Source organism: Pseudomonas sp. 67(2021), from assembly GCF_017491835.1.
Classification (GTDB): domain Bacteria; phylum Pseudomonadota; class Gammaproteobacteria; order Pseudomonadales; family Pseudomonadaceae; genus Aquipseudomonas; species Aquipseudomonas atacamensis.
On record NZ_JAFGYL010000004.1, the window covers coordinates 173,014 to 258,041 of the forward strand.

Annotated in this window: 74 protein-coding genes (1 of these 74 running past the window's edge); 40 read left to right on the top strand and 34 right to left on the bottom strand. The window is 61.6% G+C overall.

From position 1 onward, the window contains the following. From J5M66_RS07845 to J5M66_RS07930, 17 genes are all read left to right on the top strand, one after another. Positions 1-851: the 3' portion of an acyl-CoA synthetase family protein gene (locus tag J5M66_RS07845; protein ID WP_207807685.1), read on the top strand. The gene continues 829 nt to the left of window position 1, outside the view; only the last 851 of its 1,680 coding nucleotides appear in the window; the start codon falls outside the window, past its left edge; it ends in the stop codon at positions 849-851. Further along, positions 844-1,578: a glycosyltransferase family 2 protein gene (locus tag J5M66_RS07850; protein ID WP_123444002.1), complete on the top strand. Its 735-nt coding sequence runs from the start codon at positions 844-846 to the stop codon at positions 1,576-1,578. The genes J5M66_RS07845 and J5M66_RS07850 overlap by 8 nt, the downstream gene beginning before the upstream one ends. Beyond that, a complete protein-coding gene (locus tag J5M66_RS07855) occupies positions 1,575-2,522 on the top strand; it encodes a glycosyl transferase (protein WP_123444003.1) in 948 nt (315 codons plus the stop codon). Before J5M66_RS07850 ends, J5M66_RS07855 begins: the two co-directional genes overlap by 4 nt. Continuing rightward, the gene (locus tag J5M66_RS07860) at positions 2,503-4,047 is read left to right on the top strand and encodes an aromatic amino acid ammonia-lyase (RefSeq protein WP_095181015.1); all 1,545 of its coding nucleotides are present in this window, start codon (positions 2,503-2,505) and stop codon (positions 4,045-4,047) included. The genes J5M66_RS07855 and J5M66_RS07860 overlap by 20 nt, the downstream gene beginning before the upstream one ends. Then, a complete protein-coding gene (locus J5M66_RS07865; protein WP_056787385.1) occupies positions 4,040-4,465 on the top strand; it encodes an acyl-CoA thioesterase in 426 nt (141 codons plus the stop codon). Before J5M66_RS07860 ends, J5M66_RS07865 begins: the two co-directional genes overlap by 8 nt. Then, positions 4,462-5,064, top strand: coding sequence for an outer membrane lipoprotein carrier protein LolA (locus J5M66_RS07870; protein ID WP_207807684.1), 603 nt, complete (start codon positions 4,462-4,464; stop codon positions 5,062-5,064). Before J5M66_RS07865 ends, J5M66_RS07870 begins: the two co-directional genes overlap by 4 nt. Next, positions 5,048-7,378 (top strand): MMPL family transporter, encoded by a 2,331-nt coding sequence (locus J5M66_RS07875; protein WP_207807683.1) that lies wholly within the window; start codon positions 5,048-5,050, stop codon positions 7,376-7,378. The genes J5M66_RS07870 and J5M66_RS07875 overlap by 17 nt, the downstream gene beginning before the upstream one ends. Next, positions 7,375-8,538 (top strand): sodium:proton antiporter, encoded by a 1,164-nt coding sequence (locus J5M66_RS07880; RefSeq protein WP_207807682.1) that lies wholly within the window; start codon positions 7,375-7,377, stop codon positions 8,536-8,538. Before J5M66_RS07875 ends, J5M66_RS07880 begins: the two co-directional genes overlap by 4 nt. Then, the gene (locus tag J5M66_RS07885) at positions 8,525-9,772 is read left to right on the top strand and encodes an NAD(P)/FAD-dependent oxidoreductase (protein ID WP_123444007.1); all 1,248 of its coding nucleotides are present in this window, start codon (positions 8,525-8,527) and stop codon (positions 9,770-9,772) included. The genes J5M66_RS07880 and J5M66_RS07885 overlap by 14 nt, the downstream gene beginning before the upstream one ends. Then, complete coding sequence (locus J5M66_RS07890) at positions 9,769-10,494, top strand: class I SAM-dependent methyltransferase (RefSeq protein ID WP_207807681.1); 726 nt, start codon at positions 9,769-9,771, stop codon at positions 10,492-10,494. The genes J5M66_RS07885 and J5M66_RS07890 overlap by 4 nt, the downstream gene beginning before the upstream one ends. Next, positions 10,494-11,105 carry a hypothetical protein gene (locus J5M66_RS07895; protein WP_185015448.1) on the top strand — a complete coding sequence of 204 codons (612 nt, stop codon included), beginning with the start codon at positions 10,494-10,496 and terminating at the stop codon, positions 11,103-11,105. Before J5M66_RS07890 ends, J5M66_RS07895 begins: the two co-directional genes overlap by 1 nt. Next, the gene (locus J5M66_RS07900) at positions 11,102-12,298 is read left to right on the top strand and encodes a beta-ketoacyl-[acyl-carrier-protein] synthase family protein (protein WP_207807680.1); all 1,197 of its coding nucleotides are present in this window, start codon (positions 11,102-11,104) and stop codon (positions 12,296-12,298) included. The genes J5M66_RS07895 and J5M66_RS07900 overlap by 4 nt, the downstream gene beginning before the upstream one ends. Beyond that, a complete protein-coding gene (locus tag J5M66_RS07905) occupies positions 12,295-12,759 on the top strand; it encodes a hotdog family protein (RefSeq protein WP_073471610.1) in 465 nt (154 codons plus the stop codon). Before J5M66_RS07900 ends, J5M66_RS07905 begins: the two co-directional genes overlap by 4 nt. After that, positions 12,752-13,480: a 3-oxoacyl-ACP reductase FabG gene (gene fabG, locus J5M66_RS07910; RefSeq protein WP_207807679.1), complete on the top strand. Its 729-nt coding sequence runs from the start codon at positions 12,752-12,754 to the stop codon at positions 13,478-13,480. The genes J5M66_RS07905 and fabG overlap by 8 nt, the downstream gene beginning before the upstream one ends. Next, positions 13,480-14,706: a beta-ketoacyl-ACP synthase gene (locus tag J5M66_RS07915; RefSeq protein ID WP_073471608.1), complete on the top strand. Its 1,227-nt coding sequence runs from the start codon at positions 13,480-13,482 to the stop codon at positions 14,704-14,706. The genes fabG and J5M66_RS07915 overlap by 1 nt, the downstream gene beginning before the upstream one ends. A gap of 29 nt (positions 14,707-14,735) precedes the next feature. After that, the gene (locus J5M66_RS07920) at positions 14,736-15,179 is read left to right on the top strand and encodes an excinuclease (protein WP_207807678.1); all 444 of its coding nucleotides are present in this window, start codon (positions 14,736-14,738) and stop codon (positions 15,177-15,179) included. A 544-nt stretch (positions 15,180-15,723) separates the two neighbouring features. Next, a complete protein-coding gene (locus J5M66_RS07930; protein ID WP_207807677.1) occupies positions 15,724-16,161 on the top strand; it encodes an excinuclease in 438 nt (145 codons plus the stop codon). A 103-nt stretch (positions 16,162-16,264) separates the two neighbouring features. On the opposite strand, the gene J5M66_RS07935 is transcribed toward J5M66_RS07930, so the two are convergent. Continuing rightward, positions 16,265-17,167 carry a LysR family transcriptional regulator gene (locus J5M66_RS07935; RefSeq protein ID WP_024011277.1) on the bottom strand — a complete coding sequence of 301 codons (903 nt, stop codon included), beginning with the start codon at positions 17,165-17,167 and terminating at the stop codon, positions 16,265-16,267. A gap of 118 nt (positions 17,168-17,285) precedes the next feature. Between J5M66_RS07935 and J5M66_RS07940 the strand changes: the two genes are divergently transcribed. Continuing rightward, on the top strand, positions 17,286-18,560 hold the full coding sequence (locus tag J5M66_RS07940) for an MFS transporter (RefSeq protein WP_123444010.1): 1,275 nt from the start codon (positions 17,286-17,288) through the stop codon (positions 18,558-18,560). Between the two features lie 177 nt (positions 18,561-18,737). Here J5M66_RS07940 and hemE read toward each other — a convergent pair whose 3' ends face one another. The 11 genes from hemE to J5M66_RS07995 all read right to left on the bottom strand — a co-directional run bounded on the left by hemE (position 18,738) and on the right by J5M66_RS07995 (position 34,495). Next, complete coding sequence (gene hemE, locus J5M66_RS07945) at positions 18,738-19,805, bottom strand: uroporphyrinogen decarboxylase (RefSeq protein WP_016772044.1); 1,068 nt, start codon at positions 19,803-19,805, stop codon at positions 18,738-18,740. A gap of 131 nt (positions 19,806-19,936) precedes the next feature. Continuing rightward, entirely contained in the window at positions 19,937-21,355 is a 1,419-nt protein-coding gene (locus J5M66_RS07950; RefSeq protein WP_039757038.1) for an FAD-dependent oxidoreductase, read from the bottom strand. Between the two features lie 108 nt (positions 21,356-21,463). After that, complete coding sequence (gene gltB / locus J5M66_RS07955; RefSeq protein WP_207807676.1) at positions 21,464-25,909, bottom strand: glutamate synthase large subunit; 4,446 nt, start codon at positions 25,907-25,909, stop codon at positions 21,464-21,466. A gap of 349 nt (positions 25,910-26,258) precedes the next feature. Beyond that, a complete protein-coding gene (locus J5M66_RS07960) occupies positions 26,259-27,845 on the bottom strand; it encodes an AAA family ATPase (protein ID WP_125917442.1) in 1,587 nt (528 codons plus the stop codon). Positions 27,846-27,855: 10 nt separating this feature from the next. Further along, positions 27,856-28,956, bottom strand: coding sequence for a 3-dehydroquinate synthase (gene aroB, locus J5M66_RS07965; RefSeq protein WP_041477573.1), 1,101 nt, complete (start codon positions 28,954-28,956; stop codon positions 27,856-27,858). 152 nt (positions 28,957-29,108) lie between these two features. Next, a complete protein-coding gene (gene aroK / locus J5M66_RS07970; protein ID WP_024011270.1) occupies positions 29,109-29,627 on the bottom strand; it encodes a shikimate kinase AroK in 519 nt (172 codons plus the stop codon). 4 nt (positions 29,628-29,631) lie between these two features. Continuing rightward, positions 29,632-31,710: a type IV pilus secretin PilQ gene (gene pilQ / locus J5M66_RS07975; protein ID WP_207807675.1), complete on the bottom strand. Its 2,079-nt coding sequence runs from the start codon at positions 31,708-31,710 to the stop codon at positions 29,632-29,634. 13 nt (positions 31,711-31,723) lie between these two features. After that, positions 31,724-32,248: a pilus assembly protein PilP gene (locus J5M66_RS07980; RefSeq protein WP_071174144.1), complete on the bottom strand. Its 525-nt coding sequence runs from the start codon at positions 32,246-32,248 to the stop codon at positions 31,724-31,726. Further along, positions 32,245-32,868 carry a type 4a pilus biogenesis protein PilO gene (gene pilO, locus J5M66_RS07985; RefSeq protein WP_122611070.1) on the bottom strand — a complete coding sequence of 208 codons (624 nt, stop codon included), beginning with the start codon at positions 32,866-32,868 and terminating at the stop codon, positions 32,245-32,247. Before pilO ends, J5M66_RS07980 begins: the two co-directional genes overlap by 4 nt. Continuing rightward, positions 32,865-33,431 (bottom strand): PilN domain-containing protein, encoded by a 567-nt coding sequence (locus J5M66_RS07990; protein ID WP_016772051.1) that lies wholly within the window; start codon positions 33,429-33,431, stop codon positions 32,865-32,867. The genes pilO and J5M66_RS07990 overlap by 4 nt, the downstream gene beginning before the upstream one ends. Next, positions 33,431-34,495, bottom strand: coding sequence for a pilus assembly protein PilM (locus J5M66_RS07995; RefSeq protein ID WP_123444016.1), 1,065 nt, complete (start codon positions 34,493-34,495; stop codon positions 33,431-33,433). The genes J5M66_RS07990 and J5M66_RS07995 overlap by 1 nt, the downstream gene beginning before the upstream one ends. 216 nt (positions 34,496-34,711) lie before the next feature. Here J5M66_RS07995 and J5M66_RS08000 point away from each other — a divergent pair, with 216 nt between their 5' ends. Continuing rightward, positions 34,712-37,159 (top strand): penicillin-binding protein 1A, encoded by a 2,448-nt coding sequence (locus tag J5M66_RS08000; protein WP_123444017.1) that lies wholly within the window; start codon positions 34,712-34,714, stop codon positions 37,157-37,159. Between the two features lie 177 nt (positions 37,160-37,336). On the opposite strand, the gene J5M66_RS08005 is transcribed toward J5M66_RS08000, so the two are convergent. The 3 genes from J5M66_RS08005 to rpmE form a co-directional block, all read right to left on the bottom strand. Beyond that, entirely contained in the window at positions 37,337-38,605 is a 1,269-nt protein-coding gene (locus tag J5M66_RS08005) for a malic enzyme-like NAD(P)-binding protein (RefSeq protein WP_016772053.1), read from the bottom strand. 184 nt (positions 38,606-38,789) lie between these two features. After that, positions 38,790-39,572 carry a thermonuclease family protein gene (locus J5M66_RS08010; protein WP_186567557.1) on the bottom strand — a complete coding sequence of 261 codons (783 nt, stop codon included), beginning with the start codon at positions 39,570-39,572 and terminating at the stop codon, positions 38,790-38,792. 41 nt (positions 39,573-39,613) lie between these two features. Then, positions 39,614-39,835, bottom strand: a complete 222-nt coding sequence (gene rpmE, locus J5M66_RS08015) for a 50S ribosomal protein L31 (RefSeq protein ID WP_016772055.1) — start codon at positions 39,833-39,835, stop codon at positions 39,614-39,616. 288 nt (positions 39,836-40,123) lie between these two features. Between rpmE and J5M66_RS08020 the strand changes: the two genes are divergently transcribed. After that, positions 40,124-42,343, top strand: a complete 2,220-nt coding sequence (locus J5M66_RS08020) for a primosomal protein N' (protein ID WP_123444018.1) — start codon at positions 40,124-40,126, stop codon at positions 42,341-42,343. A gap of 118 nt (positions 42,344-42,461) precedes the next feature. Here J5M66_RS08020 and J5M66_RS27160 read toward each other — a convergent pair whose 3' ends face one another. Further along, positions 42,462-42,584: a hypothetical protein gene (locus J5M66_RS27160; RefSeq protein WP_016772057.1), complete on the bottom strand. Its 123-nt coding sequence runs from the start codon at positions 42,582-42,584 to the stop codon at positions 42,462-42,464. Between J5M66_RS27160 and argS the strand changes: the two genes are divergently transcribed. The 9 genes from argS (at position 42,583) to J5M66_RS08065 (ending at position 53,054) form a co-directional block, all read left to right on the top strand. Beyond that, positions 42,583-44,319 carry an arginine--tRNA ligase gene (gene argS, locus J5M66_RS08025; RefSeq protein WP_024011262.1) on the top strand — a complete coding sequence of 579 codons (1,737 nt, stop codon included), beginning with the start codon at positions 42,583-42,585 and terminating at the stop codon, positions 44,317-44,319. The genes J5M66_RS27160 and argS overlap by 2 nt on opposite strands. Before the next feature lies 1 nt (position 44,320). Next, positions 44,321-45,031, top strand: a complete 711-nt coding sequence (locus tag J5M66_RS08030; RefSeq protein WP_016772059.1) for an SPOR domain-containing protein — start codon at positions 44,321-44,323, stop codon at positions 45,029-45,031. A 290-nt stretch (positions 45,032-45,321) separates the two neighbouring features. After that, positions 45,322-45,852, top strand: a complete 531-nt coding sequence (gene hslV / locus J5M66_RS08035; protein WP_007968352.1) for an ATP-dependent protease subunit HslV — start codon at positions 45,322-45,324, stop codon at positions 45,850-45,852. Between the two features lie 55 nt (positions 45,853-45,907). Beyond that, positions 45,908-47,245, top strand: a complete 1,338-nt coding sequence (hslU, locus tag J5M66_RS08040; protein ID WP_016772060.1) for an ATP-dependent protease ATPase subunit HslU — start codon at positions 45,908-45,910, stop codon at positions 47,243-47,245. Between the two features lie 77 nt (positions 47,246-47,322). Then, entirely contained in the window at positions 47,323-47,694 is a 372-nt protein-coding gene (locus J5M66_RS08045; protein WP_016772061.1) for a DUF971 domain-containing protein, read from the top strand. Positions 47,695-47,951: 257 nt separating this feature from the next. Next, on the top strand, positions 47,952-49,631 hold the full coding sequence (phaC, locus tag J5M66_RS08050; RefSeq protein WP_207807674.1) for a class II poly(R)-hydroxyalkanoic acid synthase: 1,680 nt from the start codon (positions 47,952-47,954) through the stop codon (positions 49,629-49,631). A 94-nt stretch (positions 49,632-49,725) separates the two neighbouring features. Then, positions 49,726-50,580, top strand: a complete 855-nt coding sequence (gene phaZ, locus J5M66_RS08055) for a poly(3-hydroxyalkanoate) depolymerase (protein ID WP_016772063.1) — start codon at positions 49,726-49,728, stop codon at positions 50,578-50,580. 140 nt (positions 50,581-50,720) lie between these two features. Continuing rightward, entirely contained in the window at positions 50,721-52,403 is a 1,683-nt protein-coding gene (gene phaC / locus J5M66_RS08060; RefSeq protein WP_110602582.1) for a class II poly(R)-hydroxyalkanoic acid synthase, read from the top strand. A gap of 30 nt (positions 52,404-52,433) precedes the next feature. Further along, positions 52,434-53,054 (top strand): TetR/AcrR family transcriptional regulator, encoded by a 621-nt coding sequence (locus J5M66_RS08065; protein WP_110602580.1) that lies wholly within the window; start codon positions 52,434-52,436, stop codon positions 53,052-53,054. Between the two features lie 200 nt (positions 53,055-53,254). Here J5M66_RS08065 and J5M66_RS08070 read toward each other — a convergent pair whose 3' ends face one another. The 3 genes from J5M66_RS08070 to J5M66_RS08080 all read right to left on the bottom strand — a co-directional run bounded on the left by J5M66_RS08070 (position 53,255) and on the right by J5M66_RS08080 (position 55,099). Beyond that, on the bottom strand, positions 53,255-54,160 hold the full coding sequence (locus J5M66_RS08070; RefSeq protein WP_110602578.1) for a phasin family protein: 906 nt from the start codon (positions 54,158-54,160) through the stop codon (positions 53,255-53,257). A 10-nt stretch (positions 54,161-54,170) separates the two neighbouring features. Further along, positions 54,171-54,593: a phasin family protein gene (locus J5M66_RS08075; RefSeq protein WP_110602576.1), complete on the bottom strand. Its 423-nt coding sequence runs from the start codon at positions 54,591-54,593 to the stop codon at positions 54,171-54,173. Between the two features lie 230 nt (positions 54,594-54,823). After that, a complete protein-coding gene (locus tag J5M66_RS08080; protein ID WP_110602574.1) occupies positions 54,824-55,099 on the bottom strand; it encodes a polyhydroxyalkanoic acid system family protein in 276 nt (91 codons plus the stop codon). A gap of 154 nt (positions 55,100-55,253) precedes the next feature. Here J5M66_RS08080 and ubiE point away from each other — a divergent pair, with 154 nt between their 5' ends. The 10 genes from ubiE to J5M66_RS08130 all read left to right on the top strand — a co-directional run bounded on the left by ubiE (position 55,254) and on the right by J5M66_RS08130 (position 63,457). Further along, positions 55,254-56,024 carry a bifunctional demethylmenaquinone methyltransferase/2-methoxy-6-polyprenyl-1,4-benzoquinol methylase UbiE gene (ubiE, locus tag J5M66_RS08085; protein WP_016772069.1) on the top strand — a complete coding sequence of 257 codons (771 nt, stop codon included), beginning with the start codon at positions 55,254-55,256 and terminating at the stop codon, positions 56,022-56,024. Then, on the top strand, positions 56,024-56,647 hold the full coding sequence (locus J5M66_RS08090) for an SCP2 domain-containing protein (protein ID WP_110602572.1): 624 nt from the start codon (positions 56,024-56,026) through the stop codon (positions 56,645-56,647). Before ubiE ends, J5M66_RS08090 begins: the two co-directional genes overlap by 1 nt. Further along, positions 56,644-58,248 (top strand): ubiquinone biosynthesis regulatory protein kinase UbiB, encoded by a 1,605-nt coding sequence (gene ubiB / locus J5M66_RS08095; protein ID WP_110602570.1) that lies wholly within the window; start codon positions 56,644-56,646, stop codon positions 58,246-58,248. Before J5M66_RS08090 ends, ubiB begins: the two co-directional genes overlap by 4 nt. A 120-nt stretch (positions 58,249-58,368) precedes the next feature. Next, entirely contained in the window at positions 58,369-58,770 is a 402-nt protein-coding gene (gene hisI, locus J5M66_RS08100) for a phosphoribosyl-AMP cyclohydrolase (protein ID WP_007899278.1), read from the top strand. Then, positions 58,763-59,095: a phosphoribosyl-ATP diphosphatase gene (locus J5M66_RS08105; RefSeq protein WP_003220849.1), complete on the top strand. Its 333-nt coding sequence runs from the start codon at positions 58,763-58,765 to the stop codon at positions 59,093-59,095. The genes hisI and J5M66_RS08105 overlap by 8 nt, the downstream gene beginning before the upstream one ends. Before the next feature lie 25 nt (positions 59,096-59,120). Further along, positions 59,121-59,402, top strand: a complete 282-nt coding sequence (locus J5M66_RS08110) for a twin-arginine translocase TatA/TatE family subunit (protein WP_039756649.1) — start codon at positions 59,121-59,123, stop codon at positions 59,400-59,402. Positions 59,403-59,412: 10 nt separating this feature from the next. Next, on the top strand, positions 59,413-59,844 hold the full coding sequence (gene tatB, locus J5M66_RS08115) for a Sec-independent protein translocase protein TatB (protein WP_207807673.1): 432 nt from the start codon (positions 59,413-59,415) through the stop codon (positions 59,842-59,844). Next, on the top strand, positions 59,841-60,632 hold the full coding sequence (gene tatC / locus J5M66_RS08120) for a twin-arginine translocase subunit TatC (RefSeq protein ID WP_207807672.1): 792 nt from the start codon (positions 59,841-59,843) through the stop codon (positions 60,630-60,632). Before tatB ends, tatC begins: the two co-directional genes overlap by 4 nt. Further along, entirely contained in the window at positions 60,629-61,336 is a 708-nt protein-coding gene (locus J5M66_RS08125; protein ID WP_207807671.1) for a 16S rRNA (uracil(1498)-N(3))-methyltransferase, read from the top strand. The genes tatC and J5M66_RS08125 overlap by 4 nt, the downstream gene beginning before the upstream one ends. A gap of 204 nt (positions 61,337-61,540) precedes the next feature. Next, complete coding sequence (locus tag J5M66_RS08130) at positions 61,541-63,457, top strand: methyl-accepting chemotaxis protein (protein ID WP_024011252.1); 1,917 nt, start codon at positions 61,541-61,543, stop codon at positions 63,455-63,457. A gap of 250 nt (positions 63,458-63,707) precedes the next feature. On the opposite strand, the gene mdoH is transcribed toward J5M66_RS08130, so the two are convergent. From mdoH to hutC, 15 genes are all read right to left on the bottom strand, one after another. Then, positions 63,708-66,278 (bottom strand): glucans biosynthesis glucosyltransferase MdoH, encoded by a 2,571-nt coding sequence (gene mdoH / locus J5M66_RS08135; RefSeq protein ID WP_024011251.1) that lies wholly within the window; start codon positions 66,276-66,278, stop codon positions 63,708-63,710. Further along, a complete protein-coding gene (locus tag J5M66_RS08140) occupies positions 66,271-68,052 on the bottom strand; it encodes a glucan biosynthesis protein G (RefSeq protein WP_162098724.1) in 1,782 nt (593 codons plus the stop codon). Before J5M66_RS08140 ends, mdoH begins: the two co-directional genes overlap by 8 nt. Positions 68,053-68,514: 462 nt before the next feature. After that, complete coding sequence (dtd, locus tag J5M66_RS08145; protein ID WP_122601419.1) at positions 68,515-68,952, bottom strand: D-aminoacyl-tRNA deacylase; 438 nt, start codon at positions 68,950-68,952, stop codon at positions 68,515-68,517. After that, the gene (gene pip / locus J5M66_RS08150) at positions 68,949-69,920 is read right to left on the bottom strand and encodes a prolyl aminopeptidase (RefSeq protein WP_073471584.1); all 972 of its coding nucleotides are present in this window, start codon (positions 69,918-69,920) and stop codon (positions 68,949-68,951) included. The genes dtd and pip overlap by 4 nt, the downstream gene beginning before the upstream one ends. A 243-nt stretch (positions 69,921-70,163) precedes the next feature. Next, positions 70,164-70,967: an N-formylglutamate deformylase gene (gene hutG, locus J5M66_RS08155; RefSeq protein ID WP_207807670.1), complete on the bottom strand. Its 804-nt coding sequence runs from the start codon at positions 70,965-70,967 to the stop codon at positions 70,164-70,166. Between the two features lie 10 nt (positions 70,968-70,977). Further along, positions 70,978-72,183: an imidazolonepropionase gene (gene hutI, locus J5M66_RS08160; RefSeq protein WP_207807669.1), complete on the bottom strand. Its 1,206-nt coding sequence runs from the start codon at positions 72,181-72,183 to the stop codon at positions 70,978-70,980. A 131-nt stretch (positions 72,184-72,314) separates the two neighbouring features. After that, complete coding sequence (hutH, locus tag J5M66_RS08165; protein WP_207807668.1) at positions 72,315-73,847, bottom strand: histidine ammonia-lyase; 1,533 nt, start codon at positions 73,845-73,847, stop codon at positions 72,315-72,317. A 116-nt stretch (positions 73,848-73,963) separates the two neighbouring features. Beyond that, entirely contained in the window at positions 73,964-75,487 is a 1,524-nt protein-coding gene (gene hutH / locus J5M66_RS08170; RefSeq protein ID WP_123444028.1) for a histidine ammonia-lyase, read from the bottom strand. 184 nt (positions 75,488-75,671) lie between these two features. Beyond that, positions 75,672-76,502 (bottom strand): glycine betaine/L-proline ABC transporter ATP-binding protein, encoded by an 831-nt coding sequence (locus tag J5M66_RS08175; protein WP_016772086.1) that lies wholly within the window; start codon positions 76,500-76,502, stop codon positions 75,672-75,674. After that, positions 76,499-77,350 carry a proline/glycine betaine ABC transporter permease gene (locus tag J5M66_RS08180; protein WP_016772087.1) on the bottom strand — a complete coding sequence of 284 codons (852 nt, stop codon included), beginning with the start codon at positions 77,348-77,350 and terminating at the stop codon, positions 76,499-76,501. The genes J5M66_RS08175 and J5M66_RS08180 overlap by 4 nt, the downstream gene beginning before the upstream one ends. 68 nt (positions 77,351-77,418) lie before the next feature. Beyond that, positions 77,419-78,387: an ABC transporter substrate-binding protein gene (locus J5M66_RS08185; RefSeq protein WP_123444029.1), complete on the bottom strand. Its 969-nt coding sequence runs from the start codon at positions 78,385-78,387 to the stop codon at positions 77,419-77,421. A 71-nt stretch (positions 78,388-78,458) separates the two neighbouring features. Next, positions 78,459-79,931: a cytosine permease gene (locus J5M66_RS08190; protein ID WP_207807667.1), complete on the bottom strand. Its 1,473-nt coding sequence runs from the start codon at positions 79,929-79,931 to the stop codon at positions 78,459-78,461. A 148-nt stretch (positions 79,932-80,079) separates the two neighbouring features. After that, entirely contained in the window at positions 80,080-81,768 is a 1,689-nt protein-coding gene (gene hutU / locus J5M66_RS08195) for a urocanate hydratase (RefSeq protein ID WP_110602115.1), read from the bottom strand. A gap of 475 nt (positions 81,769-82,243) precedes the next feature. Then, a complete protein-coding gene (locus J5M66_RS08200; protein ID WP_207807666.1) occupies positions 82,244-82,816 on the bottom strand; it encodes a HutD family protein in 573 nt (190 codons plus the stop codon). Then, positions 82,813-83,523, bottom strand: a complete 711-nt coding sequence (gene hutC, locus J5M66_RS08205) for a histidine utilization repressor (protein ID WP_162803449.1) — start codon at positions 83,521-83,523, stop codon at positions 82,813-82,815. Before hutC ends, J5M66_RS08200 begins: the two co-directional genes overlap by 4 nt. A 146-nt stretch (positions 83,524-83,669) precedes the next feature. Between hutC and J5M66_RS08210 the strand changes: the two genes are divergently transcribed. Continuing rightward, positions 83,670-85,028: formimidoylglutamate deiminase (locus tag J5M66_RS08210; protein ID WP_207817485.1), on the top strand; the 1,359-nt coding region annotated here is incomplete at its 3' end.

Here is an 85,028-nt window from a genome sequence, read left to right on the forward strand (position 1 = left end):
GTCAGGGCGAGTCGTTGTGGCAACCGTTTGCTGGTGTCGAACTGAGCCAGGACAGCGACGGCGCCCTGCTTATTTCTTCGCCTTATCTGCCTGCCGGCCATGTCGAACACAGCGCTGACGCCGCGCGCATCGCCGCCGATGGTCGCTTCGAACTGCTGGGGCGACTGGACCGCATCGTCAAACTGGAAGAAAAACGCATCTCGCTGCCGATGCTTGAGCAGGCCTTGGCAGCCCATGACTGGGTCGCCGAGGCGCGCCTCGGTGTGGTTCAGGAAAACCGCGCCTCGCTCGGTGCGCTGCTGGTGCTCAGCGAATCGGGCCTGTTCGCCCTGCGCGAGCACGGCCGCCGTGAATTGACCGAAACCCTGCGCAAACATCTGAGCCAACATTGCGAAGCCCTCGCCCTGCCCCGGCGCTGGCGCCTGCTGCGGCAAATGCCGTTGAACAGCCAGGGCAAACTGGCGCAAGCCGACGTCGAAGCGCTGCTGCTGGCCGCACGGCCGAAAATCCCCGAAGTGCTGGAGCAAAGTGCAAGCGACGGCGAGTGGAGCCTGCAACTCAGCGTGCCGCCGGATCTGGCCTACTTCAGCGGACACTTTCCCAAGGCGCCGGTTTTGCCCGGCGTAGTGCAGGTGGAATGGGCGCTGAATCTGGGTCGGCAGTTGCTGAATCTGGACGGCGCGTTTGCCGGAATGGAAGTGCTGAAATTCCAGCAACTGGTGCGCCCGGGTGATGAAATCCAGCTGCATCTGCGTTTCGATGCCGAGCGCGGCAAGTTGTATTTTGCTTATCGCAACGACACGGCGACGTGTTCCAGCGGACGCATTCTTCTGGGGCCTGCCCATGCATAACCCCTGCGCCGTAATCCCGGTGTACAACCACGAAACCGCGATCACCACCGTGGTCGATGCCCTGCTTGCACAAGGTCTGCCGTGCATTCTGGTGGACGATGCCAGCGAGCCGTCCTGCGCGCGGGTGCTCGACACCCTGGCCGAGCGCGACGGGGTTTTCCTGGTGCGTCTCACAGCCAATCAGGGCAAGGGCGGCGCGGTGATGACCGGTCTGCGTGAAGCCTCGCGTCTGGGCTACAGCCATGCCTTGCAGGTCGATGCCGACGGTCAGCACGATTTGCACGACGTCGCGCGCTTCGTCGGCGAATCCCGCGCCCATCCCGAGGCGATGATCTGCGGCTATCCGCTGTTCGACGAGAGCGTGCCGAAAGGGCGTTTGTACGCGCGCTACCTGACCCACGTGATGGTGTGGATCAACACCCTGTCGTTGCAGATTCGCGATTCGATGTGCGGCTTCCGTGTCTATCCGCTGGCGCCGACTCTGGCGGTGATTGACTCGGCGAAAGTCGGCAAACGCATGGATTTCGACTCGGACATCCTCGTGCGTCTGGCCTGGCGCAATCAGCCGATGCGCTGGCTGCAGACCAGCGTGCATTACCCGTTGGACGGTGTATCGCACTTTCGCCTGTTCCACGACAACGCGCTGATTTCCAGCATGCACACGCGGCTGTTCTTCGGCATGTTGCTGCGTTGGCCGGTGATCCTCTGGCGGCGGTGGAAACCATGAGCGAAGAAGTCGACAAGAAGCACTGGGCCGACCGCGAAGAGCGCGGCAGTTTCCTGCTGATGAAATTCACCGCGTTCGCCGCCAAAGTCCTCGGCCGCCGCCTGCTCAGTCCGTTGCTTTATGGCATCGTGCTGTATTTCTTTTTGTTCGGCCGCGTCGCCCGGCGCAGTGCCTGGCAGTACCAGCAGCGGCTGGCCGCGTGGAGCCGGCGCGACGACCTGCGCCCGAGCCACTGGCGGGTGTTTGGCCAGTTCATGACCTTTGCCGATTCGCTGCTCGACAAGCTCGATGTGTGGAACGGCAAGCTGCGCATCGAGCAGATCGAAATCATCGACCCGGCGCTGCTGCGCAAGCAGTTGCGCGGCAGTCGCGGGCAACTGCTGGTCGGCGCGCATCTGGGCAATCTCGAAGTGTGCCGGGCGCTGGCGGAGATCGGCGAAAAGGTCACCATGAATGTGTTGGTGCACACCAAGCATGCCGAGCAATTCAACCGCTTGCTTGGCGAGGCCGGGGCGACCAATCTGCGCCTGATTCAGGTCAGCGAACTCGACCCGGTGATCATGCTGCAACTGCACGAACGGCTGGAACGCGGCGAGTGGTTGGCGATTGCCGGTGACCGCGTGCCGCTGCACGGCGGGCGCAGCGTGACAGTGGACTTTCTCGGCCATCCGGCGCCATTTCCGCAAGGCCCGTGGTTGCTGGCCGGCCTGCTCAAGTGCCCGGTCAACCTGCTGATGTGCCTCAAGCAACCCGACGGCCACTATCGCCTGACCCTCGAACCGTTCGCCGACGCGGTGGTGTGGACACGCCGCGAGCGCGAGCAGGTCATTCATCAGTGGGCCACTCGCTACGCGCAGCGCCTGAGTCACTATTGCCTCGAAGCCCCGCAGCAATGGTTCAACTTTTACCCTTTCTGGAAGACCGATGACGACGCCAACCCATGAGCCGGTAACCTTCGGCGAACGCCCTTTGCGCATCGAAGACGTGCTGGCCCTGGCCAACCGTCAGGCGCCCGTGCAGTTGCAGGCTGACGCCGACTATCGCGAGCGCATCGCCAAGGGCGCGCGGTTTCTCGATTCGCTGCTGGACAAAGAAGGTGTGATCTACGGCGTCACCACCGGTTACGGCGATTCCTGCGTGGTCGCGGTGCCGCTGCATCACGTCGAGGCGCTGCCGCGTCATCTCTACACTTTTCACGGCTGCGGCCTGGGCAAACTGCTCGACGCGCAGGCCACCCGCGCGGTGCTGGCGGCGCGTTTGCAGTCGTTGTGTCACGGCGTTTCCGGGGTGCGCGTCGAACTGCTCGAGCGTCTGCATGCGTTTCTCGAATACGACATCCTGCCACTGATTCCCGAAGAGGGTTCGGTGGGTGCCAGCGGCGATCTGACGCCGTTGTCCTATGTCGCCGCAACCCTGTCCGGCGAGCGCGAAGTGCTGTTCCGTGGCGAACGTCGTCAGGCTGCCGACGTGCATCGCGAGCTCGGCTGGACGCCGCTGGTGCTGCGTCCGAAAGAGGCGCTGGCGCTGATGAACGGCACGGCGGTGATGACCGGCCTCGCCTGCCTCGCCTTCGCTCGCGCCGATTACCTGTTGCAACTGGCCACGCGCATTACCGCGCTCAACGTCGTCGCGCTGCAAGGCAATCCGGAGCACTTCGACGAACGTCTGTTCGCCGCCAAACCGCACCCGGGGCAGATGCAGGTAGCAGCGTGGTTGCGCAAGGATCTGGCAATCGACGCGCCGACCGCGCCACTGCATCGTCTGCAGGATCGCTACTCGCTGCGTTGCGCGCCGCATGTGCTCGGCGTGTTGGCCGACAGCCTGAACTGGCTGCGCGGCTTCATCGAAACCGAGCTGAACAGCGCCAACGACAACCCGATCATCGACGCCGAAGCCGAGCGTGTTCTGCATGGCGGGCACTTCTACGGCGGGCACATTGCGTTCGCCATGGACAGCCTGAAAAACCTCGTGGCCAACGTCGCCGATCTGCTCGATCGGCAACTGGCGTTGCTGGTCGACGAGCGTTACAACCACGGCTTGCCGAGCAACCTCTCCGGCGCACCCGCCGATCGGGCGATGATCAATCACGGCTTCAAGGCTGTGCAGATCGGCACCAGCGCCTGGACCGCCGAAGCGCTGAAAAACACCATGCCGGCCAGCGTGTTCTCGCGCTCCACCGAATGCCACAACCAGGACAAGGTGAGCATGGGCACCATCGCCGCCCGTGATGCGATTCGCGTGCTGGAGCTGACCGAACAGGTCGCCGCCGCCACGCTGCTCGCCGCCAATCAGGGCGTGTGGCTGCGCGCTCAAGCCGCCGATGCGCGTCCGCTGCCGCCGGCACTGGCGGCGATGCACGAAGAACTCGGCAAAGACTTCCCGCCGGTCATCGAAGACCGTGCGCTGGAAGGCGAACTGCGCCTGTGCCTGCAACGCATCGCCGCGCAACACTGGAGGCTGCATGCGTAGTGCCGGAGTGCTTCATGCCGATACCGAGATTCTGGTGCCGTTTTTCGACGTCGACACCATGCACGTGGTCTGGCACGGCCATTACGTCAAATACCTCGAAGTGGCGCGCTGTGCGCTGCTGGACAAGATCGGCCATAACTACACGCACATGGTCGAGTCGGGTTACGCCTGGCCGATCATCGACCTGCAACTGCGCTACGTGCGCAGCGCGGTGTTCGGCCAGCGGCTGAACGTGCGCGCCAGCCTGATCGAGTGGGAAAACCGTCTGAAGATCAACTATCTGATCAGCGACCTGCAGACCGGCGAACGCCTGACCCGCGCCAGCTCCGTGCAAGTCGCTGTCGAAGTGAGCAGCCGCGAGATGCAACTGGCTTCACCCAAAGTCTTCACCGATGCCGTAGAAAGGATGCTGCGATGAATGTGTTTTTCAGAAGCCTCGGCGCGTTGACGCTGCTGGCCGTGTCGTCATGGGCCAATGCCTTCGACCTGCAACAACTGAGTGAACAACTGGCGAAACCGGATGTTATCCACGGCCAGTTCATTCAGGAAAAACACCTGCGCGCCCTGCCGCAGCCGCTGATCAGCAAGGGCAGCTTCGTCCTCGCGAAAAATCACGGCCTGCTGTGGTTGTTGAAAACCCCGCTGCAACAGGATTACCGCATCACCGCCAATGGCATCGCCCGCCGTGACACCAACGGCTGGCAACCGCTGCCGAACAAGAGCGCCGGCGCCGAGCAGAACCGTTTGTTCCTCGCCGTACTGCAAGGTGACAGCAGCGGTTTGCAGCGGGATTTCGAACTGGCCCTGAGCGGCACGGCGCAGCAGTGGCAACTGACTCTGACGCCGCGTTCGATGCTGCTCAAGCAAGTGTTCAAGCAGATCAATATCGATGGCGGCGCCCTTGTGCAAACCATCGAGCTGCTGGAAACCCAGGGCGACAGCACCCTGCTGCGCATGCAGGACAGCACGGCCGAGCAACCCTTGAGCGAAGCGGAGCAACATGACTTTGCCGAGTGAACGCAAGCTGCCCTGGCTGTTTCTGAGCCTGCTGCTGGCCGTCGTCGCGCTGGCTGCCTGGCAGTGGCGCGACGGTGCGCCGCTGTCGGCCAATCTCATGGAGCTGGTACCCGGGACCAGTCCCGATGCGCTGGAAGTGCGCGCCGAACAGCGCATGCAAGAACCGCTCAATCGCGAAATGCTGGTGCTGGTCGGTCACGCCGATCGCCAGCAAGCACTGAACATGGCTCAGCAACTGGGCGAACAATGGCAGGCCAGCGGTCTGTTCGAAACCGTGCAATGGAATCTGCAAGCCGACTTGCCGGCGCTGCGCAAGCAATTGCTGCAAGGGCGTTTGGCGATGCTCTCGGCGGATGATCGGCAGCTACTCAGCGAGCACCCCGACGCGTTCATCCAGCAGCGGGTGCAGGCGCTGTTCGACCCGTTCAACGGCTTTACCCTGGTGCCGAGCCAGGACGATTGGCTCGGCCTGACCGGACGCATCCAGAACAGCCAGCCGAAACACGGCGCGGTGCAACTGGACATTGGCAGCGGCGCACTGGTCACCGAGGCCGACGGCAAGAGCTGGGTGATGCTGCGTGCGCGCACCACCGGCAACGCCTTCGACATGAACCTGCCGTTGCAGGTGGCAGAGCGGCTCCAGCACAGCCGCGAGCAAGCGGCGCAAAGCGGCGTGCAGTTGCTCGCCGCCAGTGGCCTGCTCTACGCCGCCAACGGCCAGCAACAGGCTACTCGCGAGATGACTTGGGTCGGCGGTGGCGCGACGGTCGGCATTCTGCTGTTGCTGTTGTTGGCGTTTCGCCGCTGGGGCGTGCTGCTGGCGTTTGTGCCGGTGCTGGTCGGCATGCTGTTCGGCGCGGTGGCCTGCGTGGCGCTGTTCGGTCACATGCATGTGATGACGCTGGTGCTCGGCTCGAGTCTGATCGGCGTTGCCGTCGATTACCCACTGCACTATCTATCCAAGAGCTGGAGCCTCAAGCCCTGGCGCAGCTGGCCGGCCCTGCGCCTGACCTTGCCGGGGCTGACCCTGAGCCTGATCACCAGCGTTATCGGCTATCTGGCGCTGGCGTGGACGCCGTTCCCGGCATTGACGCAGATCGCCGTTTTCTCCGCTGCCGGCTTGCTCGGTGCCTATCTGTCGGCGGTCTGCCTGCTGCCGGCGCTGCTGAATAATGTCCAACTGCGCCCAGCGCAATGGCCGCTGCGCCTGGCCGAACGCCTGATTCATCTGCGTGAGGCGCTGCTCGGTTGCATGCGCACGCCCGCGCTGCTGGCCCTGCTGATCGCCTTCTGCGTCGGCGGCCTGATGCAGTTGCAGAGCAAAAACGACATCCGCCAATGGGTCGGCGCGCCGCAGCATCTGACCGACGAAGCGCAGACCATCGCGCGCATCACCGGGTATCAACCGACCAGCCAGTTCTTCCTGATCCGCGCGGCCAATCAGGAGCAATTGCTTGAGCGCCAGGCAGCGCTGAGCGAACGGCTGCAGCAACTGGTCAACCTCGACAAACTGCAAGGCTATCTGGCCCTCGATCAACTGGTCAGCGCGCCGAGCCAGCAACAGCGAGTGCGCGAATCACTGAACAAGCTGCCGTCATTCTGGCAACCGCTGCTCGATCTCGGCGTGCCAGTGACGGCGTTGCAAAACGAATTGCAGCAATTGCAGACCCTGCCCGCCGAAGACATCGACGCCGCGCTGGCCGGCCCGCTCGGCGAGCCGTATCGCACACTGTGGCTTGGACCGACTGAAGACGGCGTCGCAGCGATGACCAGTTTGCAGGGCTTGAACAATCCGTCGTTGTTGCGCGTGCAAGCACTCGATTTGCCGGGGGTGGTGCTGGTCGATCGCCTCGGTGACCTGAACAAGGTCTTTGCCGCCACGCAGATCAGCGCTGCCGAACTGAAACTGGCCTCCTGCGTGTTGATCGTGCTGGTGCTGATGCTCCCGTTCGGCCTGACTGGCGCACTGCGCATCGTCGCCCTGCCACTGCTGGCGGCGCTGTGCAGTCTGGCCAGCCTTGGCTGGCTCGGTCAGCCACTGACCCTGTTCAGCTTGTTCGGCCTGTTGCTGGTGACGGCGATCAGCGTCGATTACGCAATCCTCATGCGCGAACAGGTGGGCGGCGCGGCGGTAAGTCTGCTCGGCACCTTGCTCGCCGCCGTCACCACATGGCTATCGTTCGGCCTGCTGGCGGTCTCCAGTACGCCGGCGGTGAGCAATTTCGGCCTGTCGGTAAGCCTCGGCCTGGCGTTCAGCTTCATGCTCGCGCCGTGGGCCGGGGGCCATGAACCGGCTGCGGAGACAAGCGCATGATGGTCTTCGGCTTCTGGTTGCTGGCCTTGGCGCTGTTTGCCCTGGCGACCCGGGTCGGCCGTCACTTCGGCCTGATTCCGATCGTCAGTCAGTTGCTGCTGGCGAGCTTCGGTTTGCCGCTGCTGATGTACTTCTGGATCGAACCGGGCTGGCAGCTCAGCGGCGCACAACTGATCGCCCCGGACTGGTTGAAAAACCTCTACAGCCTGAGCTTCGCCTTGCTGCTCGGGCACATCCTCAGCGATGTCATCGATCTGCGTCTGGATCGCCAGAGCGTAAAAATCGCTGTGCCGAGTTTCGCTGTGCCGTTCGCTTGCGGGCTGGCGGTTGCGTACTGGTTGCTGCCAGCGCAGCCGTGGCTCAATGCACTGGCCATCGGACTGGTCTTCGCCATAACGGCGATCCCGGTGCTGTACCTGTATCTGCGTCACATCGATTACCCGCCCGCTGCCACACGGCGTCTGGTGCAAACCGCGATCCTTATCGATCTGACCTGCTGGACGCTGTTCGGCCTCGCCCAGGGCAGCCTGCACTTGAGCAGCCTGTTGCTGCCCGTGGCCATGGCCGGCGTGCCACTGCTTTTGCACCTGCTGCGCGTGCGTCGCCCGCTGACCTACAGCCTCGGCTTCTTCGCCCTGCTGGTCATGGCCGAGCATTACAAACTCAACGCGCTGATTTTCGGCATCGGCTATCTGCTGTGCATGGCGCTGCTGAAAGTGCCGTTGGTGCTGCCGTTGCCTGCACGCTGGATGAGCCGCTTGCAGACGTGGATCGCGATCCCGCTGATCCTCACCTTCGGCATCGTCCAGATCGACGTGCACAGCGCCCTCGCCAGCCTAGACGCCGGGCAGTGGGCGGCGCTGCTGCTGTTGCCGATTGCCAGTAAACTGCTGGGCAACTGGCTCGGCCTCGGTTGGGCTGGCGCCTCGTTCGCGGGTGCCAGCCGCTGGCGCGAAAGCGTACTGCTGAACATTCGCGGCCTGAGCGAAATCGTCTTTCTCAATCTGCTATTGCAACAACAGCTCATCACCCCGGCGCTGTATTTCGCGCTGATGCTGATGGGCCTGATCGCGACGCTGCTGCCGGCCCTGATCGGCCTGCATCGCGCGCCCCTGAATCTGAACAGTCCCTTGCCCCGGAGCTCACGTGCCAATCGTTGAAATGGAATCCCGTCAGGTCGTGATCATCGGTGCCGGCCCGTCCGGCGCTATCGCCGCTGCCCTGCTCAAGCGCAAGGGCCACGATGTGCTGGTGCTCGAGCGCCAGCACTTCCCGCGCTTCTCCATTGGCGAAAGCCTGCTCAGCCACTGCCTGGATTTCGTCGAAGAAGCCGGCATGCTCGACGCCGTCAACGCCGCCGGTTTCCAGCGCAAGACCGGCGCGGCGTTTGCCTGGGGCGAGCGCTACAGCGCTTTCGATTTTGGCGACACCTTCACCGCCGGCAAGCCGACCACGTTCCAGGTGCAGCGCGCCGATTTCGACAAGTTGCTGGCCGATCAAGCAGCATTGCAAGGTGCGGAAATCCGTTATGGCGATGCAATCGTCAGCGTCGATTTCGATCAGACGAAACCACTCCTTGACGTGCGCCGCGAAGATGGCAGCGAGTACCGCGTCGAAGCCGATTTCGTCCTGGACGCCAGCGGCTACGGCCGCGTGCTGTCGCGCTTGCTTGACCTCGAAGCGCCTTCGAATTTCCCGGTGCGCCAGGCGGTGTTCACCCATGTCGAAGATCACATCGACAACCCGGCGTTCGACCGTGAAAAGATCCTCGTCACCACCCATCCCGAGCATCGCGATGTGTGGTTCTGGACCATCCCGTTCAGCAACGGCCGCTGCTCGGTGGGCGTGGTCGCGGCTGAGGAACATTTCCGGGGGCGCGATAGCGACCTCGATGTCTGCCTGCGCAGCTTCATCGCCGAGACGCCAAGCCTCGCCGGGGTTCTGAACAACGCGGTCTGGGACACTCCGGCGCGCACCCTCGGCGGCTACGCGGCCAATGTGAAAACCCTGCATGGCCCGGGCTTCGCGCTGCTGGGCAACGCCGCAGAATTCCTCGATCCGGTGTTCTCCTCCGGCGTGACCATCGCCATGCGTTCGGCGAGCATGGCTGCCGGCGTGCTGCACCGTCAGTTGCAGGGTGAAACGGTGGACTGGCAAAGCGAATTTGCCGAGCCGTTGAAACGCGGCGTCGACACGTTCCGCTGCTACGTCGAAGGCTGGTACGCCGGCACCTTCCAGGACGTGATTTTCTACGAGGACAGCCAGGCGGAAATTCGCCGGATGATCTGTTCGATCCTCGCCGGTTACGCCTGGGACGAGCGCAACCCGTTTGTCAGCGAAGCGCGGCGCCGGCTGAAGATGATTTCCCAACTCTGCGCGCAGGACGCCTCATGAATTACCTGAGCGACAGCTACGTCGAGGAAACCCGCTTCGGTCTCTGGTTCCTGCGCAGCCACACCTGGCAGCACCACGTGCTGCGCGTGGCGATCAATGATCTGCGTGGATTATTCAGTGAGCCGCTGCCGGAACGTCCGGTGCTGCTGGACGCCGGTTGCGGTCAGGGCAAGTCGTTCGGCCACCTGCGCCAGACCTTCGCCCCGCAGCGCCTGATCGGCGTCGACGCCGACCCGCACAGCCTGCAACTCAGCGCCGAAGAGGCCACGCGCCTGGGCATGCCAGTCGAGTTGATCGGCAGCGATTGCGCCACGCTCAACGTCGCCGATGCCAGCGTCGACATGCTGTTCTGTCACCAGACCTTCCACCACTTGGTCGAGCAGGAAAAGGCCTTGGCCGAGTTCTATCGCGTGCTCAAGCCGGGCGGCTATCTGCTGTTCGCCGAGTCCACCGAGGCTTACATTGATACCTGGGTGATTCGCTGGCTGTTCCGCCATCCGATGCACGTACAGAAGAGCGCCGCCGGGTATCTGCAGATGATCCGCGAGCAGGGTTTCGAGTTTGCCGAGCGCAATGTGTCCTACCCGTATCTGTGGTGGAGCCGGTCGAAGGATTTTGGTTTGCTGGAGCGGTTGGGGTTGAGCAAACCCAAGCCATTCGGTGAGCGTGAAGAGACGCTGGTAAATGTCGTCGCGCGCAAGCCATTGCAGGAATCTGTCTGATGTACGGCTATCGATCTGAACACCTGAAACCCTGTGGGAGCGAGCCTGCTCGCGAAAGCGGTGTATCAGTCAGCAAAGGTGGCGAATGTCAGATTGCATTCGCGAGCAGGCTCGCTCCCACAGGGATTGCTGGGTGGCTGGCGATCGTTTTGTCAGCCTTGCTGTTAAGTGCCTGCGCCAGCCAGCCACCGCTACCAGCGGCCGACCCGACGTTGCCCCTGCCGCTGCAACTGCACATCGAGCGCGAGCAGGCCGGGCAGCGTCAGGACTGGCTGCTGGTGATCCAGCGCGAAGGCGCCGGCACGCGCTGGTCGATGATGGATCCGCTGGGCATTCCCCAGGCCCGCCAGCAACTGATCGACGGGCACTGGCAGGCCGACGGTCTGTTGCCGCCGAACCCGGAAGCTCGGGAGCTGTTCGCCGCATTGCTGTTCGCTTTGACGCCTTCCGCCGAACTGCTGGGCAATTATCCCGACGCCCGCCAACAGGCCGATCAGCGTTCACTGCCGGCGCGCTGGAACATCCGCTATTCACAACCGTTGAGCTTCCAATTGAATCTGCCCCAAGGCCCGCACTATCGCGTTTCCCAGTTAGGTGAATCGACGCCATGACCGCTTACCTGAATGCCCTCGGCGTGATCTGCGCTTTGGGCCGCGACAAGTCTGAAGTCGCGCGCAATCTGTTTGCCGGCGACTGTTCGGGGATGCGCCGCGAGTCCGGTTGGGTCGCCGAACGTGAGCTGCCTGTCGCCGGCGTGCACGGTGAATTGGCGCCGATCCCGGCCGAACTGATCGAGCACAGCAGTCGCAACAATCAGCTGCTGCTGGAAGCCGCGCTGCAGATTCGAGACGACATCGATCGTGCGATCCAGACCTTCGGCCGCGAGCGCATAGGCGTGGTGCTAGGTACCAGCACCTCGGGTATCGACGAGGCCAGCCGGGGTCTGGCGCATTACATCCGCGAACAGCAATTTCCTCGCGAGTACGACTATCGCCAGCAGGAACTCGGCGCCCCGGCGAATTTTCTCGCCGAATGGCTGCAACTGAGCGGCCCGGCCTACGTGATTTCCACTGCCTGTACCTCCAGCGCCCGCGCGCTGATGAGCGCCCAGCGCCTGCTCGATCTGGGCCTGTGCGACGCGGTACTGTGCGGCGGCGTCGACAGTCTGTGCAAGCTCACGCTGAACGGTTTCTCTTCGCTGGAAGCCGTTTCAGACGAACGCTGCAATCCGTTTTCCGCCAACCGCAACGGCATCAATATCGGCGAAGCAGCGGTGCTGTTCGTGATGAGCAAACAGCGCGGCGAAGGCCCGGGAATCGCCCTGCTGGGGACGGGCGCGAGCTCGGATGCGCACCATATTTCCGCGCCGGAGCCGAGCGGTCGCGGCGCCCTGCAAGCGATGCACAAAGCCCTTGGCCGCACGCATCTGCAAGCCACGCAAATCAACTACCTGAACCTGCACGGCACCGCGACCCAGCACAACGACGCGATGGAAAGCCTGGCGGTCGCGGCGCTGTTTCCCCAAGGCGTCGCCTGCTCGTCGACCAAGCCGCTGACCGGTCACACCCTCGGCGCCGCCGGCGCGCTGGAAGCGGCGTTCTGCTGGCTGAGCCTGAGTGCCGAAAACCCTGAACAGGCGTTGCCGCCGCACATCTGGGACGGCCAGGCCGATCCCGCGCTGCCGCCGCTCAAGTGGGTGACCGCGAGCGAGCGCCTGACGTCCATTGCACCGCGCTACCTGATGAGCAACTCGTTTGCCTTCGGCGGCAACAACGTCAGCCTGATTATCGGAGACGCACCATGAGCCACTGGCCGCTCGCCGAACTGCTGCCGCATGCCGGCGACATGATCCTGATCGACGCCATCGAGCGCTTTGACGATGAGCAGATTTTTACCCGCCTGACGGTCAAGCCCGATGGCCTGTTCAACCTGCCTGACGGCAGCCTGCCGGCGTGGGTCGGCGTCGAGCTGATGGCGCAGAGCGTCGCCGCTTTCGCCGGTTGCCACGCCCGGCAAAAAGGCAATCCGCCGGAGCTCGGCTTTCTCCTCGGCACGCGCAAATTCGAGTGCAACGTCGAAGCCTTTGCGCCCGGCAGCGAGCTGACCATCCACGGCCTGCGCTCACTGGAAGACGACAACGGCATGGGCGTATTCGAATGTCACATCCACGGTGACGGCATTCATGCCAGCGCCCGCCTGAACGTGTTCCGTCCGCCGCAAGCCAACCAATATCTGCAACAGACAAAGGAGTCGCACGATGACTGAATCCGTACTGGTCACCGGCTCCAGCCGGGGCATCGGCCGCGCCATTGCCTTGCGTCTGGCGCAAGCCGGGCACGACATCGTCCTGCATTGCCGCAGCGGCATGACCGAAGCCCAAGCGGTGCAGGCCGAAATCGAAGCACTGGGCCGCCGCGCGCGCATCCTGCAATTCGACGTCGCCGACCGTGAAACCTGTAAAAGCATTCTCGAAGCCGATGTCGAAAATCACGGTGCCTATTACGGCGTGGTGCTCAACGCCGGGCTGACCCGCGACGGCGCGTTTCCGGCGCTGAGCGATGACGATTGGGACGTGGTCCTGCGCACCAACCTCGACGGTTTCTACAACGTTCTGCACCCGGTGATGATGCCGATGATCCGTCGTCGCGCCGCCGGGCGCATCGTCTGCATCACCTCGGTATCGGGCCTGATCGGCAACCGTGGCCAGGTCAATTACAGCGCCTCGAAGGCCGGCGTAATCGGTGCCGCAAAGGCGTTGGCGATCGAGCTGGGCAAGCGCAAAATTACGGTTAACTGCGTCGCCCCTGGCCTGATCGACACGGCCATGCTCGACGAAAACGTGCCGGTGGAGGAACTGATGAAAATGATCCCCGCGCAACGCATGGGCACCACTGAGGAAGTGGCCGCTGCGGTGAATTTCCTGATGTCGGCGGAAGCCTCGTACATCACCCGCCAGGTGCTGGCGGTCAACGGAGGCCTGTGCTGATGAAGCGCGTCGTCGTCACCGGCATGGCCGGCATCACCTCGCTGGGCAGCGACTGGCCGACCATTGCCGGCAATTTCGCGGCCAATCGCAGCGGCATTCGTCGCATGGACGAGTGGGATCGCTTCACTGAGCTGAACACGCGTCTGGCCGGGCCTATCGATGACTTTCTCGTGCCGTCGCACTGGACCCGCAAGCAGTTGCGCAGCATGGGCCGGGTTTCGCGACTGGCGGTCGGCGCGGCGGAAAAAGCCTTGGCTGACGCTGGCCTGCTCGGTGACGAATCGATCAAGGACGGGCGCATGGGCGTTGCTTGTGGTTCGTCCACGGGCAGCACTGACGAGATCAAAGCGTTCGGCAACATGCTGCTCAACTCGGTGGCCGAGGGCCTGAACGCCAACTCCTATGTGCGGATGATGCCGCACACCACCGCCGCCAATATCAGCATTTTCTTCGGCCTCACCGGCCGCCTGATCCCGACGTCCAGCGCCTGCACCAGCGGCAGCCAGGGCATCGGCTACGCCTACGAGGCAATCAAGTTCGGCCGCCTGCCATTGATGCTCGCCGGCGGCGCGGAAGAACTGTGCCCGACCGAAGCCATGGTGTTCGACGCGCTCTACGCCACCAGCCTGAAAAACGATGCACCCCAGACCAGCCCTCGCCCGTACGATAAGGGCCGCGACGGTCTGGTGATTGGTGAAGGTGGCGGCATGCTGGTGCTTGAGGAGCTGGAACACGCCCTCGCCCGTGGCGCGCACATTCACGCGGAAATCGTCGGTTTCGGCAGCAACGCCGACGGCCAGCACACCACACGCCCGGAACAGCTCACGATGCGCCGCGCCATGGAGCTGGCCCTGGAAGATGCCGGCCTCACCCCGGACGCCATCGGTTATGTGAACGGCCACGGCACCGCGACTGAACAGGGCGACATCGCCGAAACGCTGGCGACCAGCAGCCTGTTCGGCGAACACATGCCGATCAGCTCGCAAAAGAGCTTTCTCGGCCATACCCTCGGTGCCTGCGGTGCGCTGGAGTCATGGTTCAGCATCGAGATGCTCAACAGCGACCGCTATGTACACACCTTCAACCTCGACGAGGTCGACCCGCACTGCGGCAAGCTCGATTACCTGCGCGGCGAATTCCGTCAGATGCATCACGACTACGTGATGAACAACAATTTCGCTTTCGGCGGCGTCAACACCTCGTTGATCTTCCGCCGCTGGGCATAACCGAATCAATCCAGGTCAAGGAGACCTACATGCACTTCAACAAACTCGCCGCCGTCACCCTGCTGCTCTGCGCCCTGCCAGCGATCAGCCAGGCACGCGACACGGCGGTCTACCTGCCATTCGACAAAGCCGTCGCCGAAGCCACCCGCTCCGGCAAGATCGATGGCAGTGTGAAATTCTATCTGGCCGGCAACACCCCGGCGGGCAAAATCACCGTGGTCAGCCCCGACGCCGTGACCAACAAGAAAACCAACGCCTTCAACAAGTCCGACGAAGTCGCCTGCGAATGGGTCGCCCAATCGGCAATCATCAGCCTGCACCAGGCCGCGAAGAACGCCGGCGCCAACGCCGTGACCAACATCGTCAGCTTCTACAAGCGCAACGAGCGCAAGGACGCGCAAACCTACGAATGCCACGCCGGCGCGATCATGGCGGGCGTTGCGCTGAAGGGTGATCTGGCGAAGGTTCAGTAAACGCCAGAAATGACAAAGGGCGCCGTTTGGCGCCCTTTCACAGACAGGTTGGCTTGTCATCGCCGATTACCTGCCTGGCTCTGCGATGGCTGGTTGCCCAGGATCCTCAGAGTCTCACAAGCCCCTTTCGGGAACGCAGGCAGTATTGCTTGAAATGCATCGGCAGACAACGGCTGGCGTTTCGCCTCTCGGCGCGATATCCAGCGCCATCACAGCCCCACCGACAGACTATTGCTGGGGTGTTTACGCAGAACGACAACGGGCCTGACTTTCACCATCTCAGGCACTTCATAGCCTCTGAAATCGCAAATCAGCACGCTGCCCTCCTTGGGCTGGTATCGAAGAGGCATCCGTGGCACTCACTGAAAAAGAGGCGATTTTGCGCAAAAATCGAGCGTTCCCCTATGGCAGATCCATAACGGGAAATGTAGCTCTCTGCAATCCCCTTGCTCCCTTGCACCCTTGCACCATCTACACTCGCTTAAGCAGGTCCCGGCTCAGTACCTGCCCTCGCAGTTCTCTTTCACCGTCAAAGGAGATGACCATGCAAGTGAAAGCCCTGATGGCCGCTGCGCTTTTCGCGCTACTGCCCAGTGCCAGCCATGCCACCAACCTCATGTACATGCCTTTCGAAACCGTGCTGTCGGACGCGATTCGCGCCGGTCGGCTGGATGGCAGTGTGAAGTTCTACCTGATCGGCAACGGGCCGCAGGGCACTCAGCAGTTGCTGCGCCGAGGGGTGGTCAGCGATTTGAAAACCAACGGCTTCAACAAGAGCGATCAGGCTTCGTGTGAATGGGTGCTGCAGTCGAATCTGATCAAATTGCAGGCTGATGCCAAGCGCGTCGGGGCGAATGCGGTTGTGAATATCGTCAGTTACTACGACCAGCATGTGCGCAAGGATTTGAATACGTACGAGTGCCGGGCGGGGATATTTGTCACGCGGGTGGCGTTGAAGGGGGATTTGGTGCGGTTGCCCTGAAATCTGTGATGTTTGGGCCGATGCCTTCGCGAGCAGGCTCGCTCCCACCTTGGAATGCGTTTCCCTGTGGGAGCGAGCCTGCTCGCGAAAGCGCCAGCCGCCTTCACACCGTCAGGGGCTCAACCTTGCGCGTCAGCAGTTCGACAAACGCTTTGGCCATCGGTGATTTCTGATCTTTGCGCTGCACCAGCCAAACCGCCGAAATCGCTTCGGGATCGAGCAGCGGACGGTAGACCACGCCGTCGATGCGCATGCGTTGGTAGGACGCTGGCAGCACCGATACACCGAGGCCCGCTGCGACCAGGCCGATGATGGTCATCGCCTCACCAGCCTCTTGAGCGAAGTGCGGGCTGAAGCCGGCGTCACGGGCCAGACTGAGCAGTTGCGCATAGAGCCCGCTGCCATAGCTGCGCGGGAAAAACACGAACGGTTCCAGCGCCAGCGCCGAGAGAAACAGGCCTTCGTCGCTGCCTTGGGCCAACGGATGCTTGGAACTGAGCACCGCCACCAATGGCTCGCGCATCAACTCCACAACACTCAGTGAATCCGGCAATCCGAGCGGGCGCATGATGCCCACCTCGATCGACTCGTCCACCAAGGCATCGGCGACCATGGTGCTGCTCATTTCCCGCAGGTTCAGATGCACCGCCGGAAAGCGCTGACGAAAGGAAAAAATCGCCTGCGGAATGGTCGAGTTGAACGGTGCCGACGAGGTGAAGCCAATCTTCAACTCACCCAGCTCGCCAAGTTGCGCACGCCGAGCAACATCCGCCGCCTTGTCGACTTGTGCCAGCACAAGCCGCGCTTCCTGCAGAAACAGGCGACCGGCCTCGCTCAACTCGACCCGACGATTGGTGCGCTCGAACAGACGTGCGCCGAGCTGCTGTTCCAGCGCCTGGATTTGTTGGCTCAGTGGCGGCTGGGAGATGCCCAGCACCTGTGCGGCCCGGCCGAAATGCAGTTCTTCGGCGACGGCGATGAAGTAACGCAGATGACGCAGTTCCATAGGATTACCATTAGGTCGCTGAAGCTATCAAACAGGTCGAACAATATATTGGATAGAAACATTAGCCAGCTATATGATTTTTTCATTGCCTGCCCGGCTGTGCTTTCCGAGGTCTGAAGTGAAAACTGCTGTCGCGCCCCTTGCCCACGAAATCCCGCCCCCTGCCGACGACGATGCCCTCGTCGAGCTGCAGGAGATCTACATCGAAAAAGGCACGCCGGCGTTCATGCGCACGGTGCTGGCGCTGTTCTGTGGCGGCTTTGCGACGTTCGCGCTGCTCTATTGCGTGCAACCGATGATGCCGCTGCTGTCCCACGAATACGGGATCAACGCGGCGCAGAGCAGTCTGATCCTTTCGGTGGCGACCGGCATGTTGGCCTTCGGTCTGCTGATCACCGGGCCGATTTCCGACCGCATCGGCCGTAAACCAGTGATGGTCGCGGCGCTGTTCGCTGCCGCGTTGTGCACCATCGCCAGTTCGATGATGCCGAGCTGGCACGGCGTATTGATCATGCGCGCGCTGATCGGCCTGTCATTGAGCGGCCTGGCAGCGGTGGCGATGACCTATCTGAGCGAAGAAATCCATCCACAGCACATCGGCCTGGCAATGGGTTTGTACATCGGCGGCAACGCGATCGGCGGGATGAGCGGACGCTTGATCACCGGCGTGCTGATCGACTTCGTCAGCTGGCACACGGCGATGCTGGTGATCGGCGGTCTGGCGCTGATCGCAGCGGCGGTGTTCTGGAAGATACTCCCGGAGTCGCGCAACTTCCGCGCTCGCTCGCTGCACCCGCGCAGCCTGCTCGACGGCTTCACCATGCACTTTCGCGACGCCGGCCTGCCGCTACTGTTTCTTGAAGCGTTTGTGCTGATGGGCGCGTTTGTCACGCTGTTCAACTACATCGGCTACCGCTTGCTGGCGGCGCCGTACAACCTCGATCAGGTATTTGTCGGATTGCTCTCGGTGGTCTACCTGTCCGGTATCTACAGCTCAGCCAAGATCGGCTCGCTGGCGGACAAACTGGGGCGACGCAAAGTGCTCTGGGCGACCATTGCGCTGATGTTCGCCGGGCTCGCGCTGACGATGTTCACGCCGTTGTTGCTGGTGATCGTCGGCATGCTGGTGTTCACCTTCGGCTTCTTCGCCGCGCACTCGGTGGCGAGCAGCTGGATCGGCCGGCGCGCGTTGACCGCCAAGGGTCAGGCGTCGTCGCTGTATCTGTTCAGTTATTACGCCGGATCGAGCATTGCCGGGACGGCGGGCGGGGTGTTCTGGCATCTGGGCGGGTGGAACGGGATCGGCCTGTTTATTGGTGCGTTGTTGCTGATTGCCCTGCTGGTGGCGTTGAAGTTGGCGAAGTTGCCGCCGTTGCAGGGTGTCAAAGCCTGAGATAAATCCCTGTGGGAGCGAGCCTGCTCGCGAATGCACTGTGTGAGGCAACATCAGTGTTGAATGACACACCGCTTTCGCGAGCAGGCTCGCTCCCACAGTTGATTTGGGTACGACATTAGACCGTGCAAAAGAAAACGCCCGGCATTTGGCCGGGCGTTTTTTATTGGGCGCTGATCACTCGTGATACTGCGCCGACAGCTCATGCACCGCACGCAGGAACGCGCCGGCATGTTCTGGATCGACTTCCGGCGTAATGCCGTGGCCAAGATTGAACACGTGGCCGCTGCCCTTGCCGTAGCTGGCGAGGATGCGCCCGACTTCAGTGCGGATCGCTTCCGGTTTGGCGTAGAGCACGGTCGGGTCCATGTTGCCTTGCAGCGCGACCTTGTCGCCGACGCGGGCACGGGCGTTGCCGATGTCGCAGGTCCAGTCAAGGCCGAGGGCGTCGGCGCCGGCTTCGGCGATGCTTTCCAGCCACAGGCCGCCGTTCTTGGTGAAGAGGATCACCGGCACTTTGCGTCCGTCGTTCTCGCGGATCAGGCCGCTGACGATTTTCTTCATGTAGGCCAGGGAGAATTCCTGATACGCCGCCGCCGACAGGTTGCCGCCCCAGGTATCGAAGATCTGCACCGCTTGTGCACCGGCCATGATCTGGCCGTTGAGGTACGAAGTCACCGACTGCGCCAGTTTATCCAGCAGCAGGTGCATGGCTTGCGGATTGTCGTAGAGCATCGCCTTGGTCTTGCGGAAGTCTTTCGACGAGCCGCCTTCGACCATGTAAGTCGCGAGGGTCCACGGGCTGCCGGAGAAACCGATCAGCGGCACACGTCCGTTCAGCTCGCGACGGATGGTGCTGACCGCATCCATCACGTAGCCGAGGTCTTTGTGCGGATCCGGGATCGGCAAGGCTTCGATGTCGGCCAGGGTGCTGACAACTTTTTTGAAGCGCGGGCCTTCACCGGTCTCGAAGTACAGGCCCTGGCCCATGGCATCGGGAATGGTGAGGATGTCGGAAAACAGGATCGCCGCGTCCAGTTGCGGGTAGCGGTCGAGCGGTTGCAGGGTGACTTCGCAGGCGAACTCCGGATTCATGCACAGGCTCATGAAGTCGCCGGCATGGGCGCGGCTGGCGCGGTACTCCGGCAGGTAGCGACCGGCCTGGCGCATCATCCACACAGGGGTGACGTCAACGGGTTGCTTGAGCAGGGCGCGGAGGAAACGGTCGTTCTTCAGGGCAGTCATGTCGGCATCCGGAAAAAAAGTGCGGGCATGGTCTCAAAAGACAGCGGCAAGCAGCAAGCTACAAGCGGCAAGTTAAAAGCAGGATTGCTTTGTAGCTTGCGCTTGTAGCTTGTAGCTTGCCGCTGGCGTCGTCAGACGCCCAGATAATCGAGGATGCCTTCAGCCGCATTGCGCCCTTCAAAGATCGCCGTCACCACCAGGTCGGAACCGCGCACCATGTCGCCACCGGCGAAGATTTTCGGGTTGCTGGTCTGGTGCTTGTACTGACCTTGCTCAGGCGCAACAACGCGGCCCTGGCTGTCGGTCTGGATCTCGAACTGTTCGAACCACGGTGCCGGGCTCGGGCGGAAGCCGAAAGCGATGACCACGGCATCGGCCGGGATGATCTCTTCGGAACCCGGGATCGGCTCGGGGCTGCGACGGCCACGGGCGTCCGGTTCGCCGAGACGGGTCTCGACCACTTTCACGCCTTCGACCTTGTCTTCACCGACGATGGCGATCGGCTGGCGGTTGTAGAGGAATTTCACGCCTTCTTCCTTGGCGTTCTTCACCTCTTTGCGCGAGCCGGGCATGTTCGCTTCGTCACGACGATAAGCGCAGGTCACCGACTTGGCGCCCTGACGGATCGAGGTGCGGTTGCAGTCCATCGCCGTGTCGCCGCCGCCGAGTACCACGACCTTCTTGCCTTTCATGTCGACGAAATCTTCTGGCGACTTTTCAAAGCCCAGGTTGCGATTGACGTTGGCGATCAGGAAATCCAGCGCGTCATAAACGCCCGGCAGGTCCTCACCGGCAAAACCGCCCTTCATGTAGGTGTAGGTGCCCATGCCCATGAACACCGCGTCGTATTCGGCGAGCAGTTGTTCCATGGTCACGTCTTTACCGACTTCGGTGTTGAGGCGGAACTCGATGCCCATGCCGGTGAAGACTTCGCGACGATTGCTCAGCACGGTCTTCTCAAGCTTGAACTCGGGGATGCCGAAGGTCAGCAAGCCGCCGATTTCCGGGTTCTTGTCGAACACCACCGGAGTTACGCCGCCACGCACCAGCACGTCGGCACAACCAAGACCCGCCGGGCCTGCGCCGATGATCGCCACGCGTTTGCCGGTCGGCTTGACCTTGGACATGTCCGGGCGCCAGCCCATGGCGAACGCAGTGTCGGTGATGTACTTCTCAACCGAACCGATGGTCACCGCGCCGAAGCCGTCGTTGAGGGTGCAGGCACCTTCGCACAGACGATCCTGCGGGCACACCCGGCCGCAGACTTCCGGCAGGGTGTTGGTCTGGTGCGACAGCTCGGCGGCCTGGAGGATGTTGCCCTCGGCCACCAGTTTCAGCCAGTTGGGAATGAAGTTGTGCACCGGGCACTTCCATTCGCAATACGGGTTGCCGCAACCCAGGCAGCGGTGGGCCTGGTCGGCCGACTGCTGGGGTTTGAACGGTTCGTAGATTTCGACGAACTCTTTCTTGCGTTGACGCAACAGTTTCTTCTTCGGATCCTTGCGCCCGACATCGATGAATTGAAAGTCGTTACTGAGACGTTCGGCCATCTTCAAAACCTCGTACACGACAGCTTCAAGCTACAAGCTTCAAGCTGCAAGAAAATCAAATTAATCCGCCTCACCGCGCAAGCTTCTAGCTTGTCGCTTGAAGCTGCTTCACTGTGGGCTTGCCCGCGTACTGGAGAGCAGAGATTTCAGACTCGCTGCCTTCGGTTTGACCAGCCAGAAACGACGCACGTAATCGTCGAGGTTCTCGGCGAGTTCACGACCCCACTCGCTGTCGGTTTCGGCGACGTACTCGTTCAGCACGTTCTGCAGATGGCTGCGATAGGCTTCCATCGCCTCGCCGCTGATCCGCTGGATCTCCACCAGTTCGTGATTGACCCGGTCAACGAAGGTGTTGTCCTGATCGAGCACGTAGGCGAAACCACCGGTCATGCCAGAACCGAAGTTGTAACCGGTCTTGCCCAGCACGCAGACGAAACCACCGGTCATGTACTCGCAGCAGTGATCACCAGTGCCTTCCACGACGGTGTGAGCACCGGAGTTACGCACGGCGAAACGCTCGCCTGCGGTACCGGCGGCGAACAGCTTGCCGCCAGTGGCACCGTACAGGCAGGTGTTGCCGATGATGGCGCTTTCCTGAGTTTTATAAACGCTACCCTTCGGCGGCACGATGACCAGCTTGCCGCCGGTCATGCCTTTGCCGACATAGTCGTTGGCGTCGCCTTCCAGGTACATGTTCAGACCGCCGGCGTTCCACACACCGAAGCTCTGCCCCGCCGTGCCTTTGAAACGGAAGGTGATCGGCGCTTTGGCCATGCCTTGGTTGCCGTGCTTGCGCGCGATTTCGCCAGAAATCCGCGCGCCGATCGAACGGTCGCAGTTGCAGATGTCCAGATCGAACTCGGCGCCGCTGAGGTCGTTGATTGCCGATGAGGCCAGCTCAACCATCTTCTCCGCGAGCAGACCTTGGTCGAACGGCGGGTTGCGCTCAACGCCACAGAACTGCGGTTTGTCCGCCGGGATGTGATCGCTGCCCAATAGCGGCGTCAGGTCCAGGTGATGTTGTTTGGCGGTCTGGCCTTCGAGGATTTCCAGCAGATCGGTGCGACCGATCAGCTCTTCGAGGGAGCGCACGCCAAGCTTGGCCAACCACTCACGGGTTTCTTCGGCGACGTAGGTGAAGAAATTCACCACCATGTCGACGGTGCCGATGTAGTGATCCTTGCGCAGCTTCTCGTTCTGCGTCGCGACACCAGTGGCGCAGTTGTTCAGATGGCAGATGCGCAGGTATTTGCAGCCCAGTGCGATCATTGGCGCGGTACCGAAGCCGAAGCTTTCGGCGCCGAGGATCGCCGCTTTAATCACGTCGAGGCCGGTTTTCAGGCCGCCGTCGGTCTGGACCCGGACTTTGCCGCGCAGGTCGTTGCCGCGCAGGGTCTGGTGGGTTTCAGCCAGGCCGAGCTCCCACGGCGCGCCAGCGTACTTGATCGAGGTCAGCGGCGAAGCACCGGTGCCACCGTCGTAGCCGGAAATGGTGATCAAGTCCGCATAGGCCTTGGCCACACCGGCGGCGATGGTGCCGACGCCCGCTTCTGCTACCAGCTTCACCGAAACCAGCGCCTGCGGGTTGACCTGCTTGAGGTCAAAGATCAGTTGCGACAAGTCTTCGATCGAGTAGATATCGTGGTGCGGCGGTGGCGAAATCAGGGTCACGCCCGGCACTGCGTAACGCAGCTTGGCGATCAGCCCGTTGACCTTGCCGCCCGGCAGTTGCCCGCCCTCGCCCGGCTTGGCGCCCTGGGCGACCTTGATCTGCAGCACTTCGGCGTTGACCAGGTATTCCGGAGTCACACCGAAACGGCCGGTGGCAACCTGCTTGATTTTCGAACTCTTGATGGTGCCGTAACGTGCCGGATCTTCACCACCTTCGCCGGAGTTGGAACGCGCACCGAGACGGTTCATGGCTTCGGCCAGGGCTTCGTGAGCTTCCGGCGACAGTGCGCCCAGCGAGATGCCAGCGGAGTCGAAGCGCTTGAGCACCGACTCCAGCGGCTCGACTTCACTGATGTCCAGCGGCGTGTCGAGGGTCTTGACCTTGAACAGGTCGCGAATCATCGACACCGGACGGTTGTCCACCAGCGACGTGTATTCCTTGAACTTGGCGTAGTCGCCCTGCTGCACAGCGGCTTGCAGAGTGTTGACCACGTCCGGGTTGTACGCGTGATATTCGCCACCGTGGACGAACTTCAGCAGACCGCCCTGCTGGATCGGCTTGCGCGGGCTCCAGGCTTCGACGGCGAGGGCCTTCTGCTCGGCTTCGATGTCGACGAAACGCGCGCCCTTGATGCGGCTTGGCACACCACGGAAGCTCAGCTCGCAGACTTCTTCAGACAGACCGATGGCCTCGAACAGCTGCGCACCGCGATACGAAGCGATGGTCGAGATACCCATCTTCGACAGGATCTTCAGCAGACCTTTGGTGATGCCCTTGCGGTAGTTCTTGAACACCTCGTAGAGGTCGCCCAGGACTTCACCGGTTCGGATCAGATCGCCCAATACTTCGTAGGCCAGGAACGGATACACCGCCGAGGCGCCGAAACCGATCAGCACGGCGAAGTGATGCGGGTCACGGGCGGTCGCGGTTTCAACGAGGATGTTGGAATCGCAACGCAGGCCTTTTTCGGTCAGACGGTGGTGCACGGCACCGGTCGCCAGGGAGGCGTGGATCGGCAGCTTGCCCGGGGCGATATGGCGGTCGCTCAGAACGATCTGGGTACGCCCGGCGCGCACGGCTTCTTCAGCCTGATCGGCAACGTTGCGGATCGCCGCTTCGAGGCCGAGGCTTTCGTCGTAGTTGAGGTCGATGATCGCCCGTTCGAAACCCGGACGGTCGAGGTTCATCAGCGAGCGCCACTTGGCCGGAGAGATCACTGGCGAGCTGAGGATCACGCGCGAGGCGTGTTCCGGCGACTCCTGGAAAATGTTGCGCTCGGCACCGAGGCAGATTTCCAGCGACATCACGATCGCTTCACGCAGCGGGTCGATCGGCGGATTGGTGACCTGCGCGAACTGCTGGCGGAAATAGTCGTACGGCGTGCGTACACGCTGGGACAGCACGGCCATCGGCGTGTCGTCGCCCATCGAGCCCACGGCTTCGTAACCTTGCTCGCCGAGCGGACGCAGCACCTGATCACGCTCCTCGAACGTGACCTGATACATCTTCATGTACTGCTTGAGCTGATCGACGTCGTAGAAAGCCGAACCGTGGTCGTTGTCTTCCATGGTCGCCTGAATGCGCAGGGCATTCTTGCGCAGCCATTGCTTGTACGGATGACGGGATTTCAGACGGTTGTCGATCGCATCGGTATCGAGGATCTGCCCGGTTTCGGTGTCCACGGCGAAGATCTGGCCAGGGCCGACGCGACCCTTGGCGAGCACGTCTTCGGGCTGGTAGTTCCACACGCCGATTTCCGAGGCGAGGGTGATGAAACCATTCTTGGTGGTGACCCAGCGCGCCGGACGCAGACCGTTACGGTCGAGCAGGCACACCGCGTAACGACCGTCGGTCATTACCACGCCGGCCGGGCCGTCCCACGGCTCCATGTGCATCGAGTTGTACTCGTAGAACGCACGCAGATCCGGGTCCATGGTTTCGACGTTCTGCCACGCTGGCGGAATGATCATCCGCACGCCACGGAACAGGTCGATGCCACCGGTGACCATCAGTTCGAGCATGTTGTCCATGCTCGATGAGTCGGAACCAACACGGTTGACCAGCGGGCCGAGCTCTTCCAGATCCATCAGATCATTGGTGAACTTGGTCCGCCGGGCCTGCGCCCAGTTGCGGTTACCGGTGATGGTGTTGATCTCGCCGTTGTGGGCGAGGAAGCGGAACGGCTGCGCCAGCGGCCATTTCGGCAGGGTGTTGGTAGAGAAGCGCTGGTGGAACACGCAGATTGCGGTTTGCAGGCGCTCGTCACTCAGGTCTGGATAGAACGCGGCCAGGTCGGCCGGCATCATCAGGCCTTTATAGATGATGGTCTTGTGCGAAAAGCTGCAGATGTAGTGGTCGGTGTCAGCGGCGTTGGCCACCGACGAACGGCGACGGGCGCTGAACAGCTTCACGGCCATGTCCTGATCGCTCAGGCCTTCGCCGCCGATGTAGACCTGCTCGATCTGCGGCAGGCGTTCAAGGGCGAGGCGGCCGAGGACGCTGGTGTCGATCGGCACTTTGCGCCAGCCGATCAGTTGCAGGCCTTCGGCGAGGATCTCGCGGTTCATGTTCTCGCGAGCGGCTTCGGCCTTGCCCGGATCCTGATTGAAGAACACCATGCCCACGGCATATTGCTTGGGCATTTCGACGCCGAAGCTTTCCTGGGCAATGGCTCGCAGGAAGGCGTCGGGTTTTTGAATCAGCAGACCGCAACCGTCACCGGTCTTGCCGTCGGCATTAATCCCACCGCGGTGGGTCATGCAGGTCAGGGCCTCGATGGCCGTTTGCAAAAGGGTATGACTGGGCTCGCCCTGCATATGAGCTATCAGGCCGAAACCGCAGTTATCCTTGAATTCATCTGGTTGGTACAGACCTGCTTTCATAGACACTTTCTCACCAGGCTGCCTCTATTCGAGGCAAATTTCTTTTCAATTCAACCACTTGCGTTCCGCGCCGAACGTACGCCGGCTTAGCGGGGGCAAAAGGGTGGTCATTGTACACAGCGACACAGAGGCTCACAAATTTGACGACGAAATGTCGCAAATTCATGTCGCATTTGTGAAAGGTTTAAAGCGATCTGCTGTGCTAGTCAAAACTTTTTTAATTTTGACCGCAACGACTCAAAGACTACTGTGACGCAGACACCACAAGGCACGCGACCTGGAAGGAAGCGCGCACTCGTAGAAATTTTGAGGTGCTTGGAGAGGCGGCCTGGGTAAGGCCGCCGAATCTTCAGCGAGTTGTTGCCAGTTCCTGTTGGACGCTGGCGACAGTGCGAGGCCAAGGTTTACCAGCCTGAACCTTCGCTGGCAAGGCCTTGATGGCAGAAACGGCCGCATCACGATTGGCAAAGTTGCCATAGGTGATCACGTAAAGCGGCTTGCCGTTGAGGACTTTCTTGAAATAACGGTACTCGCCGCCCTGCTCCTTGACGAAGTTCTGCGCAGCGGTTTCCGAGCTGGTGCCGAGAATCTGTACGACATAGTTGCTGGTCGGCTGACCGGCGTACCAGCTGCCACCGGCAGCCTTGGCCACGGTGACCGGCTTGTCGGCAGGCTTGGCCGGAGCAGGGGTCGGTTTCGCGGCGGGCGCTGGAGTGGCCGGAGCAGGCTTGGCTGTGGCGATCTGCGTCGGCGCCGGAGTTGGTGCCGGTTTGGCGGCAGGAGTCGGAACCGGTGTCGGCGCGGGACCGGCCGGAACGCCAGCAGGCGGCGCGGAGGTGGTTACGGTCGGCGGCGTATCGCTGGAGCCTTCCAGCGGCACGCCGTCGTCGCCTTCGGTGATGCCACCGGCGGCTTCTGCCAGCGGGCCACGCATGACCGGCTGCGAGTTGCCGACCAATGGCAGCGGCATCGGCTGGGTGTTGCCGGCGAATTCGACGGACGGGTTGGCGCCATTCGCTGCACCCTGACCCAGTGGCAGTTGCGCCTGTTCATTGGCCGGAGCACCGGTGGTCGGTGCCTTGCTGCGACCCGGCATCAGCCAGGCGGCGGCAACCGCGACCACAACGACGGCGGAAATCGCCAATACGTGTTTCTTCGGCATGTTGAACCCCATACTTGGACGCTTGACCGCGGAGCGGCTGGCAATCATGACTTCGATCAGTGCATCGCGAGCGACCTGGTTGATGTTGCCCGGCCAGCCCTCGGAGCTTTCGTGAATATCAGAGATCTGATCTGCGGTGAAAAGTTCGACACCCCGGCCCGCGCCTTCCAGCCGCTGGTCGAGATATTCGCGGGTCTCTTCTTCGGTGTACGGCTGCAATTCGATGACGTGGAAACGTTCTTCCTCGAGCTGCAACGCCTCGAGCTGAGCGATCAGCGAAGACTCGCCGAACAGGAACACATGCGGACGACCTTCCGGCGTGCCGGCGCCGAGCGCCATCAATGCTTCCAGCGCGGACTCGTCGAGCTGCTCGGCATCGTCCACGAGCAGATAGACTTCCTGCCCGGTCAGACCCAGTTGCACCACCTGCTCGAGAATCGCACCGACTTCGGCCTGAGCGACATCCAGCGCCTGCGCCACCTGGCGCAGCACGCCGGCCGCATCACCGGCGCCACGGGCGGAAACCACCACGCTCTGCACCGATTGTTTGTTGGTACTGGCAACGAGCGCTTGCCGCAGCAGGGTCTTGCCGCTGCCTTGCGGGCCGGTGACCACCAGCAGCAACTGGCTGTAGCGCGCCAGGTGATGCAGTTGACCCAGCACCGGTTTGCGCTGGGCCGGGAAGAATTTGAAGCCCGGCACCCGTGGCGCGAACGGGTCGTGACTTAACTGGAAATGGCCGAGAAACGCCTCGTCGGCATGCAAACTAGTCATCGGAATCGTTTTAACCTTTAAGCTGAGCCAGGGCGCGGTAATCCGCTCCCAGCGTGGCCTGTAGAACCTCTTTCGGATAATCGTCGGTCACTACCGCTTCGCCCATCCGGCGCAGCAGCACCAGGCGCAGACGACCGTCGATCACTTTTTTATCAATTGCCATGTGTTGGAGAAAATCGGCTTCGCTCATCTCTTCAGGCGGAATGACCGGCAAGCCGGCACGCTGGAACAGACGAATGCCGCGATCACGCTCCTGCTCGCTGATCCAGCCCAGGCGCGCAGACATTTCCAGCGCCATCACCGTGCCCGCCGCCACCGCCTCGCCATGCAGCCAAACACCATAGCCCATGTGGGTTTCGATGGCGTGGCCGAAGGTGTGGCCGAGGTTGAGCGTAGCGCGGACGCCGGTTTCCTTTTCATCGGCGCCGACCACCGCAGCCTTGGCCGCGCAGGAACGCTCGATCGCATAGGTCAGCGCGGTCTGGTCCAGCGCGCGCAGAGCGTCAACGTTTTCTTCCAGCCAGGTCAGGAACGGCTCGTCGCAGATCAGGCCGTACTTGATGACTTCCGCCAGGCCCGCCGACAACTCGCGCTGCGGCAGGGTTTTCAGCGATGCGGTATCGATCAGCACCACGTTCGGCTGATAGAACGCGCCGACCATGTTCTTGCCCAGCGGATGGTTGATGCCGGTCTTGCCGCCGACCGAGGAATCGACCTGCGACAACAGCGTGGTAGGAATCTGGATGAAATCGACACCGCGCTGATAACAGGCGGCCGCGAAACCGGCCATGTCGCCGATCACCCCGCCGCCCAAGGCGATCACGGTGGTGCGGCGGTCATGACGGGCGGTCAGCAAACCATCGAAAATCAGTTGCAGGGTTTCCCAGTTCTTGAAGGCTTCGCCATCAGGCAACACCACCGAGATCACCGAGAACTGCGCAAGGCTGCGGGTCAGACGTTCGAGATAGAGCGGCGCGACGGTTTCGTTGGAGATGATTGCCACCTGCCGCCCATGGATATGCGGCGCCAGCAGTTCCGGCTGATCCAACAGACCTTCGCCAATATGAATCGGGTAGCTGCGCTCGCCTAGATCGACCTTGAGTGTCTGCATGTGTCCCCACAGTGAAGATGGAAGCAGGCATCCTGCCCTGAAATTATTGGTGTTCTGCGGCTCGTAGCGGTATGACGCCGCTCGCCCGGCATCCGCCACACCCTCGGCGGACGCTGACAGGACGCCGAGGATAGCGCATTTCGGACGATGCTTTAACGGGGCGGCAACTGCGCGAGGCGGTCGAGAATGTCGAGCACCACCATGCGTGGCGGCCGCTCGTCGGTTTCCACCACCAGATCGGCAATTTCCCGATACAGCGGGTCACGGATCTCGAGCAGGTCGCGCAGGGTTTTCGCCGGATCGGCGGTACGCAGCAGCGGCCGGTTGCGATCACGGGAGGTGCGGCCGACCTGCTGCTCGACGGAGGCGTGCAGATACACCACGCGCCCGCCTTCATGCAGGGCCTTGCGATTGGCATCACGCATCACCGCGCCGCCGCCGGTCGCCAGCACCACACCATCGAACGCGCACAGCTCGGCGATCATCGCCTGCTCACGGTCACGAAAGCCGGGCTCGCCTTCCTTGTCGAAGATCCATGGGATATTGGCACCCGTGCGCAGCTCAATTTCCTTGTCGGAATCCTTGAACGGCAGGCGCAGCTCTTTGGCCAGCAATCGGCCGATGGTGCTTTTGCCAGCACCCATCGGTCCTACAAGTATCAAATTTCGCACAGAATCAACGACTCACAGCAATCGCCTGGTTATTCATGATACGCGGCGTGAGAAATACCAGCAGCTCGGATTTTTTCTCCGAAACCACATCACGCCGGAAAAGGCGGCCAAGATACGGCACATCGCCAAGAAATGGCACCTTATCTACGACCTTGCTTTGAGTATTTGAAAAAACACCGCCGATTACGATGGTCTCGCCGTCATTTACCAGCACTTTGGCGTTGACCTCGTTTTTCTTGATTGGCGGCACATCCTGCACTTTATTCAGGTAGTCCGGCTCATCCTTTGTGACCTTGACCTCCATGATGATGCGGTTGTCCGGGGTGATCTGCGGAGTAACTTCCAGCGACAGCGAGGCCTCCTTGAACGACACGGAGGTCGCGCCGCTGGAACTGGCCTCCTGATAGGGAATCTCGGTGCCTTTGAGGATCTTCGCGGTTTCCTTGTCCGAGGTGACCACCTTCGGCTGCGAGACGATTTCGCCGTTGCCGGTCTTTTCCATCGCCGTCAGTTCGAGATCCAGCAGCACGTTGTCGGTGATGAATGCGATGCCGATCCCCGAAGTGTTATTTACCGTGCCCATGTCGACGAACGGCGAGTTGGTGCCGGTGCTGCCCGGCGTACCGATAGTGCTCGACGAACCGTTGACCCCGGAGGCGTTCCAGTTGCCCTTGTTCTGCACCGAACCGCCCCAGCGCACGCCCAGGCTCTTGTCGTAATCGACGTTGGCCTCAACGATGCGCGCCTCGATCATCACCTGGCGTACCGGAATATCCAGCTGCGCGACGATCCGCCGGAGTTCGTCGAGGCGATCCTGGGTCTGGTAGGCAATGATGTTGTTGGTTCGCTCATCGACGGTAATCGAACCGCGCTCGTCGACCTTGGCCTCGGCACTGGTCACGGACTGGAACAGCTTGGCGATGTCCGCCGCCTTGGCGTAATTGACTTGCAGCAGCTCACGACGCAGGGGCGCCAGCTCGGCGATCTGCTTCTGCGATTCCAGTTCCTGACGCTCGCGAGCGGCAATTTCATCGGCCGGCGCGACCAGCAGCACGTTGCCGATCTTGCGCTTGTCCAGTCCCTTGGTTTTCAGCACCAGATCCAGCGCCTGATCCCACGGCACGTTCTGCAGGCGCAAAGTGATACCGCCCTGCACCGTATCGCTCGCCACCAGATTGAGATTGGTGAAGTCCGCGATCAGTTGCAGCACCGAGCGCACGTCGATGTCCTGAAAATTCAGTGACAGCTTATCGCCGACATAGGCCTGACGGTCGGCGTTGCGCTTTTGCAGGTCGTCGATGCTCATCGGCCGAACGCTGACGGTGAGCTTGTTGTCGGTCTGGAACGTGGAATAGTCGAAGGTGCCGCTGGGCTCGACACTGATCACGGTGCGATCGCCGGTGAGCGCTGCGTTGACGAACTGCACCGGCGTGGCGAAGTCCTTGACGTCGAGGCGCACGCGCAGCTTTTCCGGCAATTGCGTGCGGGCGAAGCTGAGGATGATCTTGCCATCGTGCTCCTGGATATCCGGGGCGATGGTCGGATCAGAGAGGTCGATGACTACGTTGCCCTCGCCCTCGGTGCCGCGCTGGAAATCGACGCCGCGAATCGCCCTGCCTCGTTGCGCGGTTGGTCTGGCAGGTGCCGCAGCGGCCGTGGCAGCACGCGCTGCCACGGCAGCCGGGCGCGGCGCAGTCGCGGAAGCGCCCTGACCGACCACCACAAACAGATTATTGCCCTCGACCCGCGTGCTGTACGGCGCCAATTGCGTCAGGCTGACAATCAGCCGCGTGCGATCCTTGGCTTCGGCCACCGTGGCCGTGCGCGCGTTGCCGCTGCCCAGATCAAGATTCCTGCTGGCCAACTGGCTGGTCACGCCCGGCAGATCCAGTGCAATGCGCGCCGGCGACTCGGTTGTGTAGCCCTTGGGCTGTGGTGGCGGGCCGTCGAACGACAGCTTCAGTTCGACGCGGTCACCCGGCAGCGCGGCAACATCCAGCGCTTTCAGACTGGCCGCCATTACCATCGGTGACACCAGCGCTATCCATAGCGAAAAACCGAGGGTGGAGAAAATCCTGTTCATTGTTCGACTTCCACTATGAGTGCTCTTTCAAAGGAATGGTGCGCGGCCGCTCCAGCCAGGCGCCGGCGCCGTCGGGCACGATCTCGACGACATCGACCTGGGTGGGGCTGATGGCGACGATGCGGCCGTCGTTGCGGCCCAGGTAGTCGCCGACCTTCAGGCGATGCACCCCGCCTGCGCCGCGCAGCAGCGCGAACGAGCCCGAGGCATTGGCAATCGTGCCGACCATTTCGAACTGCTCGATATTGAATCCTTCAAGATATTGCTTGACCCGGTTGGGGTCGGGTTTGACGTTGCGCGAGCCGTGCTTCTGCCCGGCCAGATCGACCCGCGCCTGCCGCGAAAACGGGCTGCGCAGGTTGGCGGCGCTGTAAGTGAATGTGGGGTAAGACCGGAAAGTCGGCGTTGGTTCAATCTTGCCCGCCGGACGCAGACGCACTTCGTTGAGGTAAGCGTCGAGGTCGCTGAAGTCATCGCCGCCACCGCAACCGCTCAACGCCAGCACCATGGGCAGGACGAGATAACGAATCGGGGTCATTTCTCCAGCCCCTTGTCGTTATAGCGGTACGTCTTGGCAAGAATGCTCATGCGCAGCTTCGTCCCGCCCTCGGGATTGGCCGGCGCCAGTTCGAAATCGTGCAGAGTCACAATTCGTGGCAGGCCGGCGACGCCGCTGACGAAGGTCGCGAGGTCGTGATAGGCGCCGGTCACGGTGATCTGGATCGGCAGTTCGATGTAGAACGGCTGGGTCACTTCCGGCAGCAGCTTGATTTCCTCGAATTCCAGGCCGCTGCCCAGACCAGTACGGGTGATGTCTTCGAGCAGGCCCGGCACTTCGGTATCGCTGGGCAATTGCCGCAGCAGCACGCCGAAGGTGTTTTCCATTTCCTTCATTTGCTGGGTATAGAGCTCAAGGTTCGCCGACAGCCGCGCCTTGCTGGCGAATTGTTCCTTGAGGGTGGTTTCCTCTTCGCGCTTGAGGTCGAGCTGATTTTCCATATCGCTGATGAAGAAGTAATAGCCAAGCGCGAGGATCAACACCATCACCAGCGCACCGCACAGGGTTTTTACCGCCGGGGGCCAGGAGCCGATATTGCTGGTGTCGAGGTCGTTGAAATCGACGTTGCGCAGGCTTTGCAGCCACTCGGAGGCGTTCATTGCTCGTCCTCCACAACCTTGGGCTGGGTCTGACGAACGGTCAGCTGGAAGACGTTGGCCTGTTCGACCTGATCGGCGCTGGTGGCCTTGACCTCATTCAGGCTTGGCGCGTCGAACCAGTCGGACGCGTCGAGATTGCGCATCAGCTCGGAGACCCGGTTGTTCGACTCCGCCGCGCCACTGATGGACAGGGTCTTGCCGGCCATTTTCACATCGGTGAAATACACGCCGTCCGGCAACGTGCGTGCCAACTGATCGAAGATCCGCCCGCTGATCTGCCGGTTGCCCTGCAGGTCCTGGATGATGCGCATGCGCTCGACCAATTGCTGGCGGCGCGCCTTGAGCTCGCTGATTTGCTTGATGCGTTCGTCGACCACGGCAATCTGTTTGCCGATGTAATCGTTGCGCGCCATCTGCCGCTCGATGGCCGCAGTGATGATCTGGTCAGCAATCAGCACCGCGCCGATCGAGCCGGCCAGCACGCCGATCAGGACCAGCAGAAAGCGCTTGCGCCGTTCTTCGCGGCGCTCCTCGCGCCAGGGGAGAAGGTTGATCCGCGCCATCAGTCGAAACTCCTGAGCGCGAGCCCGCAGGCAATCATCAAGGCTGGCGCATCACTGGCCAGCGCCCCAGCATTGACCTTGCTGCCTAAAGCCATGTCGGCGAACGGGTTGGCGACCTGCGTCGGCGTGTCCAGACGCTGTTCGATCAGGCGGTCCAGGCCGGGGACCGATGCGGTGCCGCCCGCCAGCAGGATATGGTCGACCGCGTTGTACTGGCCGGAGGCGAAGAAGAACTGCAGCGAACGCGAGACTTGCTGCACCAGCGCCTCGCGAAATGGCTGCAGGACCTCGCTGACGTAATCGTCAGGCAGCCCGCCCTGCTTTTTCGCCAGGCCCGCCTGTTCGACCGTGAGGCCGTAGCGGCGCTGGATCTCTTCGGTGAGTTGGCGCCCGCCAAACAATTGCTCGCGGGTGTAGATGATCTTGCCGTTGTGCAGGACGCTGAGAGTGGTCATGGTCGCGCCAATGTCGACCACCGCCACTGTCAGGCGCTCCTGTGAGGCCGCCAGATGCGTCGCCAGCAGGCCGAACGAGCGCTCCAGCGCGTAGGCCTCGACATCCACCACCCGCGCGGTAAGGCCGGCGAGCGCCAGCGCCGCTTCACGCACCTCGACGTTTTCCTTGCGACAGGCGGCGAGCAGCACGTTGACCCGTTCCGGGTTGCGCGGCGAGACGCCCTGGACTTCAAAGTCGATGGCGACTTCGTCCAGCGGGTAGGGAATGTATTGGTCGGCCTCGATCTTGAGCTGGTTTTCCAGTTCGTCGTCGGACAGCCCGGCGTCCATCTCGATGACCTTGGTGATCACCGCCGAACCCGCCACTGCCACCGCCACGCTCTTGACCCCGGTACGCGCCTTGACCAGCAGGCGGCTCAGTGCCAGGCCAACGCCCTCGAGTTCGGCGATGTTCTTTTCGACCACAGCGTTCGCCGGCAACGGCTCCACCGCGTAGGCCTCGACCCGGTAGCGCTCGCCCTGACGGCTCAGTTCCAGCAGCTTCACCGACGTGGAGCTGATGTCGATCCCCAGTAACGCATTGGTCTTTTTATTGAAGAGTCCCAGCACTACCAATTCCCTATGACTTTCCGTGAGTTACGGACTCTGTAATACGCATTGCGTTCCTTCACCCCCGTCTTGACAGAAGCGCCAATGACGCCTCCGACGGAAAAGTGCTTATAATGCCCAGCGATTTTTTCCGCTTTTTACTGCCCGCGCGGATGGCTCTGTGTGTAACCGCAGCCCCGTGCCAAATTCATTCTTTGCCCTGGATGTCCAAAAGCCTTGATTCGTCTGCTGAAATTTTTCGGTTGGTCCATCGTCGCCGTTTTCTGCGGACTGCTCTTAGGTCTCAGCGGCGCCTTTCTTTACCTTAGTCCGGGTTTGCCGTCTGTGGAGGCGCTGAGAAGCATTCAGTTGCAGATTCCTCTGCGCGTCTACAGCAGCGACAACAAGTTGATCGCAGAATTTGGCGAAATGCGCCGTACACCGATCCGTTTCGCCGACATTCCGCCCAATTTCATCAATGCGTTACTAAGTGCTGAAGACGACAATTTTGCCAATCACTATGGCGTCGATCCGAGCAGCCTGATGCGCGCGGCAACGCAATTGGTCAAAAGCGGACACATTCAGTCCGGTGGCAGCACCATCACCATGCAGGTGGCGAAGAACTTCTTCCTCACCAGCGAGCGCAGCTTCTCGCGCAAAACCACGGAAATCCTGCTGGCCCTGCAGATCGAACGGCAGCTGACCAAGGACGAGATCCTTGAGCTGTACGTCAACAAGATCTACCTGGGTAACCGTGCCTACGGCATCGAGGCGGCGGCGCAGGTGTATTACGGCAAATCGATCCGTGACATCAGCCTCGCGCAGATGGCGATGATCGCCGGTCTGCCAAAGGCTCCGTCGCGCTTCAACCCGCTGGCCAACCCGGCGCGCAGCAAAGAACGCCGCGACTGGATCCTCGGGCGCATGTACAAGCTGGGCAAGATCAGCGAAGCCGACTACACCGCGGCGATCAACGAGCCGCTGAACGCCAGCTACCACGTGCCGACCCCGGAAGTGAACGCACCGTACATCGCCGAAATGGCCCGCGCCGAAATGGTCGGCCGTTATGGCAGCGAGGCCTACACCGAAGGCTTCCGCGTCACCACCACAGTGCCAAGCAATCTGCAGGAAATGGCCAACACCGCACTGCACGAAGGTTTGATGACCTACGATCAGCGCCACGGCTACCGTGGCCCCGAGTCGCGCCTGCCGGGCAAGACCCGCGAAGCCTGGGCCAGCGAACTGACCAAGCAGCGCACCATCAGCAGTCTCGAACCTGCGATCGTCACCCAAGTCGATAAAACCGGACTGCAAGTGTTGACCCGCACTGGTGAAGAGCACGTTGCCTGGGACACGATGAAATGGGCGCGACCGTTCCTCAATACCAACAGCATGGGCGCCAACCCGCGCCAGCCGTCGGATGTCGCGCAGGTCGGTGATCTGATCCGCGTGCAGCGCCAGACCGATAATTCGCTGAAATTCAGCCAGATTCCCCAGGCTCAGGGCGCACTGGTGTCGCTGGATCCGCAGAACGGTGCGATCCGTTCGCTAGTGGGTGGCTTCGCTTTCGAGCAGAGCAACTACAACCGCGCGATGCAGGCCAAGCGTCAGCCGGGCTCGAGCTTCAAGCCATTCGTTTACAGCGCTGCGCTGGATAACGGCTACACCGCTGCCAGTCTGGTCAACGATGCGCCGATCGTGTTCGTCGACGAGTACCTGGACAAGGTCTGGCGACCGAAGAACGACACCAACACTTTCCTCGGCCCGATCCGCCTGCGTGAAGCGCTGTACAAGTCGCGCAACCTGGTGTCGATCCGCCTGTTGCAGGCCATGGGCGTGGGCAAGACCATCGACTACATCACCCGCTTCGGCTTCAACAAGCAGGACCTGCCGCCGAACCTGTCGCTGGCACTCGGCACCGCAACGCTGACGCCGATGGAAATCGCCACTGGCTGGAGCACCTTTGCCAACGGCGGCTACAAGATCACCCCGTACATCATCGACAGGATCGAAAGCCGTAACGGCGACACGCTGTTCGTCGCCAACCCGCCGACCGTGCCACAGGGTGGTTCGGCGACCGACGGTATCGCTGCGCCAGCCACCGAGTCGTTCACGGTCAATGCCACACCAGTCGCCGGTGAAGCGCCCGGCAATCCGGCAGTGCCGCAAGCGCCGGCCGTGGCCGAGCGGATTGTCGATGGACGTACCACCTACATCCTCAACAGCATGCTGCAGGACGTAATCAAACTCGGCACCGGCCGGCGCGCACTGGCCATGGGCCGCAGCGACATCGCCGGCAAGACCGGTACCACCAACGAATCGAAAGATGCCTGGTTCTCCGGTTACAACGCTGATTACGTAACCACCGTGTGGACCGGTTTCGACCAGCCGGAAAGCCTCGGACGCCGTGAATTCGGCGGCACCGTGGCGCTGCCGATCTGGATGAATTACATGTCGGCCGCGCTGAAAGACAAGCCGCCGCATGTGCAGCCTGAGCCGGAAGGTCTGCTCAGCCTGCGGGTGGATCCGGTCAGTGGCCGCGCCGCGACGCCGAGCACGCCGGGCGCGTATTTCGAACTGTTCAAGGCTGAAGACACGCCGCCATCGGTGAACGAGCTGGGCAACGGCGCCGTACCGGGCAGCCCGCTGCCGGCGGATGAGCAGGCGCCGATCGATCTGTTCTAGGGGAGCAGCTGCAAGCGCCAAGCTACAAGCGGCAAGCAAAAGCGCGAACGATGCACGCTTGCAGCTTGCAGCTTGCAGCTTGCAGCTTGTAGCTTGCAGCTTGTAGCTTGCAGCTTGTAGCTTGCAGCCCATAAAAAAACCCAGCACCAGGCTGGGTTTTTTTATGGGCGGCTGCTTTTAACCGTTGAACACGTCATCCACGCTTTTCAGCGGGTAGTTCTTCGGATACGGCAGGGTGGCCACGCCGGTCTCGATCGCAGCCTTGGCCACGGCGTCGGAGATCAGGGTGATCAGGCGCTTGTCCATTGGTTTCGGAATGATGTACTCACGGCCAAATTCCAGCGGAGCACCGCCGTAGGCATCGCACACGTCCTGTGGAACAGGCAGTTTGGCCAGTTCGCGCAGGGCGTTGGCGGCGGCGACTTTCATTTCTTCGTTGATGCGCTTGGCGCGAACGTCCAGGGCACCACGGAAGATGAACGGGAAGCCCAGCACGTTGTTGACCTGGTTCGGGTAGTCCGAACGGCCGGTAGCCATGATCACGTCGCTACGGGTGGCGTGCGCCAGTTCCGGGGAGATTTCCGGATCCGGGTTGGAGCAGGCGAAGACGATCGGGTTGGCCGCCATCGACAGCAGGCCTTCGGCGCTCAGCAGGTTCGGACCGGACAGACCGACGAATACGTCAGCGCCTGCCAGTGCGTCTGCCAGGGTGCGCTTCTCGGTAGCGTGGGCGAACACGGCTTTGTACTGGTTCAGGTCGTCACGGCCGGAGTGGATCACGCCGGTACGGTCAACCATGAAGATGTTTTCGATGCGAGCGCCCATGCTCACCAGCAGTTTCATGCAGGAGATGGCGGCAGCACCGGCACCGAGGCAGACAATCTTCGCTTCCGGCAGGGTTTTGCCCGCGATTTCCAGGGCGTTGATCATACCGGCAGCGGTCACGATCGCGGTGCCGTGCTGGTCATCGTGGAACACCGGAATATCGCACTGCTCGATCAGAGCGCGTTCGATCTCAAAGCACTCAGGCGCCTTGATGTCTTCCAGGTTGATGCCACCGAAGGTGATGGAGATGCGCTTGACGGTGTCGATGAAGGCCTGCGGGCTTTCGGAGTCGACTTCGATGTCGAATACGTCGATGCCGGCGAAACGCTTGAACAGTACGCCCTTGCCTTCCATTACAGGCTTGGAAGCCAGTGGGCCGAGGTTGCCCAGACCCAGGATCGCGGTGCCGTCGGAAATGACTGCCACCAGGTTGCCCTTGCCGGTGTATTTGTAGGCCAGTTCAGGATCGCGAGCGATCTCGCGCACTGGTTCAGCTACGCCGGGGCTGTAGGCCAGCGACAGGTCGCGGGCGGTAGCAGTGGCCTTGGTGAGCTCGACACTCAGCTTCCCCGGACGAGGATTGGCGTGGTATTCGAGAGCGGCAGTTTTCAGATCAGACATTTTGGCATTCCGCTTTTTTACTGTTGGACAGACTGGTCAGCGAGGATACGCGCCTCGCAAAGTCCCCACAAGACTGGGCAGTCACCGCTGTCAAGCGCCCTGCCCTACGACTTTGGGCCAAGAGCCACGGCGCACAAGGGCTGGACTGTTCACAATCAACCGTAAAAATGTCTACAATTTTTCTTCAGCGCGATACCTGCAGCATCGAAGGATCGGTCAACGGCAGCAACCAGCGCGCCTGACCTTTTTGCAGACCACCGCGCCGGGATCGGTCAACCACCCAGCCACGGGCCTCGATCTGCCTGCCTTTCAATGCTTGCAAGCCAGCACTGTCAAATTGTCCGAGCAGATTGGGTGCAACCCGCAATACAAGCGTGTCCTGCAACTCGATCCAGATTCCGCCGCGATTGCGCTGCACCTTGCTCACCCGACCGCTGACTACGGCGAAGCCCGAACGCTGGATCTGCTGCGCTTTCTGCACCGGCGATTGCCGCCAGAGACCAAGCCCGGCTCGTCGCGCGCTGCGTTCGGCGGCCTGTTGGCAGGCGACCAGATCGACGTTCGGCGCCACCGCAACCTGAAAACCCAGGCCAGCGGCAAGCATCTGCGCTTCGAGATTGGCACCGCTGACACTGTAAACATGCGCCAGCGTACGGCCGTAATGGTCTTTCGCCTGCTTGCCGGGTCGCAGACCGACCCGGCCGCCGCTGTCATCGACCAGCGCTTGCAGGCGTTTGCGCGCTGCCACGGCGAAGGGTTCGTCGCTGCGGCCCTGCTTGCCCAGCTCCGGCGTATTGAGGCCGATCATGCGCACGCTGCGGCCGTCGCTCAGGCGCAGGGTGTCGCCATCGACCACCCGCTGCACGGAAACGCTGGTCAGCCCTGCGGGTGTCGGGCAGAACGCCTGGGCGGCGGACAGCCAAATCGCAGACACAAAAAAGGCGCCCGCGAGGGACGCCTTTTTCATCAGTCTGGAGAAGTCGAAACGACCTTCCAAAATGATCAGCCTCAGGCTTTTTTGCCGACGCCGAAAGTAGCGAAACGGTCTGCGAACTTCTGCACACGGCCGCCGGTGTCCAGAGTCTTCTGCTTACCGGTGTAGAACGGGTGGCATTCGTTGCAAACGTCGATCGCCAGGGCTTTGCCGTAGGTCGAACGAGTTTCGAACTTGTTACCGCAGCTGCAGGTAACAGCGATTTCCGGGTAGTTCGGATGGATTTCGGCTTTCATGGTGTCTTCCTCAGGCTAGCGTGCCGCCACCCAACACTATTGTTGAATACCGCACGTAATTAGGCCGCGGATTCTACCAGACCTTTTCAATCGCGCAAGCTGTCACCGAGACCGACCGTCTGCTAGGCTCCCGGCCTTGAACGCATTCCCCTGTGGGAGCGAGCTTGCTCGCGAATGCGTTGTGTCAGTCAATGTCCAAGCGTCTGATACACCGCCTTCGCGAGCGAGCTCGCTCCCACAATTGATCTGCGTTCAACCCTTCTTTCGCGTTTATAGAGATCCCCCCGCGTGCCCGACGCCATTCTGCGCCTTGCCCTGCCTTCGCCTCTGCGCCGCCTGTTCGATTACCGGGCGCCGGCCGGGGTGCGGCGCGAGCAATTGCAGCCGGGCATGCGCCTGCGGGTGCCGTTCGGCCGGCGCGAGATGATCGGGATTCTGGTCGAGGTCACCGACACCAGCGAGGTGCCGGCAGAAAAACTCAAACCGGCACTGGCCCTCCTCGACTCGACTTCACCGCTGCCGCCGGCGCTGTTCAAGCTGTGCCTGTGGACGGCGCAGTATTATCAGCACAGCCTCGGCGACACCTTGAACTGGGCCTTGCCGGTGCTGCTGCGTCAGGGCGAGCTGGCCGAGGCCCGGCAGGAACGCTTCTGGTCGATTGCCCCCGGCGCCAGCGTTGACGACCCGCGAGTCGCCCGTGCGCCACGCCAGCGCGAGGCGCTGACCACGCTGGCCCAGCATCCTCACGGCGTCGCCCATCAGTTGTTGAGCAAACTGATGCTGAGCAAGGACAGCCTCGATCTGCTGCTGGCCAAGGGACTGGTGCAGGTCGAAATCCGCCGCCACGCCCCCGGCGTTCGCCATGAACATTGGCTGGCGCAACCGGAGCTGCCGCTCAACAGCGAACAGCGCGCGGCGTATGAAGCGATTCGCGCCGGCTTCGACAGTTACCACGCTTTTCTCCTGGCCGGCGTCACCGGCAGCGGCAAGACCGAAGTCTATCTGCAGCTGATACGCGAGACCCTCGAAGCCGGCAAACAGGCACTGGTGCTGATCCCGGAAATCAACCTCGGCCCGCAGACCCTGGCGCGTTTCGAACAGCGCTTCAATGCGCGCATCGCCCTGCTGCACTCGGCGGTAAATGATCGCGAACGCCTGGAAGCCTGGCTCGCCGCCCGTGATGGCGAGGCCGACATTATTATCGGCACCCGTTCGGCGCTGTTCACGCCGATGAAAAATCCCGGGCTGATCATCATCGATGAAGAACACGACGGCTCCTATAAACAGCAGGAAGGCCTGCGCTACCACGCTCGCGATCTGGCGCTGGTACGCGCGCGGCAGGAAAACATCCCGATCGTGCTCGGCTCCGCCACGCCGTCGCTGGAGAGCCTGCACAACGCTTACACGGGGCGCTACGGCCTGTTACGCCTGAACGAACGCGCTGGCGGCGCCAAGCAACCGCGCTTCCTGCGTCTGGACGTGAAAAGCCGTCCGCTCGACAGCGGTATTTCCGGACCGATGCAGCAAGCCATCGGCCAGACCCTCGCCAACGGCCAGCAGGTGCTGGTGTTCCTCAACCGGCGCGGCTTTGCCCCGACCCTGCTCTGCCACGATTGCGGCTGGATGTCCGAGTGCTCGCGCTGCGATGCGCGCATGACCGTGCACCAGCGTTACGGCGAGTTGCGCTGTCACCACTGCGGCAACGTTGAGCGCACACCGCGCCAATGCCCGAAATGCAGCAAGGTCGATCTGCGCCCGGTCGGTGCCGGCACCGAACGCGCCGAAGAACGCTTGGCGATTCTGTTTCCGGATTACCCGGTACTGCGCGTCGATCGCGACAGTACATCGCGCAAGGACGCGATGAATCAGCTGTTTGCGACGATTCAAAAGGGTCAGCCGTGCATTCTGGTCGGCACGCAGATGTTGGCCAAAGGGCACCACTTCCCACGGGTGACGCTGGTGTCGATTCTGGATGCCGACGGCGGCCTGTTCTCCGGCGACTTCCGCGCCAGCGAGCGCATGGCGCAGTTGATCGTCCAGGTCGCCGGGCGCGCCGGCCGGGCGGAGGAGCCGGGCAAGGTGATCATCCAGACGCATTTGGCCGACCACCCTTTATTGGTGCAACTGACCGAGCAGGGTTATTTCGCCTTCGCCGAACAAGCCCTGAGCGAACGCCGCGCCGCCGGATTGCCGCCGTTCGCCCATCTGGCACTGTTGCGTGCCGAAGCGCACAAGCCAGGGCAGGCGGAAGGCTTTCTCGATGAAGCGTGCAGCGAGGCCGAACGCCTGCTGGCCGAATTGAATCTGAGCGGCATCGAGCTGCTCGGGCCGGTGCCGGCACCGATGGAGCGCCGTGCCGGGCGTTATCGCGCGCAACTGTTGTTGCAGGCGACCGCGCGGGCGCCGTTGCACCGCTTGCTGGCCAGCTGGATGCTGATGCTGGAGCAGATGCCGAGTGGGCGGGCAGTGCGCTGGTCGCTGGATGTTGATCCGGTGGATCTGTATTGAGCTGAAGATCGCTTTCGCGAGCAGGCTCGCTCCCACAGTGGATCAGCGCCGTACATACCTTGTGGGTCCTGCGCAAAACCTTGTGGGAGCGAGCCTGCTCGCGAAAGCGGACTTTTTGTCACCACATATCCACATCCTGCCTGCTAAGGTTGGCAAGCCCGTCTTCGCAACGGATAATGCCCAGTTTTTCCACCCGCGCATCGATGCGCCCGCCGCGCTTGCGGTCGAAAGAGAAGACCATGAAAGACACCATTCGCCAGCTGATCCAGCAAGCCCTCACCCAACTCGTCAACGAAGGTGTGTTGCCTGAAGGCCTGACGCCGGCGATCCAGGTGGAGAACGCCCGCGACAAGACCCACGGCGACTTCGCCAGCAACATCGCCATGATGCTGGCCAAGCCTGCCGGCATGAAGCCGCGCGATCTGGCGGAGAAAATCATCGCCGCCCTGCCCGCTGACGAGAACGTCACCAAGGCCGAAATCGCCGGCCCGGGCTTCATCAATTTCTTCCAGAACACCCAGGCCCTGGCCTCGCGCCTCGACGCCGCGCTGGCCGACGCCCGTGTCGGCGTGCGCAAGGCCGGCCCGGCGCAGCGCACCGTGGTCGATCTGTCGGCGCCGAACCTGGCCAAAGAGATGCACGTCGGCCACTTGCGCTCGACCATCATCGGCGACGGCGTGGCCCGGGTGCTTGAGTTCCTCGGCGACGAGGTGATCCGCCAGAATCACGTCGGCGACTGGGGCACTCAGTTCGGCATGCTGATGGCTTATCTGCAGGAAAACCCGATCACCAGCGACGAGCTGTCCGACCTGGAAAACTTCTACCGTGCGGCCAAGCAGCGTTTCGACGAGTCCGAAGAATTCGCCGACCGCGCCCGTGGCCTGGTGGTCAAGTTGCAGGCTGGCGATGCCGAATGCCTGGCGCTGTGGACCAAGTTCAAGGACATCTCGCTGTCGCACTGCCAGAAGATCTACGAACTGCTCAACGTCAAACTGACCATGGCCGACGTCATGGGCGAAAGTGCCTATAACGATGACCTGATCAATGTGGTCAACGACCTCAAGGCTGCCGGCATGCTGGTCGAGAGCAACGGCGCCCAGTGCGTGTTCCTCGACGAGTTCAAGAACGCCGATGGCGATCCGCTGCCGGTGATCATCGTCAAGGCCGATGGCGGTTACCTGTACGCCACCACTGACCTGGCGGCCGTGCGCTACCGCAGCGGCAAGCTTAAGGCTGATCGCGCGTTGTATTTCGTCGACCAGCGCCAGGCCCTGCACTTCCAGCAGGTCTTCGCGGTGGCGCGCAAGGCCGGTTTCGTCACCCATCCGATGGAAATGGAACACATGGGTTTCGGTACCATGAACGGCGCCGATGGCCGTCCGTTCAAGACCCGTGATGGCGGCACCGTGAAGCTGATCGACCTGCTGACCGAAGCCCAGGAACGTGCCTACAACCTGGTGAAAGAGAAGAACCCGACTCTGGCCGAAGACGAGTTGCGCAACATCGCCAAGGTCGTCGGCATCGGCGCGGTGAAATACGCCGACCTGTCCAAGCATCGCACCAGCGACTACAGCTTCAACTTCGACCTGATGCTCAACTTCGAGGGCAACACCGCGCCATACCTGCTTTACGCCTACACCCGCGTGGCCGGTGTGTTCCGCAAACTGGGCAAGGACTTCAGCGAAGTCGACGGCCAGATCGTCCTCGAAGCGGCGCACGAGCAGGAGCTGGCGGCGAAGCTGGCGCAGTTCGGCGAAGTGTTGAACAACGTCGCTGAAAAAGGCACGCCGCACATTCTCTGCACCTACCTGTACGACGTCGCCGGCCTGTTCTCCAGCTTCTACGAGAACTGCCCGATCCTCGCCGCCGACACCCCGGCGCAGATGCAGAGCCGTCTGCGTCTGGCCGCACTGACCGGTCGCACCCTCAAGCAAGGCCTGGAGCTGTTGGGTCTGGAAACTCTGGAGCGTATGTAAGTTGGCTGCCAAGAAAAAACCTGCACCCAAACGCGGCGCCAGCCGCTATCAGGCCCCGGCGAAACAACCGATTCCGGGCTGGCTGTGGATGGCCATCGGCCTGACCGTCGGCGCGTTCATCGTGTTTCTGATGAAACTGGAACCGGGCAAGGGCAGCGACACGGTCAAGCGCGAGAAAGTCGAACAGCAGCAAAAAGCGTCGAAGATCGCCGAGGCCAACAAGACCCCGCCGAGCCCGACGCAACCGGTGAAGCCGAAGTACGACTTCTACACCTTGCTGCCGGAATCGGAAGTGATCGTGCCGCCGGACGCGGTACCGGAGAAGACCCTGCCGACGCCGCAAGTGCCGGCCATCCCGACCACGCCGGTAACCCCGGCCGAAGCGGCGAAGATCGACACCGCACGGGCTCAAGCGGCTCTTGCCGGGATCACGCCGCCGCCAGCGCCACCCGTGAGCAAGGCCGCGCCAGTGACCAAGTTCTTCCTCCAGGCCGGTTCGTTCCGCAAGGAAACCGATGCTGACAAGGTGCGTGCGCAGATCATTCTGCTCGGCCAAGCCGTCGCGGTGGAGTCCGGCACGGTCAAGGATGAAACCTGGTACCGCGTCTTGGTCGGCCCGTTCAGCAACCGTGAACAACTGACCACGGCGCAGAAACAACTGGCTGGTGCGGGCTTCAGCAACCTGTTGTTACAACAACGCCAGAGCCGCTAAGGCTCTCAGAGGTCAGCTGCAACTTGCAGGTGACCTTCAAACTTTGTGGCGAGGGGATTTATCCCCGTTTGGCTGCGGAGCAGCCCTGAAACCAGCCATTGCGGTGCCGCAGGCATACCGCAAATGATGGTTTCGCGACTGCTTCGCAGCCGAACGGGGATAAATCCCCTCGCCACAGTCATCACACACACCATTCGTCTCCCATCGCCCCTACCGGTTGAAATCCCCTCCAGCACCCCCATATGAATGGGCATAAGGCATTTTCGCCCCGCTGCGTGGAGACTCTTCCCTTGACCACCATCGTTTCAGTCCGCCGCCACGGCAAAGTCGTCATGGGCGGCGACGGCCAGGTTTCTCTCGGCAACACCGTGATGAAAGGCAACGCCAAAAAGGTCCGTCGCCTGTACCACGGCCAGGTCATCGCCGGTTTCGCCGGTGCCACCGCCGACGCCTTCACCCTGTTCGAACGTTTCGAAGGCCAGCTCGAAAAACATCAGGGTCACCTGATCCGCGCCGCCGTCGAACTCGCCAAGGAATGGCGCACCGACCGCTCCCTGAGCCGCCTCGAAGCGATGCTCGCGGTTGCCAACAAAGATGCCTCGCTGATCATCACCGGCAACGGTGACGTGGTCGAACCCGAAGATGGCCTGATCGCCATGGGTTCCGGCGGCGCCTACGCGCAAGCCGCCGCCAGCGCCCTGCTGAAAAAGACCGACCTGTCGGCGCGCGAGATCGTCGAAACCGCTCTCGGCATCGCTGGCGACATCTGCGTATTCACCAACCACACCCAGACCATTGAGGAGCAGGATCTCGCTGAATAAGCCTGTTGCGGCCCATGTGCCACGGCTTGTTTCTGCTTGAGGACCGTCAATTACTATGTCCATGACTCCCCGCGAAATCGTCCACGAACTCAACCGCCACATCATCGGCCAGGACGATGCCAAGCGCGCCGTCGCGATTGCCCTGCGCAACCGCTGGCGCCGCATGCAGCTGCCTGAAGAGCTGCGCGTTGAGGTGACCCCGAAGAACATCCTGATGATCGGCCCGACCGGTGTCGGTAAAACCGAGATCGCCCGTCGCCTGGCGAAACTGGCCAATGCGCCGTTCATCAAGGTCGAAGCAACCAAATTCACCGAAGTCGGTTATGTCGGCCGTGACGTCGAGTCGATCATCCGTGATCTGGCCGATGCCGCGATCAAGATGCTCCGCGAGCAGGAAATGACCCGCGTACGCCACCGCGCCGAAGACGCCGCCGAGGATCGCATCCTCGACGCGTTGCTGCCGCCGGCACGCATGGGCTTCAGCAACGAAGAAGCGCCGAGCTCCGATTCCAACACCCGTCAGCTGTTCCGCAAGCGCCTGCGCGAAGGCCAGCTGGACGACAAGGAAATCGAGATCGAAGTCGCCGAAGTCTCCGGCATCGAAATCGCCACGCCGCCGGGCATGGAAGAGATGACCAACCAGCTGCAATCGCTGTTTGCCAACATGGGCAAGGGCAAGAAGAAGTCGCGCAAGCTCAAGGTCAAGGAAGCGCTGAAACTGGTGCGCGATGAAGAAGCCGGGCGTCTGGTCAACGAAGAAGAGCTGAAGGCCAAGGCGCTGGAAGCGGTCGAACAGCACGGTATCGTCTTCATCGACGAGATCGACAAGGTCGCCAAGCGCGGCAATGTCGGCGGCGCCGATGTTTCCCGCGAAGGCGTACAGCGCGACCTGCTGCCGCTGATCGAGGGCTGCACCGTCAACACCAAGCTGGGCATGGTCAAGACTGACCACATCCTGTTCATCGCTTCCGGTGCGTTCCACCTGAGCAAGCCAAGCGATCTGGTGCCGGAGCTGCAAGGCCGTCTGCCGATCCGCGTCGAGCTCAAGGCGCTGAGCCCGGAAGACTTCGAACGCATCCTCAGCGAACCGCACGCCTCGCTCACCGAGCAATACTGCGCGCTGCTGAAGACCGAAGGCCTGAACATCCAGTTCCAGCCCGAGGGCATCAAGCGTCTGGCGGAGATCGCCTGGCAGGTCAACGAGAAGACCGAGAACATCGGTGCCCGTCGCCTGCACACCCTGCTTGAGCGTCTGCTCGAAGAGGTGTCGTTCAGCGCCGGCGACCTGGCCAGCGCTCACGATGACAAGGCGATTCTGATCGACGCCGACTACGTCAACAGCCACCTCGGCGAATTGGCGCAGAACGAAGATCTGTCCCGCTACATTCTGTAGAGCGGCAAGCTACAAGCTACAAGCGGTAAGCTGAGTTAAGCTTGCAACTTGTAGCTTGCAGCTAAAGGCTGTTTTTCATGATTCCCACCGACATCAAACTGCACAAAGCCTCGAAAACCCTGACGCTCACTTACGCGTCCGGCGAGGAATACACTCTGCCCGCCGAGTTTCTGCGCGTGCACTCTCCCTCCGCCGAGGTCCAGGGCCACGGCAAACCGATCCTGCAATTCGGCAAGCTCAACGTGGGTCTGAGCAAGCTGGAACCGGCTGGCAACTATGCACTGAAACTGACCTTCGACGACGGTCACGACAGCGGCCTGTTCACTTGGGAATACCTCTACGAACTCGGCAAGCGCCAGAACGAACTCTGGGACGATTATCTTGCCGAGCTGCGCGCTGCCGGAAAATCCCGCGATCCGAACGAGTCGTTCGTCAAGCTGATGCTCTAGGCCGTGGCTCTTGCTCTTTAGAGGGCATTTTCTAACTTCATCTGTTTGAATGCTCCGCGCATACGGCCCCGGATCGGCCGCTTGCGAAAAAAATTAAACTCGGGTAACCAATGGAGCTGGCAAGTTCCCTGCAGTGCTCTACGACTGTAAAGCAGCTATGCAGAATCAACGGTCACCCGAGCAGTAGTACCCGGCATTGGCTGTGGAAGCGACAGCGTGAAACCGGGTACTCGTCTCAGGACAATGGAGCGTCGTAGATGAGTGACAAGAATAACGATGACCTGAAGTACCAAGCCTCGGAAAACACTCTGGGGCTTAACCCCGTCGTCGGGCTGCGCGGAAAGGATCTGCTGGCCTCTGCTCGAATGGTGCTGAAACAGGCCATCAGACAACCGATTCACAGCGTCAGGCACGTGACCCATTTCGGCCTCGAGCTGAAGAACGTGCTGCTGGGTAAATCCGCGCTGCAACCGGCCGGTGACGACCGCCGTTTTGCCGACCCGGCGTGGAGCCAGAACCCGCTGTACAAACGTTATCTGCAAACCTACCTGGCCTGGCGCAAGGAACTGCATGCCTGGATCGATGACAGCAGCCTGTCCCCCAAGGACATCGCTCGCGGGCATTTCGTCATCAACCTGATGACCGAAGCCATGGCGCCGACCAACACGGCGGCCAACCCGGCGGCGGTCAAACGCTTTTTCGAAACCGGCGGCAAAAGCCTGCTCGATGGCCTCTCGCATCTGGCCAAGGATCTGGTGCACAACGGCGGCATGCCGAGCCAGGTCAACATGGGCGCGTTCGAGGTCGGCAAGAGCCTCGGCGTCACCGAAGGCGCGGTGGTGTTCCGCAATGATGTGCTGGAGCTGATCCAGTACCGGCCGATCACCGAGCAGGTCCACGAGCGCCCGCTGCTGGTAGTGCCGCCGCAGATCAACAAGTTCTACGTTTTCGACTTGAGCCCGGACAAGAGCCTGGCGCGCTTCTGCCTGCGCAACAATGTGCCGACCTTCATCATCAGCTGGCGCAACCCGACCAAAGCCCAGCGCGAGTGGGGCCTGTCGACCTACATCGAAGCGCTGAAAGAAGCCGTCGACGTAGTCACGGCGATCACCGGCAGCAAAGACGTCAACATGCTCGGCGCCTGCTCCGGCGGCATCACCTGCACCGCCCTGCTCGGCCACTACGCCGCGCTCGGCCAGAACAAGGTCAACGCCCTCACCCTGCTGGTCAGCGTGCTCGACACCACTCTGGACAGCGATGTCGCCCTGTTCGTCGATGAGCAGACCCTGGAGACCGCCAAGCGCCACTCCTACCAGGCCGGCGTGCTCGAAGGCAAAGACATGGCCAAGGTCTTCGCCTGGATGCGCCCCAACGATCTGATCTGGAACTACTGGGTCAACAACTACCTGCTCGGCAACGAGCCGCCGGTGTTCGACATCCTGTTCTGGAACAACGACACCACCCGCCTGCCCGCTGCGTTCCACGGCGACCTGATCGAGATGTTCAAAAACAATCCACTGATCCGCGCCAATGCACTGGAAGTGTGCGGCACGCCGATCGACCTCAAGCAGGTCACCGCCGACATCTTCTCGCTGGCCGGCACCAACGATCACATCACGCCGTGGAAGTCCTGCTACAAGTCGGCGCAGCTGTTCGGCGGCAAAGTCGAATTCGTGCTGTCGAGCAGCGGCCATATTCAGAGCATCCTCAACCCGCCGGGCAATCCGAAATCGCGCTACATGACCAGCGAAGAGATGGCGGCGACTGCCGATGACTGGCAGGAAAACTCGACCAAGCACACCGATTCCTGGTGGCTGTACTGGCAGGCATGGCTGGCCGAACGCTCGGGCAACCTGAAAAAGGCCCCGGCGAAACTGGGCAACAAAGCCTACCCGGCAGGCGAGGCTTCGCCAGGCACTTACGTACATGAGAGATAGCGGCAAGTTTCAAGCTGCGAGCGACAAGCTGAGCGGGTTCTGCTTGAAGCTTGCGGCTTGCAGCTGCTCCCAACTGACCCGAAGGGTTTGACCCATGCCGCAACCGTTCATATTCCGCACCGTCGATCTGGATGGCCAGACCCTCCGCACGGCGGTGCGTCCCGGCAAGCCTCATTTGACGCCTCTGCTGATCTTCAACGGCATCGGTGCCAACCTGGAGCTGGTGTTTCCGTTTGTCGCAGCGCTCGACCCGGATCTGGAAGTGATCGCCTTCGACGTGCCCGGGGTCGGTGGCTCGTCGACGCCGAACCGACCGTATCGCTTCCCCGGCCTGGCCAAACTGACGGCGCGGATGCTCGACTATCTCGACTACGGTCAGGTCAATGTGATCGGCGTGTCGTGGGGCGGCGCCCTGGCGCAGCAGTTTGCCTACGACTACCCCGAGCGCTGCAAGAAACTGGTACTGGCGGCGACCGCGGCCGGTGCGGTGATGGTCCCGGGCAAGCCGAAAGTGCTGTGGATGATGGCGAGCCCGCGCCGCTACATTCAGCCATCCCATGTGATTCGCATCGCGCCGATGATCTACGGCGGCTCGTTCCGTCGCGACCCGACGCTGGCTGCCAGCCATGCGGCAAAAGTGCGCTCGGCGGGCAAGCTCGGTTACTACTGGCAGCTGTTCGCCGGCCTCGGCTGGACCAGCATCCACTGGCTGCACAAGATCCATCAGCCGACGCTGGTGCTGGCCGGCGATGACGATCCGCTGATTCCGCTGATCAACATGCGCATGCTCGCCTGGCGCATTCCCAACGCGCAGTTGCACATCATCGATGACGGCCATCTGTTCCTGATTACCCGCGCCGAAGCGGTGGCGCCGATCATCATGAAGTTTCTCGAAGAGGAGCGTCTGCGCGCAGTCATGCACCCGCATCCGACCCCGCTGGGCGGCTGATCGCGGCGGCCTGCTTTATGCAGCACTTTTCAAATCAAGCGCGCGGCAGGACGCCGCGCAGGCAGCAACCGGTAACAGCGTCTATGGTGTTCTGGTTCGGTGAGTGTGTTTTTGCCCTGAAGACGAAGGAGTGTTGAGTCATGCGCGAAAAACCAGCGACGGGCGTGGTGCCCAGCCCCGCCGTGTTTATCAACGCCCAGAGTGCGATCGCCGGTCTGCGCGGCAGGGATCTGCTGTCGACCCTGCGCAGCGTCGCCGCCCACGGCTTGCGCAATCCGTTGCACAGCGCAAAGCATGCGCTGAAGCTTGGCGGACAGTTGGGCCGCGTGCTGCTCGGCGAAACCCTGCACCCGACCAATCCGCAAGACAGCCGCTTCGCCGATCCGGCGTGGAGCCTCAACCCGTTCTACCGGCGCAGCCTGCAGGCGTATCTGGCCTGGCAGAAACAGGTCAAGAGCTGGATCGATGAAGGCGACATGAGCCCTGAAGATCGTGCCCGTGCGCACTTCGCTTTCACCCTGCTCAATGACGCCGTAGCGCCCTCCAACACCCTGCTCAATCCGCTGGCGGTCAAGGAGCTGTTCAATTCCGGCGGGCAGAGTCTGGTGCGTGGCCTGAGCCATTTGTTTGATGATCTGCTGCACAACGACGGCCTGCCCCGGCAAGTGACCAGGCAGGCGTTCGAGGTCGGCAAAACCGTGGCGACCACCAGCGGATCGGTGGTCTTTCGCAATGAAATGTTCGAGCTGATCCAGTACAAATCGATGAGCGAAAAGCAGTACGCCAAGCCGCTGCTGGTGGTGCCGCCGCAAATCAACAAGTACTACATCTTCGACCTAAGCCCGCAGAACAGCTTCGTCCAGTACGCCCTGAAAAACAGCCTGCAGACCTTCATGATCAGTTGGCGCAATCCTGATGTGCGCCATCGCGAGTGGGGCCTGTCGAGTTACGTCGAAGCGGTCGAAGAAGCGATGAACATCTGCCGGGCGATTACCGGCGCCCGCGAAGTCAACCTGATGGGCGCCTGCGCCGGCGGCCTGACCATCGCCGCCCTGCAAGGGCACTTGCAGGCCAAACGGCAACTGCGCCGGGTCGCCAGCGCGACGTACCTGGTCAGTTTGCTCGACAGCCAGATCGAAACCCCGGCCACGCTGTTCGCCGATGAGCAAACACTGGAAGCGGCCAAGCGTCGCTCGTACCAGCGAGGCGTGCTCGACGGTCGCGACATCGCCAAGGTCTTCGCCTGGATGCGCCCCAACGATTTGATCTGGAGCTACTTCGTCAACAACTACCTGCTGGGCAAGGAGCCGCCAGCCTTCGACATCCTCTACTGGAACAATGACAACACCCGCCTGCCGGCGGCGCTGCACGGCGATCTGCTGGACTTCTTCAAGCACAACCCGCTGATCCACGCGGGCGGTCTCGAGGTGTGCGGTACGCCGATCGATCTGCAGAAGGTCAATGTCGACAGCTTCAGCGTCGCCGGCATGAACGACCACATCACGCCGTGGGACGCGGTGTATCGCTCGACCCTGCTGCTCGGTGGCGAGCGACGTTTCGTGCTGTCCAACAGCGGTCACGTGCAGAGCATCCTCAACCCGCCGAGCAACCCGAAAGCTGCCTACGTCGAGAACGCCAAACTGAGCAGCGACCCGCGTGCCTGGTACTACGATGCCAAACACGTCGACGGCAGCTGGTGGCCGCAGTGGCTGGAATGGGTCGCGCAGCGCTCCGGCGCCCTGAATGAGACTCGCACCACCCTCGGCAATCCGAACTATCCACCGATGGAAGCGGCACCCGGCACCTATGTGCATGTGCGCTGACGCTCAACCGAAATTTTCTAAGAAGACTGGATGAAAACCCGCGACCGGATCCTCGAATGTGCACTGCAACTGTTCAACGAAAAGGGTGAGCCGAACGTTTCCACCATGGAGGTGGCCAACGAAATGGGGATCAGCCCGGGCAATCTCTACTACCACTTCCACGGTAAGGAACCGCTGATTCTCGGTCTGTTCGAACGCTTCCAGCACGAGCTCGCGCCCCTGCTCGACCCGCCGCCGGACGTTGAACTGGCGCCGGAGGATTACTGGCTGTTTCTGCATTTGATCGTCGAGCGCCTGGCGCAATACCGGTTCCTGTTCCAGGACCTGTCGAACCTCGCCGGCCGCTTGCCGAAACTGGCCAAGGGAATTCGCAATCTGCTCAATGCGCTGAAGCGGACGCTAGCGTCGTTGTTAGCGCGCTTGAAGGCTTCGGGGCAACTGGTCAGCGATACCCAGGCGCTGGGGCAACTGGTCGAGCAGGTGACCATGACGCTGCTGTTCTCGCTGGATTACCAGCGGATTATTGATCGTGAGGGAGAGGTCAGGTTGGTGGTTTATCAGATCATGATGCTGGTGGCGCCGCATTTGCTGCCGCCAGTGAAGGTGGCTACAGAGCGGATGGCGCTGCAATACCTCGAGGATCACGACTGACCCGAACGCTGCGCCTACTCACAATCCAATGTGGGAGCGAGCCTGCTCGCGAATGCAAACTTTCAGCTGATGCCTGTGTAACTGATCCACCGCTTTCGCGAGCAGGCTCGCTCCCACAGGGACTTGCAGTGATCGAGATAATCTCCACAAACAAAAACGCCCGACCTTCACAGGCCGGGCGTTTTTGATTTGCCCTGAAATCAGGACTGACTGGATGGCGTCGACGGTGTCGATGCTGCAGTCGGAGTAGCGGCTGCCGTAGGCGCCGCAGCGGAGTTTGCCGCGTTGGCCGGCGCTGTTGGAGCAGTCGATGGTGCGGCGGCCGGTTTCGGCGCAGCGGCTTTCGGCGCAGCCGGTTTTTTCACTGCAGGCTTTTTCGCCGCAGCCGGTTTGGCCGCAGGCTTCGCAGCGGGTTTGGCGGCAGCAGTTTTCGCTGCTGGCTTGGCCGCTGGTTTCGCTGCAGCTTTAGCCGCAGGTTTTGCTGCTGCTTTGGTTGCCGGTTTCGCAGCGGCTTTGGCGGCAACCGGTTTGGGTGCCGCTTTGGCCGCAGGCTTGGCGGCTGCAGTTTTGGCCGCAGCTTTTGCAGCAGGTTTCGCCGCTGCTTTGGTCAGTGGCTTGGCTGCGGTTTTCGCCGCAGGTTTGGCTGCTGCAGTTTTAGTGGCAGGTTTCGCCGCAGCGGTTTTCGCCGCCACAGGCTGAGCTTTCAGACCGGTGAGTTTTTCGATCTGTTTGGTCAGCGTGTCGACCTTGGCGTTGAGCGCCTTCACCTCATTGCGGCTCGGCACACCCAGGCGCGAAATCGCACTGTTCAGGCGCTTGTCGAAAGCGCCTTCCAGCTCGTCCCACTTGCCCATGGCGCGGTCTTTCACGCCGCTGATGCGCGACTTGGCCGAAGAGGTCGAGTCCTCGACTTTCTTGCCGACGGCAGTCTTGGTGAGCTTCTCGGCTTTCTCGCCGTCTTTGACCAATGCATCGAAGAGTTTGCTGCCGTCAGTGTCGATCTTCGAGTACACGCCTAAACCAGCCAGCCAGATTTTGCGGGAGTAGGACTCGACCTTCCCGACCCACGAGCTGCTTTCTTTATCGGTGTTCTTTTTGCCAGCCATCCCGTTCTCCTTAAGATTTTCGCGCGACGCGTTCGAGCAATGCCGTCAGCTCATCGAGCTTAGCAGAGAGTGCCTCAACGTCATGTTTAGACGGAATGCCGATCCGATTCAAGGCGCTGGCCACACGGTTGTCGAAGGCCTTCTCAACCTTGTCGAGCTGAACTTCAACGCGACCCTTGAACGAGCTGACCTGCGTGGCCGCGTCATCGATCTCGGCGTTGGCCGCGAGGAGTTTTTCGCTAACGGCTTTTTTGCCTTTCTTTTCAACGGTTTGACCGGCGGCCACGAGTTCTTGAAAGTACTCGCTGCCCTCCTGGCCGACCTTGGTGTAGGCGCCCAGGCCTGCCAGCCAGATCTTGCGGGCATAGGATTTGACGTCGCTCAGAGTGGAAGTCGAAGCGTCGATTTTTTTCTTCAAAATGACTTTGGCCATGGTGCACCTCACGCGCAGAAGGTTTGAGGAACTGCCGGACGAGTGTCGGGCTCAGGCACAAAGTAGGGAGAAAAATTAGAAAGGGCACCCTAACCAGCTGGAGCAACTCTAAACAAATGTGGGAGCGAGCCTGCTCGCGAAAGCAGTTTGTCAGTCACGGATAATCTGACTGAAAGACCGCTTTCGCGAGCAGGCTCGCTCCCACAGGGGACTGGATTTCAATCTGGGAATCAGGCCAGGGCTTTATCCAACGCCTTCTCGATCTCGCCTTTGATCATGCCGCTCATGGCCGACATCATCAGGCCCAGCTCGACGTCGACCCTGATCGAATCGTCCGCCACATGCACTTCACCTTTCACGCCGGAGCGCTTGAGGTTCAGGGTGTCGCCCGACCATTGCGGCTCAAGGCCGTATTGTTCGTTGAGCTTTTTGGCCAGTTTGTCGGCCTTTTCGCGGGCGGCGTCCTTGCCCAGGGTGTGGGCGCGCTCAACACTGATTTTGGCCATGGAATGACTCCTGATGATTGAATGGCTGACGTTGAATCTTGACCGCATCTGCGGCAAATCGTCCCGAAGGCTGCCCATCTTACCTTTAGCCATTCCAAGACAAAGCATGGCTTGGGGATTAGAATGTCGCGCATTCTCTTTTGGTGACAGCGATATGACTGATCAGCGCAAAGGCAGCGATGCCGAACCCACCACTCACTTCGGCTTCAAAAACGTTCCGGAAAGCCAGAAAGCGGAAAAAGTCGCTGAGGTTTTCCATTCCGTAGCCGCTAAATACGACCTGATGAACGACCTTCTGTCGGGCGGCATGCACCGTCTGTGGAAGCGTTTCGCGATCGAGCTTTCCGGCGTGCGCAGCGGCAACCGCGTGCTCGACATCGCCGGTGGCACCGGCGACCTGACCCGCAAGTTCTCGAACCTCGTCGGCCCGACCGGCCAGGTCGTGCTGGCCGACATCAACGAGTCGATGCTCAAGGTCGGCCGTGATCGTCTGCTCGATCTGGGCGTTGCCGGCAACGTCGAATTCGTCCAGGCCGACGCGGAAAAACTGCCGTTCCCGGACAACCATTTCGACTGCGTGACCATCGCCTTCGGTCTGCGCAACGTGACGCACAAAGAGGACGCGCTGCGTTCGATGCTGCGCGTGCTCAAGCCCGGCGGACGCCTGCTGGTGCTGGAATTCTCCAAGCCGACCAACGCGCTGATGTCGAAAGCCTACGACGCCTACTCGTTCGCCTTCATGCCGCTGATGGGCAAGCTGATCACCAACGATTCGGAAAGCTATCGCTACCTGGCCGAATCGATCCGCATGCACCCGAATCAGGAAACCCTGAAGTCGATGATGGTCGAGGCCGGTTTCGACCGCGTGACCTATCACAACATGACCGCAGGCATCGTCGCCCTGCACCGCGGCATCAAACCCTGATGGTGCTCACCGGGCTGCTCGCCAGCGTCGAACTCGGCCTCAACCGGGTGCTGCGTCTCGACAGCACGGCGCTGCCGCGTCTGGCGCATTTGGCCGGCAAGGTGATTGCCGTCGACTGCCGCAGCCCGGCGCTGCAACTGTTCATCCTGCCCAGCGACGAAGGCTTGATGCTCGCCTCGCAGTGGGCAGCGGATGTAGATTGCACGTTGCGTGCACCGGCCTCAAGCCTGGTGAAACTGGCCCTGAGCAAAGACAAGACCGCGGTGCTGCACGCACCGGAAGTCGAGCTCGATGGCGACAGCGGTGTGTTGCTGGAGCTGGCCGGCGTGCTTCAGGATCTTGAGCTGGACTGGGAGTACGAACTCTCGCGCTGGCTCGGCCCGGTCGCCACGCAATTGCTCGGTGGCCATCTGCGCAGCCGCGCACGCTGGTATCAACAAGGATTTGCCAGCCTCAACCAGAATCTTGCCGAATACCTCGCCGAAGAATCGCGCACCCTCGTCGGGCAGCGCGAAGCCGAAGCGCGGTTCAGCGAACTGGACCGGATCAAACTTGATCTGGAACGACTCGAGGCGCGTTTCGAGCGCCTTTCCCGATCCCTCGACCCAAGCGATAACGCATGAAGCTGCTTGCCGTCCGCCGTCTGTTGCGCATCCAGCGCGTCGTGATCCGCTACCGCCTCGATGACCTGCTGTTCGATCTGCCACTGCCCTGGTTCCTTCTGGCCGTGCGCTTTTTGCTGCCGTGGCGCTGGCTGCCGCGCAAACCGCTGGAACTCAACCGTGGTGCGCGCTTGCGTCTGGCGTTGCAGGATCTGGGGCCGATCTTCATCAAGTTCGGGCAGATTCTTTCGACTCGCCGCGACCTGTTGCCGGAAGACATCGCCGATGAGCTGATGCTGCTGCAGGACCGCGTGCCGCCGTTCGATTCGCAAGTGTCGATCAAGCTGATCGAAGAACAGCTGGGCAAGAAAATCAGCGAAGTGTTCAGCCGTTTCGACGTCGCCCCTCTGGCCTCGGCCTCGGTGGCGCAGGTGCATGCGGCGCAGCTGAAAAGTGGCGAAGAAGTCGTGGTCAAGGTTATTCGCCCAGGCCTGAAACCGATCATCGCGCAGGATCTGGCATGGCTGTTCATCCTCGCCCGCGCGGCGGAAAAATTCTCCGCTGACGCGCGCCTGCTGCACCCGGTCGACGTGGTGCAGGATTACGAAAAGACCATTTACGACGAACTCGATCTGTTGCGCGAGGCGGCCAACGCCAGCCAGTTGCGCCGCAACTTCGAAGGCTCGCAGCTGCTTTATGTACCGCAAGTCTATTGGGACTGGTGCCGGCCGAAAGTGCTGGTCATGGAGCGCATCTACGGCATTCAGGTCACCGATCTGGCGACACTCGCCGACCAGCGCACCGACATGAAAATGCTCGCCGAGCGCGGCGTGGAGATTTTCTTCACGCAGGTATTCCGCGACAGCTTCTTCCACGCCGACATGCACCCAGGCAACATTTTCGTCAGCACGGTCAATCCGTGGAGCCCGCAATACATCGCGATTGACTGCGGCATCGTCGGCAGCCTGACCCCGGAAGACCAGGATTATCTGGCGCGCAACCTGTTCGCCTTCTTCAAGCGTGACTACCGCCGTGTGGCGCAGTTGCACATCGATTCGGGCTGGGTGCCGGCGGAAACCAAACTCAACGAATTCGAAGCGGCGATCCGTACGGTGTGCGAGCCGATCTTCGAAAAACCGTTAAAAGATATTTCATTTGGCCAGGTGCTGATGCGCCTGTTCCAGACCGCTCGCCGTTTCAACATGGAAGTGCAGCCGCAACTGGTGCTGTTGCAGAAGACCTTGCTGAACATCGAAGGCCTCGGGCGTCAGCTGTACCCGGATCTGGATCTGTGGAACACCGCGCAGCCGTTTCTCGAGCGCTGGATGCGCGAACGCGTCAGCCCGAAAGCCTTGCTGGGCAACGTGCAGAGCCAGCTGGAGCAGATTCCGCACCTGTCGAACATGGCCCGCGATCTGCTCGAACGCATGTCGCAACCCCACGCCAAAGACCCACCGCCGCCGTGGCGCAAACGCAAGGACGACTGGTTCCTGCGCCTGCTCGGCTGCGCGCATCTGGCCGGCGGCGCGATCCTCGCAGCGGGTGGTCCGTTGACCGATTGGTCGCACTGGCCCGCCGGAATCATGATCGCGGTCGGTTTGTATCTGGTCGTTCGCCGATAGCACGAATCAGCTGCAAGTTATAAGCTGCCAGCTGCAAGCTTGACGACACCGGAACACCGCAACCTGCTTTTACTTGCAGCTTGAAGCTTGAAACTCGAAGCTGCTTTTCAGGAATTGAAGATGAAAAACTGGCTGGACGAGATCAAGTGGGACGCTGACGGCCTGGTGCCGGCGATTGCCCAGGATCACAAGACCGGGCGCGTATTGATGATGGCCTGGATGAACCGCGAAGCGCTGGAACTGACCGCTGCGGAGAATCGTGCAATCTACTGGTCACGTTCCCGTGGCAAGCTGTGGCGCAAGGGCGAAGAGTCCGGCCATGTGCAGACCCTGCATGAGATGCGCCTGGACTGTGACGCCGACGTGATCATCCTGATGGTTGAACAGATCGGCGACATCGCCTGCCACACCGGCCGTCAAAGCTGCTTTTACCGGGTCTTCGAAAACGGCGACTGGAAAACGGTCGACCCGGTGCTGAAAGACCCGCACGCTATCTATTCCGCAGGACACACACATGAGTGACACCCTGACCCGCCTCGCTCAGGTACTTGAAGAGCGCAAAGGCGCAGCCGCCGACAGCTCGTATGTCGCCAGCCTGTATCACAAGGGGCTGAACAAGATTCTGGAGAAAGTCGGCGAAGAGTCGGTCGAAACCATTATTGCCGCCAAGGATGCCGCGATCAGCGGCGATTGCAGTGATGTGATCTACGAGACCGCCGACCTGTGGTTCCACAGCATGGTCATGCTCGCCCAACTGGGGCAGCATCCGCAGGCCGTGCTGGATGAACTGGACCGTCGCTTCGGCCTGTCCGGACACGTCGAGAAAGCCTCGCGTCCGTCCGCCTGAACAACTTTTAGAGAGGAATCGCCACATGGGCATTTTTGACTGGAAACACTGGGTCGTCATTCTGATTGTCGTGGTGCTGGTGTTCGGTACCAAGAAACTGAAAAACCTCGGAACCGACGTTGGCGAGTCGATCAAGGGCTTTCGCAAAGCCATGAACGACGACGAAAAACCGACCGAACCGAACGTGACCCCGCCGGCCCAGCCAGTGCCACCGGTGCAGCCGCAAACCACCGCTCAGGCCAACCCGCCGCACACCATCGACGTGCAGGCGCAAAAAGTCGAAGAGCCGATCCGCAAAGACGTGTGAGCACTGACTAATGTTTGGTATCAGCTTCTCTGAACTGCTGCTCGTCGGCCTCGTCGCCCTGCTGGTGCTCGGCCCCGAGCGCCTGCCGGGCGCGGCGCGCACCGCCGGTCTGTGGGTCGGCCGCCTGAAGCGCAGCTTCAACGCGATCAAACAGGAAGTTGAACGTGAAATCGGTGCCGACGAGATCCGTCGGCAACTGCACAACGAACATATTCTGTCGCTGGAGCAAGAGGCGCGGAAGATCTTCAATCCGAACCAGCAGGAGCCGTCGCCGGCGCAGCCGCCCGCTGAGCCGACGATTCATGCGCCGACGGCGCCTGCGCCTGTTGTCGCGCCGACACAATCCGCTCCCGCAGAAACGTCGGTTGAACACGTAGCCTCGAATACCGCGCCGATCACACCTGCGCCTCACGACACCACTTTGCCGCCGCGAGCCCCATGAGCGATCTCCCCGAAAACGACCAGCACATGCCGCTGGTTTCGCACCTCACCGAGTTGCGCACCCGCCTGCTGCGTTGCGTGGCGGCGACCTTCATTATCTTTGCCGGGCTGTTCGCGTTCACCCAGCAGATCTACACCTTCGTCTCGACGCCGCTGCGCCAGTACCTGCCGGTCGGCGCGACGATGATCGCCACCGACGTGTCGTCGCCGTTCCTGACGCCGCTGAAACTGACGATGATGGTTTCGCTGTTCCTTGCGATTCCGGTGATCCTGCATCAGATCTGGGGCTTTATTGCGCCAGGCCTGTACAAGCATGAAAAACGCGTCGCGGTGCCGCTGCTGATCTCCAGCATCCTGCTCTTCTACATCGGCATGGCGTTCGCCTATTACTTCGTATTTCCGCTGATCTTCAAGTTTTTCGCCGCTGCCACCCCGGCCGGCGTGGAAATGATGACCGACATCGCCAGCTACCTCGATTTCGTCATGACGCTGTTCTTCGCCTTCGGCGTGGCGTTCGAGATTCCGGTGGCCGTAGTCCTGCTGGTGTGGATCGGCGTGGTCGACGTCAAATACCTGAAGAAGATCCGCCCGTACGTGATCATCGGCTGCTTCGTGGTCGGCATGATCCTGACCCCGCCGGACATCTTTTCGCAGACCCTGCTGGCTGTGCCGATGTGGATGCTGTTCGAAATCGGCATCCTTTTCGGCGCGCTGGTCAGCAAGCGCGAACGCCCGGACGAAACGCCGGCCGACGACCACAACGACCAGCCGCCAGCGACCCAGGCATGAACCTGCTGCTGCTCGAAGAGGCCGACTTCATTGCGGCCGACCGCGTGATTCTGCGTGATCGCCGCCTGATCCACATGCAGGAAGTGCATCGTTCGGAAGTCGGCGACAGCCTGCGCGTCGGGCGCATCAACGGGTTGATGGGTTCGGCCGAGTTGCTGCGTCTGGAAGCCGGCGAAGCGGAGCTGCGCGTCAACCTCGATCAGCCACCGCCGGCCAAACTGCCGCTGACCCTGGTGCTGGCCCTGCCCCGGCCGAAAATGCTCCGCCGCGTGTTCCAGACCGTCGCGACCATGGGCGTGGCCAAGGTGATTCTGGTCAACAGCTATCGCGTCGAAAAAAGCTTCTGGCAGACGCCATTTCTGGAGCCGGAAGCGATTCGTGAGCAGTTGATCCTCGGGCTCGAACAGGCTCGCGATACGGTGTTGCCGGAGATCGTCATCGAAAAGCGCTTCAAGCCTTTTGTTGAAGATCGCATGCCGGCGATCGCCGAGGGCACCCTCGGCCTGGTAGGCCACCCCGGCAACTTCCCGCCCTGCCCGCGCGCTCTGAGCGAACCGGTGACCCTGGCCATCGGCCCCGAGGGTGGCTGGATTCCCTACGAAATCGATCTGCTGGCCAAATCCGGCCTGCAACCGGTGCAACTGGGCGAGCGCATCCTGCGCGTCGAAACCGCCGTCACCGCCCTGCTTGCACGCCTGTTCTAGCGCGACACCGATCCTGTGTAGGAGCTGCCGAAGGCTGCGATCCTTTGATCTTGTTTAAAAACAAGATCAAAGGATCGCAGCCTCGTTGCACTCGTCAGCTCCTACAAGCCCCTACAGTCGCAGACAAGTGGCGTTACAGATTGCCATCACCCAGCCGATACAGCCCCTATAAGTCCAATCAAGTGGTCCGAAGGGAGTGGTCGCATGTACCGTTGGTTAGCCGAGAGTCTTGGAAACGTCAGCGTCAAACGCAAGCTGGGCATCGGTTTCGGCCTGGTGCTGTTGCTGACGCTGTTGATCACTTTCACCGGCTGGACCGGCATGAGCGGCATCATCAGCCGTGGCGACAAGCTCGGCTTCATTTCCAGCCTCAATGAGCTGACCAAAGACCTGCGCCTGGCGCGCATGGACTACGACATGCGTCGTGGTGAACAGGGTCCGGGCGCGGTCAATGAATTGCTCAGCAAACTCGAAAGCGGTCTGCAATCGGCACGCGGCATGATCGAGCAGCCATCCGATGTGGCGATGGTCGATCAACAGCTTGCTGCGGTCGCCGAATACAAACGCGCCTTCGGCGAAATGACCCAGGCCACCGTCCAGCGTGAAGATGCGCGGAGCAAGCTTGGCGCCAATGCCGACAACGCCGTGGCCAAGGTCGGCGAAGTCGAAAGTGCGCTGCTGCAAGGCGACAGCGTCGCCCAATACAACGCGGTGATCGAACTCAGCAAACTGTTGCAGCAGGCGCGCTATCAGGTGCGCGGCTACACCTACAGCGGCAAGGCCGATGCCGAGCAACCGGCGCTGACCGCCATCGACAACGCCCTGAAAAACCTCGAAAGCCTGCCGACCCGCGTGCCAGAGCAGCACATCGCCAACCTGCAGCAGGCCACCGACTCGCTCAAGGCCTATCGCGCCGCCGTCGCTCAATTCCGTGATTCGCAGGTCAAGAACACTGCTGCACTGGCGAACATGTCGGCTCAGGGCGAGATCCTGATGTCGGTCAGCAAGAAGCTCACTGAATCGCAAACCGTGGTGCGCGACACCGATGCTGCCCATGCCAAGAACATGCTGCTGGTCGCCACTGCGCTGGCACTGGCCTTCGGTCTGATTGCCGCTTGGGCGATCACCCGACAAATCATCATTCCGCTGACCCAGACCCTGAAAGTCGCCGAGCGCGTGGCCGCTGGCGACCTGACCCACAACCTGGTTTCCCTGCGTCGCGACGAACTCGGACAATTGCAGCGCTCGATGCAAAGCATGACCCAGGGCCTTCGCGAGTTGATCGGCGGTATCAGCGACGGCGTCACGCAGATCGCCAGCGCCGCTGAAGAGCTATCCGCGGTGACTGAGCAGACCAGCGCCGGGGTCAATAATCAGAAGATCGAGACCGATCAGGTCGCCACCGCTATGAACGAAATGGCGGCTACCGTGCAGGAAGTCGCGCGCAACGCTGAAGAAGCTTCTGAGGCCGCTGTCGCCGCTGATCAACAGGCCCGCGAAGGTGACAAGGTCGTCGGCGAAGCCATCGCCCAGATCGAACGTTTGGCGGTCGAGGTCGGCCACTCCACCGAAGCCATGGGCGAGCTCAAGCGTGAAAGCGACAAGATCGGCAGCGTCCTCGATGTGATCAAGTCGGTGGCCCAGCAAACCAACCTGCTGGCCCTCAACGCCGCCATCGAAGCGGCCCGCGCCGGTGAAGCCGGACGTGGTTTCGCCGTGGTTGCCGACGAAGTTCGCAGCCTCGCCCAGCGCACGCAGAAGTCCACGGAAGAGATCGAGGAGCTGATCGTCGGTCTGCAAAACGGTACCCAGCAAGTGGCGACGATCATGGACAACAGCCGCAGCCTCACCGACAGCAGCGTCGAGCTGACCCGGCGCGCCGGCGGCTCACTGGAGAGCATCACTCGCACCGTCTCGGCGATCCAGGCGATGAACCAGCAAATCGCCGCCGCTGCCGAGCAGCAGAGCGCCGTGGCCGAAGAGATCAACCGCAGCGTGCTGAACGTGCGCGATGTGTCGGATCAGACCTCGGCGGCGAGCGAGGAGACTGCCGCATCCAGCGTTGAACTGGCGCGACTGGGCACGCATCTGCAGATGCTGGTCGGCCGTTTCAAAGTCTGAGTTGATGCACAACCTCGGTTCGCCTGTAACCGAGGTGATGCCATTCGCGAGCAGGCTCGCTCCCACAGGGAAACGCATTCCAAGGTGGGAGCGAGCCTGCTCGCGAAGGCAGCGGCGCGGTTTGCGCGTCGTAGGTAACGGGCGCGCCAATTTGGCGACGGATGCTATGCACTGGTTTTAGGCTTTATCCGGATTTGTTCGCAAATCAGCGGACATAAAAAAACCCCGCTGAATCAGCGGGTTTTTTTTATCAGGCCGGCTGAGCCTGCAGGCTCACCGGTCGCAGCGGCAGCAACGGCGCATGCGGATCGGCTTTCACCGAAGCGCGCCAGGCGTCCAGCCACTCAGCGTGACCTTCGGCCCAGACCTGCTCGTGCAGGCGTGCCAGTGCGACAGGGTCGCTAAGCAGTTGCAGACGATCATGGTTGTTCAGCCCGGCCGGGCCGACCTTGATCGCGTGACGCACGCGTTCCTGACGCAGCCACTCGATCGGCTCGGCCTGGCCGTGACGCGAGGTCGCCAGCGAGCACGCCAGGGCGTTCTGCTGAGGATCGACCACGGCGCGGACGAAGCCGTCGTTGAGCGCGTGATAGCGGTTCTCGTGGGTGTACTGATCGGTTGCCAGCAGCGCCTGTGGCGGATTGTATTCCTCAGGGATGAGGAACAGGCTCTCGTCACGGGTCTTCAGGCCCAGGCCGACACGGCTGGAGATCACCGATACCGGGATCGACAGCATCAGCGAACCGACGATCGGCACCAGCCACCAGAGGAAGCTCGGGTTCAGCCAGATCACCAGCAGCGCCCACAAGAAGCCCAGCAACGTCTGCGGACCGTGGCGCTTGACCGCTTCGCTCCACGGCGTCGAGTCGTCGTCACGCTGCGGCGAGTTCCAGGTCGCCGCCCAGCCGAGGAACGCGGCGAGGACGAAGCGGGTGTGGAAAATCATCCGCACCGGCGCCAGCAGCATGGAGAACAGCATCTCCAGCAGCATCGACAGGGTCACCTTGAACTTGCCGCCGAACTCTTTCGCGCCCTTGGCCCAGATCAGGATGATGCTCAACAGCTTCGGCAGGAACAGCAGCACGATGGTCGTCGAGAACAGCGCGATGGCCTTGTCCGGGTGCCATTGTGGCCACAGCGGATAGAGCTGACGCGGTTCGAGGAAGTATTGCGGCTCCATCAGCGTGTTCACCGCCAGCAGCGCGGTCGACAACACCAGGAAGAAGAACCACAACGGCGCCGACAGGTAAGACATCACGCCGGTGAGGAACACCGCGCGGTGCACCGGGTGCATGCCCTTGACCAGGAACAGGCGGAAGTTCATCAGGTTACCGTGACACCAGCGACGGTCACGCTTAAGTTCGTCGAGCAGGTTCGGCGGCAACTCTTCGTAACTGCCCGGCAGGTCGTAGGCAATCCACACGCCCCAGCCGGCACGGCGCATCAGCGCAGCTTCAACGAAGTCGTGGGACAGGATCGCACCGGAGAACGCGCCCTTGCCCGGCAACGGCGCCAGGGCGCAGTGGTCGATGAACGGCTTCATGCGGATGATCGCGTTGTGACCCCAGTAGTGGGATTCACCCAACTGCCAGAAGTGCAGACCGGCGGTAAACAGCGGGCCGTACACGCGGGTGGCGAACTGCTGCATCCGCGCATACAGGGTATCCATGCCCGACGCACGTGGCGCGGTCTGGATGATCCCGGCGTCCGGCGTGGCTTCCATCAGGCGCACCAGACTGGTCAGGCACTCGCCGCTCATCACCGAGTCGGCGTCGAGCACGACCATGTACTTGTAGTCACCGCCCCAACGACGGCAGAAGTCGTCGAGGTTGCCGCTCTTGCGCTTCACACGACGGCGGCGACGGCGATAGAAGATCTTGCCGAAGCCCTTGGCCTCGCGGCAGACATCCAGCCAGGCCTGTTGCTCGGCGACGCAGATATCGGTGTCGTTACTGTCGCTGAGGACGAAAAAGTCGAAGCGATCCAGATCACCGGTGGCCGCTACCGATTCGAACGTCGCACGCAGACCGGCGAATACGCGCGGCACGTCTTCGTTGCAGATCGGCATTACCAGCGCAGTACGCGCATCTTTGGGAATCGGCTCGTTACCAGCGCTTTTCCCGGAGATACGGTATTTGTCGTGGCCGGTTAGCAACTCGAGGAAGCCCATCAGCGCGGTCCAGAAACCGGCCGAGACCCAGCAGAACAGAATCCCGAACAGAATCAGGATGCTGGTTTGCAGCGCATACGGCAGCACTTGCGTGGCAGTTTGCAGCAGCGGCTGATGCAGGACTTCTTCCAGATCGACGAACGACCAGCCCTGGTACGGCATGATGCCTTTCATGTACCAGCCGGCAACGATGGTCTGACCGAGCATCAGCAGCAACAGAATGTAGCGGCGGATCGAACCGACGGTGCGCCAGCGCGCGGCCGGCAGGACATTGGCGTCCTTCGGCGGCTGCGGCGGGTTGGTGCGACCGGTCAGACGGCGCCAGCCACGCACCAGAATATTGGTGCGCCATGGCTCCGGCACGACCTTGGTGCGGCGGATCGGCGGGGTCGCCTTGAGGCTGACCCGACCACTGGCGTCGAGCATCAGCATTTCCGCTTCAGCCAGTTCTTCGGCAGTGCTCAGGGTCAGACGCTTGCCCACCGAAGCCTGGGCGGCTTCGGCAGGGGCGTCGAAGGTCGAGGACGACAGGCGTTCATGCAGCTCGCTGAAGGACTGGCAACCCGCGAGTTCCGCGCGTTGCTCGTCGGTCATCGGCAGATGCGCCAGATACTCGGACAGAGTCTCTGGCTGTACTGGTGAATTACTCATCGGCAGGCAACTGATAGCTCCAGGTCTCGGTCAGGACTTCTTCAGTCGGCGCCGATTCCGGTGTGGCTGGGGCCGCGTCGGCAGCGACTGGCTGCTTGGCGTCTTTGTTGGCCTTGTCCTTGGCGTCGGCTGCAGGCTTGGCTTCAGCCTGTTTGGCTTCGGCGGCCTTGGCTTCCTTGTCGAGTTTTTCCTGTTGCTTGGCGGCAACCTTGTCAGCCTTGGCGACCGACGAATTGGACGCCGGCACCGATTTGCCCAGATCCGCGGTGACCACCGGCTGAACCAGAGCAGCGCGCATCTCGGTTGCCTTGCTCGGATCCTTGATCTTCATCCGCAGGGTCAAACGCCAGCCCTTGGTTTCCGGGTTGTAGCGCACGCTGTTCTCGACCAGTTCGGCGTTGTCACCGACGCTGACCTGACTGCGCACGTCGGCATCCGGCGTCAAGGCCGCCAGAGATGGACCTTCGAAGTCGACCAGATAGGCGACGCTGCCATCGGGCTGACGGATCAGGTTCGATTGCTTGACGTCACCGGTCGAACGCAGGGTCTGTGCCACCCAGGCGCTGTCCGGCGCGTGGAGTGCTGCTTCGTCCATGGTCCAGTGCATGCGGTAGGCGAAGTCCAGCGGCTGGCCTGGCTCCGGCATTTTTTCCGGGCTCCAGAACGCAACGATGTTGTCGTTGGTTTCGTCAGCGGTCGGAATCTCTACCAGATCGACAGTACCCTTGCCCCACTCGCCCTTCGGCTCGATCCAGGCACTCGGGCGCTTGTCGTAGCGGTCGTCGAGGTCTTCGTAGTGGCTGAAGTCACGGCCACGCTGCAGCAGACCGAAACCACGCGGATTCTCGACGCTGAAGTTGCTCACGGCCAGATGTTTCGGGTTGTTCAGTGGGCGCCAGATCCACTCGCCGTTGCCGGCATGGATCGACAGACCGCTGGAGTCGTGCAGTTCACGACGGTAGTTGAGCACTTTCGACGGCTGGTTGGCGCCGAACAGGAACATGCTGGTCAGCGGCGCGATACCCAGTTTGCCAACCTTGTCACGCAGGAACATCTGCGCCTTGACGTCGACGATGGTGTCGCTGCCCGGACGCAGGATCAGGCGGTAGGCACCAGTGGCACGCGGCGAGTCGAGCAGAGCGAAGATCACCAGGTGCTTGTCGCCCGGCTTGGGCTGCTGAATCCAGAACTCGCGGAAACGCGGGAACTCTTCACCCGACGGCAGCGCAGTATCGATCGCCAGACCACGGGCCGACAGACCGTAGGTATGGCCCTTGCCAACGACGCGGAAGTAACTCGCGCCGAGCATGGTCATGATCTCGTCTTGCTTGTCGGCCTTGTTGATCGGGTACAGCACACGGAAACCGGCATAGCCAAGTTGTTCGGTGGCTTTCGGATCGAATTTCAGATCGCCGAAATCGAAGCGGCTCGGATCGTATTTGATCTCCGAGACGGTATTGGTGGTGATTTCGTTGATTTTCACCGGTGTATCGAAGTGCATACCCTGGTGATAGAAGGAGAGCTTGAACGGCGTCTTCTGATCGGCCCACTCAGCCTTTTCGGTGAGGAAGCGGATCTTCTGGTAGTCCGCGAACTTCATTTCGCGGAATTCGTTCGGCAGGTTGCTGCGCGGGGCTTCGAACTTCTGCCCGGCCAGCTCTTTGGCCTTGGCCGATACGTCGTCAAGATTGAACGCCCAAAGCTGACCGGCGCTGAGCAGGCACAGGAGCGCCGAACCCGCTACCAGAGCACTTCGCATGCGTTTGGCAGACATTTTTGCTGCATTACAGGGACTAACAATCACGAGCAACCCTCGCCGAAAACAGATCAATAAACCAACGGCCAGCAAGCCGTCTGTGTGGCCATTTTTAGTCAGCTTATTTCGGTTCCATGAAGCCAGATACTGCGTTGCTGCTCCTCCCCATAGCGAGCTATGAGTCGTCCCAGCGCCTTGCCTCTGGCTTCATGGCCCTCGAAATAATGCTGACAAAAATGGCCGTACAGACCGCTCATGCCAGGTTGGCGAGCATTGTTCCGACTCCGCCGGGGCAAAATGATTCCCCAATCGGATCCAGACAAGTCTCTACCTAAGTCAAAACGGATCAACGAATGTCGATCCCCGCAGCGCGCGATTATCTAGTAGCCCGGATGACAACGCATCAGGGGTAACAAAGTATTTATCGCGAAAACAGCCTAAAAACAGTCGAAATTGCCGAAAAACATGTTTCAGGCACTGTCAGGTCTGTAACAGGAAGGTTACCGGGCCATCGTTGACCAGGTGCACCTGCATATCGGCGCCGAATCTACCTGATGCCACAGTGCCATGCACCTGTTTCGCCTGACTCAATAAATAGTCGAACAATTCTTCACCCAGCGCCGGCGGTGCGGCCGTGGAAAAGCTCGGACGCAGACCGCTTTTGGTGTCGGCGGCGAGGGTGAACTGAGAGACCAGCAGCAACCCGCCACCCACATCCGCCAGGGACAGATTCATCTTGCCCTCGGCGTCACTGAATACCCGATAGTTAAGCAGCTTATGCAGAAGTTTGTCGGCGCTGGTACGCGTGTCGTCGGGTTCTACCGCCACCAGCACCAGCAAACCCTGATCGACCGCGCCGACAACCTCGCCGGCGACCTCTACCCGCGCACCGCGTACGCGTTGTAACAGCGCCTTCATGCTTCTTCGAGCGGCAGGTCGAGCAGGCGCTGGGCCATTTTGCTCGCGGCGCGCACCAGCGCATCGGTGATGCCCGGCTCGGACGCGGCGTGGCCGGCGTCGCGGATCACCTGCAATTCGCTGTTCGGCCAGGCCTGGTGCAATTCCCAGGCGTTGTCGAGCGGGCAGATCACGTCGTAGCGACCGTGAATGATCACGCCGGGCAGATGAGCGATCTTGCCCATGTCGCGGATCAACTGGTTCGGCTCAAGGAAGGCATTGTTGGTGAAGTAGTGGCATTCGATCCGCGCGATCGACAGCGCGCGTTGCGGCTCGGAGAAACGATCGACCACCAGCGGATTCGGGCGCAGGGTCGCGGTGCGCCCTTCCCAGGTCGACCACGCCTTCGCCGCATGCATCTGGGCGATCTGATCGTTGCCGGTCAGGCGTTTGTGGAAAGCGTTGAGCAGGTCGTCGCGCTCGTCCAGCGGGATCGGCGCGATGTAGTCCTGCCAGTAATCGGGGAACAGACGGCTGGCGCCGGCTTGATAGAACCATTCGATTTCCTGCGGACGGCAGAGAAAGATCCCGCGCAGAATCAGACCATGGACCCGCTCCGGGTGAGTTTGCGCGTAGGCCAGCGCCAGGGTCGAACCCCAGGAGCCGCCGAACAGCACCCATTTTTCAATGCCCAGGTGTTTGCGGATGCGCTCAAGGTCTTCGACCAGATCCCAGGTGGTGTTGTTTTCCAGGCTCGCGTGCGGCGTCGAGCGACCGCAGCCGCGCTGGTCGAAGGTGACAATGCGATACAGATTCGGATCGAAATAGCGTCGGCTCTGGGCGTCACAGCCGGCGCCGGGGCCACCGTGGATGAACACCACCGGTAAACCCTCCGGCGAGCCGCTTTCATCGACGTACAGCGTATGGGTGTCATCGACAGCCAGATCGTGCCGGGCGTGGGGTTTGATCTGCGGAAACAAAGTCTGCATTGCGCGCTCCGTAAGGGGTCGAGGTCATCCCTGGGGGGACTCGTATTATTCTGCCGTTGGGCATCATAAACCCGATTTGCGTCAATGAGCATGCTCCGGGGCCTGATCGTTCCCACGCTCGGCGTGGGAACGCCTCTTGGGACGCTCCGCGTCCAGTGACGCGGAGCGTCACGGGCTGCATTCCCACGCAGAGCGTGGGAACGATCAAAGATCGCAGCCTTCGGCAGCTCCGACAGGGGTGCATCAGGCGTTGTGGTGTTTTTCACCCCAAGCGAGCAGTCCCTGCAGCAATTCCCTGAGCACCACCCGCGTCGGTTCGGCGAGGTCGGCGCGGTAGCGGAACGGTTCGAACTCTTCCATGTAGGTGGACTGGCACAGTTCCAGCTGCACGGCATGGATGTTCTGCGCCGGGTCGCCGTACTGGCGGGTGATGTGTCCGCCCTTGAAGCGACCGTTGAGCACATGGGTGAACTGCTCGTGCTGCGCGCAGATCGCTTCCAGTTGACTGGCCAATTGCGGATCACAACTGGCGCCATTGAAGGTGCCGAGGTTGAAGTCTGGCAGTTTGCCGTCGAACAGGTGCGGGATGATCGAGCGGATCGAGTGCGCATCGAACAACAGCGCGTAGCCGAATTCGGCTTTCAATCGCGCCAGTTCCTCCTGCAAGGTGCGGTGATACGGCGTCCAGATCTGCTCCAGGTAAATCGCGCGCTCCTCTTTCGACGGCTCCTGCCCCTCCTCAAACAACGGAATGCCGTCGAACAACGTCGCCGGATACAACCCGGTGGTCGCCCCGGCATACAACGGCTTGTCGTCGGACGGCCGGTTGAGGTCGATGACGAAGCGCGAATACTCAGCCGCCAGGGTACTCGCGCCCAGTTCCTCGGCAAAATCGTAGAGCTGCGGGATATGCCAATCGGTGTCCGGCAAACTTTTCGCGGCGGGGATCAACCCGGCTTCGACAGCCGGGGTCAGACGCACGCCGGCGTGGGGCATGCTGATCAGCAGCGGTACGCGGCCTTGTTTGAAATTCAGAACCTTGTCCACAACCGCCCTCCTAGAAATTCGATTCGACGCCGTGACGCACGACGCGCTTGTCCAGATCGCCACCGAGCCAATAGGCCAGATCCGCCGGACGCTCGATGTCCCACGCCACGAAATCGGCGACCTTGCCGACCTCCAGCGAGCCATGGGTCTGCGCCATGCCCAGCGCCTGCGCGGCATGGATGGTCGCCCCGGCCAGAGCTTCTTCCGGGGTCATGCGGAAACAGGTGCAGGCCATGTTCAGCATCAGACGCAACGACAGCGCCGGCGAGGTGCCGGGGTTGAGGTCGCTGGCGATGGCGATTTTCACCTTGTGTTTGCGCAGCGCGTCCATCGGCGGCAATTGGGTTTCGCGCAGGAAGTAGAACGCGCCCGGTAGCAGCACGGCGACGGTGTCGGCGGCGGCCATGGCGATGGCATCGTCCTCGTCCATGAATTCCAGATGATCGGCGGACAACGCTTTGTAGCGCGCGGCGAGGCTGGAGCCGTGCAGCGACGACAACTGTTCGGCGTGCAGCTTTACCGGCAGACCGAGTTGTTGCGCGGCGACGAACACCCGCTCGACCTGCTCCGGCGAGAACGCCAGGTATTCGCAGAACGCATCCACGGCATCGACCAGACCTTCGGCGGCAAGGGCCGGGAGCATCTGCTCGCAGACCAGATCGATGTATTCGTCGGCGCGATCCTTGTACTCCGGCGGCAACGCGTGCGCCGCCAGGCAAGTGCTGCGCACGCTGATCGGCAGCTCTTCGGCCAAGCGCCGGATGACCCGCAGCAGCTTGCGCTCGTTGGCCAGATCGAGACCGTAGCCGGATTTCATTTCCACCGTGGTCACGCCGTCGCGCATCAGGCTTTTCAGGCGTTTGGCGGCGCTGGCGAACAGCTCGTCCTCAGTGGCTTCGCGAGTGGCGCGCACGGTGCTGGCGATGCCGCCGCCCTGCGCGGCGATCTCGGCATAGCTGACGCCTTGCAGACGCTGCTCGAACTCGCCGCTGCGGTTGCCGCCGAACACGGTGTGGGTGTGGCAGTCGATCAGACCGGGGGTGACCCACGCACCCTGCAAATCATTGACCGCCGGGTATTCGCCGGACGGCAATTGAGTGCGCAGGCCGATCCACTCGATCAGCGTGCCGGATGTAACGATCGCGGCATCCTCGATGATCGAATAGGCGCCGTTGGCCATGGTTGCGACGTGGCAGTGTTGCCAGAGGGTTTTCATCCCGGTTCCTCTTATAGTGATCGTTCCCACGCTCTGCGTGGGAATGCAGCCCGTGACGCTCCGCGTCACTGGACGCGGAGCGTCCCTTGAGGCATTCCCACGCAGAGCGTGGGAACGATCAGTGGGTAGGGTTAAAGGCTCGGCAAAAGCTTCGCCGGCACCAGCTCGGTCAAGCACCGCGACGCCAGCAATTGCGTCGCAGCATTGATGTCCGGCGCAAAGAAGCGGTCCTTCTCATAGAACGGCACTTCCTTGCGCAAAATCGCCCGCGCCTGTTCCAGCTTCGGCGAGGTCTTCAAGCCGTTGCGCAGATCCAGGCCCTGCACTGCCGCCAGCCATTCCACGGCGAGAATGCCGCGAGTGTTCTCAGCCATTTCCCACAGCCGCTTGCCGGCGGCCGGAGCCATCGACACGTGGTCTTCCTGGTTGGCCGAGGTCGGCAGGCTGTCCACCGAATGTGGATGGGACAACGCCTTGTTTTCGCTGGCCAACGCCGCAGCGGTGACCTGGGCGATCATGAAACCGGAGTTCACCCCGCCATTGGCCACCAGGAACGGCGGCAGTTGCGACATGTGCTTGTCCATCATCAGCGAGATGCGCCGCTCGCTCAGCGAGCCGATTTCAGCGATGGCCAGGGCCATGTTGTCAGCGGCCATAGCCACTGGTTCGGCGTGGAAGTTGCCGCCGGAAATCACGTCGCCTTCAGCGGCGAATACCAAAGGGTTGTCGGAAACCGCGTTGGCTTCCACTGCCAGCACTTCAGCGGCCTGACGGAACTGGGTCAGGCAGGCGCCCATGACTTGCGGCTGGCAGCGCAGCGAGTACGGGTCCTGGACCTTGTCGCAATTCTGGTGCGAGGCGGAGACTTCGCTGCGCTCACCGAGCAGATCGCGATAAGCCGCAGCGGCGTCGATCTGACCTTTCTGCCCACGTGCGGCGTGAATGCGCGCGTCGAACGGCGAGCGCGAACCGAGCACGGCTTCAACAGTAAGACTGCCCAGCGCCAGGGCACCGGCAAACAGGTCTTCGCCTTCGAATAAACCGCGCAGCGCAAAGGCTGTGGAAACCTGAGTACCGTTGAGCAGCGCCAGACCTTCTTTAGCCGCTAAAGTCAGCGGCGCCAGGCCGGCGACTTTCAGCACTTCGGTGGCTTCAAGCCATTCGCCCTTGTAGCGCGCCTTGCCCTCGCCCAGCAGCACCAGCGACATGTGCGCCAACGGCGCCAGATCGCCCGACGCACCGACCGAACCTTTCAGCGGAATGTGCGGATAGACCTCGGCATTGATCAGCGCGATCAGCGCATCGATCACCTGCCGACGGATCCCGGAAAAACCCCGGCTGAGGCTGTTGACCTTGAGCACCATGATCAGTCGTACAAGGTCATCGCTGATCGGCTGGCCGACCCCGGCCGCGTGCGAGAGCACCAGCGAACGCTGCAGGTTCTCCAGGTCTTCGCTGGCGATGCGCGTCGAGGCCAGCAGCCCGAAACCGGTGTTGATGCCATAGGCGGTGCGGTTCTCGGCGAGGATCTGCTCGACACAGGCGACGCTGGCCTCGATCTGCGCGCTGGCGCTGTTGTCGAGAGTCAGTGTGACCGGATGCTGGTAGACGTCACGCAGTTGGGCCAGGCTCAGTTGGCCGGGGATCAGGTTCAGCGCAGTCATTAAAATGCTCCTGTTAGGCATTGTTATTAACTACCAGTCGCTCCGGAGCATTCCGTTATCCGTCGCTTCTCGTCTTGTGAACGATCCACGCCTTGGCACGCTGGTATGGGTAGTTGTCAGTGCAAATTCGGAAGAACGTTGTGCGGCAGATTCGGGTTTTTCAACACGGTCGCAGCGGCAGCGATATCCGGCGCCAGCCAGCGGTCCTGATCGTAGGCCGGGACCGTTGCGCGCAGCAGTTTCCACGCGCGGTCGGTGCCCACGCCAAAGCGCTGTTTCTTGAGGAATTCAAACGCCTGCGCCGCCAGCAGGTATTCAATTGCGAGGATCTGCGTGCAGTTTTCCAGCGCGCGGTGCAGCTTCAGCGCGGCGTTGGTGCCCATGCTCAGGTGATCTTCCTGCAGGCCCGAGGTGATGTAGTTGTCGAGCACCGCCGGTTGCGCCAATTGACGGTTTTCCGCACACAGCGATGCGGCGACGTATTGCACGATCATCATCCCCGAGTTGACCCCGGGATTGGCCACCAGAAACGCCGGCAGACCGCTGACGTGCGGATTGACCAAACGGTCGAGACGGCGCTCGGCAATCGAGCCGATTTCGGCCATGGCAATCGCCAGCAGATCCGCCGCCATCGCCACGGATTGACCGTGCGGGTTGGCCTGCGACATCACCCGGAAATTGTCCGGCGTGCCCAGCAGTAACGGGTTGTCGGTGCAGCCGTTGAGTTCGGCTTCGACCTGTTTGATCGCATGCTCCAGTTGATCACGGGCGGCGCCGTGAACCTGCGGGATCGAACGAATGCTCAGCGCATCCTGAGTGCGAATGCCTTTGCTCGCGGCGATCACTTCGCTGCCATCGAGCAAGGCGCGCAGGTTGTTGCCGACCTGCTGCATGCCCGGATGCGGCTTGAGCGCAATGATCTCGGCATCGAAGGCATCGACCTGGCCGCGCTGGGCTTCGAAACTCATCGCACCAATGACATCGGCCCATTGCAGCAGCCGCGTAGCGTCGGCAATCGCCAGGCAACTGAGGCCGGTCATGCACGGCGTGCCGTTGACCAGACACAAGCCATCCTTCGCGCCGAGCTGCACAGGTTGCAGACCCTCCTCGGCCAGCGCCTGTTGCGCCGAAATGATCCGCCCGCGATAGCTGACATTGCCAACGCCGAGCAACGCGATGCCGATGTGCGCCATGTGCGTCAGGTAACCCACCGAACCCTGCGACGGCACCTGCGGGGTGATGCCGCGATTGAGCAGCGCCAGCAGCCCCTCGACCACACGCCGATGCAGGCCGGACTTGCCGTGGCTGTAGTTGTGAACGGCAGCGCAGATGATTGCGCGGGTCTGCTCGTCGCTAAGCACCGGGCCGACACCGCAGGCATGGCTGAGCAAGGTGTTGCGCGAGAGTTGGCTGAGCTGTTCGTCCTGCAGCGAGACGTTCGACAAACCGCCCAGACCGGTGTTGACACCATAGGCGCGCTCGCCGCTGGCGACGATGCGCTGAACGATGGCCTGAGCGTTGTCGATGCGCGCCCAAGTGTCGCTAGACAGATCCAGCGGCGCACCGTGACGGGCGACAGCGACCACGTCCTGCCAACGCATAGGGCTGCCTGTGATAACGATTTTTTCAGCCTGGGACATCTAAAACCTCATACCAATTCTGTTGATGCCGGTAACCCTGTGGTGAGGGGATTTATCCCCGTTGGGTGGCGAAGCCGCCCCAAACCATGCCCGCAAATCCGTCAGACAGACCGCAGTGGCCGGTTTTACGACTGCTTCGCAGCCGAACGGGGATAAATCCCCTCACCACAACGGCCACTCAGTTTCAGACCACCGCCGCCCGCCGCTGCACGAACCGGTCGACATACTCGTCGGCCGGCGAGTGCAGGATCTCTCTTGGCGTACCCACCTGGATCAACCGGCCATCCTTGAGAATCGCGATGCGATTGCCGATGCGCACGGCTTCGTCGAGGTCGTGGGTGATGAAGACGATGGTTTTGTGCAGGGTCTTTTGCAGTTCCAGCAACTGGTCCTGCATCTCGGCGCGGATCAGCGGGTCCAGCGCACTGAACGCTTCGTCCATGAGGATGATGTCGGTGTCCGCCGCCAACGCACGGGCGAGGCCGACGCGCTGACGCATGCCGCCGGAGAGCTGGTGCGGGTATTTGTTTTCGTAGCCTTTGAGGCCGACGGTGTTGATCCAGTGCAGCGCGCGTTCGGCGCAGACCTGCTTGCTTTCGCCACGGACTTTCAAACCGTAGGCGACGTTATCGAGCACGGTCTTGTGCGGCAGCAGGCCAAAGCTCTGGAACACCATGCTGATCTTGTGTCGACGAAATTCGCGCAGGGCGTCCATGTCGTACTGCAGGATGTCCTCGCCATCGACCAGAATCGCCCCGCTGGTGGGGTCGATCAGGCGATTGAAGTGCCGTACCAGGGTGGATTTGCCGGAACCGGACAGGCCCATGATCACAAAGATTTCGCCGGTGCCGATGCTCAGCGACAAGTCGTTCACGCCGACCACGCAACCGGTTTCGTTGAGCACCTGATCCTTGCTCTTGCCCTGGCCGACCATGGCCAGCGCGTCCTTGGCGCGGTTGCCGAAAATCTTGAAGACGTTGCGCACTTCGATCTTGCTCACGCTTGCGTTGCTCATTTGCTCACCTCGTGGCGTGGCCGGCCGTACGCTTGAGTGATGCGGTCGATGACCACCGCGAGAATCACGATCGCCAGCCCGGCTTCGAGACCACGGCCGACGTTGAGGGTCTGAATCCCCACCAGTACGTCTTCACCGAGGCCACGGGCGCCGATCATCGAGGCGATCACCACCATCGACAGGGCCATCATCGTGGTCTGGTTGATCCCGGCCATGATGCTCGGCAGGGCCAGCGGCAGTTGCACGCCGAACAGTTGCTGCCAGCGGTTGGCGCCGAAGGCGTTGATCGCCTCCATGACTTCGCCGTCGACCTGGCGAATACCCAGATCAGTCAGACGGATCAGCGGTGGCGCGGCGTAGATCACCGTGGCGAAAATCGCCGGCACCTTGCCCAGGCCGAACAGCATCAGCACCGGAATCAGGTAAACGAAACTCGGCATGGTCTGCATGATGTCGAGCAGCGGCATCAACACCGAACGCAGGCGATTGCTGCGCGCCGAGAGAATCCCCAGCGGGATGCCGATCAGCACCGAAATGATCGTCGCGACCATCATCAGTGCGAGGGTTTGCATGAGCTTGTCCCACAGGCCAACCGCACCCACCAGAAACAGCAAGCCGACAATCACGGCGGTGGTCACCACTTTGCGCGTGGCGTGCCAGGCGATGACACCGACGATTGCCAGCATCAACCACCACGGCGCCGCACGCAGCAAACCTTCGAGGCTGACAATGGCCCACAGCAGCGTGTCGGAGATATGCCGGAACACGTCGCCGTAGTTGGTCACCAGCGAATCGACCCAACCGTTGACCCAGTCGGCGATGGAAAAGGTAAAGCTTTCGGGAAACATAAGGGACTCTCAATCAAGGGGTTGCGATCAAGCGTCCGGCTGCCGTGCTGGCAGCCGGGAAACCTGACCTACAAGGCCGCGTCGATTTTCTTGGCTGCGTCGTCGCTCACCCATGCGTGCCAGACTTCAGGATGTTCCTTGAGGAAGATTTTCGCCAGTTTTGCCGACTCGATACGTTCCTTGGCCATGCGCCCGAGGTTCTGATTAAGCAGATCGATCGGCAGGTTGACTTTCTCCAGCACGGCGACCAGTTCCGGAGCTTCGTCGTGGAAGGTTTTCGACAGGCCGACCTTGATGCTAATGGTCTTGTTGCCCTGCGCCTGGTCTTCAAGCCTGACCGCGTCGATCTGCCCCATCAGCGGCGTTGGCGACCAGTAGTAGAAAAGGATCGGCTCGCCACGCTTGTAGCTCGACAGCACTGCCGCATCCAGCGCAGGTCCTGTGCCTGGGCGGAAGTTGGTGTAGCTGTTTTCCAGGCCGTAGCTCTTGAGCATTTCGCTGTTGTCGAGCTCGCAGGTCCAGCCGGCCGGGCAGTTGTAGAAGCGGCCCTTGGACGGCTCTTCGGCGTCCTTGAACACGGCGGAATACTTGCCCAGGTCAGCGATGTTTTTCAGGTCCGGGGCTTTCGCCTCGAGCTTGCGCTTGGCGTCGCCTTCGATCACGTAACGCGGCACGTACCAGCCTTCGACCGCGCCCACCACCGGTGCGCCGACACCGATGACCTTGCCGGCCTTCTCGGCCTTGTTCCAGACCTCGCTGCGGCCGACCCACTCTTCGGCGAACACTTGAATATCGTTACTGCTCAGGGCGTTTTCCATGGTGATGGAATTGCCCGGCAGGCTGTCGGTCTTGCAGCCGTAACCTTTCTCCAGCACCACTTGCAGCACGTCGGTCAGGAGCATGCCGCTCTCCCAGTTCAGCCCGGCGAATTTCACCGGTTTGCCCGATTCGCACCAGCCGGCGGCTTGCGTCGCACCGGCACTGGCCAACAGGCCCATGGACAGCAATGTGGTCAGCAGGGTCTTGTTCGATTTCATTGTCGTGACGCTCCTAATCATGAATGGGCTTACGGCAGTTCAAGAGGCATCCAGCCTGGTCCACGTCCAGATCAGGCCTGCGCCGCAGCGCGACCGGCCCCGCTCGTTTTTGCTTGTTGGGTGCTGTTCTGCTCGACCGGCAGAATCAGGCGATCGGGCACTGCGCTGTGCCATTTCTTTGCGCAGAAGTAATAGACGGCGGCCGGGAGAACCAGGCCGATGATCCAGGAAATGTCCACATCACCGAGGGCGGCCACCAGCGGCCCGGTGTAGAACTTGGTCGAGATGAATGGCAGCTGCACCAGCACGCCGAACACATAGACGCTGATACCGAGCAGGTTCCAGCGGCCGTAGCGGCCGTTCGGATCGGCCAGCGCCGGCACGTCGTAACGCTCGCGGGTGATGCAGTAGTAGTCGACCAGATTGATCGCGCTCCACGGGGTGAAGAAGGCGAGCAGAAACAGGATGAACGACTTGAACGCACCGAGGAACGAGTGCTGCCCGAGCAGGGCAATCAGCGTCGCCGCGCCGACGATGAACAGCACGAAGATCAGCCGCTGCATGCGAGTAACCGTCAGGTGCCCTTTGAAGCCACTGATGATGGTGGCGATGCACATGAAGCTGCCGTAGGAGTTCAGCGTCGAAATGGTCACCTTGCCGAACGCGATGCTGAAATACAGCAGCGCGGCAGTGGCGCCGGTACCGCCGAGGCCGACGATGTAGGCGACTTCATGGCCAGCGAATTGACCGTTGGCCGAAGCGGCGGCAAACACGCCGAGGATCATCGCCACTTGGGCGCCGATCACCGAGCCGGCACCGGCGGCGAAAAAGGTTTTCACCGATGAAGTGGCGCTCGGCAGGTAACGCGAGTAGTCCGCTACATACGGGCCGAAAGCGATCTGCCAGGACGCCGCCAGCGACACCGCCAGGAGGAAACTGCTCCAGCTGAAATGACGTATCTGCAGAAGTGCGCCGACGTCGGTCTGGCTCATCAGCCGCCAGAAAAGGAACACAAAAGCGATCACGCCAATCACGCTGGCGACGCGGCCGATCCAGTGGATCACCCGATAGCCGAGCACTGTGACCAGCACGATGACACTGGCGAAAATCAGGATGCCAACACTGTCGCTGACACCGAACAACTGCCCCACCGCCTGCCCGGAGAGCACTGTCCCGGTGGCGGTGAAACCCAGGTACATCAGGCACACCAGCACGATCGGAATCGCTGCGCCATAAACGCCGAATTGCACACGGCTGGAGATCATCTGCGGCAAGCCCAGTTTCGGTCCCTGCGCGGCATGCAGCGCCATCACACCACCGCCGAGCAGTTGGCCGATCAAAAGACCGATCAACGACCAGAACACATCACCGCCAAGCACCACCGCCAAGGCCCCGGTGACGATCGCGGTGATCTGCAGGTTGGCGCCCATCCACAGGGTGAACTGGCTGAACAGACGACCGTGTCTTTCCGCTTCCGGGATGTAGTCGATCGAACGCCTTTCGATCAACGGGGTACTGCCTGCACGTTCGTTGTTAACCGCCATGATTCAACCTCTGTGGATTGCTATTCGGGTTCACTGAAATTCCTCTGTGGGAGCGAGCCTGCTCGCGAATCGGGTGTATCAGTCACAGCAGTAGCGACTGACACGACGCCTTCGCGAGCAGGCTCGCTCCCACATAAACCAGAGCGTGTTACCCGCCAGTGATCATCGGCAGATTCAGCCCCTGCTCTTTCGCGCAGTCGATGGCGATCTGGTAACCGGCATCGGCATGGCGCATGACGCCGGTAGCCGGGTCGTTGTGCAGCACGCGAGCGATGCGCTCGGCGGCTTCGTCGCTACCGTCGCAGACGATCACCATCCCTGAATGCTGCGAGAAGCCCATGCCGACACCGCCGCCGTGGTGCAAAGACACCCAGGTCGCGCCACTCGCGGTGTTCAGCAGGGCGTTGAGCAGCGGCCAATCGGAGACGGCGTCGGAGCCGTCCTGCATCGATTCGGTTTCGCGGTTGGGGCTGGCCACCGAGCCGGAGTCGAGGTGGTCGCGACCGATCACCACCGGGGCCGACAGCTCACCGCTACGGACCATTTCGTTGAAGGCCAGACCGAGCTTGGCGCGCTGGCCCAGACCGACCCAGCAGATACGCGCCGGCAGACCTTGGAAGCTGATGCGCTCGCGGGCCATGTCCAGCCAGTTGTGCAAATGCGCGTCGTCGGGGATCAGCTCTTTGACCTTGGCGTCGGTTTTGTAGATGTCCTGTGGATCACCCGACAGCGCCGCCCAACGGAACGGGCCAATGCCACGGCAAAAGAGCGGACGGATGTAGGCCGGCACGAAGCCCGGGAAATCGAAAGCGTTTTCGACGCCTTCTTCCTGAGCCATCTGACGGATGTTGTTGCCGTAGTCGAAGGTCGGAATGCCCTGCTTCTGGAACTCCAGCATGGCTTTCACATGCACCGCCATCGACTGCTTGGCGGCTTTGATCACAGCGGCTGGTTCGGTCTTGGCGCGGGCGCGGTATTCGTCCCAGCTCCAGCCAGCCGGCAGGTAGCCGTTGAGCGGATCGTGGGCGCTGGTCTGGTCGGTGACCATGTCCGGGCGCACGCCGCGCTTGACCAGCTCCGGCAGGATTTCCGCCGCGTTGCCGAGCAGGGCGATGGAAATCGCTTTGCCTTCTTTGGTGTATTTGTCGATGCGCGCCAGAGCGTCGTCGAGGTCTTTGGCTTGCTCATCGACGTAACGGCTTTTCAGGCGGAAATCGATGCTGACCTGCTGGCATTCGATGTTCAGCGAGCAGGCGCCGGCCAGGGTGGCGGCCAGCGGTTGCGCGCCGCCCATGCCACCGAGGCCGGCGGTCAACACCCAGCGACCCTTCAGGTCAGCGTTGTAATGCTGGCGCCCGGCTTCAACGAAGGTTTCGTAGGTGCCCTGAACGATGCCCTGGCTGCCGATGTAGATCCAGCTGCCGGCGGTCATCTGGCCGTACATGGCCAGGCCTTTGGCGTCGAGTTCGTTAAAGTGTTCCCAGCTCGCCCAGTGCGGCACCAGGTTGGAGTTGGCGATCAGCACGCGCGGCGCGTTGCTATGAGTCTTGAATACGCCGACCGGCTTGCCCGATTGCACCAGCAGGGTTTCGTCGTCGTTCAGGTTGGTCAGGCTCTCGACGATCTTGTCGTAGCACTCCCAGTTGCGCGCGGCGCGACCGATGCCACCGTAGACCACCAATTCTTTCGGGTTCTCGGCGACTTCCGGGTCGAGGTTGTTCATCAGCATGCGCAGCGGCGCTTCAGTCAGCCAGCTTTTGGCGGTCAGCGTGTTACCGCGTGCGGCGCGGATCTGCACGTCACGAAACTTGTTGCTGTTCTGGGTATTGTCAGTCACGAAAAAGACTCCTCAGCGATCAATTCAAACCAACCCTGGCAGTGGGCAGCAGCCTGCGCGCTGTGCTGCGCGACAAGCGAATCAGTGGACGCTGCGGAGAGTCTCGACCGACTCATACGCATACGTCTTTACTTGTACATACAAGCATATGCAATCGAGCGGCCAACTTGTTGGAGGAGTGTTCAGGAAAAATCACGGGCATGGCTGGAGAGCGCCTGAATCGAGGGTTCTGGCGTGGATGAAATTTTCCGGGCGGAGATTCTGAGGAGATGCGGCTGGGCCAAGTGAGCGTGGTTTTGCGCCACGCTGGGGCGTTCGGTAACAAGTTGGTGCGTGGAGGGAAACAAGAGTGGGGATGGCTTTGGTGGCGAGGGGATTTATCCGCGCTGAGCTGCGCAGCAGACCGCTTTTTTTAATCAGGAATGGGGCCGCTTCGCGACCCAGCGGGGATAAATCCCCTCGCCACAGGGTGTGTTCAGTTCTGGAGGATTTCGATCACGCAGCATGCGGCGTTGGTGGAGACTTCGACCAGCCCACTGTTACCGTCCAGTTGCAGACAATCATGCCGACCGAGCTGCGAAACGCCGTCGCCAACACGCACGTCCATCCACTTACTGACACTGAACACCAGCACCGTCGATGCCGAGCTGAAGAACCGCTGCTCGCCGTCCAGCCACTGCAATCGCGCGCTGTAACGTTGCGGCGCGTAGATCAGATTGAAGTCGCGAATCGCACCGCCGAGCAAGGTGCAGGACACTTGGCTTTCGCCGCTGAAAGCAAACGGGTCCAGGGGTAACAATGGCCGGGTATCGTCACCGTCGACGCACAAGGTCATGCCGTCGCCCTGCAACACGGTGATGACTCGCTGGTAACCGGCGAATGTCGAGAAACCGCCCGATTCGGTGATGTCGGCAATCGACAGACGCCAGCCGAAACCGTCCAGGCCAGCGCCAGCATCGCGGGTGATTTCCTCGGTGCTGCCGCCGCCGTTTTTCCACGGCATGCGCGGGTAGCCTTCAGCGCGTAGAACCTTCACTTGATAATTCATTTATGAAAGCGCCCTTCCAGACGATGGCGGGAACCGGGGTGGATCAAACGCGCCGCCGTCACCGGTTGACGCCCCGACCAGGTTCGCCGGCGAATCAGCAGGCACGGCTCGCCCTTTTCAATCTGCAGCAATTTGCACTCCGACGGCTCGGCAAGAATCGCTTCGACCACGTGCTCGCCCTCGGTCAGCGGCGCGACCTGATTGAGATAGGCATAGGGCGTTTGCAGGGTGAAATCCTGCTTGAGGTATTCCGGCGCGACCAAGGCGTTGACGAAACGGTCTTCGATTTGCACCGGAATGTCGTTTTCGTAATGCACGATCAGCGAGTGGAAGACTTTCTGGCCTTCGCGCATGTCCAGCGCCAGCGCGCGTTCGGAACCGGCGGCCTCTTCTTCGAGGGTGATGACCTGGCAGGTGTGGCGATGGCCGCGCGAGGCGATTTCGTCGGCGATGTTGTGCACTTCGAACAGCGCAGACTGGCTCTTCGGTTCGGCGACAAACGTGCCCACGCCTTGCATGCGCACCAACAGGCCGTCGGCGGTCATCTCGCGCAGGGCGCGGTTGATGGTCATGCGGCTGAAGCCGAGCTGGCTGACCAGTTCGCTTTCGGACGGCACGCGGTAGTGCGGCGGCCAGTTACCGCTGTCGATCTGCTGGGTGATCATCTGTTTGACGCGGGCGTACAAAGGCGCCGGACTGTCGCCCATGTTCGCGGCCAACGGAGAAACTGGAGGCGGAGTCGGCACGGTTGATCCCTGTTCATTGGATGAAAGTGACTAGCTTGCCGGAGTTTACCGGGCAGGCAAACGTCTGTATATGTATATACAAATTACACACGATGGGGTGCCGAACGATGTCCGCCTTCTTTGCCGAACGCGCACTGCTGCCTGAGGGATGGGCTAACAATGTACGTCTCGAGGTCAGCGCCGATGGCCTGTTGATCCGAATCCAGGCCGATTCCAGCGCAGACGGCGCCGAACGCCTGCGCGGGCCGTTGCTGCCGGGAATGCCCAACCTGCACTCTCACGCCTTCCAGCGCGCCATGGCTGGATTGGCCGAAGTGGCCGGCAACCCCAACGACAGTTTCTGGACCTGGCGCGATCTGATGTACCGCCTCGTCGGAAAAATCAGCCCCGATCAGCTCGGCATCATCGCCCGTCAGCTGTACATAGAAATGCTCAAGGCCGGTTACACCTCGGTCGCCGAATTTCACTACGTGCACCACGACAGCAACGGCCAGCCGTACGCCGATCCGGCGGAACTGGCGTTGCGCATCAGCCAGGCCGCCAGCGAAAGCGGTATCGGCCTGACCCTGCTGCCAGTGCTCTACAGTCATTCCGGTTTCGGCGGGCAGACGCCTAACGATGGCCAGCGTCGCTTTATCAACAGCACTGAAAACTATCTGAATCTGCAAGCGCGGTTGCAGCCATTACTGGCGCAGCAGAAGGCGCAATCGCTGGGCCTGTGTTTCCACTCATTGCGTGCGGTGACGCCGCAGCAGATCAGCGAAGTGTTGGCGGCCAGTGACAAACAATGCCCGGTGCACATCCACATCGCCGAGCAGCAGAAAGAAGTCGAAGATTGCCTGAGCTGGAGCGGTCGCCGTCCGTTGCAATGGCTCTACGAGAACGCTGAAGTCGATCAGCGCTGGTGTCTGGTCCACGCCACCCACGCCAACCCGGATGAAGTCACGCTGATGGCCAACAGTCGCGCGATCGCCGGGCTGTGCCTGACCACTGAAGCGAATCTGGGTGACGGGATTTTCCCGGCGGTGGATTTCCTCGCACAGGGCGGGCGCATGGGTATCGGTTCCGACAGCCATGTCTCGCTCAGCGTGGTGGAGGAATTGCGCTGGCTGGAATATGGTCAGCGTCTGCGCGATCAGCGGCGCAATCGCTTGTATGGCGCGCAACAGCCGATGGTCGGTCGCACCCTGTATGACGCGGCGCTGGACGGCGGCGCGCAGGCGCTGGGTCAGCCGATCGGCGCGTTGGAAGTGGGCAAGCGCGCGGACTGGATTGTCCTGGATGGCAACGATCCGTATCTAGCGACGGCCAATGGCGACGGGATTCTGAACCGCTGGTTGTTCGCCGGCGGCGATCGCCAGGTGCGCGATGTGCTGGTCAATGGTCAGTGGGTGGTGCGCGATGGCCGGCATGCCGGCGAAGAGCACAGCGCCCGAGCCTTCACCCGGGTCCTGCGCGATCTTTTC

Excerpts from the sequence above, each read along its gene's own strand:
- hutH (WP_207807668.1), bottom strand. The coding sequence starts at position 73,847 with ATGACTGCGCTGAACCTGATCCCCGGCCAACTGAGCCTGGCCCAACTG.
- J5M66_RS07855 (WP_123444003.1), top strand. The coding sequence starts at position 1,575 with ATGAGCGAAGAAGTCGACAAGAAGCACTGGGCCGACCGCGAAGAGCGC.
- hutH (WP_123444028.1), bottom strand. The coding sequence starts at position 75,487 with ATGTCCCAGGCTGAAAAAATCGTTATCACAGGCAGCCCTATGCGTTGG.
- J5M66_RS07890 (WP_207807681.1), top strand. The coding sequence starts at position 9,769 with ATGAATTACCTGAGCGACAGCTACGTCGAGGAAACCCGCTTCGGTCTC.
- J5M66_RS07920 (WP_207807678.1), top strand. The coding sequence starts at position 14,736 with ATGCACTTCAACAAACTCGCCGCCGTCACCCTGCTGCTCTGCGCCCTG.
- J5M66_RS07950 (WP_039757038.1), bottom strand. The coding sequence starts at position 21,355 with ATGGCCGAACGTCTCAGTAACGACTTTCAATTCATCGATGTCGGGCGC.
- dtd (WP_122601419.1), bottom strand. The coding sequence starts at position 68,952 with ATGAAGGCGCTGTTACAACGCGTACGCGGTGCGCGGGTAGAGGTCGCC.
- rpmE (WP_016772055.1), bottom strand. The coding sequence starts at position 39,835 with ATGAAAGCCGAAATCCATCCGAACTACCCGGAAATCGCTGTTACCTGC.
- J5M66_RS08105 (WP_003220849.1), top strand. The coding sequence starts at position 58,763 with ATGAGTGACACCCTGACCCGCCTCGCTCAGGTACTTGAAGAGCGCAAA.
- J5M66_RS27160 (WP_016772057.1), bottom strand. The coding sequence starts at position 42,584 with ATGGTCTTCTCTTTCGACCGCAAGCGCGGCGGGCGCATCGATGCGCGG.
- J5M66_RS07865 (WP_056787385.1), top strand. The coding sequence starts at position 4,040 with ATGCGTAGTGCCGGAGTGCTTCATGCCGATACCGAGATTCTGGTGCCG.
- fabG (WP_207807679.1), top strand. The coding sequence starts at position 12,752 with ATGACTGAATCCGTACTGGTCACCGGCTCCAGCCGGGGCATCGGCCGC.
- hutI (WP_207807669.1), bottom strand. The coding sequence starts at position 72,183 with ATGAAAACCCTCTGGCAACACTGCCACGTCGCAACCATGGCCAACGGC.
- tatC (WP_207807672.1), top strand. The coding sequence starts at position 59,841 with ATGAGCGATCTCCCCGAAAACGACCAGCACATGCCGCTGGTTTCGCAC.
- J5M66_RS07900 (WP_207807680.1), top strand. The coding sequence starts at position 11,102 with ATGACCGCTTACCTGAATGCCCTCGGCGTGATCTGCGCTTTGGGCCGC.
- J5M66_RS08090 (WP_110602572.1), top strand. The coding sequence starts at position 56,024 with ATGGTGCTCACCGGGCTGCTCGCCAGCGTCGAACTCGGCCTCAACCGG.
- aroB (WP_041477573.1), bottom strand. The coding sequence starts at position 28,956 with ATGCAGACACTCAAGGTCGATCTAGGCGAGCGCAGCTACCCGATTCAT.
- J5M66_RS08005 (WP_016772053.1), bottom strand. The coding sequence starts at position 38,605 with ATGTCTGATCTGAAAACTGCCGCTCTCGAATACCACGCCAATCCTCGT.
- mdoH (WP_024011251.1), bottom strand. The coding sequence starts at position 66,278 with ATGAGTAATTCACCAGTACAGCCAGAGACTCTGTCCGAGTATCTGGCG.
- ubiB (WP_110602570.1), top strand. The coding sequence starts at position 56,644 with ATGAAGCTGCTTGCCGTCCGCCGTCTGTTGCGCATCCAGCGCGTCGTG.
- J5M66_RS08180 (WP_016772087.1), bottom strand. The coding sequence starts at position 77,350 with ATGTTTCCCGAAAGCTTTACCTTTTCCATCGCCGACTGGGTCAACGGT.
- J5M66_RS07980 (WP_071174144.1), bottom strand. The coding sequence starts at position 32,248 with ATGACCCCGATTCGTTATCTCGTCCTGCCCATGGTGCTGGCGTTGAGC.
- J5M66_RS07875 (WP_207807683.1), top strand. The coding sequence starts at position 5,048 with ATGACTTTGCCGAGTGAACGCAAGCTGCCCTGGCTGTTTCTGAGCCTG.
- J5M66_RS07905 (WP_073471610.1), top strand. The coding sequence starts at position 12,295 with ATGAGCCACTGGCCGCTCGCCGAACTGCTGCCGCATGCCGGCGACATG.
- J5M66_RS08185 (WP_123444029.1), bottom strand. The coding sequence starts at position 78,387 with ATGAAATCGAACAAGACCCTGCTGACCACATTGCTGTCCATGGGCCTG.
- J5M66_RS08065 (WP_110602580.1), top strand. The coding sequence starts at position 52,434 with ATGAAAACCCGCGACCGGATCCTCGAATGTGCACTGCAACTGTTCAAC.
- J5M66_RS07860 (WP_095181015.1), top strand. The coding sequence starts at position 2,503 with ATGACGACGCCAACCCATGAGCCGGTAACCTTCGGCGAACGCCCTTTG.
- J5M66_RS08070 (WP_110602578.1), bottom strand. The coding sequence starts at position 54,160 with ATGGCTGGCAAAAAGAACACCGATAAAGAAAGCAGCTCGTGGGTCGGG.
- J5M66_RS08075 (WP_110602576.1), bottom strand. The coding sequence starts at position 54,593 with ATGGCCAAAGTCATTTTGAAGAAAAAAATCGACGCTTCGACTTCCACT.
- J5M66_RS08080 (WP_110602574.1), bottom strand. The coding sequence starts at position 55,099 with ATGGCCAAAATCAGTGTTGAGCGCGCCCACACCCTGGGCAAGGACGCC.
- hslU (WP_016772060.1), top strand. The coding sequence starts at position 45,908 with ATGTCCATGACTCCCCGCGAAATCGTCCACGAACTCAACCGCCACATC.
- phaC (WP_207807674.1), top strand. The coding sequence starts at position 47,952 with ATGAGTGACAAGAATAACGATGACCTGAAGTACCAAGCCTCGGAAAAC.
- J5M66_RS07990 (WP_016772051.1), bottom strand. The coding sequence starts at position 33,431 with ATGGCGCGGATCAACCTTCTCCCCTGGCGCGAGGAGCGCCGCGAAGAA.
- J5M66_RS07880 (WP_207807682.1), top strand. The coding sequence starts at position 7,375 with ATGATGGTCTTCGGCTTCTGGTTGCTGGCCTTGGCGCTGTTTGCCCTG.
- J5M66_RS08200 (WP_207807666.1), bottom strand. The coding sequence starts at position 82,816 with ATGAATTATCAAGTGAAGGTTCTACGCGCTGAAGGCTACCCGCGCATG.
- phaZ (WP_016772063.1), top strand. The coding sequence starts at position 49,726 with ATGCCGCAACCGTTCATATTCCGCACCGTCGATCTGGATGGCCAGACC.
- ubiE (WP_016772069.1), top strand. The coding sequence starts at position 55,254 with ATGACTGATCAGCGCAAAGGCAGCGATGCCGAACCCACCACTCACTTC.
- J5M66_RS08190 (WP_207807667.1), bottom strand. The coding sequence starts at position 79,931 with ATGGCGGTTAACAACGAACGTGCAGGCAGTACCCCGTTGATCGAAAGG.
- hisI (WP_007899278.1), top strand. The coding sequence starts at position 58,369 with ATGAAAAACTGGCTGGACGAGATCAAGTGGGACGCTGACGGCCTGGTG.
- J5M66_RS07935 (WP_024011277.1), bottom strand. The coding sequence starts at position 17,167 with ATGGAACTGCGTCATCTGCGTTACTTCATCGCCGTCGCCGAAGAACTG.
- pip (WP_073471584.1), bottom strand. The coding sequence starts at position 69,920 with ATGCAGACTTTGTTTCCGCAGATCAAACCCCACGCCCGGCACGATCTG.
- pilQ (WP_207807675.1), bottom strand. The coding sequence starts at position 31,710 with ATGAACAGGATTTTCTCCACCCTCGGTTTTTCGCTATGGATAGCGCTG.
- phaC (WP_110602582.1), top strand. The coding sequence starts at position 50,721 with ATGCGCGAAAAACCAGCGACGGGCGTGGTGCCCAGCCCCGCCGTGTTT.
- J5M66_RS08140 (WP_162098724.1), bottom strand. The coding sequence starts at position 68,052 with ATGTCTGCCAAACGCATGCGAAGTGCTCTGGTAGCGGGTTCGGCGCTC.
- J5M66_RS07850 (WP_123444002.1), top strand. The coding sequence starts at position 844 with ATGCATAACCCCTGCGCCGTAATCCCGGTGTACAACCACGAAACCGCG.
- J5M66_RS07870 (WP_207807684.1), top strand. The coding sequence starts at position 4,462 with ATGAATGTGTTTTTCAGAAGCCTCGGCGCGTTGACGCTGCTGGCCGTG.
- J5M66_RS08110 (WP_039756649.1), top strand. The coding sequence starts at position 59,121 with ATGGGCATTTTTGACTGGAAACACTGGGTCGTCATTCTGATTGTCGTG.
- J5M66_RS07930 (WP_207807677.1), top strand. The coding sequence starts at position 15,724 with ATGCAAGTGAAAGCCCTGATGGCCGCTGCGCTTTTCGCGCTACTGCCC.
- hemE (WP_016772044.1), bottom strand. The coding sequence starts at position 19,805 with ATGACTGCCCTGAAGAACGACCGTTTCCTCCGCGCCCTGCTCAAGCAA.
- J5M66_RS08125 (WP_207807671.1), top strand. The coding sequence starts at position 60,629 with ATGAACCTGCTGCTGCTCGAAGAGGCCGACTTCATTGCGGCCGACCGC.
- J5M66_RS07895 (WP_185015448.1), top strand. The coding sequence starts at position 10,494 with ATGTACGGCTATCGATCTGAACACCTGAAACCCTGTGGGAGCGAGCCT.
- J5M66_RS08045 (WP_016772061.1), top strand. The coding sequence starts at position 47,323 with ATGATTCCCACCGACATCAAACTGCACAAAGCCTCGAAAACCCTGACG.
- J5M66_RS08010 (WP_186567557.1), bottom strand. The coding sequence starts at position 39,572 with ATGAAAAAGGCGTCCCTCGCGGGCGCCTTTTTTGTGTCTGCGATTTGG.
- argS (WP_024011262.1), top strand. The coding sequence starts at position 42,583 with ATGAAAGACACCATTCGCCAGCTGATCCAGCAAGCCCTCACCCAACTC.
- gltB (WP_207807676.1), bottom strand. The coding sequence starts at position 25,909 with ATGAAAGCAGGTCTGTACCAACCAGATGAATTCAAGGATAACTGCGGT.
- tatB (WP_207807673.1), top strand. The coding sequence starts at position 59,413 with ATGTTTGGTATCAGCTTCTCTGAACTGCTGCTCGTCGGCCTCGTCGCC.
- J5M66_RS08175 (WP_016772086.1), bottom strand. The coding sequence starts at position 76,502 with ATGAGCAACGCAAGCGTGAGCAAGATCGAAGTGCGCAACGTCTTCAAG.
- pilO (WP_122611070.1), bottom strand. The coding sequence starts at position 32,868 with ATGAACGCCTCCGAGTGGCTGCAAAGCCTGCGCAACGTCGATTTCAAC.
- J5M66_RS07915 (WP_073471608.1), top strand. The coding sequence starts at position 13,480 with ATGAAGCGCGTCGTCGTCACCGGCATGGCCGGCATCACCTCGCTGGGC.
- hutC (WP_162803449.1), bottom strand. The coding sequence starts at position 83,523 with ATGGGCGACAGTCCGGCGCCTTTGTACGCCCGCGTCAAACAGATGATC.
- J5M66_RS08130 (WP_024011252.1), top strand. The coding sequence starts at position 61,541 with ATGTACCGTTGGTTAGCCGAGAGTCTTGGAAACGTCAGCGTCAAACGC.
- J5M66_RS07960 (WP_125917442.1), bottom strand. The coding sequence starts at position 27,845 with ATGACTAGTTTGCATGCCGACGAGGCGTTTCTCGGCCATTTCCAGTTA.